General features: G+C 54.6%; 123 protein-coding genes, 2 tRNA genes and 4 rRNA genes (2 of these 129 running past the window's edge). 86 read left to right on the top strand and 43 right to left on the bottom strand.

Annotated elements, in window-relative coordinates; all coding sequences use genetic code 11:
- Positions 1 to 174: the 3' end of a tryptophan--tRNA ligase gene (trpS, locus tag V4835_RS02010; RefSeq protein ID WP_010436358.1), read on the top strand. It extends 831 nt beyond the left edge of the window; the window shows 174 of its 1005 coding nt (coding positions 832–1005); the start codon falls outside the window, past its left edge; it ends in the stop codon at positions 172 to 174.
- Positions 175 to 320: 146 nt separating this feature from the next.
- Here trpS and V4835_RS02015 read toward each other — a convergent pair whose 3' ends face one another.
- The 4 genes from V4835_RS02015 to nirB all read right to left on the bottom strand — a co-directional run bounded on the left by V4835_RS02015 (position 321) and on the right by nirB (position 5008).
- Positions 321 to 491, bottom strand: coding sequence for a YhfL family protein (locus tag V4835_RS02015; protein ID WP_008503029.1), 171 nt, complete (start codon positions 489 to 491; stop codon positions 321 to 323).
- Between the two features lie 143 nt (positions 492 to 634).
- Positions 635 to 2008: a siroheme synthase CysG gene (cysG, locus tag V4835_RS02020; RefSeq protein ID WP_063144234.1), complete on the bottom strand. Its 1374-nt coding sequence runs from the start codon at positions 2006 to 2008 to the stop codon at positions 635 to 637.
- A gap of 133 nt (positions 2009 to 2141) precedes the next feature.
- Positions 2142 to 2468 carry a nitrite reductase small subunit NirD gene (gene nirD / locus V4835_RS02025; protein WP_063144233.1) on the bottom strand — a complete coding sequence of 109 codons (327 nt, stop codon included), beginning with the start codon at positions 2466 to 2468 and terminating at the stop codon, positions 2142 to 2144.
- Positions 2465 to 5008, bottom strand: coding sequence for a nitrite reductase large subunit NirB (nirB, locus tag V4835_RS02030; protein WP_331411101.1), 2544 nt, complete (start codon positions 5006 to 5008; stop codon positions 2465 to 2467). The genes nirD and nirB overlap by 4 nt, the downstream gene beginning before the upstream one ends.
- A 239-nt stretch (positions 5009 to 5247) precedes the next feature.
- Here nirB and V4835_RS02035 point away from each other — a divergent pair, with 239 nt between their 5' ends.
- Positions 5248 to 6564, top strand: a complete 1317-nt coding sequence (locus V4835_RS02035; protein WP_331411102.1) for a cytosine deaminase — start codon at positions 5248 to 5250, stop codon at positions 6562 to 6564.
- A gap of 3 nt (positions 6565 to 6567) precedes the next feature.
- Here the strand turns inward: V4835_RS02035 and tsgA are convergent, their stop codons facing one another.
- Positions 6568 to 7752: an MFS transporter TsgA gene (gene tsgA, locus V4835_RS02040; RefSeq protein ID WP_331411103.1), complete on the bottom strand. Its 1185-nt coding sequence runs from the start codon at positions 7750 to 7752 to the stop codon at positions 6568 to 6570.
- A 278-nt stretch (positions 7753 to 8030) separates the two neighbouring features.
- On the opposite strand from tsgA, the gene ppiA reads away from it, so the two are divergent.
- The 4 genes from ppiA (at position 8031) to argD (ending at position 11195) form a co-directional block, all read left to right on the top strand.
- Positions 8031 to 8603 (top strand): peptidylprolyl isomerase A, encoded by a 573-nt coding sequence (ppiA, locus tag V4835_RS02045; RefSeq protein ID WP_023309471.1) that lies wholly within the window; start codon positions 8031 to 8033, stop codon positions 8601 to 8603.
- 106 nt (positions 8604 to 8709) lie between these two features.
- Complete coding sequence (locus tag V4835_RS02050) at positions 8710 to 9294, top strand: putative adenosine monophosphate-protein transferase Fic (RefSeq protein WP_063144230.1); 585 nt, start codon at positions 8710 to 8712, stop codon at positions 9292 to 9294.
- Positions 9295 to 9324: 30 nt separating this feature from the next.
- Entirely contained in the window at positions 9325 to 9888 is a 564-nt protein-coding gene (gene pabA / locus V4835_RS02055; protein ID WP_331411104.1) for an aminodeoxychorismate synthase component 2, read from the top strand.
- A gap of 86 nt (positions 9889 to 9974) precedes the next feature.
- A complete protein-coding gene (gene argD / locus V4835_RS02060; RefSeq protein WP_187360836.1) occupies positions 9975 to 11195 on the top strand; it encodes a bifunctional acetylornithine/succinyldiaminopimelate transaminase in 1221 nt (406 codons plus the stop codon).
- Here the strand turns inward: argD and V4835_RS02065 are convergent.
- Positions 11192 to 13279 (bottom strand): YccS/YhfK family putative transporter, encoded by a 2088-nt coding sequence (locus tag V4835_RS02065; protein WP_331414067.1) that lies wholly within the window; start codon positions 13277 to 13279, stop codon positions 11192 to 11194. The genes argD and V4835_RS02065 overlap by 4 nt on opposite strands.
- Before the next feature lie 57 nt (positions 13280 to 13336).
- Positions 13337 to 13969: a cAMP-activated global transcriptional regulator CRP gene (gene crp, locus V4835_RS02070; protein WP_000242758.1), complete on the bottom strand. Its 633-nt coding sequence runs from the start codon at positions 13967 to 13969 to the stop codon at positions 13337 to 13339.
- Between the two features lie 311 nt (positions 13970 to 14280).
- On the opposite strand from crp, the gene V4835_RS02075 reads away from it, so the two are divergent.
- Positions 14281 to 14685 carry an OsmC family protein gene (locus tag V4835_RS02075; protein WP_008503018.1) on the top strand — a complete coding sequence of 135 codons (405 nt, stop codon included), beginning with the start codon at positions 14281 to 14283 and terminating at the stop codon, positions 14683 to 14685.
- 86 nt (positions 14686 to 14771) lie between these two features.
- On the opposite strand, the gene V4835_RS02080 is transcribed toward V4835_RS02075, so the two are convergent.
- The 3 genes from V4835_RS02080 to V4835_RS02090 are packed head-to-tail and all read right to left on the bottom strand — an operon-like array spanning position 14772 to position 16909.
- On the bottom strand, positions 14772 to 15641 hold the full coding sequence (locus tag V4835_RS02080) for a phosphoribulokinase (protein WP_023309465.1): 870 nt from the start codon (positions 15639 to 15641) through the stop codon (positions 14772 to 14774).
- Between the two features lie 30 nt (positions 15642 to 15671).
- Positions 15672 to 15890 (bottom strand): YheU family protein, encoded by a 219-nt coding sequence (locus V4835_RS02085; RefSeq protein ID WP_063144226.1) that lies wholly within the window; start codon positions 15888 to 15890, stop codon positions 15672 to 15674.
- Positions 15887 to 16909: a hydrolase gene (locus V4835_RS02090; protein WP_063144225.1), complete on the bottom strand. Its 1023-nt coding sequence runs from the start codon at positions 16907 to 16909 to the stop codon at positions 15887 to 15889. The genes V4835_RS02085 and V4835_RS02090 overlap by 4 nt, the downstream gene beginning before the upstream one ends.
- Before the next feature lie 228 nt (positions 16910 to 17137).
- Between V4835_RS02090 and mdcA the strand changes: the two genes are divergently transcribed.
- The 8 genes from mdcA to mdcH all read left to right on the top strand — a co-directional run bounded on the left by mdcA (position 17138) and on the right by mdcH (position 24188).
- A complete protein-coding gene (mdcA, locus tag V4835_RS02095) occupies positions 17138 to 18793 on the top strand; it encodes a malonate decarboxylase subunit alpha (RefSeq protein ID WP_032648362.1) in 1656 nt (551 codons plus the stop codon).
- Positions 18793 to 19650 (top strand): triphosphoribosyl-dephospho-CoA synthase, encoded by an 858-nt coding sequence (locus V4835_RS02100; protein ID WP_331411105.1) that lies wholly within the window; start codon positions 18793 to 18795, stop codon positions 19648 to 19650. Before mdcA ends, V4835_RS02100 begins: the two co-directional genes overlap by 1 nt.
- Positions 19651 to 19659: 9 nt before the next feature.
- Positions 19660 to 19959 (top strand): malonate decarboxylase acyl carrier protein, encoded by a 300-nt coding sequence (gene mdcC, locus V4835_RS02105; protein ID WP_014885504.1) that lies wholly within the window; start codon positions 19660 to 19662, stop codon positions 19957 to 19959.
- On the top strand, positions 19952 to 20785 hold the full coding sequence (locus V4835_RS02110; RefSeq protein ID WP_063144223.1) for a biotin-independent malonate decarboxylase subunit beta: 834 nt from the start codon (positions 19952 to 19954) through the stop codon (positions 20783 to 20785). The genes mdcC and V4835_RS02110 overlap by 8 nt, the downstream gene beginning before the upstream one ends.
- Positions 20785 to 21585, top strand: a complete 801-nt coding sequence (gene mdcE, locus V4835_RS02115; protein ID WP_063144298.1) for a biotin-independent malonate decarboxylase subunit gamma — start codon at positions 20785 to 20787, stop codon at positions 21583 to 21585. Before V4835_RS02110 ends, mdcE begins: the two co-directional genes overlap by 1 nt.
- A 127-nt stretch (positions 21586 to 21712) precedes the next feature.
- Complete coding sequence (locus V4835_RS02120; RefSeq protein ID WP_006177842.1) at positions 21713 to 22672, top strand: AEC family transporter; 960 nt, start codon at positions 21713 to 21715, stop codon at positions 22670 to 22672.
- A gap of 2 nt (positions 22673 to 22674) precedes the next feature.
- A complete protein-coding gene (locus V4835_RS02125; protein WP_331411106.1) occupies positions 22675 to 23292 on the top strand; it encodes a malonate decarboxylase holo-ACP synthase in 618 nt (205 codons plus the stop codon).
- Complete coding sequence (gene mdcH / locus V4835_RS02130; protein ID WP_331411107.1) at positions 23292 to 24188, top strand: malonate decarboxylase subunit epsilon; 897 nt, start codon at positions 23292 to 23294, stop codon at positions 24186 to 24188. The genes V4835_RS02125 and mdcH overlap by 1 nt, the downstream gene beginning before the upstream one ends.
- Positions 24189 to 24251: 63 nt before the next feature.
- Here mdcH and V4835_RS02135 read toward each other — a convergent pair whose 3' ends face one another.
- Together V4835_RS02135 and V4835_RS02140 are read right to left on the bottom strand one after the other, a co-directional pair.
- Positions 24252 to 25184: a LysR substrate-binding domain-containing protein gene (locus V4835_RS02135; protein WP_063144219.1), complete on the bottom strand. Its 933-nt coding sequence runs from the start codon at positions 25182 to 25184 to the stop codon at positions 24252 to 24254.
- A gap of 15 nt (positions 25185 to 25199) precedes the next feature.
- Entirely contained in the window at positions 25200 to 27104 is a 1905-nt protein-coding gene (locus tag V4835_RS02140) for an ABC transporter ATP-binding protein (RefSeq protein ID WP_063144218.1), read from the bottom strand.
- Positions 27105 to 27242: 138 nt separating this feature from the next.
- On the opposite strand from V4835_RS02140, the gene kefG reads away from it, so the two are divergent.
- The 4 genes from kefG (at position 27243) to slyD (ending at position 30498) form a co-directional block, all read left to right on the top strand.
- Entirely contained in the window at positions 27243 to 27794 is a 552-nt protein-coding gene (gene kefG, locus V4835_RS02145) for a glutathione-regulated potassium-efflux system ancillary protein KefG (protein ID WP_014885493.1), read from the top strand.
- A complete protein-coding gene (kefB, locus tag V4835_RS02150) occupies positions 27794 to 29599 on the top strand; it encodes a glutathione-regulated potassium-efflux system protein KefB (protein ID WP_063144217.1) in 1806 nt (601 codons plus the stop codon). The genes kefG and kefB overlap by 1 nt, the downstream gene beginning before the upstream one ends.
- Before the next feature lie 13 nt (positions 29600 to 29612).
- Positions 29613 to 29813 (top strand): YheV family putative zinc ribbon protein, encoded by a 201-nt coding sequence (locus V4835_RS02155; protein WP_033146793.1) that lies wholly within the window; start codon positions 29613 to 29615, stop codon positions 29811 to 29813.
- Positions 29814 to 29907: 94 nt separating this feature from the next.
- Positions 29908 to 30498 carry a peptidylprolyl isomerase gene (gene slyD / locus V4835_RS02160; protein ID WP_014885491.1) on the top strand — a complete coding sequence of 197 codons (591 nt, stop codon included), beginning with the start codon at positions 29908 to 29910 and terminating at the stop codon, positions 30496 to 30498.
- 197 nt (positions 30499 to 30695) lie between these two features.
- Here the strand turns inward: slyD and V4835_RS02165 are convergent, their stop codons facing one another.
- Positions 30696 to 30914, bottom strand: a complete 219-nt coding sequence (locus V4835_RS02165; protein ID WP_331414069.1) for a protein SlyX — start codon at positions 30912 to 30914, stop codon at positions 30696 to 30698.
- A 238-nt stretch (positions 30915 to 31152) separates the two neighbouring features.
- Here V4835_RS02165 and fkpA point away from each other — a divergent pair, with 238 nt between their 5' ends.
- From fkpA to bfr, 11 genes are all read left to right on the top strand, one after another.
- Positions 31153 to 31971 carry an FKBP-type peptidyl-prolyl cis-trans isomerase gene (gene fkpA, locus V4835_RS02170; RefSeq protein WP_023309460.1) on the top strand — a complete coding sequence of 273 codons (819 nt, stop codon included), beginning with the start codon at positions 31153 to 31155 and terminating at the stop codon, positions 31969 to 31971.
- Between the two features lie 166 nt (positions 31972 to 32137).
- The gene (locus tag V4835_RS02175; RefSeq protein ID WP_023333674.1) at positions 32138 to 32860 is read left to right on the top strand and encodes a helix-turn-helix transcriptional regulator; all 723 of its coding nucleotides are present in this window, start codon (positions 32138 to 32140) and stop codon (positions 32858 to 32860) included.
- On the top strand, positions 32860 to 33246 hold the full coding sequence (gene tusD, locus V4835_RS02180) for a sulfurtransferase complex subunit TusD (RefSeq protein ID WP_033146792.1): 387 nt from the start codon (positions 32860 to 32862) through the stop codon (positions 33244 to 33246). Before V4835_RS02175 ends, tusD begins: the two co-directional genes overlap by 1 nt.
- Positions 33246 to 33605 (top strand): sulfurtransferase complex subunit TusC, encoded by a 360-nt coding sequence (tusC, locus tag V4835_RS02185; protein ID WP_331411108.1) that lies wholly within the window; start codon positions 33246 to 33248, stop codon positions 33603 to 33605. The genes tusD and tusC overlap by 1 nt, the downstream gene beginning before the upstream one ends.
- Positions 33606 to 33612: 7 nt before the next feature.
- Positions 33613 to 33900 carry a sulfurtransferase complex subunit TusB gene (tusB, locus tag V4835_RS02190; RefSeq protein ID WP_331411109.1) on the top strand — a complete coding sequence of 96 codons (288 nt, stop codon included), beginning with the start codon at positions 33613 to 33615 and terminating at the stop codon, positions 33898 to 33900.
- Positions 33901 to 34024: 124 nt separating this feature from the next.
- Complete coding sequence (gene rpsL / locus V4835_RS02195) at positions 34025 to 34399, top strand: 30S ribosomal protein S12 (RefSeq protein ID WP_000246815.1); 375 nt, start codon at positions 34025 to 34027, stop codon at positions 34397 to 34399.
- A gap of 96 nt (positions 34400 to 34495) precedes the next feature.
- Entirely contained in the window at positions 34496 to 34966 is a 471-nt protein-coding gene (gene rpsG, locus V4835_RS02200) for a 30S ribosomal protein S7 (RefSeq protein ID WP_004106370.1), read from the top strand.
- Between the two features lie 96 nt (positions 34967 to 35062).
- A complete protein-coding gene (gene fusA, locus V4835_RS02205) occupies positions 35063 to 37177 on the top strand; it encodes an elongation factor G (RefSeq protein WP_063144212.1) in 2115 nt (704 codons plus the stop codon).
- 69 nt (positions 37178 to 37246) lie between these two features.
- Positions 37247 to 38431 (top strand): elongation factor Tu, encoded by a 1185-nt coding sequence (gene tuf, locus V4835_RS02210; RefSeq protein WP_014068448.1) that lies wholly within the window; start codon positions 37247 to 37249, stop codon positions 38429 to 38431.
- 179 nt (positions 38432 to 38610) lie between these two features.
- Positions 38611 to 38805 carry a bacterioferritin-associated ferredoxin gene (gene bfd / locus V4835_RS02215; protein ID WP_008503493.1) on the top strand — a complete coding sequence of 65 codons (195 nt, stop codon included), beginning with the start codon at positions 38611 to 38613 and terminating at the stop codon, positions 38803 to 38805.
- A 72-nt stretch (positions 38806 to 38877) separates the two neighbouring features.
- Positions 38878 to 39354 (top strand): bacterioferritin, encoded by a 477-nt coding sequence (bfr, locus tag V4835_RS02220; protein ID WP_008503492.1) that lies wholly within the window; start codon positions 38878 to 38880, stop codon positions 39352 to 39354.
- Here bfr and V4835_RS02225 read toward each other — a convergent pair.
- The gene (locus V4835_RS02225) at positions 39338 to 39811 is read right to left on the bottom strand and encodes a prepilin peptidase (RefSeq protein ID WP_331411110.1); all 474 of its coding nucleotides are present in this window, start codon (positions 39809 to 39811) and stop codon (positions 39338 to 39340) included. The two genes, bfr and V4835_RS02225, sit on opposite strands and share 17 nt — an antisense overlap.
- A 380-nt stretch (positions 39812 to 40191) precedes the next feature.
- On the opposite strand from V4835_RS02225, the gene rpsJ reads away from it, so the two are divergent.
- From rpsJ to V4835_RS02380, 31 genes are all read left to right on the top strand, one after another.
- Positions 40192 to 40503: a 30S ribosomal protein S10 gene (rpsJ, locus tag V4835_RS02230; protein ID WP_001181005.1), complete on the top strand. Its 312-nt coding sequence runs from the start codon at positions 40192 to 40194 to the stop codon at positions 40501 to 40503.
- Between the two features lie 32 nt (positions 40504 to 40535).
- Positions 40536 to 41165 carry a 50S ribosomal protein L3 gene (gene rplC / locus V4835_RS02235; protein ID WP_006178923.1) on the top strand — a complete coding sequence of 210 codons (630 nt, stop codon included), beginning with the start codon at positions 40536 to 40538 and terminating at the stop codon, positions 41163 to 41165.
- Between the two features lie 10 nt (positions 41166 to 41175).
- Positions 41176 to 41781 carry a 50S ribosomal protein L4 gene (gene rplD, locus V4835_RS02240; RefSeq protein ID WP_000424395.1) on the top strand — a complete coding sequence of 202 codons (606 nt, stop codon included), beginning with the start codon at positions 41176 to 41178 and terminating at the stop codon, positions 41779 to 41781.
- Positions 41778 to 42080, top strand: a complete 303-nt coding sequence (gene rplW / locus V4835_RS02245; protein ID WP_000617546.1) for a 50S ribosomal protein L23 — start codon at positions 41778 to 41780, stop codon at positions 42078 to 42080. Before rplD ends, rplW begins: the two co-directional genes overlap by 4 nt.
- Positions 42081 to 42097: 17 nt before the next feature.
- Positions 42098 to 42919, top strand: a complete 822-nt coding sequence (gene rplB, locus V4835_RS02250; protein WP_000301859.1) for a 50S ribosomal protein L2 — start codon at positions 42098 to 42100, stop codon at positions 42917 to 42919.
- A 16-nt stretch (positions 42920 to 42935) separates the two neighbouring features.
- The gene (gene rpsS / locus V4835_RS02255; protein ID WP_001138117.1) at positions 42936 to 43214 is read left to right on the top strand and encodes a 30S ribosomal protein S19; all 279 of its coding nucleotides are present in this window, start codon (positions 42936 to 42938) and stop codon (positions 43212 to 43214) included.
- Positions 43215 to 43228: 14 nt separating this feature from the next.
- Complete coding sequence (gene rplV / locus V4835_RS02260; RefSeq protein WP_002919773.1) at positions 43229 to 43561, top strand: 50S ribosomal protein L22; 333 nt, start codon at positions 43229 to 43231, stop codon at positions 43559 to 43561.
- A 17-nt stretch (positions 43562 to 43578) separates the two neighbouring features.
- Positions 43579 to 44280 carry a 30S ribosomal protein S3 gene (gene rpsC / locus V4835_RS02265; RefSeq protein WP_000529945.1) on the top strand — a complete coding sequence of 234 codons (702 nt, stop codon included), beginning with the start codon at positions 43579 to 43581 and terminating at the stop codon, positions 44278 to 44280.
- A gap of 12 nt (positions 44281 to 44292) precedes the next feature.
- Positions 44293 to 44703 (top strand): 50S ribosomal protein L16, encoded by a 411-nt coding sequence (gene rplP, locus V4835_RS02270; protein ID WP_002919759.1) that lies wholly within the window; start codon positions 44293 to 44295, stop codon positions 44701 to 44703.
- Complete coding sequence (rpmC, locus tag V4835_RS02275; protein WP_003863282.1) at positions 44703 to 44894, top strand: 50S ribosomal protein L29; 192 nt, start codon at positions 44703 to 44705, stop codon at positions 44892 to 44894. Before rplP ends, rpmC begins: the two co-directional genes overlap by 1 nt.
- Positions 44894 to 45148, top strand: coding sequence for a 30S ribosomal protein S17 (gene rpsQ / locus V4835_RS02280; RefSeq protein ID WP_008503489.1), 255 nt, complete (start codon positions 44894 to 44896; stop codon positions 45146 to 45148). Before rpmC ends, rpsQ begins: the two co-directional genes overlap by 1 nt.
- Before the next feature lie 166 nt (positions 45149 to 45314).
- Positions 45315 to 45686, top strand: a complete 372-nt coding sequence (gene rplN, locus V4835_RS02285; RefSeq protein WP_002919748.1) for a 50S ribosomal protein L14 — start codon at positions 45315 to 45317, stop codon at positions 45684 to 45686.
- 10 nt (positions 45687 to 45696) lie between these two features.
- Positions 45697 to 46011, top strand: coding sequence for a 50S ribosomal protein L24 (gene rplX, locus V4835_RS02290; protein ID WP_003863287.1), 315 nt, complete (start codon positions 45697 to 45699; stop codon positions 46009 to 46011).
- Positions 46012 to 46025: 14 nt separating this feature from the next.
- Positions 46026 to 46565 carry a 50S ribosomal protein L5 gene (gene rplE / locus V4835_RS02295; protein WP_001096206.1) on the top strand — a complete coding sequence of 180 codons (540 nt, stop codon included), beginning with the start codon at positions 46026 to 46028 and terminating at the stop codon, positions 46563 to 46565.
- 14 nt (positions 46566 to 46579) lie between these two features.
- Positions 46580 to 46885 carry a 30S ribosomal protein S14 gene (gene rpsN, locus V4835_RS02300; protein WP_003863291.1) on the top strand — a complete coding sequence of 102 codons (306 nt, stop codon included), beginning with the start codon at positions 46580 to 46582 and terminating at the stop codon, positions 46883 to 46885.
- Positions 46886 to 46915: 30 nt separating this feature from the next.
- Positions 46916 to 47308 (top strand): 30S ribosomal protein S8, encoded by a 393-nt coding sequence (gene rpsH / locus V4835_RS02305; protein WP_006178918.1) that lies wholly within the window; start codon positions 46916 to 46918, stop codon positions 47306 to 47308.
- A 12-nt stretch (positions 47309 to 47320) separates the two neighbouring features.
- On the top strand, positions 47321 to 47854 hold the full coding sequence (gene rplF, locus V4835_RS02310) for a 50S ribosomal protein L6 (protein WP_003863296.1): 534 nt from the start codon (positions 47321 to 47323) through the stop codon (positions 47852 to 47854).
- A 9-nt stretch (positions 47855 to 47863) separates the two neighbouring features.
- Positions 47864 to 48217 (top strand): 50S ribosomal protein L18, encoded by a 354-nt coding sequence (gene rplR, locus V4835_RS02315; protein WP_003863297.1) that lies wholly within the window; start codon positions 47864 to 47866, stop codon positions 48215 to 48217.
- Positions 48218 to 48231: 14 nt separating this feature from the next.
- Positions 48232 to 48732: a 30S ribosomal protein S5 gene (rpsE, locus tag V4835_RS02320; protein WP_003863299.1), complete on the top strand. Its 501-nt coding sequence runs from the start codon at positions 48232 to 48234 to the stop codon at positions 48730 to 48732.
- Positions 48733 to 48738: 6 nt separating this feature from the next.
- Positions 48739 to 48918, top strand: coding sequence for a 50S ribosomal protein L30 (gene rpmD, locus V4835_RS02325; protein ID WP_003863301.1), 180 nt, complete (start codon positions 48739 to 48741; stop codon positions 48916 to 48918).
- A 3-nt stretch (positions 48919 to 48921) separates the two neighbouring features.
- On the top strand, positions 48922 to 49356 hold the full coding sequence (gene rplO / locus V4835_RS02330) for a 50S ribosomal protein L15 (protein WP_003863304.1): 435 nt from the start codon (positions 48922 to 48924) through the stop codon (positions 49354 to 49356).
- A gap of 7 nt (positions 49357 to 49363) precedes the next feature.
- The gene (secY, locus tag V4835_RS02335; protein WP_003863305.1) at positions 49364 to 50695 is read left to right on the top strand and encodes a preprotein translocase subunit SecY; all 1332 of its coding nucleotides are present in this window, start codon (positions 49364 to 49366) and stop codon (positions 50693 to 50695) included.
- 31 nt (positions 50696 to 50726) lie between these two features.
- The gene (gene rpmJ / locus V4835_RS02340) at positions 50727 to 50843 is read left to right on the top strand and encodes a 50S ribosomal protein L36 (RefSeq protein ID WP_000868187.1); all 117 of its coding nucleotides are present in this window, start codon (positions 50727 to 50729) and stop codon (positions 50841 to 50843) included.
- A gap of 146 nt (positions 50844 to 50989) precedes the next feature.
- Entirely contained in the window at positions 50990 to 51346 is a 357-nt protein-coding gene (gene rpsM / locus V4835_RS02345; RefSeq protein ID WP_003863308.1) for a 30S ribosomal protein S13, read from the top strand.
- A gap of 16 nt (positions 51347 to 51362) precedes the next feature.
- Positions 51363 to 51752 carry a 30S ribosomal protein S11 gene (gene rpsK, locus V4835_RS02350; protein ID WP_003863312.1) on the top strand — a complete coding sequence of 130 codons (390 nt, stop codon included), beginning with the start codon at positions 51363 to 51365 and terminating at the stop codon, positions 51750 to 51752.
- A 33-nt stretch (positions 51753 to 51785) separates the two neighbouring features.
- Positions 51786 to 52406, top strand: coding sequence for a 30S ribosomal protein S4 (rpsD, locus tag V4835_RS02355; protein WP_004868345.1), 621 nt, complete (start codon positions 51786 to 51788; stop codon positions 52404 to 52406).
- A gap of 25 nt (positions 52407 to 52431) precedes the next feature.
- Positions 52432 to 53421, top strand: a complete 990-nt coding sequence (locus tag V4835_RS02360; protein ID WP_002919219.1) for a DNA-directed RNA polymerase subunit alpha — start codon at positions 52432 to 52434, stop codon at positions 53419 to 53421.
- 40 nt (positions 53422 to 53461) lie between these two features.
- Complete coding sequence (rplQ, locus tag V4835_RS02365; protein WP_001216368.1) at positions 53462 to 53845, top strand: 50S ribosomal protein L17; 384 nt, start codon at positions 53462 to 53464, stop codon at positions 53843 to 53845.
- Between the two features lie 107 nt (positions 53846 to 53952).
- Positions 53953 to 54321 carry a DUF1992 domain-containing protein gene (locus V4835_RS02370; protein WP_331411111.1) on the top strand — a complete coding sequence of 123 codons (369 nt, stop codon included), beginning with the start codon at positions 53953 to 53955 and terminating at the stop codon, positions 54319 to 54321.
- A 2-nt stretch (positions 54322 to 54323) separates the two neighbouring features.
- A complete protein-coding gene (zntR, locus tag V4835_RS02375) occupies positions 54324 to 54749 on the top strand; it encodes a Zn(2+)-responsive transcriptional regulator (protein WP_331411112.1) in 426 nt (141 codons plus the stop codon).
- 57 nt (positions 54750 to 54806) lie between these two features.
- Positions 54807 to 55022 (top strand): alternative ribosome-rescue factor A, encoded by a 216-nt coding sequence (locus tag V4835_RS02380; protein ID WP_063145680.1) that lies wholly within the window; start codon positions 54807 to 54809, stop codon positions 55020 to 55022.
- Here V4835_RS02380 and mscL read toward each other — a convergent pair whose 3' ends face one another.
- From mscL to def, 5 genes are all read right to left on the bottom strand, one after another.
- A complete protein-coding gene (gene mscL, locus V4835_RS02385) occupies positions 55023 to 55433 on the bottom strand; it encodes a large-conductance mechanosensitive channel protein MscL (RefSeq protein WP_023309449.1) in 411 nt (136 codons plus the stop codon).
- Between the two features lie 154 nt (positions 55434 to 55587).
- Positions 55588 to 56964, bottom strand: coding sequence for a Trk system potassium transporter TrkA (gene trkA, locus V4835_RS02390; RefSeq protein ID WP_008503482.1), 1377 nt, complete (start codon positions 56962 to 56964; stop codon positions 55588 to 55590).
- A 22-nt stretch (positions 56965 to 56986) separates the two neighbouring features.
- Positions 56987 to 58273: a 16S rRNA (cytosine(967)-C(5))-methyltransferase RsmB gene (gene rsmB / locus V4835_RS02395; protein ID WP_331411113.1), complete on the bottom strand. Its 1287-nt coding sequence runs from the start codon at positions 58271 to 58273 to the stop codon at positions 56987 to 56989.
- Positions 58274 to 58325: 52 nt separating this feature from the next.
- Positions 58326 to 59273, bottom strand: coding sequence for a methionyl-tRNA formyltransferase (gene fmt / locus V4835_RS02400; RefSeq protein WP_331411114.1), 948 nt, complete (start codon positions 59271 to 59273; stop codon positions 58326 to 58328).
- Positions 59274 to 59298: 25 nt separating this feature from the next.
- Entirely contained in the window at positions 59299 to 59808 is a 510-nt protein-coding gene (gene def / locus V4835_RS02405) for a peptide deformylase (RefSeq protein ID WP_331411115.1), read from the bottom strand.
- Between the two features lie 127 nt (positions 59809 to 59935).
- On the opposite strand from def, the gene dprA reads away from it, so the two are divergent.
- From dprA to V4835_RS02435, 6 genes are read left to right on the top strand one after another with little or no spacing between them, the layout of a single operon-like run.
- Positions 59936 to 61060: a DNA-protecting protein DprA gene (gene dprA, locus V4835_RS02410; RefSeq protein WP_331411116.1), complete on the top strand. Its 1125-nt coding sequence runs from the start codon at positions 59936 to 59938 to the stop codon at positions 61058 to 61060.
- On the top strand, positions 61032 to 61505 hold the full coding sequence (gene smg / locus V4835_RS02415) for a DUF494 family protein Smg (protein WP_008503477.1): 474 nt from the start codon (positions 61032 to 61034) through the stop codon (positions 61503 to 61505). The genes dprA and smg overlap by 29 nt, the downstream gene beginning before the upstream one ends.
- A 26-nt stretch (positions 61506 to 61531) precedes the next feature.
- Positions 61532 to 62086, top strand: a complete 555-nt coding sequence (locus V4835_RS02420) for a DNA topoisomerase family protein (protein WP_331411117.1) — start codon at positions 61532 to 61534, stop codon at positions 62084 to 62086.
- Positions 62079 to 62651 carry an L-threonylcarbamoyladenylate synthase type 1 TsaC gene (gene tsaC, locus V4835_RS02425; protein ID WP_023309444.1) on the top strand — a complete coding sequence of 191 codons (573 nt, stop codon included), beginning with the start codon at positions 62079 to 62081 and terminating at the stop codon, positions 62649 to 62651. The genes V4835_RS02420 and tsaC overlap by 8 nt, the downstream gene beginning before the upstream one ends.
- Before the next feature lie 4 nt (positions 62652 to 62655).
- Complete coding sequence (aroE, locus tag V4835_RS02430; RefSeq protein WP_331411118.1) at positions 62656 to 63474, top strand: shikimate dehydrogenase; 819 nt, start codon at positions 62656 to 62658, stop codon at positions 63472 to 63474.
- Positions 63471 to 63719 carry a DUF1488 domain-containing protein gene (locus V4835_RS02435; RefSeq protein WP_331411119.1) on the top strand — a complete coding sequence of 83 codons (249 nt, stop codon included), beginning with the start codon at positions 63471 to 63473 and terminating at the stop codon, positions 63717 to 63719. Before aroE ends, V4835_RS02435 begins: the two co-directional genes overlap by 4 nt.
- Here the strand turns inward: V4835_RS02435 and V4835_RS02440 are convergent.
- Positions 63695 to 64249, bottom strand: a complete 555-nt coding sequence (locus V4835_RS02440; protein ID WP_331411120.1) for a gamma carbonic anhydrase family protein — start codon at positions 64247 to 64249, stop codon at positions 63695 to 63697. The two genes, V4835_RS02435 and V4835_RS02440, sit on opposite strands and share 25 nt — an antisense overlap.
- A gap of 472 nt (positions 64250 to 64721) precedes the next feature.
- On the opposite strand from V4835_RS02440, the gene V4835_RS02445 reads away from it, so the two are divergent.
- The 6 genes from V4835_RS02445 (at position 64722) to rrf (V4835_RS02470) (ending at position 69959) form a co-directional block, all read left to right on the top strand.
- Positions 64722 to 66261, top strand: a 16S ribosomal RNA gene (locus V4835_RS02445).
- A gap of 85 nt (positions 66262 to 66346) precedes the next feature.
- A tRNA-Glu gene (locus V4835_RS02450) sits at positions 66347 to 66422 on the top strand.
- A 192-nt stretch (positions 66423 to 66614) separates the two neighbouring features.
- Positions 66615 to 69521, top strand: a 23S ribosomal RNA gene (locus V4835_RS02455).
- Positions 69522 to 69594: 73 nt separating this feature from the next.
- A 5S ribosomal RNA gene (rrf, locus tag V4835_RS02460) occupies positions 69595 to 69710 on the top strand.
- A gap of 14 nt (positions 69711 to 69724) precedes the next feature.
- Positions 69725 to 69800, top strand: a tRNA-Thr gene (locus tag V4835_RS02465).
- Between the two features lie 43 nt (positions 69801 to 69843).
- Positions 69844 to 69959, top strand: a 5S ribosomal RNA gene (rrf, locus tag V4835_RS02470).
- The 16S, 23S and 5S rRNA genes sit together here with 2 tRNA genes alongside, the layout of an rRNA operon.
- Before the next feature lie 106 nt (positions 69960 to 70065).
- Here rrf (V4835_RS02470) and V4835_RS02475 read toward each other — a convergent pair.
- The 7 genes from V4835_RS02475 to V4835_RS02505 all read right to left on the bottom strand — a co-directional run bounded on the left by V4835_RS02475 (position 70066) and on the right by V4835_RS02505 (position 79482).
- Complete coding sequence (locus tag V4835_RS02475; RefSeq protein WP_014171880.1) at positions 70066 to 70824, bottom strand: amino acid ABC transporter ATP-binding protein; 759 nt, start codon at positions 70822 to 70824, stop codon at positions 70066 to 70068.
- Between the two features lie 7 nt (positions 70825 to 70831).
- Positions 70832 to 71935, bottom strand: a complete 1104-nt coding sequence (locus V4835_RS02480) for an amino acid ABC transporter permease (RefSeq protein WP_331411121.1) — start codon at positions 71933 to 71935, stop codon at positions 70832 to 70834.
- A 9-nt stretch (positions 71936 to 71944) separates the two neighbouring features.
- Complete coding sequence (locus tag V4835_RS02485; protein ID WP_331411122.1) at positions 71945 to 73126, bottom strand: amino acid ABC transporter permease; 1182 nt, start codon at positions 73124 to 73126, stop codon at positions 71945 to 71947.
- Between the two features lie 67 nt (positions 73127 to 73193).
- Entirely contained in the window at positions 73194 to 74219 is a 1026-nt protein-coding gene (locus tag V4835_RS02490) for an amino acid ABC transporter substrate-binding protein (protein WP_023333654.1), read from the bottom strand.
- 473 nt (positions 74220 to 74692) lie between these two features.
- Positions 74693 to 74914, bottom strand: a complete 222-nt coding sequence (locus V4835_RS02495; protein WP_063143613.1) for a lipoprotein — start codon at positions 74912 to 74914, stop codon at positions 74693 to 74695.
- A gap of 303 nt (positions 74915 to 75217) precedes the next feature.
- Positions 75218 to 78331 (bottom strand): efflux RND transporter permease subunit, encoded by a 3114-nt coding sequence (locus tag V4835_RS02500; RefSeq protein WP_331411123.1) that lies wholly within the window; start codon positions 78329 to 78331, stop codon positions 75218 to 75220.
- An 11-nt stretch (positions 78332 to 78342) separates the two neighbouring features.
- A complete protein-coding gene (locus V4835_RS02505) occupies positions 78343 to 79482 on the bottom strand; it encodes an efflux RND transporter periplasmic adaptor subunit (protein ID WP_331411124.1) in 1140 nt (379 codons plus the stop codon).
- A 388-nt stretch (positions 79483 to 79870) separates the two neighbouring features.
- On the opposite strand from V4835_RS02505, the gene envR reads away from it, so the two are divergent.
- Entirely contained in the window at positions 79871 to 80590 is a 720-nt protein-coding gene (gene envR, locus V4835_RS02510) for an acrEF/envCD operon transcriptional regulator (protein WP_331411125.1), read from the top strand.
- On the opposite strand, the gene V4835_RS02515 is transcribed toward envR, so the two are convergent.
- The 14 genes from V4835_RS02515 to acuI form a co-directional block, all read right to left on the bottom strand.
- The gene (locus V4835_RS02515; RefSeq protein WP_063143611.1) at positions 80506 to 82587 is read right to left on the bottom strand and encodes a putative bifunctional diguanylate cyclase/phosphodiesterase; all 2082 of its coding nucleotides are present in this window, start codon (positions 82585 to 82587) and stop codon (positions 80506 to 80508) included. The two genes, envR and V4835_RS02515, sit on opposite strands and share 85 nt — an antisense overlap.
- Before the next feature lie 137 nt (positions 82588 to 82724).
- On the bottom strand, positions 82725 to 82889 hold the full coding sequence (locus V4835_RS02520; RefSeq protein WP_008502862.1) for a DUF2556 family protein: 165 nt from the start codon (positions 82887 to 82889) through the stop codon (positions 82725 to 82727).
- Between the two features lie 177 nt (positions 82890 to 83066).
- Complete coding sequence (gene fis / locus V4835_RS02525; RefSeq protein WP_000462905.1) at positions 83067 to 83363, bottom strand: DNA-binding transcriptional regulator Fis; 297 nt, start codon at positions 83361 to 83363, stop codon at positions 83067 to 83069.
- A 23-nt stretch (positions 83364 to 83386) separates the two neighbouring features.
- Positions 83387 to 84352, bottom strand: coding sequence for a tRNA dihydrouridine synthase DusB (dusB, locus tag V4835_RS02530; protein WP_023309409.1), 966 nt, complete (start codon positions 84350 to 84352; stop codon positions 83387 to 83389).
- 330 nt (positions 84353 to 84682) lie between these two features.
- Positions 84683 to 85423, bottom strand: coding sequence for a carbonic anhydrase (locus V4835_RS02535; RefSeq protein ID WP_331411126.1), 741 nt, complete (start codon positions 85421 to 85423; stop codon positions 84683 to 84685).
- A 128-nt stretch (positions 85424 to 85551) separates the two neighbouring features.
- Positions 85552 to 86433 carry a 50S ribosomal protein L11 methyltransferase gene (gene prmA, locus V4835_RS02540; RefSeq protein ID WP_331411127.1) on the bottom strand — a complete coding sequence of 294 codons (882 nt, stop codon included), beginning with the start codon at positions 86431 to 86433 and terminating at the stop codon, positions 85552 to 85554.
- 11 nt (positions 86434 to 86444) lie between these two features.
- Positions 86445 to 87896: a sodium/pantothenate symporter gene (panF, locus tag V4835_RS02545; RefSeq protein WP_032650448.1), complete on the bottom strand. Its 1452-nt coding sequence runs from the start codon at positions 87894 to 87896 to the stop codon at positions 86445 to 86447.
- Positions 87886 to 88128 carry a YhdT family protein gene (locus V4835_RS02550; RefSeq protein ID WP_063143609.1) on the bottom strand — a complete coding sequence of 81 codons (243 nt, stop codon included), beginning with the start codon at positions 88126 to 88128 and terminating at the stop codon, positions 87886 to 87888. The genes panF and V4835_RS02550 overlap by 11 nt, the downstream gene beginning before the upstream one ends.
- Before the next feature lie 108 nt (positions 88129 to 88236).
- Positions 88237 to 89586, bottom strand: a complete 1350-nt coding sequence (accC, locus tag V4835_RS02555; RefSeq protein ID WP_010436177.1) for an acetyl-CoA carboxylase biotin carboxylase subunit — start codon at positions 89584 to 89586, stop codon at positions 88237 to 88239.
- 10 nt (positions 89587 to 89596) lie between these two features.
- Positions 89597 to 90058: an acetyl-CoA carboxylase biotin carboxyl carrier protein gene (gene accB, locus V4835_RS02560; RefSeq protein WP_010436174.1), complete on the bottom strand. Its 462-nt coding sequence runs from the start codon at positions 90056 to 90058 to the stop codon at positions 89597 to 89599.
- Positions 90059 to 90079: 21 nt separating this feature from the next.
- Positions 90080 to 90532, bottom strand: a complete 453-nt coding sequence (gene aroQ / locus V4835_RS02565; RefSeq protein ID WP_063143608.1) for a type II 3-dehydroquinate dehydratase — start codon at positions 90530 to 90532, stop codon at positions 90080 to 90082.
- Positions 90533 to 90766: 234 nt separating this feature from the next.
- On the bottom strand, positions 90767 to 91366 hold the full coding sequence (msrQ, locus tag V4835_RS02570; protein WP_213328838.1) for a protein-methionine-sulfoxide reductase heme-binding subunit MsrQ: 600 nt from the start codon (positions 91364 to 91366) through the stop codon (positions 90767 to 90769).
- Complete coding sequence (msrP, locus tag V4835_RS02575) at positions 91367 to 92368, bottom strand: protein-methionine-sulfoxide reductase catalytic subunit MsrP (protein WP_063143606.1); 1002 nt, start codon at positions 92366 to 92368, stop codon at positions 91367 to 91369. It abuts the gene before it with no gap.
- A 77-nt stretch (positions 92369 to 92445) separates the two neighbouring features.
- Positions 92446 to 93420: an acrylyl-CoA reductase (NADPH) gene (acuI, locus tag V4835_RS02580; protein WP_063143605.1), complete on the bottom strand. Its 975-nt coding sequence runs from the start codon at positions 93418 to 93420 to the stop codon at positions 92446 to 92448.
- Between the two features lie 182 nt (positions 93421 to 93602).
- On the opposite strand from acuI, the gene csrD reads away from it, so the two are divergent.
- From csrD to tldD, 8 genes are all read left to right on the top strand, one after another.
- A complete protein-coding gene (gene csrD, locus V4835_RS02585; RefSeq protein WP_331411128.1) occupies positions 93603 to 95543 on the top strand; it encodes an RNase E specificity factor CsrD in 1941 nt (646 codons plus the stop codon).
- A 281-nt stretch (positions 95544 to 95824) separates the two neighbouring features.
- Entirely contained in the window at positions 95825 to 96868 is a 1044-nt protein-coding gene (gene mreB, locus V4835_RS02590) for a rod shape-determining protein MreB (protein WP_000913396.1), read from the top strand.
- 62 nt (positions 96869 to 96930) lie between these two features.
- Positions 96931 to 97947: a rod shape-determining protein MreC gene (gene mreC / locus V4835_RS02595; protein ID WP_023309400.1), complete on the top strand. Its 1017-nt coding sequence runs from the start codon at positions 96931 to 96933 to the stop codon at positions 97945 to 97947.
- The gene (gene mreD / locus V4835_RS02600; RefSeq protein ID WP_023309399.1) at positions 97947 to 98435 is read left to right on the top strand and encodes a rod shape-determining protein MreD; all 489 of its coding nucleotides are present in this window, start codon (positions 97947 to 97949) and stop codon (positions 98433 to 98435) included. The genes mreC and mreD overlap by 1 nt, the downstream gene beginning before the upstream one ends.
- A gap of 9 nt (positions 98436 to 98444) precedes the next feature.
- Positions 98445 to 99038 carry a Maf family protein gene (locus tag V4835_RS02605; RefSeq protein ID WP_331411129.1) on the top strand — a complete coding sequence of 198 codons (594 nt, stop codon included), beginning with the start codon at positions 98445 to 98447 and terminating at the stop codon, positions 99036 to 99038.
- On the top strand, positions 99028 to 100497 hold the full coding sequence (rng, locus tag V4835_RS02610; RefSeq protein ID WP_331411130.1) for a ribonuclease G: 1470 nt from the start codon (positions 99028 to 99030) through the stop codon (positions 100495 to 100497). The genes V4835_RS02605 and rng overlap by 11 nt, the downstream gene beginning before the upstream one ends.
- Before the next feature lie 42 nt (positions 100498 to 100539).
- Positions 100540 to 104343, top strand: coding sequence for an AsmA2 domain-containing protein YhdP (gene yhdP, locus V4835_RS02615; RefSeq protein WP_331411131.1), 3804 nt, complete (start codon positions 100540 to 100542; stop codon positions 104341 to 104343).
- 84 nt (positions 104344 to 104427) lie between these two features.
- Positions 104428 to 105873: a metalloprotease TldD gene (gene tldD, locus V4835_RS02620; protein ID WP_196367259.1), complete on the top strand. Its 1446-nt coding sequence runs from the start codon at positions 104428 to 104430 to the stop codon at positions 105871 to 105873.
- A gap of 47 nt (positions 105874 to 105920) precedes the next feature.
- On the opposite strand, the gene V4835_RS02625 is transcribed toward tldD, so the two are convergent.
- Entirely contained in the window at positions 105921 to 106535 is a 615-nt protein-coding gene (locus tag V4835_RS02625; RefSeq protein WP_063143600.1) for a YagU family protein, read from the bottom strand.
- Positions 106536 to 106754: 219 nt separating this feature from the next.
- The gene (aaeR, locus tag V4835_RS02630) at positions 106755 to 107681 is read right to left on the bottom strand and encodes an HTH-type transcriptional activator AaeR (protein WP_063143599.1); all 927 of its coding nucleotides are present in this window, start codon (positions 107679 to 107681) and stop codon (positions 106755 to 106757) included.
- Between the two features lie 179 nt (positions 107682 to 107860).
- Here aaeR and aaeX point away from each other — a divergent pair, with 179 nt between their 5' ends.
- The 4 genes from aaeX to V4835_RS02650 all read left to right on the top strand — a co-directional run.
- Positions 107861 to 108064, top strand: coding sequence for a p-hydroxybenzoic acid efflux pump operon protein AaeX (aaeX, locus tag V4835_RS02635; protein ID WP_003860416.1), 204 nt, complete (start codon positions 107861 to 107863; stop codon positions 108062 to 108064).
- Between the two features lie 7 nt (positions 108065 to 108071).
- Positions 108072 to 109004 carry a p-hydroxybenzoic acid efflux pump subunit AaeA gene (gene aaeA, locus V4835_RS02640; protein WP_063143621.1) on the top strand — a complete coding sequence of 311 codons (933 nt, stop codon included), beginning with the start codon at positions 108072 to 108074 and terminating at the stop codon, positions 109002 to 109004.
- Positions 109005 to 109009: 5 nt separating this feature from the next.
- On the top strand, positions 109010 to 110977 hold the full coding sequence (gene aaeB / locus V4835_RS02645; RefSeq protein WP_331411132.1) for a p-hydroxybenzoic acid efflux pump subunit AaeB: 1968 nt from the start codon (positions 109010 to 109012) through the stop codon (positions 110975 to 110977).
- 90 nt (positions 110978 to 111067) lie between these two features.
- Positions 111068 to 111434, top strand: partial view of an NAD-dependent succinate-semialdehyde dehydrogenase gene (locus V4835_RS02650; protein WP_331411133.1) — the 5' end (the start) only. It continues 1088 nt past the right edge of the window; 367 of the gene's 1455 nt are visible here — the first part of the coding sequence; it begins with the start codon at positions 111068 to 111070; its stop codon lies off the right edge, out of view.

A 111434-nucleotide genomic window follows, 5' to 3' on the forward strand; every position in this document is an offset into this window, starting at 1 on the left:
GCAGATGCCGTTTCCGGGATGCTGACCGAGCTGCAGGAGCGCTATAACCGCTACCGTAACGACGAAGCTTTCCTGCAGAAGGTGATGAAAGACGGCGCAGAAAAAGCTAGCGCGCGCGCGTCCGAAACCCTGAAAGCGGTGTACGAAGCGATCGGGTTTGTTGCGAAGCCGTAAGTCTGCTTTGCCGGGTGGCGCTGACGCTTACCCGGCCTACGGGATCGTGTAGGTCGGGTAAGGCGAAGCCGCCACCCGACTAAAAACCACACTCTCCAAAACTAAAAAACCGGGAAAGCCCCGGTTTTTTTACGCCTGAAAATCGCTTACTGCTGCGCCGCCGGGCCGCAACCGCCGATGATCTTCGAAATGGAGATCGCCGGGTGCAGCAGGTAATCATAGCTGCAGTTATTTTTAGTGTTCTGTACGTGACCGGTGCAGGCGGTCAGAGTCGATAACAGGCCAACCAGAACGGCGGCTTTTGCCAGTTTGAACATACGCATTCCTTGTCTTAAAAACGAAAATTGGATGTAACTCAAGGGAATAAAGGGAAAAGTTCCACTTCGGGGCGGTATGTTATCGACAGCGGTAAGAGGGGAGTAGTCCGCTTAAGGACTACTCCGGAAAGGAAGAATATGCGTTAGTGATTCGAGAACCAGTTCAGCTTGTCGCGCAGTTCAACCACACGACCCACCACAATCAGCGCCGGGCTTTCAACCTGCTGCGCCAGCTCGCCGAGCTGCGTCAGCACGCCATTCACCACGCGCTGCTTGATGGACGTACCGTTTTCCACCAGCGCGACCGGCATATCTGCCTTCATGCCGTGCTCCAGTAGCTTCGCCTGAATCGTCGCGGCCTGGTTCAGCCCCATGTAGAACACCAGCGTCTGCTTTTCGGCGGCCAGGTTATGCCAGTCCAGCTCGCTGCCGGTTTTCAGGTGGCCCGTCACCAGCCGCACGCTCTGGGCGAAGTCGCGGTGGGTCAGCGGAATGCCCGAGTAAGCGGAACACCCGGATGCCGCCGTAATGCCCGGCACGACAGAGAACGGAATGCCCGCCTCACACAGAGTTTCCAGCTCCTCGCCGCCGCGCCCAAAGATAAAGGGATCGCCGCCCTTAAGGCGCACCACGCGCTTACCTTTCTGCGCCTCGCGCAGCAGGATCTGGTTAATCTCCTCCTGCGGCACGCAGTGGTAACCCGCCCGTTTTCCAACGAATACGCGGTCGGCGTCGCGACGCACCAGGTTCATGATGTCATCGGAGACCAGGCGATCGTAAACCACGATATCGGCCTGCTGGATCTGCTGCAGTCCTTTCAGCGTCAATAATCCTGCATCTCCCGGCCCGGCCCCGACCAGCACCACTTCGCCGCGATGGTCCAGCGGCTCGCTCAGGAGCCGTTCGGTCGTCTCTTCAACGGCTTTGGTGTCCTGATTCGCCAGCGACTGCGCCAGCCTGTCGTTCACAAAGAATTTTTCCCAGAAGCGACGGCGCTCGCCCACGGTCGCGAAGGTTTGCTTCACGCGGGTGCGGAGCTGCCCGGCGTAATGGGCAATCTGACCAAGATGCTGGGGCAGCACGGCCTCCAGTTTTTCCCGCAGCAGGCGGGCGAGAACCGGCGAGCGTCCGCCGGACGACACCGCAATCATCAGCGGCGAGCGGTCGATAATCGACGGCATGATAAAGCTGGCCTCTTTTGGCGCATCCACCACGTTGCAGAAAATTCGGCGCGCTTCGCAGGCGTCGCTGACGCGCTGGTTCACTTCATCGTCATCCGTTGCGGCAATGGTCAGCCAGCAGGTATCCAGCAGGGAAACATTAAACTCCCCCTGTTCCAGCGTGAGCATCCCTTCCTGGGCCCAGACCTCAAACTGTGGGGCAAAGGCGAGGGCGTTGACGGTCAGTCGTGCGCCAGCTTCTAACAGCAGGCGCGCTTTGCGTTCAGCCACGTCGCCGCCGCCCACGAGCAGGCAGTCGCGGTTGCGTAATTGACAAAAAATCGGCAGGTGATCCACGACGTTACCTCGCAGCATTCATGGAGGGGGTAAGAATTGACGTCAGGATAACAGCAGGAATCGTACAGAACATACGGTTTTTCCTGCCGTTACCCCTAAGAGGTCATAGCCTTTTCTGGTGAAAAGGCGGGGATTAGCCTTTCAGCTGTACCATGCCGTCCTTCACGCGGGCATCGTAGTGCTTCACGGAGATATTTTCATCTTCCATACAGCGCCCGTCAGTTAAGCGGAAACGCTGCTTTTTCAGCGGGCTGGCAACCCACAGTTCACCCTGATGCTCGGCAATCAGTCCACGAGAGAGCACGCTGGCCTCGAAGAACGGGTCGATATTGCTGATGGCAAAAACCTGCTCATCGTGGCGAGGGCGGAAAATCGCAACCTGCTCGTTGCCCAGCAGCGCGCACACGCCGGTGGCGGGGATAATGTCGTTAATATTGCAGATGCTTACCCACTGGCTCATGCGTTTTCCTCCACCAGCGTCACTGGGATGCGTTCATACGGCGTTGCCGGGCGATGCTGTTCACGCTCCGGCACAACCTGTACGTTCGGGTCGCGCTGGGTGCTGTTGATAAAGTGTTTGAAGCGCGTCTGCGCCGCAGGCGTGTTCACGGTTTCAGTCCACTCGCAGATCACCGCCTCGCGCAGGCGGGCCATCTCGGCTTCCAGATGTTCGTTCAGGCCCAGCTTGTCGTCGATGATGACCGATTTCAGGTAGTCGATGCCGCCTTCCAGGTTATCGAGCCAGGAAGCGGTACGGGTCAGCTTATCGGCGGTACGGATGTAGAACATCATGAAGCGGTCGAGATACTGAATCAGCGTATCGCGATCGAGATCCGCGGCCAGCAGGTCCGCATGGCGCGGTTTCATCCCGCCGTTGCCGCAGACGTACAGGTTCCAGCCTTTCTCGGTGGCGATGATACCCACGTCTTTACCCTGCGCTTCCGCACATTCGCGGGTACAGCCGGAGACGCCAAACTTCATTTTGTGCGGGGTGCGGATGCCTTTGTAGCGGTTTTCCAGCTCCACGCCGAAGCCCACGCTATCGCCGACGCCGTAGCGGCACCAGGTGCTGCCCACGCAGGTTTTTGCCATGCGCAGTGCTTTGGCATACGCGTGGCCGGTTTCGAAGCCGGCTTCAATCAGCTGACGCCAGATTTCCGGCAGATCGTCTTTCTGCGCGCCAAACAGGCCGATACGCTGGGAGCCGGTGATTTTGGTGTAGAGATTAAATTCACGGGCAATACGGCCCACGGCCACCAGCCCTTCCGGCGTGATTTCGCCACCGGCGGAACGTGGGATGACGGAGTAGGTGCCGTCTTTCTGGATGTTCGCCAGGAAGTTGTCGTTGGTGTCCTGCAGCGGCGTATGCTCGGGCTTGAGCACGTACTCGTTCCAGCAGGAGGCCAGCAGGGAGCCGACGGTCGGTTTACACACTTCGCAGCCGTAGCCCTGGCCGTGCTTCGCCAGCAGTTCGTCGAAGGACTTAATGCCCTCCACGCGGATCAGGTGGTACAGCTCCTGGCGAGAATACGCGAAGTGCTCGCACAGGTTGTTGTTCACTTCTATGCCCTGTTTCGCCAGCTCGGCGTTCAGCACCTGAGTGACCAGCGGAATACAGCCGCCGCAGCCGGTACCGGCTTTGGTTTCCGCTTTCAGGGCCGCCACGGTGTGGCAGCCTTTGTTGATGGCGGAGATCAGCATGCCTTTAGTGACGTCGAAGCAGGAGCATATCTGCGCGCTGTCCGGCAGTTTATCCACGCCGATAGACGGCTTGCCGCTTGACGCGTGCGCCGGGAGGATCAGCGCGTCCGGGTTTTCCGGCAGTTCGATGGCGTTCAGCACCAGCTGGAGCAGGTTGCCAAAGTCGCTGGTGTCGCCCACCAGCACCGCGCCGAGCAGGGTTTTATTGTCCTGGCTGACGATGAGGCGTTTGTAGACTTCTTTGCTTTCGTCGAGATAGACATAGCTGCGGGAATTCGGGGTGCGGCCATGCGCATCGCCAATACCGCCTACGTCCACGCCCAGCAGCTTCAGCTTGGCGCTCATGTCTGCACCGGTAAACGCATTTTCGCTGCCGAGGATATGGTCCACCGCGACCTGCGCCATTTTGTAGCCCGGCGCCACCAGGCCGTATACGCGGTTGTTCCAGCTAGCGCATTCGCCGATGGCGTAGATATCCGGATCGGAGGTCTGGCAGGTGTCGTTGATCATGATCCCGCCGCGCTGCGCCACGGCCAGCCCGCACTGGGTCGCCAGCTTGTCGCGCGGACGAATACCGGTGGAGAAGACGATGAAGTCCACTTCCAGCTCGCTGCCGTCGGCAAAGCGCATGGTTTTGCGTGCTTCAGTCCCTTCCTGAACGATCTCTTTGGTGTTCTTGCTGGTGTGAACCTTCACGCCCATGCTTTCGATTTTACGGCGCAGCTGGTCACCGCCCATGTGGTCCAACTGCTCGGCCATCAGCATCGGGGCAAATTCGATGACGTGGGTTTCAACGCCGAGGTTTTTCAGCGCGCCAGCCGCTTCCAGGCCCAGCAGACCGCCGCCGACAACCGCGCCGCGTCTGCTTCGGCGCGCGCAGGATTCGATAGCGTTGAGATCTTCAATGGTACGGTAGACGAAGCAATCCTGAGTTTCTGAGCCTTTGATCGGCGGGATCCACGGATAGGAGCCTGTCGCCATAATCAGCTTGTCGTAAAAAACCGTACGCCCGGCGCTGGAGTGAATCACTTTTTCCTGACGGTTGATGGTGATAGCGCGTTCGCCCACCAGCACTTTTACGCCATGCTTCTCGTAGAAACCTTCACGCACCAGAGAGAGCTCTTCGGCGGTATGATGGGAGAAGTAGGAAGACAGGTGCACGCGGTCGTACGCCTTGCGGGGTTCTTCACAGAACACGGTAATATCGAACTGCTCAGCATCGGCCTTATCGAGAAGATCCTCAATAAAGCGGTGGCCGACCATGCCGTTACCGATGATAGCGAGTCTGACTTTGCTCATTATTGCCTCGATTTCTTTTCTATTATTGCCTACCTTAACGATTCAGCAGGGGCGCTTATTGATGCAAATCAAATACGTCTTCGCCTACTCCTTAGGTGGTATGCGACTGATTTGTCAGGATTTTTATAAGTGGCGGAAATCGCAGGCTTTTCGTGCTCGTTGAATTTGTGTACAAATCAGGGACGGTTTTGCCAAAATTGATACGCCTGAATATCAGCGGCGTTTTTTAGGGGAAGGGTATGTCTACAACACCGTTATGGCTTGTTCAGAATGTTCGTTTACCGGGTCGGGAAGGGCTGTGGCAACTCGCCATTGAGAACGGGCGATTTGGTGACATCACCCCGATGGACGACACCCACGCCGAAAGTTATGAAGTATTGAACGCGCGCGGCGGGCTTGCTTTCCCGCCGTTCATTGAGCCGCATATCCATCTTGATACGACCCAGACGGCGGGTGAGCCGAACTGGAACCAGTCCGGCACGCTGTTCGAAGGCATTGAGCGCTGGGCGGAGCGCAAGGCGTTGCTCAGCCATGAGGATGTGAAAGCGCGCGCCTGGAAAACGCTGAAGTGGCAAATTGCCAACGGCATCCAGTTTGTCCGTACCCATGTAGATGTTTCCGACCCGACGCTGACCACCCTTAAGGCGATGCTGGAGGTGAAGCAGGAGGTTGCCCCGTGGGTGACGCTGCAAATCGTCGCGTTCCCGCAGGAAGGTATTCTCTCTTACCCGAACGGCGCGGCGCTGCTGGAAGAGGCGTTAAAGCTGGGGGCCGACGTGGTGGGGGCGATCCCACACTTCGAGTTCACCCGCGAGTATGGCGTGCAGTCGCTGCATATCGCGTTTGAACTGGCGAAGAAGTATGACCGTCCGCTGGATATCCACTGCGATGAAATCGACGACGAGCAGTCGCGCTTTGTGGAGACGGTCGCGACGCTGGCGTATGAAGCAGGTATCGGCCCGCGCGTGACGGCCAGCCACACCACCGCCATGCACTCCTACAACGGCGCTTACACCTCGCGGCTCTTCCGTCTGCTGAAAATGTCGGGGATTAACTTCGTCGCTAACCCGCTGGTCAATATCCACCTGCAGGGGCGCTTTGATGACTATCCGAAGCGCCGCGGCATCACCCGGGTGAAAGAGCTCCAGGAAGCGGGCATTAACGTCTGCTTCGGTCATGACGACGTCTTCGACCCGTGGTATCCGCTGGGCACCGGCAACATGCTGCAGGTGCTGCATATGGGGCTGCACGTCTGCCAGATGATGGGCTATCCGCAAATCGACAGCGGCCTGAATCTCATCACCCATAACAGCGCCCGGACCTTCGGCCTGAGCGATTACGGTATTGCCACGGGAAACCCGGCGAACCTGATTATTCTGCCTGCGGAGAGCGGGTTTGAAGCCGTGCGCTGCCAGGTGCCGGTGCGCTGGTCGATTCGTCAGGGACGGGTGATCGCTACGACGCAGCTGGCGCAGACGTGGATCCAGACGGATGTCGGGGGAGAAGAGGTAAGCTTTGCCAGAAACAGCCCCTCTGCCGAGCGCAAAGGGGCGTAGGAGTTAGTGAGACGCCGCTGCCGCGTTGTGCTGGCGGTGGCGGGTCACGAAGCCCAGGATGAAGCACATGATGAACACCACGGCATACAGACCGTTAGCGGTGTGCAGCGCCGCCAGCGGGCCGCTGTGGGCCACGATCGGGCCAGTGACCACGAAGGTCAGCATGGTGCCGATGGTGCCGCAGGTCAGAACGAAGTTAACCAGCTTCGGCGAGGCCACTTTGGTCTGCAGGGAGCCCAGGGTGATGATCGAGGTATAAATGGCGCTGGAGAAGAAGCCCAGGGTCAGAATGAACCACGGCATATGCTCCGGTGAACCGTTGATGAACAGGTACATCAGCACGGTCGCCATACCCGCCAGCACGGTCAGAATGCGCTGCAGGTCGAAGAAGCGCAGGATGAAGCTAAACGCCCACATGCCGAACATGTAAGACATCCAGAAATCGCTCACCAGTTGACCCGCATCGTTCAGGCTCATGCCCAGACCTTTGGCGTATTCCGGGACCCAGGAGATAAAGCCCAGCTGGCCCAGGATGTAGCACAGGGCGGCAACGGAGAGGAACAGCACGCCGATGCCCCACTTTTCTTTCGCAACGGGCTCTGCGGTAGCTTGCGCTTTCTTGCCCAGCACCGGGAATTCACAGCCGAAGGTCAGAATGAAAATCGCCACGTACACCAGACCAATGCAGGCATAGACCCAGTACCACTCGATGCTGCGCGCCAGCAGAACGGCCGCGACCATCGGGAAAATCATTCCGGCCATGCTGAAGAAGGAGTCGGTAAACAGCAGGCGCGCGCCGCGCTGGCGGCCTTCATACATATGGGTAATCAGGAACGTACCGATCGACATGGTGATCCCGCTGACCAGACCGAGCACGAACATGGCGGCTGAGAACAGCGCGATGCTGTGGCTCAGCATCAGGCCCGCCACGGCGGCGACCATCAGCACAAAGCCAAAGCGCAGCTGGGTCTTCAGCGGAACGATTTCCATCAGCCAGGCATTCAGGAAGATAGAGATCAGGATCCCTGCGTTGAGGAAGGTGAAGGTATTACTCATGCTGGAAACGGGCAACTGGAAGTAGTCTGCGATATTCCCCATCACCATCCCGGTGACGATCACCAACGCGCCGGTCAGAGCGTAGGAGAAGAAGCTGATCCATGTGAGCTTGATGCGATTGCTGTTAGTCATGTCTGGCCTGTTCAGAAAAAGAAAAGCGCCCATGGGGCGCTGATAGCGGGCAGATTTTAGACATTAAAGTGATCTATTCATATCTTTTAAGAGAAATTAGAACTTCATTGCATGTTTTTGTGTGATCGCGATCACACAAAAAGGCGCGAAAGCCAACCGTTTGCGCGGTTACAACTGTTTCAATTTCGTAAAATTAGGTAAAAGGCTGGTCTCCGTTCATACTGCTCTTTAGAATCAAGCTATTCGCTTTTTATACTGCGCTTTGTTAAGGAATTCTCATGCTCAAATCAACACTGGCGGCTGTCGCAGCTGTGTTTGCTCTTTCTGCCGTTTCCCCTGCTGCGCTGGCAGCCAAAGGGGACCCTCACGTTCTGCTGACCACCTCCGCCGGGAACATTGAGCTGGAACTGAATAGCCAGAAAGCTCCGGTTTCTGTGAAAAACTTCCTCGACTACGTGAACAGTGGGTTCTATAACAACACCACCTTCCACCGCGTGATCCCAGGCTTTATGGTGCAGGGCGGCGGCTTCAACGAGCAGATGCAGCAGAAACAGCCTAACCCGCCAATCAAAAACGAAGCGGACAACGGCCTGCTGAACAAGCGCGGCACCATCTCCATGGCGCGTACCGCGGACAAAGACAGCGCCACCAGCCAGTTCTTCCTGAACGTGGCGGATAACGCCTTCCTCGACCACGGCCAGCGCGACTTTGGCTATGCGGTCTTCGGTAAAATCGTGAAGGGGATGGACGTGGCCGACAAGATTTCTCAGGTGCCTACTCACGACGTCGGTCCGTATCAGAATGTGCCGTCAAAACCGGTGGTTATCCTCTCCGCGAAAGTTCTGCCGTAATTCTTCTGAACGCGGGCTTCTCCTGCCCGCGTTATGTAACCCTCCCTGCGAAAGCGCGTTTTGCTGCTTATACTTGTGGCAAACGGACTATTCAGGGAGGCGTTAAGTGAAAAAACTCACCGACAAGCAAAAATCCCGTCTCTGGGAGCAGCAGCGTAACGTCAATTTACAGGCCAGTTGTCTCCTTGAAAAAGGTAATGGTCCCTCCGAACCCCATATTGAGACGCTGGAGCTTGGGCCTTCCGCGCCCGGGTTGCCCCATCTGTGCCTTATTCATCGTCATTTGTACCGCAGCGAGATGAAGCGGGCAGGCGAGCTCCGTACCGACGATATTTTTAAAGGGGATATTCCCTTCTGCCATTTTGAGTACATCGAGAAGATGGGCAACGAGCTGATGGCGGCGCTGGAAGGCGAAAAGTATCTTGTGGGTCTTGAGAAAGCGGCGTTTGTTGACCGGGTTAGCCACTATTACTGCGAAATCAACATGCTGCATCCCTTCATGCGTGGCAACGGTATTGCCCAGCGCGTTTTCTTTGAGCAGCTGGCGCTCCACGCGGGCTACGCGCTGGACTGGCGCGATATCGATCCCGAGCAGTGGGTGGCGGCTAATCGAAGTGGCGCAACGGGGGATTTAACCGCGTTAAACGCTATCTTTGCCAAAGTAGTGAGCGAAGCGCGGGAATCTGAGTAGAATAGGGCGGCATTTTTTTCGGGAGCCGCCATGATTCTGCTGATTGATAACTACGATTCCTTCACCTGGAACCTTTACCAGTATTTTTGTGAACTGGGTGCAGAGGTAGTTGTCCGCCGCAACGACGAGATCGATCTCGCCGATATTGAGACGCTGGCTCCGCAGAAAATCGTGATTTCTCCGGGGCCGTGTACGCCGTCGGAGTCGGGTATTTCTCTGGAGGTTATCCAGCACTATGCCGGCACGCTGCCGATCCTGGGCGTGTGCCTGGGTCATCAGGCCATTGCCCAGGCGTTTGGTGCCACCATTGTCCGCGCCGCGAAAGTGATGCACGGGAAAACCTCTCCCGTCACCCACACCGGCACCGGGGTATTTACGGGGCTTAATAACCCGTTAACCGTGACGCGCTACCATTCGCTGGTGATTGACCCGCCGACGCTGCCCGCCTGCTTTGAGGTGACCGCCTGGAGCGATACCCAGGAAATCATGGGGATTCGCCACCGCGAATGGGACCTCGAAGGCGTGCAGTTCCACCCGGAAAGCATCCTCAGCGAGCAGGGGCACGCGCTGCTGGCAAATTTCCTCAATCGCTGAATATCTGTTGCCTTGCTGTGATTTTTTATGCATATTTTGTGATTATATTTTCACAATCACTGTGACATAAAATGGATGGTCATGACATGGCAACTGAACAACCAGCAATTACCCGCGCGACATTTGATGAAGTGATCCTGCCGATTTATGCACCGGCTGAGTTTATCCCGGTGAAGGGAAAGGGCAGCCGCGTCTGGGATCAGCAGGGTAAAGAGTATGTGGATTTCGCGGGCGGTATTGCGGTCACGGCGCTGGGTCATTGCCATCCCGCGCTGGTGGAGGCGCTGAAAACCCAGGGCGAAACCCTGTGGCACACCAGCAACGTGTTCACCAACGAACCGGCGCTGCGCCTGGGGCGTAAGATCATTGATGCCACCTTCGCCGAGCGCGTGCTGTTTATGAACTCCGGCACCGAAGCCAACGAAACCGCTTTTAAGCTGGCGCGCTACTACGCGACAACGCGCCACAGCCCGTACAAAACCAAAATCATCGCCTTCCACAATGCTTTCCACGGCCGCTCCTTCTTCACCGTCTCCGTTGGCGGCCAGCCGAAGTATTCCGACGGGTTTGGCCCGAAACCGGCCGACATCGTCCACGTGCCGTTTAACGATCTGCACGCCGTGAAAGCGGTAATGGACGACCACACCTGCGCGGTGGTTGTCGAGCCGATCCAGGGTGAAGGCGGCGTGACGGCGGCAACCCCGGAATTCCTGAAAGGGCTGCGCGCGCTGTGCGACGAGCATCAGGCGCTGCTGGTCTTTGATGAAGTGCAGTGCGGGATGGGGCGTACCGGCGATCTGTTCGCGTATATGCACTACGGCGTGACGCCGGATATTCTGACCAGCGCTAAAGCGCTCGGCGGTGGTTTCCCGGTGAGTGCGGTACTGACGACGCAGGAGATCGCCTCCGCGTTCCACGTCGGCTCTCACGGCTCTACCTACGGCGGTAACCCGCTGGCGAGCGCCGTGGCGGGCGCCGCATTCGACATTATCAACACGCCGGAGGTGTTGAACGCCGTGAGCGCGAAGCGCGAGCTGTTCGTAAAACACCTGCAAAAGATTGATGAGCAGTACGACGTGTTCAGCGAGATCCGCGGGATGGGGCTGCTGATTGGTGCCGAGCTGAAGCCGCAGTACAAAGGCCGCGCGCGCGACTTCCTGCACGCCGCCGCGCACGAAGGGGTGATGGTGCTGAACGCGGGGCCGGACGTGATGCGCTTTGCGCCGTCGCTGGTGGTGGAAGATAAAGACATCGAAGACGGGTTAACCCGCTTTGCCGCGGCGGTCGCGAAGATCGTAAAAGGTTAATACGCCGTCCGCTTCAACCTGCGCGTTAACCAAATCCCGTGATGCGGACGCTGACGCCATGCCACCGACGAAATGGTGTGCATGGTGTTCAGATGTCCCAGAACGCGCTGCAAATGCTGCTCCAGCGTGCTCATTGGCCCGTGGGTCAACGTCTCCGGCGCTTCCAGAATGTTCGAATCTCCCGACTCACCCGGCGAGTCATACTCCAGACGCTGCTGACACCTCTGCAACGCAATTTCACACGACTGCAAATAGCGCTGCGCCAGATCCGGCGTCAGCATCGTGTGCTCGCGGGCCAGCGTTGTCATGGCGTTAATGTGCTCGACGATAAACTGGCTGTGCGTCACCCAGAGCTTCATATCTGCCAGATAGTGCGAGTTAAAGCCCGGCTCCTGCATCGCCTGGTTGAGTGAGTTAAACAGGGCGTTGTGCGCCTGGTTGACCTTCATCCGCTGATAGGCCAGCGGGGAGGGCTGCGGGTCGTCGCTCAGGATCAGGCGAATGGCCTGCTGGTCGGCTTCCAGCGCGTCGTGGGCGTTCTGGCGCAGCAGTCCGCTTTGCCACTGCGGCCACAGCCAGACCATGCCGCCAAAGGCAATCAGGCAGCCGATCAGGGTATCAATCAGCCTGGCGACAATAAACTGTTCGCCATTGAGCGTAAGCAGCTGCAGGGTATATACCGCCGTCACCGTAAAGCCCACCATCGCCCAGCCGTAGTTCTTGCGGATAATCAGGTAGCTCACCAGCGTAACCGCCAGCATGCCTGCCAGGGTATAGCCTTCCGGCACGTGGAAGTGCAGCGTCACGCCCGCAATGATCAGCCCGGCCATCGTTCCGCCAGCCCGATGCAGAATACGCACCCGCGTCGCGCCGTAGCCGTTCTGGGTGACAAACAGCACGGTCATTAAGATCCAGTAGGGTTTCGGCAGGTGTAGCGCCATGCCCATCAGGCTGGCGGTACTGAGCATCACGCTAATCCTTGCGGCGTTGCGCAGGGCGGACGATTTAAGAGAAAGATAGCTTTTGAGGGCGGGCAGTAGCGGAAGCCGTTTCTGCTTATCCGCCATCAGGTCGCGGGGATAAAGCGGGCGCTGGGTGCGCAACACGCGGGCGATGCGGCTGAAGTGCCAGGCGGCAAACTGGCCGACGGGGTTATCCGGATGCTGACGGGCGATTTTCTCCAGCGCGCCCAGCTGCTTATCCATGTTAAAGCGCGTCGGGTAGCGGTGATAGAGAATATCATCGGCCAGCACGCGCAGGCGTGCGGAGACGGTCTGCGCGTTCCAGCGGATCACCGCTTCGGCGTGGCTGCGCTCGACCAGCTTTTGCACCTCCTGCGGGTGGTGCAGGCTAACGGAGATATGCTCCTGCAGATCCAGCCCGACCTGGAAGGTGCGCAGCAGCCGTTTGTACTCGTGGTTCTTATTGGCGGCGAGCATATGCAGCTGCTGATAGCACTGGCTTATCAGATCCACCACCTTCTGCTGGCGCGTCAGCAGCGGCGGTAAGGATTTTTCCGGATCGGTATGCTGGGTGAGCAGGGTGTATTTGGCTTCGCAGTAATCCGCAAGCTGCACATAGAGCAGGCTCAGGGATTCACGCAGCGGCTGTTCGCGCCACAGCCAGAACCAAAACCAGTTAAACAGCCCGTACCATAATGTCCCCAGGGCGTAGATCAGCAGCGGCTCCCACACCGGCATATTCCCGGCGAGGCTCAGCGTGAAAATGGCCGCAATCAGCGAAGCGGGAAGCAGGCGGGCGTGCAGCGAACTGATTTCCGCCGTGACGCCGAGGGTCATCGCCAGCACGGTCAGGATCAGCGGCAGCGGGATATCACGAGCCAGTAACAGCTGTACGGTGAGGCTACAGCCCGCAAACAGGCAGCCGCCGATAATCAGGCGTTTGAAAAAGCGCTTATGCGGCGTGTCCAGACCGGCAATGTTGCAGCAGGCGGGCACGAGGGAAAACAGCAGGCCTTGCTGGAGATGTCCGAGGAGCAGACCTATGGCCACAGGAAGACACAACACCAGCGTTTGTCGCAGTGCGTAGTTAACTTCCGGGTGATAGATCAGCCTGCGCCACATGGGGAATAGAGACAAAAACGGCGTGACACCTTGCGATGGCACGCCGTTTAAGCGGAATTAACGCGTTCCGTAGACCACGATGGTTTTACCGTGGGCGGAGATCAGGTTTTGATCTTCCAGCATTTTCAGGATACGGCCCACTGTTTCACGGGAGCAACCGACGATCTGACCAATTTCCTGACGGGTAATTTTAATTTGCATGCCGTCCGGGTGGGTCATGGCGTCTGGCTGTTTCGCCAGGTTCAACAGGGTTTGTGCGATACGACCGGTAACGTCCAGGAAGGCGAGGTTACCCACTTTCTCTGACGTGACCTGCAGACGGCGCGCCATCTGGGAAGAAAGACGCATCAGGATGTCAGGGTTAACCTGAATCAGCTGACGGAACTTCTTGTAAGAAATTTCAGCCACTTCACATGCTGTCTTTGCACGAACCCAGGCGCTACGTTCCTGGCCCTCTTCAAACAGGCCCAGTTCACCGATGAAATCGCCCTGGTTCAGATAAGAAAGGATCATCTCTTTCCCTTCTTCATCTTTGATCAGCACTGCCACCGAGCCTTTAACGATGTAATACAACGTTTCCGCTTTTTCACCCTGGTGAATCAGCGTGCTCTTTGATGGGTACTTATGAATGTGGCAATGAGACAAGAACCATTCGAGAGTCGGGTCTGTTTGCGGTTTGCCAAGCACCATGCGCTGTTATCCTCTGTTATAAGCTGTCACCAGAGTCATCAGATGCATCCGGACTCTGGGGTTGCAATCGAATTCTTACCCATACCCTGGGAAGTCGGCTACCGTAACGTTTCGCAGCCAGTAAAGTTTGATGTCCTCTGCATACATGTGTAACGTCAATGTATTACTGTAGCATCCAGAGTGTTTTAGCATAGCTTTCGCCGCGTGTCTCCTGGTGTCTCGCTTCAGCATGATGCAGGTCGCCTTCCATTGCGAGAAATGTAACGCACGCGTAATCTGTCACCAAAAATGCAACGTTGGAGTTTAAGAATATGCAAGCGCGCGTGAAATGGGTTGAAGGTTTAACGTTCCTGGGCGAGTCCGCGTCAGGACACCAGATTTTGATGGATGGTAACTCCGGCGATAAAGCGCCAAGCCCAATGGAAATGGTGCTGATGGCGGCAGGTGGATGCAGCGCAATTGACGTGGTGTCGATTCTGCAAAAAGGTCGCCATGACGTGACGGATTGTGAGGTTAAACTCACGTCAGAACGTCGCGAAGAGGCGCCACGCCTGTTCACCCATATTAACCTGCACTTTGTGGTCACCGGTAAAGAGCTGAAAGACGCGGCGGTCTCGCGTGCGGTGGACCTGTCTGCGGAGAAGTACTGCTCTGTGGCGTTAATGCTGGAGAAAGCGGTAAAAATCACGCATTCGTATGAAGTGATCGAGGCCTAATCTTTTGGCGGGTGGCGCTTCGCTGACCCGCCCTACAAAAGCACGACCGTAGGCCCGGTAAGCGCAGCGCCACCGGGCAAAACAACTCACGCTATCTGCTTCCCTTCCATCAGTCGCTCCACCAGCGGCGTCATGATGAGCTCCATCGCCAGCCCCATTTTTCCGCCCGGCACCACCAATGTATTCATGTGCGAAATAAACGAGCCCTGCAGCATCGCCAGCAGCCAGGGGTAATCAATGCCTTCGAGATTGCGGAAGTGGATCACCACAAAGCTCTCATCCAGCGACGGGATACTTTTGGCGGCAAACGGGTTGGAGGTGTCCACCGTCGGCACGCGCTGGAAGTTGATATGGGTGCGGGAGAACTGCGGCGTCAGGAAGTTAATGTAATCCTCCATGGAGCGGACCACTGAGTCCATCACCGCTTCGCGAGAATGGCCGCGCTCGCTCATGTCACGCGTCAGCTTCTGGATCCACTCCAGGTTAACGATAGGGACCACGCCGACCAGCAGATCCACGTGGCGCGCCACGTCGTGTTGAGGCGTGACCACGCCGCCGTGCAGTCCTTCGTAAAACAGGACGTCGGTAGGTTCCGGCAGCGGTTGCCACGGGGTAAAGGTTCCCGGCACCTGATTCCAGGGAACGGCTTCATCATAGGTATGCAGATACTTGCGGGACTGCCCTTTGCCGCTCTTACCGTACTCTATAAAGGTTTGTTCCAGCAGGCCGAAGTCATTGGCTTCCGGGCCGAAGTAACTGATGTGTTTACCCGAATCGCGCGCCTTACGGATGGCCATGTCCATCTCCGGGCGCGTGTAGCGGTGAAAGCTATCGCCTTCGACCTCCGCCGCACGGAGATTCAGCTGGGCGAAAATCTTGCGAAATGCGAGGCTGGTGGTGGTGGTTCCCGCACCACTCGACCCCGTAACGGCAATAACCGGATGTCTGGCAGACATAGCAACTCCCTGACTGAAAAGGGTGGAAGATCAGCCGTGAAACGCGTTGCGGGGCATGATATTGACCGTCTCATGCAGTTCTGACCACACCAGCAGCACGTCGCCGCTTTTCAGCTGGCGCTTTACATCGTTGACCTTTTGCTCAAGCGAGCGTTCCTGTTCACCATAATCGGTGCCTTCGCGTAATACAAAGCTTTCAATCAGATTATCGAGCGTTTCGGGAGCCAGATCCTGCCAGGGAATAATCATTTTGCATCGTCCAGATAAGGGGTTAGCCAGTCAGGGATTCGCGTCTCAAGCCACATTTTCGGGCGGCGCAGCGTGCCGCCGATAAACCCGACGTGGCCGCCATGTTCGGTCAGCTGATAGTGAACGTTGTCGGGCAGGAATTCCTGAGCGGGGATCGAGTGATGATCCATAAACGGGTCATCTTTGGCATGAATAATCAGCGTCGGCTGCGTGATCTTGCTGAGCAGCGGCATGGCGCTGCACTGACGATAATAGTCAATCGCATCGGCGAAGCCGTGGATTTTCGCGGTGATCAGGTCGTCGAACTCGCGAATACGGCGCACCTTTTTCAGCTGGCGCAGGCTTACCGGCAGGGTATCCGGGTAGGCCTTCAGCTTACGCGCCGCGTTGGCCTTCAGCAGGTTGAGCAGGTAACGCTGATAGACGCGGGAAAAGCCTTTATCCATGTGGTAGCTGCACTGCTCCAGCATAAACGGTGCGGAGACAATGACGGCGGCATCCAGCGGTACGCTTTCGCCCTCTTTGGCCAGCAGACAGGCCAGCATATTTCCGCCCAGCGAGTAGCCCACCGCGGCGGTTGGCACGGTGCCAAAGTTGTCCCGCAGCCAGTGTAAAAACCACGTTCCGTCTTCGGTTTCACCCGAGTGATAAATGCGTTTCTGACGATTCGGTTCGCCGCTGCAGCCGCGAAAATGCATCACCACGCCGAGCCATCCGCGCGCTTTTGCCGCCTCAATTAATCCATGCGCATACGGGCTGTGCAGGCTGCCTTCCAGACCGTGAAAGACCACCAGACGCGGCTTATGGCGTGCCTGTTCCGGCGCTTCGCTCCAGGCGAGATCCAGAAAATCACCGTCTGGCAGGTCAAGTCGTTGCCAGTGCGGGGTGAACTGAACCTTGCGGCGGATCAGTCGCGGCAGCATGGTCTGCAGGTGGGGGTTAGCCACGCCGCGCATGGGCACGAACTCAGTGCTGTCTTCGGCCGCAATGTCGAAGTCTGATGGAATGATTTGGGTCATAAGGGCGATGCTGATTCTTGTCAGAAATTAACGGTACTTTCCGAATTGTACCCCGTTTAGCCTGGTTTTCCGAAACATGAACTGATCCCGATCACAAATCTTTACCTTGATTATTACTCTCAGGCTAATGATTCCGCTCTACGCTTAATTGATGCCTTTCTCACCAGAGCGCACACTTTACTCAACGTTAAGCAAATCAAAATGATTAGCTGAATCAGGAGGTTAATAATGTTATCTGGGCAAACACCCACCCGGCAATGGAACACGCGACGCAGCGAAAAAGCGCGTCGTCTGGCCTCCGTACCGGTGCAGGGCAAGGTACTGCCAACCGGCGATCTTGTCGCCATGCTGGAAAAATTAATCGCGCCTGGCGACAAGGTCGTTCTGGAAGGTAACAACCAGAAGCAGGCGGATTTCCTTTCCCGCTCGCTCGCCGAAGTGAACCCGCAAATTGTCCACGACCTGCATATGATCATGCCGAGCGTCGGCCGCAGCGAGCATCTGGACATCTTCGAGAAAGGCATCGCCCGCAAGCTGGACTTCTCCTTCTCCGGGACGCAAAGCCTGCGTATTTCGCAGCTGCTGGAAGACGGTCAGCTCGAAATCGGTGCGATTCACACCTACATCGAACTTTACTCACGCCTCTACGTCGACCTTTCGCCCAACGTAGCGCTGATTGCCGGTTTTAAAGCCGACCGCAAAGGCAACCTCTACACCGGGGCGAGCACCGAAGATACCCCGGCGCTGGTGGAAGCCGCCGCGTTCCACGACGGCATCGTCATCGCGCAGGTGAACGAGCTGGTGGACGACGAGTGCGAGCTGCCGCGCGTGGATATTCCGGGCTCCTGGATCGACTACGTGGTCGTTGCGGACAAGCCCTTCTTTATCGAACCGCTGTTCACCCGCGACCCGCGCCTGATCAAGCAGGAACATATCCTGATGGCGATGATGGCCATCAAAGGCATCTACGCAGAGCACCAGGTGCAGTCCCTGAACCACGGTATCGGCTTTAACACCGCGGCGATTGAGCTGCTGCTGCCTACCTACGGCGAACAGCTCGGCCTGAAGGGCAAAATCTGTAAACACTGGACGCTGAACCCGCATCCGACGCTGATCCCCGCCATCGAAAGCGGCTGGGTGGAAAGCGTGCACTGCTTCGGCGGCGAGCTGGGGATGGAAGAGTACATCCGCGCCCGTCCGGACGTGTTCTTTACCGGTGCCGACGGCTCCATGCGTTCCAACCGCGCCTTCTGCCAGCTGGCCGGTCAGTACGCGGTGGATATGTTCATCGGCTCTACGCTGCAGGTTGACGGTTACGCCAACTCCTCAACGGTGACGCGCGGTCGTCTTTCCGGCTTCGGCGGTGCGCCAAACATGGGCCATGACCCGCACGGTCGTCGTCACGCTACCCCGGCCTGGCTGAACATGATCACCGAGCCTGACCCGATGCAGCGCGGTAAAAAACTCGTCGTGCAGATGGTCGAAACCTTCCAGGCGGGCGTGAAGCCAACCTTCGTGGAAAAACTCGATGCCGTTGACGTGGCGAAAGCCTCCGGCATGCCGCTGGCACCGGTGATGATTTACGGCGATGACGTGACGCACGTGCTGACGGAAGAGGGGATTGCTTACCTCTACCGGGCGAAAGATCTGGAAGAGCGTCGGGCCATGGTTGCCGCCGTCGCGGGGATCACCGATATCGGCCTGGGCGTTGACGCCAAACGCGTGGCGGAACTGCGCCAGAGCGGCAAGGTTGTATACCCGGAAGATATGGGGATCCGCCGCACCGACGCCACCCGCTCTCTGCTGGCTGCGGGCAGCGTGTCTGACCTCGTGGAGTGGTCCGGCGGTCTGTATAACCCACCTGCGAAATTCCGGAGCTGGTAATGAAACTTCTGCCCCAGATTCAGGTTGAAGGCGGTGCCGAATGGCTGGCGCGAACCGCCACGCAGTGTCTGATTGACGAAGCACGTTTAAGCCCGAAACCCGGTCTGGTGGACAGTCGGGGGAACGGTGCGCACCACGATTTATCCCTTGCGCTGATGGAGCGCTCCGCGCGCAGCCTGACCCCCACGTTTCAGGCGCTGGCGCAGCAAAGCTGGCTGCGTCCGGCAGATATTGCGCTTCGGCAAACCGTTGGCCGTCTTGGCCGCGTAGGCGAGCAGCAGATGATGGCGGCCACCGACGGGGTGAATACCCATCGTGGCGCGATCTGGGCGCTGGGATTGCTGGTGAGCGCGGTGGCGATGCTGGGCGGGGATGCAACTGCGCAGGTCGTTGCGAATACCGCCGCTCAGCTGGCGAAACTCCCGGACGATGCGGCACCGAAGGTGTTCAGCAAAGGCCTGCGCGCCACGCACCGCTACCGCGTGCCGGGCGCGCGCGAAGAGGCGCAGCAGGCGTTCCCGCACGTTATGCAGCGCGCATTGCCGCAGCTTCGCCTCAGCCGTCTGAACGGCAGCAGTGAGGCGCAGGCCAGGCTCGACGCGCTGATGGCCATCATGACGTCGCTCACCGATACCTGCGTGCTGTCGCGCGCCGGAATGGAGGGGCTGGACGCCATGCAGCACGGTGCCCGTGCGGTACTGAATGCGGGAGGCTGTGCAACGGCTGCGGGCCAGCAGGCGCTGGCGAACCTGGACCGTCAAATGCTGGCGCTTAACGCGTCACCGGGCGGTGCCGCCGACCTGCTTGCCGCCACGCTGTTTCTTGACCGCGTCGAATCGCCTTATTCAAAGCATTAAGAGGAAGTTATGGAAAAAATCACATTGACCGTGCCAGCCAGCCGCGCGTTAAGCGGCAGGGCGCTGGCGGGCGTCGTCGGCTCCGGGGATATGGAGGTGCTCTTCACCGCCGAACCGGGCCAGACGCTAACCATTGATATCACCACCTCAGTCGACAACAGCCGTGGCCGCTGGGAGGCGCTGTTCAACCGCCTGCAAACGGTCAGCAGCCTGCCGGCAGGAAAACTGACCATTCATGATTTCGGCGCGACGCCGGGCGTGGCCCGCATTCGTATCGAACAGGTTTTTGAGGGGGTGAGCCATGCGTGATGACAGCAGCTTTATCGAACTAAAAGCGCGCCAGCGCGCGCAGGCTCTGCTCGACGAGGGCAGCTACCGCGAACTGCTGGATCCGTTTGAAGGCATTATCTCTCCGTGGCTTGGGCCACAGGGCATTGTCCCGCAGGCCGATGACGGCATGGTGGTGGCGAAAGGCACCATCAACGGTCAGCCTGCGGTCGTGGTCGCGATTGAAGGCGCGTTCCAGGGCGGCAGCATGGGTGAAGTGTCCGGCGCAAAAATGGCGGCAGCGCTGGAGCTGGCGGCGGAAGATAACCGCAACGGCATTCCGACTCAGGCGGTGCTGTGCCTCGAAACCGGTGGCGTGCGTCTGCAGGAGGCTAACCTCGGCCTGGCGGCGATTGCCGATATCCACGCGGCGATTGTAGACCTGCGTCGCTACACGCCCGTCATCGGGATTGTGGCCGGGACCGTGGGCTGCTTCGGCGGGATGTCCATTGCGGCAGCGCTGTGCAGCTACCTGATTGTGACCCGCGAAGCGCGTCTCGGCCTCAACGGCCCGCAGGTTATCGAGCAGGAAGCGGGTATTGAAGAGTACGACTCCCGCGACCGTCCGTTTATCTGGAGCATGACCGGCGGCGAAGTGCGCTATCAAAGCGGGCTGGTGGACGCGCTGGTGGGCGACGGCGTAAACGCGGTGAAGGCGGCGATGAACGACGCGATTGCCAAAGGCGTACCGGCGAAACACCGCACCGATAACTACGATGATTACCTGAACCGTCTGACCCATTTCGACACCCGCAAGCAGGCCGATGCCGAACAGATTAACGCGCTTTTTGCCCGGGAGGTGAAATGATGAGTAATTCAAAAAGCCGTGGCGAACTCTGGCTGGAAACCCTCGCCCCGAACGCCAAACGTATCGAAGGGCTGTGCCCGTCCGTGCAGGCGGCAGACGGCGAGCTGAACGGCGAAGCGGTGCGTTTTGTTGCCGTAGTGCCGGATGCCAACAACCACTTCCCGCGCGCGGCGCAGGGTGAAGTCGGCCTGCTGGAAGGCTGGACGCTGGCGAAGGTGGTCAGCGAAACCGTCGCGGCGGATGCCGATAAAGCCGTGAAGCGCCCGATTGTGGCGGTGATCGACGTTCCGAGCCAGGCCTATGGCCGTCGCGAGGAGGCGTTTGGTATTCACCAGGCGCTGGCGGGCGCAGCTGCCGCATATGCTAACGCGCGTCTGGCCGGTCACCCGGTGATTGGGCTTATCGTCGGCAAGGCGATGTCCGGCGCGTTCCTGGCGCACGGCTACCAGGCCAACCGTCTGATCGCCTTTAACGACAAAGGCGTGCTGATCCACGCGATGGGTAAAGAGTCCGCCGCGCGCATCACGCTGCGTACCGTCGAAGCGCTGGAAAAGCTGGCGGCGACCATTCCGCCAATGGCTTACGACATCAGCAACTACGCCACGCTGGGGCTGCTCTCCAGCCTGCTGGACATCAGCAATCCGGATGCTCCGTCCGATAACGATCTGGCTCAGGTGAAAACCACGCTGCAACAGGCCATCAGCGATGCTCGTCAGGACGCGACGCTTAAAAACCGTCTGGGTGCTGACAACCGCCGCAGCTCGTCGCTCGTACGCGAACGTATGCGAGCCAGCTGGTAAGTAAAAAAAGACCTGCCAGAGATGCAAACCCCCGCGAGCGCGTCCGCTGCGCCCGCGTGGGAGCCTGCATCCTGAAAAATAATAAACATCGCACCAGTGCTAAAACTTTTTTTACTACAGGTGATTTATGACTTACGTAATTGTTCATGCTCTTGCACCGATTTTCGTCATCATGCTGCTGGGATTCTGGGCCGGTAAGGCAAAGATGGTCGATAACAAAAATGTTTCCCTGCTCAATATCTTCGTGATGGATTTTGCACTGCCTGCCGCGCTGTTTAGCGCCACCGTGCAAACGCCGTGGACCGGCATCGTGGCGCAGTCGCCGCTGATTCTGGTGCTGACGCTGGCGATGTGGATCACCTATGCGGCCATCTACTTCCTCGCGACTAAAGTCTTTAAGAAATCCCCGCAGGATGCGGCCGTGCTGACCCTGACGGTAGCTTTACCGAACTACGCGGCGCTGGGCCTGCCGATTCTGGGCAGCGTGCTGGGTGAAAGTTCTTCCACGTCGCTGTCCGTTGCGGTTTCTATCGCCTGCGGTTCGGTGCTGATGACCCCGTTCTGCCTGCTGATCCTGGAGCGTGAGAAAGCGCGCGCCGAGGGGAATAACTCGGGCTCAACGCTCTCCATGCTGCCGGTGCTGATGTGGCGCTCCATTAAGAAACCGATCGTGATGGGCCCGCTGCTGGGGGTGATTCTCTCCGCCATCGGGATCAAAATGCCGGAACTGGTGCTTGCCGCGATTAAACCGCTGGGGCTGTCCGCCACCGCTGCGGCACTGTTCCTGACCGGGGTGATCCTCTCTGCCCGCAAGCTGCAGATCAACACCATGGTTATCACCTCAACTATCGCCAAGCTGCTGATTCAGCCAGCCATTGCCTGGGGTATTGTGCTGATCTTCGGTCTGCATGGCTCCGTGGCGATTACCGCTATCCTGATGATTGCGCTTTCTGCGGGCTTCTTCGGCGTGGTATTCGGTAACCGCTTTGGCGTGCAGTCGCCGGATGCTGAAGCCGTGCTGCTGTTAAGCTCCGTACTGTGTATCCTGTCGCTGCCGCTGTTTATCTCGCTGACTTCAGGAATGTAATCATGACCCCAACATTACGCCCGCACGACCTCATCTGGCTTACCGCGCGCGACGCGCTGGAAGGCATCACCGAATCCTGGGTGGAGGCGGCCTGGCATACCGGCCTGCCGGTGGTGGTGCGGCGTGATGTTGATAGTGAAGGCCGCATTCCCGTTGGCGTGCGCGGATTGCGCCGCGACCAGCGGGCGGCCGGATGGGTGAAGCCGGAAAACGTGCTGCGTGTGGTGTCGCCGGAAGACCTGTGCGCCACCGCCGATCTGCTGCGCTCGCCGTTTGTGACACAGCCACCGGTTCAGGTGGCGCTGCAGCTTGCGCAGCAGGCGTGGCCGTGGACGTGGGGCATAACCGGCAGCACCGGCTATGCGCTGGCGACCGGGATTCCGGTGATACACGCCGACAGCGATCTTGACCTGCTGATCCGCGCCCCTGAGCCAATTCCCCCTGACGCTTTTACCGCATGGCAGTCGCAGCTGAGCCGCGCGCTGTGCCGGGCGGATACGCAGGTCGATACGCCCGAAGGGGGCTTTGCGCTGGCGGAGTGGTTACGCGACGGAAAAACGCTGCTGAAAACCCGCCGCGGACCGCGCCTGGTGGCGGATCCGTGGCGCAGGGAGGAGTGATGAAAATACTGTTTACCTTTCCGGGACAGGGCACGCAGCATGAAGGCATGCTGCAAAATTTGCCGGGAACGACGCTGGCACAGGCACGCGAGGTGCTGGGCAGCGAAGTTGATACGCTGGATAGTGCAGCCTCACTCGCTCACACCCGTGCGGTTCAGCTGTGTCTGCTGATTTCAGGCGTGGCCTGGGGGCGCAAGCTGGAACGTCGCGGCGTGTCGCCGGATATCGTCAGCGGGCTGTCCATCGGCGCTTATCCGGCGGCGGTTATCGCGGGCGCGCTGGACTTTTCGGACGCGCTGAGGCTGGTGGCGCTGCGCGGTGACATGATGGAGCAGGCGTACCCGCACGGCTACGGCCTGACGGCAATCATGGGCTTAACCCTGCCGCAGGTGGAAACGCTGATTGAAGGCACCGGAACCTATATTGCCAACCTGAACGCTGAAACGCAGATCGTGATTGCCGGAAGCGATGACGGGATGGCGCAGGTGGCGGCACGCGCGCTGGCAAAAGGGGCGAGCAAGGCCAAACGGCTGGCGGTAAGCGTGCCGTCCCACTGTGAACTGCTGGCGGAGCCGGCACAAAAGCTGGCGGCGGCGTTTGAGTCCGTCACGCTGGCTCGTCCACGCTGCGCATACCTGAGCGGCAGCACCGGACGCGTGCTCTGGCAGCCGGAAAAAATCGCTGACGATCTGGCGATGAATATGGCGCGAACCGTGCGCTGGCAGGAGGCGGTGATTTCCGCTAACGAACGCGAAGCCCGACTGGCGATTGAAATGCCGCCCGGCGGCGTACTGACCTGCCTGACTCGACAGGCTGCGTGGGAAGGAGAGACCCTTTCGCTGGAGCGCAGCGGGGTGGACGTGGCGGTGCACCTGGCGAAGCGGCTTCGTGCGTGAGTTTTTTTGCCCGGTGGCGGCTGCGCCTTACCGGGCCTACGGGTTCGGTTGTTTTGTTTTGTATCACACACTTTCCTGCAAACTGCGCGCATACATCCGCCCCTCGGCGGCTAATGCCCGCAGGCTCGGGTCCTGCTCGCGGTTACGGGCAAAGACAATCGCGATCAGTTGCTGCATCTGGTAAGGCTCCGCCAGCTTCAACAGCTGCACGGAATTCTCGTAGACCTTCTTCATCCTGCCCGGCATCAGCGTAAAGCCTACGCCCGCCTGCACCAGGCTCAGCATTGAGAAAATGTCATTTACGCGGGTCACAATCTCCGGTTCGAATCCGGCGATATGGAACGCTTCCTGAAACCCGGCGTAGGTAGCGAATCCTTCTGCCAGAGCGACAAACTTCTGATCTTTGTAATCACGCAGATCCGCAGGCCCGCTAGTGTTCAGCGTGGCGGAGGCGGGTGCGGCGAGGAAAATGTCGTCGTGGAAGAGGGGCAGCACTTCGAGGCTGTTACGGTCGATATCGCTTTCTGAGATGGAGATAAGAATCGCGTCCAGCGAACCTTCGTCCAGCATGTGGAGCAGGGTTTCGTTAGAGCCCATCGTCAGATCCATCTCCAGATCCGGACGGCGCAGCTTCATGCCCATAATCAGGCGCGGCACGGTTTCCAGCGTCAGGGAGTAGAGCGTGCCCACGCGCAGCCGCCCCTGGCCGATCCCGGCGACTTTGCGGGACTCTTCCAGCCCGCGCTCCATCACCTGCATCACTTCCTGGCAATACTCCAGCAGCGTCCAGGCGGAAGGCAGGGCAATCAGGTTGCGGCCCTTATGGGTAAAGAGCGGGCAGCGCACGTTCTCTTCCAGCGTGTGGAGCGCGCGGTGCACGCTGACGCCGCTCAGGCCCAGAGTTTCGGCGGTACGCGCGATATTCCCTTTCTCCATAAACGTCATGAAGATGCTGAGCTTGCGGAACGTAATCTCGCTCGTGATATCGAAACTCATAACCCTCCCGGCGTGTTATTCAGCCTGCAGCATCGCTTCCAGCTGTTCCTGCGCGTCCAGCCACGCCATTTCGCACTCTTCGAGGCTGGATTTGGTCTTCGCCTGCGTTTGCAGGCAGTCCGTCAGCTCAGCCTTGCGGCTCTGGTCATACAGACCGCTGTCGCCGAGCTTCTCTTCAACGATAGCCAGCGTGGCGTTGAGTTTTTCCATCTCTTTTTCGAGACGGGCAATCTCTTTACGCAGCGGCTGCGTCTGGGTGCGAAGCTCTGCTTCACGACGCTTCTGGTCTTTACGCGCCTGCGCGCTGTTGGCGTTGTCTTTTGCTGACTCTTCCGGCTGGTTTTCCTGCTTCTGCACGTCCGTCAGCCACTGCTGGTAGTCTTCCAGATCGCCGTCGAACGGTTCGACTTTGCCGCCGTGCACTAAATAGAGATCGTCCGTGGTGGAGCGGATCAGGTGACGGTCGTGCGAGACCACTACCAGCGCGCCTTCGAACTCAATCAGCGCTTCGGTTAGCGCCTGGCGCATGTCGAGATCCAGGTGGTTGGTCGGTTCATCGAGCAGCAGCAGGTTCGGACGCTGCCAGACGATCAGCGCCAGCACCAGACGGGCCTTTTCGCCGCCGGAGAAACGCTCGGTGTTTTCAGTCACCTTATCGCCCTGGAAGCCGAAGCCGCCGAGATAGTCGCGCAGCTTCTGCTCCATCTCCTGCGGCGCCAGACGCGCGAGGTGCTGAATCGGCGATTCATCCGCGCGTAAAAATTCCAGCTGATGCTGGGCGAAGTAGCCCAGCTTGATGCCCTTCGCCAGGCCGATTTCACCGCTGACCGGGTTAAGCTCGCCCGCCAGCAGTTTGATCAGCGTCGATTTACCTGCGCCGTTACGCCCCAGCAGGCCAATGCGCGAACCCGGCACCAGGTTGAGCTTGATGGAGTCGAGAATAATGCGGTCGGCATAGCCCGCGCTGACCTTCTCCATCTTCAGCAGCGGGTTCGGCAGACTTTCCGGCTCGCGGAAGCTGAAGTGGAACGGGTTATCCACGTGCGCCGGGGCAATCATCTCCATGCGTTCCAGCATCTTGATGCGGCTCTGGGCCTGCTTCGCTTTTGACGCTTTAGCCTTAAAGCGATCCACGAAGCTCTGCAGGTGCGCCACGCGCTGCTGCTGGCTTTCGTACATGGACTGCTGCTGGGCAAGGCGCGTCGCGCGCTGGCGCTCGAAGGAGCTGTAGTTGCCGGTGTACTCGAACATCGTTTGCTGTTCGATATGAATGATTTTATCCACTACCGGGTCGAGGAAGTCGCGGTCGTGGGAGATCAGAATCAGAGTGCCCTGATAGCTCTTGAGCCACTTCTCCAGCCAAATAACCGCATCGAGATCGAGGTGGTTGGTCGGTTCATCGAGCAGCAGCAGGTCAGAGCGGCAGATCAGCGCCTGCGCCAGGTTGAGACGCATACGCCAGCCGCCGGAGAAGTCGCTGACCGGGCGTTCCAGCTGTTCATTGCTGAAGCCCAGGCCGTGCAGCAGGCTGGAGGCGCGGGAGCGAATGGTCCATGCGTCGATAGCGTCAAGCTTGCCGTGAACGGTGGCGATGGCGTGACCGTCGTTGCGCTCGTTCGCGGCGTTGAGTTCCGCCTCGAGCTTACGGTATTCACGATCGCCGTCGATAACATAGTCGAGTGCCGGTTCGCTCAGCGCCGGCGTCTCCTGGTTTACCCAGGCGAGCTGCCAGTTCCCCGGGAAGGTGAAGTTACCGCCATCCGCGCTAATCTCGTTTTTCAGCAGCGCCAGCAGGGTGGATTTACCGCAGCCGTTTTTGCCGACCAGGCCCACTTTTTGGCCTGGGTTGATGGTAGCAGTGGCGTTATCCAGCAGGACGCGCACGCCGCGACGAATTTGTAACGAGGAGAAAACAATCATAGAAGCGCCGTATGTTCCGACTATGTTAATTTGTCATTATGATAATGTAAGGTGTGCGCCATTTTCCGCGCCGGGCCGCCATGGTAGCCCAAAACAACGACGATACACAAAAACAGAAACAAGACCGGGAGGGGAATGATGTCTCAGACAGCAAAAGTGCTGCTGCTGTATGCCCATCCGGAATCTCAGGACTCGGTGGCAAACCGGGTGCTGCTTAAGCCGGCCACACAGCTCAGCAACGTGACGGTGCACGATCTCTACGCGCACTATCCTGATTTCTTTATTGATATCCCTTACGAGCAGGAGCTGCTGCGTCAGCATGACGTGATTGTGTTCCAGCATCCGCTTTATACCTATAGCTGTCCGGCGCTGCTCAAAGAGTGGCTGGACCGCGTGCTGAGCCGGGGCTTCTCCAGCGGGGTGGGGGGCAACCAGCTGGCGGGAAAGTACTGGCGTAGTGTGATTACGACCGGTGAACCCGAAAGCGCTTACCGTCACGACGGGCTGAACCGTTATCCGATGAGCGACATCCTGCGGCCTTTCGAGCTGACGGCAGCGATGTGCCGTATGCACTGGATGAGCCCGATTATTGTCTACTGGGCGCGGCGACAGGATCCGAAAGAGCTGGCAAGCCACGCCAGAGCCTACGGTGAATGGCTGGCGTCACCGATTCCGGCAGGAGGTCGTTAATGGAAGGATCGAATTTACTCCTCGCCGGGGTGCTGTTTTTATTTGCGGCCGTCGTTGCGGTGCCGCTTGCTGCACGTATTGGTATCGGTGCGGTGCTGGGGTATCTGCTGGCGGGGATCGCGATTGGTCCCTGGGGACTGGGATTCATCAGCGATGTAGATGAGATTCTCCATTTCTCCGAGCTGGGCGTGGTGTTCCTGATGTTCATCATCGGCCTGGAGCTGAATCCGTCGAAACTGTGGCAACTCCGACGCTCTATCTTTGGCGTGGGCGCCGCGCAGGTGTTGTTCAGCGCCGCGATCCTGGGCGGCCTGCTAATGCTGACCCACTTTTCATGGCAGGCGGCGGTGATTGGCGGGATAGGCCTTGCGATGTCGTCGACGGCGATGGCGCTGCAGCTGATGCGCGACAAAGGGATGAACCGTAACGAAGCCGGTCAGCTGGGCTTTTCGGTGCTGCTGTTCCAGGATTTGGCGGTGATCCCGGCGCTGGCGCTGGTACCGCTGCTGGCGGGGTCCGGGGACGATCACTTCGACTGGGCTAAAATCGCCATGAAGGTGCTGGCCTTCGCGGGCATGCTGATTGGCGGTCGTTTCCTGTTACGTCCCGTGTTCCGCTTTATTGCCGCGTCGGGCGTTCGCGAGGTGTTTACCGCCGCGACGCTGCTGCTGGTGCTGGGATCGGCGTTATTTATGGACGCGCTGGGGCTGTCGATGGCGCTCGGGACCTTTATCGCCGGGGTGCTGCTGGCGGAGAGCGAGTACCGTCACGAGCTGGAAATTGCCATCGATCCTTTCAAAGGGCTGCTGTTAGGTCTGTTCTTTATCTCGGTGGGGATGGCGCTCAACCTTGGCGTGCTCTATACCCATCTGCTGTGGGTGATAGTGAGCGTCGCCATCCTGGTGGCGGTGAAGATGCTGGTACTGTACGTCATGTCACGCATCTACGGCTTGCGCAGTTCGGAACGCATGCAGTTTGCCAGCGTGTTAAGCCAGGGGGGCGAGTTCGCGTTTGTGCTGTTCTCGACCGCCTCCTCCCAGAAGCTGTTTAAAGACGATCAGATGGCGCTTTTGCTGGTGACGGTCACGCTGTCTATGATGACCACGCCGCTGCTGATGAAGCTGGTGGATAAACTGCTGTCGCGCCGCCTGAATCCAACTGACGACGAAGACGAAGCGCCGTGGGTGGAAGACGACAAGCCGCAGGTGATTGTGGTGGGCTTTGGCCGCTTCGGACAGGTTATCGGGCGTTTGCTGATGGCGAACAAAATGCGCATTACGGTACTGGAGCGCGATATCAGCGCGGTCAACCTGATGCGCAAATATGGCTATAAGGTTTACTACGGCGACGCGACCCAGCTCGAGCTGCTGCGCTCGGCGGGGGCCGAAGCGGCAGAGTCCATTGTGATTACCTGTAACGATCCGGAAGACACGATGAAGCTGGTGGAGCTGTGCCAGCAGCATTTCCCGCATCTGCATATTCTGGCGCGCGCGCGGGGACGTGTTGAAGCTCACGAATTGTTGCAGGCGGGTGTGAAACACTTCTCCCGTGAGACGTTCTCCAGTGCGCTGGAGCTGGGCCGTAAGGCGCTGATCTCGCTCGGCATGCATCCGCATCAGGCGCAGCGCGCCCAGATGCATTTCCGACGGCTGGATATGCAAATGTTGCGCGAGCTGATGCCGGTACATACTGATACTGAGCAGATCTCCCGCGTGCGGGAAGCGCGTCGCGAGCTGGAGGAGATCTTCCAGCGAGAGATGCAGCAGGAACGACGCCAGCTTGATGGCTGGGATGAATTTGAATAAAGGGTAACGAAAGATGGCTGTACGTAAACGCTTTATTGCGGGTGCAAAATGCCCGACCTGCCAGGCGCAAGATACCCTGGCGATGTGGCGGGAAAATAATGTTGATGTTGTTGAGTGTGTTAAGTGCGGTCACCAGATGCGTGAGGCCGATAAAGAGGCCCGCGATCACGTTCGCAAAGAAGAGCAAGTTATCGGGATTTTTCATCCGGACTAGCGATATGCCCTGAGTTTTTTTAAGCTAAAGGGTACACGGGTGCAGATTTCCGCTACAATCTGCGCCAGCAATTTTCCCACGCTCAGGAGATATCATGAAAGTAGCAAAAGACCTGGTGGTCAGCCTGGCCTATCAGGTACGTACAGAAGACGGTGTGTTGGTTGATGAGTCTCCGGTGAGTGCGCCGCTTGACTACCTGCATGGTCACGGCTCCCTGATTTCTGGCCTGGAAACCGCGCTGGAAGGTCATGAAGTTGGCGACAAATTTGACGTTGCTGTGGGCGCGAACGACGCTTACGGTCAGTATGACGACAACCTGGTTCAGCGCGTTCCTAAAGACGTGTTCATGGGCGTTGACGAACTGCAGGTTGGCATGCGCTTCCTGGCTGAAACTGACCAGGGTCCGGTTCCTGTTGAAATCACCGAAGTGGAAGATGACCACGTCGTGGTTGACGGTAACCACATGCTGGCTGGCCAGAACCTGAAGTTCAACGTAGAAGTTGTTGCGATCCGTGAAGCGACCGAAGAAGAGCTGGCTCATGGCCACGTTCACGGTGCGCACGGTCACGACCATGACCACGATCACGGCCACGATGGCTGCTGCGGTGGTCACGGCCACGATCACGACCATGGTCACGACCACGGTAAAGGTGGTTGCGGTAACGGCGGCTGCGGCTGCCACTAATACCCGTCGTCTTTCAAGCCGCAGGTGCGTTGGCTGCGCTTTCAAACCCCGGTCACATAGTTATCTATGCTCCCGGGGATTTTCAAGCTTGCCGCCTTCCTGCGACTCGAAATCCATAGGGTATTTGGTATGTAGGCCCGGTAAGCTTCGCGCCACCGGGTACAAAAAAAGCGGGATAATCCCGCTTTTTTTACGCCTCAGTAATGAGGTGGTGGCGTCTCTTCTGACTGAGAGGCGATGAGCGATGACTGCGTTGCCTTCACTTTTTCAGTGAGCAGACGCAGCAGATCCCGCAGTTTTGCCATTTCGAGCTCATGTGCGGTCACGGTCTGGTTTAGCTCTTCGATGGTGATGTCCTGAAAAGCCAGGCGGCTTTCCAGCTCAGCCATTCTCGCTTCTATCGTTGTATCCTTCATCATTCACCTCGTTTGTTTCAGATTTGCCATAATGGCCCAGCGGCGGCGCAGTTTAACTGAGTTTATCTTTAAGTACAGTTCGCATCCCCTTGGCAGGAAACTTATTTAAACAAAAATAGTCTGAAAAGTGGCGAGAATTGGACGTGTCTGTCTGTAGATTTCTTCTGCAACGTTTTATAGTACGTCACTCATTTACGTTTAACGCTGGGGTGAAAGTCCCCAGGCCCTGGAGATATGGATGAAATCACTGTTTAAAGTAACGCTGCTGGCGACGACGATGGCTGTTGCGCTGAACGCGCCGCTGTCATTCGCTGCTGATACTGCTGCGAAGCCTGCTGCTACTGCAGACAGCAAAGCGGCGTTCAAAAATGACGACCAGAAATCCGCCTACGCACTGGGCGCATCTCTGGGTCGTTACATGGAAAACTCTCTGAAAGAACAAGAGAAACTGGGCATCAAACTGGATAAAGCTCAGCTGATCGCGGGCGTTCAGGACGCATTTGCAGATAAGAGCAAGCTGTCTGACCAGGAAATTGAACAGACTCTGCAGGCGTTCGAAGCGCGCGTGAAGGGTGCCGCGCAGACTAAGATGGACGCGGACGCTAAAGACAACGAAGCGAAAGGCAAAGCCTACCGCGATACCTTTGCTAAAGAGAAGGGTGTAAAAACCTCTTCTACTGGCCTGGTATACAAAGTTGAGAAAGAAGGTACCGGCGATGCGCCTAAAGACAGCGACACCGTTGTTGTGAACTACAAAGGTACGCTGATCGACGGTAAAGAGTTCGATAACTCTTACACCCGCGGTGAGCCGCTCTCTTTCCGTCTGGATGGTGTGATCCCTGGCTGGACTGAAGGCCTGAAAAACATCAAGAAAGGCGGCAAGATCAAGATGGTTATCCCACCGGATCTGGCCTACGGCAAAACCGGCGTTCCGGGTATCCCTGCTAACTCTACGCTGGTCTTTGACGTAGAACTGCTGGACATCAAACCGGCACCGAAAGCGGATGCCAAGGCAGACGCGCCGGCTGACGATAAAGCCGCTGCTGCTAAGAAGTAATGCTGAAAAAAAACCGCCGCCTTTAAGGCGGCGGTTTTTTATTGTGGGGCAGATATAATTAACACTGGAAAGCGTTAGGCACGCTGTATTAATTTAGTTGTCCGTGTAGATAATGAGCCTGCCCTGAAAACCTAACGACAGGCTCCTGAAAAGGAGTGTTTTTTTCATGTCCAGGTCGCTTTTAACCAACGAAACCAGTGAACTTGATTTGCTGGATCAACGTCCTTTCGATCAGACCGACTTCGATATTCTGAAATCCTATGAAGCGGTAGTGGACGGGTTAGCGATGCTCATTGGCTCCCACTGCGAAATCGTATTGCACTCCCTGCAAGATCTGAAGTGTTCCGCCATCCGCATTGCGAATGGTGAGCATACTGGCCGTAAAATTGGCTCGCCAATTACCGACCTTGCATTGCGTATGCTGCATGACATGACCGGCGCGGACAGCAGCGTCTCCAAATGCTATTTCACCCGCGCCAAAAGCGGCGTGCTGATGAAATCAGAAACCATCGCGATTCGAAACCGCGACCATCGTGTTATTGGGCTGCTGTGCATCAACATGAACCTTGATGTGCCATTCTCGCAAATTATGAGCACCTTTATTCCACCAGAAACGCCGGACGTTGGCTCTTCTGTTAACTTTGCCTCCTCCGTTGAAGATCTGGTGACGCAGACGCTTGAGTTTACGATTGAAGAGGTGAATGCCGATCGCAACGTCTCGAACAACGCCAAGAATCGTCAGATCGTGCTCAATCTCTATGAGAAAGGGATTTTTGATATTAAAGACGCCATCAACCAGGTGGCCGATCGTCTGAACATCTCCAAGCACACGGTCTACCTCTATATTCGCCAGTTCAAAAGCGGCGATTTCCTGGGACAAGACAAGTAATGCGTTTTGCGTTAATGGTGACAGGCCCGGCGTACGGTACTCAGCAGGCCAGCAGCGCGCTGCAGTTTGCGCATGCGCTACTGGCGGCCGGACATGAGCTGGCGAGCGTCTTCTTCTATCGGGAAGGGGTATATAACGCGAATCAGTTTACGTCACCGGCGAGCGATGAGTTCGATCTGGTGCGCGCCTGGCAGGCATTAAACGAAAAGCAGGGCGTAGAACTGCACATCTGCGTGGCGGCGGCACTGCGCCGCGGCGTGACCGATGCAACCGAAGCCGCGCGCCTTGGTTTATCGGGTTCTAACCTGCAGCCCGGTTTTTCGTTGAGTGGTCTGGGTGCATTGGCACAGGCGGCATTAACCTGCGACAGAGTGGTGCAATTCTGATGAAGCGCGTAGCATTTGTTTTTACGTCTGCGCCGCACGGCAGCACTTCTGGTCGCGAAGGGCTGGATGCGTTACTTGCGACATCAGCATTGACCGAAGATATCGGTGTCTTCTTTTTGGGGGACGGCGTATTTCAGCTTCTGGCGGGGCAACAGCCTCAGGCCATTCTGGCGCGTGATTACATCGCTACTTTTAAAGTGCTGCCGCTGTACGATATTGAAACCCTTTATGTCTGCGCCGACTCGCTGGCCGCTCGCGGTTTGGATGATAAGACGCCTTTCGTGCTGGATGCGACAGTCCTGTCTTCTGCTGCATTGCGCGAACACCTTTCCCACTACGACACTATTCTGACTTTCTGAGGCCGTCATGCTCCATACTCTGAGCCATTCACCATGGCAATGTGATACCGACGCGTTACTGAGTATGCTGCGCGAAGGTGATGACCTGCTGCTGATTCAGGATGGCGTGCTTGCCGCACTGGAAGGCAGTCGTTTCGTTGAAATTCTCACGAATGCCCCCATAACAGTCTCTGTGCTGAAAGACGATCTGGATGCGCGGGGTCTTTCTGGTCAAATTTCAGCCAAAATTGACGTGGTTGGCTATACTGATTTCGTCAATCTTACTGTGACGCACGCCAGTCAAATGAACTGGTGATCTGAGATCGCTGTATATTTCTTGACACCTTTTCGACGTAGCCCTAAAATTTCGCGTCCTCATATTGTATGAGGTCGATTTATTACGTGTTTACGAAGCAAAAGCTAAAACCAGGAGCTATTTAATGGCAACAGTTAACCAGCTGGTACGCAAACCACGCGCACGCAAAGTTGCAAAGAGCAACGTGCCTGCGCTGGAAGCCTGCCCGCAGAAACGTGGCGTATGTACTCGTGTATATACCACCACTCCTAAAAAACCAAACTCCGCACTGCGTAAAGTATGCCGTGTGCGTTTGACTAACGGTTTCGAAGTGACTTCCTACATCGGTGGTGAAGGTCACAACCTGCAGGAACACTCCGTGATCCTGATCCGTGGCGGTCGTGTTAAAGACCTTCCGGGTGTTCGTTACCACACCGTTCGTGGTGCGCTCGACTGCTCAGGTGTTAAAGACCGTAAGCAGGCTCGCTCCAAGTACGGCGTGAAGCGTCCTAAGGCTTAATGGTTCTCCGTTAAGTAAGGCCAAACTGATTTATCTTAATGTCAAACTAAACTCTTTGAGTTTTGGACAATCCTGAATTAACAACGGAGTATTCCCATGCCACGTCGTCGCGTCATTGGTCAGCGTAAAATCCTTCCAGATCCGAAATTCGGATCAGAACTGCTGGCAAAATTTGTAAATATCCTGATGGTAGATGGTAAAAAATCTACTGCAGAAGCAATCGTATACAGCGCGCTTGAGACCCTGGCTCAGCGTTCTGGTAAAAATGAACTGGAAGCTTTCGAAGTCGCTCTCGACAACGTTCGCCCAACTGTAGAAGTTAAGTCCCGCCGCGTTGGTGGTTCTACTTATCAGGTTCCAGTTGAAGTTCGTCCGGTTCGTCGTAATGCTCTGGCAATGCGTTGGATCGTTGAAGCTGCTCGTAAACGCGGTGATAAATCCATGGCTCTGCGTCTGGCGAACGAACTTTCTGATGCTGCAGACAACAAAGGTACTGCAGTTAAGAAACGTGAAGACGTTCACCGTATGGCAGAAGCCAACAAGGCGTTCGCACACTACCGTTGGTAATCCCTTCGGAGTATTAGTCACCAGGCGGGCGCTTCAGAGAAGCCGCCCGCTCTGGGTAACTTAACTGAACGCCTAAAGATATAAACGAGGAATCAAATGGCTCGTACAACACCCATCGCACGCTACCGTAACATCGGTATCAGTGCGCACATCGACGCCGGTAAAACCACTACTACCGAACGTATTCTGTTCTACACCGGTGTAAACCATAAAATCGGTGAAGTTCATGACGGCGCAGCCACCATGGACTGGATGGAACAGGAGCAGGAGCGTGGTATTACTATCACCTCCGCAGCGACTACTGCATTCTGGTCAGGTATGGCTAAGCAGTACGAACCGCATCGCGTAAACATCATCGACACCCCGGGCCACGTTGACTTCACCATCGAAGTAGAACGTTCCATGCGTGTTCTTGACGGCGCGGTAATGGTTTATTGCGCAGTTGGTGGTGTTCAGCCACAGTCTGAGACCGTATGGCGTCAGGCGAACAAATATAAAGTTCCACGCATCGCGTTCGTTAACAAAATGGACCGTATGGGTGCTAACTTCCTGAAAGTTGTTGGTCAGATCAAATCCCGTCTGGGCGCGAACCCTGTTCCGCTGCAGCTGGCAATTGGTGCTGAAGAAGGCTTCACCGGCGTTATCGACCTGGTGAAAATGAAAGCCATCAACTGGAACGATGCAGACCAGGGCGTTACCTTCGAATACGAAGATATCCCGGCTGAGATGCAGGACCTGGCTGACGAATGGCACCAGAACCTGATCGAATCCGCTGCTGAAGCTTCTGAAGAGCTGATGGAGAAATACCTGGGTGGTGAAGAACTGACTGAAGAAGAGATCAAAAAAGCTCTGCGTCAGCGCGTTCTGAACAACGAAATCATCCTGGTAACCTGTGGTTCTGCATTCAAGAACAAAGGTGTTCAGGCAATGCTGGATGCGGTAGTTGACTACCTGCCATCCCCTGTTGACGTTCCTGCGATCAACGGCATCCTGGACGACGGTAAAGATACTCCAGCTGAGCGTCACGCAAGCGACGAAGAGCCATTCTCAGCACTGGCGTTCAAAATTGCTACCGACCCATTCGTGGGTAACCTGACCTTCTTCCGCGTTTACTCTGGTGTGGTTAACTCCGGTGACACCATCCTGAACTCCGTGAAAACGGCGCGTGAACGTTTTGGCCGTATCGTACAGATGCACGCTAACAAACGTGAAGAGATCAAAGAAGTTCGTGCGGGCGACATCGCTGCAGCTATCGGTCTGAAAGACGTGACCACTGGTGACACCCTGTGTGACCCAGATCACCCGATCATTCTGGAGCGTATGGAATTCCCTGAGCCGGTAATCTCCATCGCAGTTGAACCAAAAACCAAAGCTGACCAGGAAAAAATGGGTCTGGCTCTGGGCCGTCTGGCGAAAGAAGACCCATCATTCCGCGTATGGACTGATGAAGAATCTAACCAGACCATCATCGCTGGTATGGGTGAACTGCACCTGGACATCATCGTTGACCGTATGAAGCGTGAATTCAACGTTGAAGCGAACGTGGGTAAACCTCAGGTTGCTTACCGCGAAGCGATTCGCGCGAAAGTTACCGATGTTGAAGGTAAACACGCTAAGCAGTCTGGTGGTCGCGGTCAGTACGGTCACGTTGTGATCGACATGTACCCACTGGAGCCGGGCTCTAACCCGAAAGGTTACGAGTTCATCAACGACATCAAAGGTGGTGTAATTCCTGGCGAATACATCCCAGCCGTTGATAAAGGCATCCAGGAACAGCTGAAAGCGGGCCCTCTGGCTGGCTATCCGGTTGTTGACATGGGTGTTCGTCTGCACTTCGGTTCTTACCACGACGTTGACTCCTCTGAACTGGCGTTTAAACTGGCTGCGTCTATTGCCTTTAAAGAAGGCTTTAAGAAAGCAAAACCAGTTCTGCTTGAGCCGATCATGAAGGTTGAAGTAGAAACTCCTGAAGAGAACACCGGTGACGTTATCGGTGACTTGAGCCGTCGTCGCGGTATGCTGCGTGGTCAGGAATCCGAAGTAACTGGCGTTAAGATCCACGCTGAAGTTCCGCTGTCTGAAATGTTCGGATATGCAACTCAGCTGCGTTCTCTGACCAAAGGTCGTGCATCATACACCATGGAATTCCTGAAGTATGATGATGCGCCTAACAACGTTGCTCAGGCCGTTATTGAAGCCCGTGGTAAGTAATCCACAGGATTAAAACCTAAGTCCCGTGCTCTCTCCACAGGGGAGAGCACTATAGTAAGGAATATAGCCGTGTCTAAAGAAAAATTTGAACGTACAAAACCGCACGTCAACGTTGGTACTATCGGCCACGTTGACCATGGTAAAACTACCCTGACTGCTGCAATCACTACCGTTCTGGCTAAAACCTACGGTGGTTCTGCTCGTGCATTCGACCAGATCGATAACGCCCCAGAAGAAAAAGCTCGTGGTATCACCATCAACACTTCCCACGTTGAATATGACACCCCGACTCGCCACTACGCACACGTAGACTGCCCAGGCCACGCCGACTATGTTAAAAACATGATCACCGGTGCTGCGCAGATGGACGGCGCGATCCTGGTTGTTGCTGCGACTGACGGCCCAATGCCTCAGACTCGTGAGCACATCCTGCTGGGTCGTCAGGTAGGCGTTCCTTTCATCATCGTGTTCCTGAACAAATGCGACATGGTTGATGACGAAGAGCTGCTGGAACTGGTAGAGATGGAGGTTCGTGAACTGCTGTCTCAGTACGATTTCCCAGGCGATGATACTCCAATCGTTCGTGGTTCTGCTCTGAAAGCGCTGGAAGGCGAAGCTGAGTGGGAAGCGAAAATCATCGAACTGGCTGGCTTCCTGGATTCTTACATCCCAGAACCAGAGCGTGCGATTGACAAGCCATTCCTGCTGCCAATCGAAGACGTATTCTCCATCTCCGGTCGTGGTACCGTTGTTACCGGTCGTGTAGAGCGCGGTATCATCAAAGTTGGCGAAGAAGTTGAAATCGTTGGTATCAAAGAGACTGCGAAGTCTACCTGTACTGGCGTTGAAATGTTCCGCAAACTGCTGGACGAAGGCCGTGCTGGTGAGAACGTTGGTGTTCTGCTGCGTGGTATCAAACGTGAAGAAATCGAACGTGGTCAGGTACTGGCGAAGCCAGGCTCAATCAAGCCACACACCAAGTTCGAATCTGAAGTGTACATTCTGTCCAAAGACGAAGGCGGCCGTCATACTCCGTTCTTCAAAGGCTACCGTCCACAGTTCTACTTCCGTACAACTGACGTGACCGGTACCATCGAACTGCCAGAAGGCGTAGAGATGGTAATGCCAGGCGACAACATCAAGATGGTTGTGACTCTGATCCACCCAATCGCGATGGACGACGGTCTGCGTTTCGCAATCCGTGAAGGCGGCCGTACCGTTGGCGCGGGCGTTGTTGCTAAAGTTCTGGGCTAATTAATTATCCCTGAATAAAAAAAGGACGCTTCGGCGTCCTTTTTTGTTTTCTGCCGTTTAGGCACTGTCACAAAATTTCGCATTTTTTGCCTGCTCCCGCCCCGTATTGTGGCGCTTGTGCTATTGTAATCATAACCATTCTCACTTACACTTTGCGCATAATTTGAACGGGAGTCTCTATGTACGTTTGTTTATGTAATGGTGTAAGCGACAAGAAAATACGTCAGGCCGTTCGCCAGTTTCAGCCTCAGTCATTTCAGCAGCTACGCAAATTTGTTCCGGTGGGAAATCAATGCGGTAAATGCGTACGTGCTGCGCGAGAAATCATGCAGGACGAATTGATGCAGATCCCGGAATACAAAGAGATCGCGTAAGCGCCCATCTTTTTTTTGACATCCCTGTAGCCCGATCTACGCTTCAATGAGTGGAAGCGGAGGGACTATATAATGAAAGGTGATGTTAAAATCATAAGTTATCTCAATAAATTATTGGGAAATGAGCTTGTCGCAATTAACCAGTACTTTCTTCACGCGAGAATGTTCAAAAACTGGGGGCTTAAACGTCTGAACGACGTTGAGTACCATGAATCGATCGATGAAATGAAGCACGCCGATAAATATATCGAGCGTATTTTATTCCTTGAAGGCATTCCAAACCTGCAGGATCTCGGAAAGCTGGGCATCGGAGAAGATGTCGAAGAGATGCTGCGTTCCGACCTCAGGCTGGAGCTTGAAGGCGCCAAAGATCTCCGTGAAGCCATTGCCTACGCAGACAGCGTACACGACTACGTCAGTCGCGATATGATGATCCAGATCCTGGCCGATGAAGAAGGCCACATTGACTGGCTGGAAACGGAGCTGGATCTGATTGCTAAAATCGGCCTGCAGAACTATCTTCAGTCGCAGATTAAAGTGGAAGAGTAACAACCGTCTTCCAACCTACGCATAAACCCGCTGCTGCCAGAAATGGCCCAAAAGGCAGTGGGTTTTTTAATGCCCTTTTTTCAGGGGTGAGTAACGAAAACACAAGAATGCTAAGTAGCGCCATAAGCGCAGCGAGTAACGCCAGCGCAGGCAGCATGCACCAGCCATGCCACGCGCCAAGCGCCGCCAGGTATTTTACATCGCCATATCCCATCCCTTCACGCCGGCAGATAAACCGATATCCCCAGTAAATAACGGCAAAGCCGATATATCCAGCCATCGCACCCACCACCGCACTCGGCAGAAAATCAGGATGGATACAGAGCTGAAAGAGCAGGCCCGTCCAGAGTAGCGGGCAGAGAAATTTATCGGGAAGCAGTCCGTAGCGAATATCTGCACGGACAAGAAAGGCCGTCAGCGAAAAATAGACCAGCAAAAAGGGGAGGGTGGTTAACATGGAAATGGCCTCAAAAGGGTTTGAGCGCATACTCGTTATAATCGGCCTGGCCGGCAATCGACAAAAACGACAATTGCGTAGGGGCTCGAGACAAAGCATTGAGAAGGGATACATTGCGTGAAAAGTTGCGTGGCCGTACGCATACTGCGCCTCAGGCGCTTAATTTCTAAACGGCACTTGCGTCTTGCCCAGATTTACGTATAATGCGCGGGCTTGTCGTAATTGACGGCGGGTTCAATCTGAACCAGAGTAGCTCATTTTGTTACTCAACAATGCTCCCAATTGGGGAGCTACGTAAGAACGGTTACACTCTCCCATCAATCGTAATGGGTTTGAGGAGTAATCATTTTCGTTTATAAAATAATTGGAGCTCTGGTCTCATGCAGAACCAAAGAATCCGTATCCGCCTTAAAGCGTTTGATCATCGTCTGATCGATCAATCAACCGCGGAAATCGTCGAGACTGCTAAGCGCACTGGTGCGCAAGTCCGTGGTCCGATCCCGCTGCCGACCCGCAAAGAGCGCTTCACCGTTCTGATCTCTCCGCACGTCAACAAAGACGCGCGCGATCAGTACGAAATCCGCACTCACAAGCGTCTGGTTGACATCGTTGAGCCAACTGAGAAAACCGTTGATGCTCTGATGCGTCTGGATCTGGCTGCCGGTGTAGACGTGCAGATCAGCCTGGGTTAATCAGGTCATCGAGCGATTGAGAGGTTGATACAATGATTGGTTTAGTCGGTAAAAAAGTGGGCATGACCCGCATCTTCACTGAAGATGGCGTTTCAATCCCAGTAACCGTAATCGAAGTTGAAGCAAACCGCGTTACTCAGGTTAAAGATCTGGCTAACGATGGCTACCGCGCTGTTCAGGTGACCACTGGTGCTAAAAAAGCTAACCGTGTAACCAAACCAGAAGCGGGTCACTTCGCTAAAGCTGGCGTAGAAGCTGGCCGTGGTCTGTGGGAATTCCGTCTTGCTGAAGGCGAAGAGTTCACCGTAGGTCAGGACATTAGCGTTGAGCTGTTTGCTGACGTTAAAAAAGTTGACGTAACCGGTACCTCTAAAGGTAAAGGTTTTGCTGGTACCGTTAAGCGCTGGAACTTCCGTACCCAGGACGCTACCCACGGTAACTCCTTGTCTCACCGCGTTCCGGGTTCTATCGGTCAGAACCAGACTCCGGGCAAAGTGTTCAAAGGCAAGAAAATGGCAGGTCAGCTGGGTAACGAACGTGTAACCGTTCAGAGCCTGGACGTAGTACGTGTTGACGCTGAGCGCAACCTGCTGCTGGTTAAAGGTGCAGTTCCGGGTGCAACCGGTAGCGACCTGATCGTTAAACCAGCTGTGAAGGCGTAAGGGGATAGCAATGGAATTAGTATTGAAAGACGCGCAGAGCGCGCTGACTGTTTCCGAAACTACCTTCGGTCGTGATTTCAACGAAGCGCTGGTTCACCAGGTTGTAGTTGCTTATGCAGCTGGTGCTCGTCAGGGTACTCGTGCTCAGAAGACTCGTGCTGAAGTAACTGGTTCTGGCAAAAAGCCATGGCGCCAGAAAGGTACCGGCCGTGCGCGTTCAGGTTCTATCAAGAGCCCGATCTGGCGTTCAGGTGGCGTGACCTTCGCTGCGCGTCCACAGGACCACAGTCAAAAAGTTAACAAAAAGATGTACCGCGGCGCGCTGAAAAGCATTCTGTCCGAACTGGTACGTCAGGATCGTCTGATCGTTGTCGAGAAGTTCTCTGTTGAAGCGCCTAAAACTAAGCTGCTGGCACAGAAACTGAAAGACATGGCTCTGGAAGATGTGCTGATCATCACCGGTGAGCTGGACGAGAACCTGTTCCTGGCCGCACGTAACCTGCACAAGGTTGACGTACGCGATGCGACTGGTATCGACCCGGTTAGCCTGATCGCCTTCGACAAAGTCGTAATGACTGCTGATGCTGTTAAGCAAGTTGAGGAGATGCTGGCATGATTCGTGAAGAACGTCTGCTGAAGGTGCTTCGCGCACCGCACGTTTCTGAAAAAGCGTCTACTGCGATGGAAAAAACAAACACCATCGTTCTCAAAGTTGCTAAAGACGCGACCAAAGCAGAGATCAAAGCTGCTGTGCAGAAACTGTTTGAAGTCGAAGTCGAAGTCGTTAACACCCTGGTAGTTAAAGGGAAAGTTAAACGTCACGGACAGCGTATCGGTCGTCGTAGCGACTGGAAAAAAGCTTACGTCACCCTGAAAGAAGGCCAGAATCTGGACTTCGTTGGCGGCGCTGAGTAAGTCGGAGGAGTAATACAATGGCAGTTGTTAAATGTAAACCGACATCTCCGGGTCGTCGCCACGTAGTTAAAGTGGTTAACCCTGAGCTGCACAAGGGCAAACCTTTTGCTCCGTTGCTGGAAAAAAACAGCAAATCCGGTGGTCGTAACAACAATGGCCGTATCACCACTCGTCACATCGGTGGTGGCCACAAGCAGGCTTATCGTATTGTTGACTTCAAACGCAACAAAGACGGTATCCCAGCAGTTGTTGAACGTCTTGAGTACGATCCGAACCGTTCCGCGAACATCGCGCTGGTTCTGTACAAAGACGGCGAACGCCGTTACATCCTGGCCCCTAAAGGCCTGAAAGCTGGCGACCAGATTCAGTCTGGCGTTGATGCTGCAATCAAAGCAGGCAACACCCTGCCGATGCGCAATATCCCGGTTGGTTCTACCGTTCATAACGTAGAAATGAAACCAGGTAAAGGCGGTCAGCTGGCACGTTCCGCTGGTACTTACGTTCAGATCGTTGCTCGTGATGGTGCTTATGTCACCCTGCGTCTGCGTTCTGGTGAAATGCGTAAAGTCGAAGCAGACTGCCGCGCTACTCTGGGCGAAGTTGGCAATGCTGAGCATATGCTGCGCGTTCTGGGTAAAGCAGGTGCTGCACGCTGGCGTGGTGTTCGTCCTACCGTTCGCGGTACTGCGATGAACCCAGTCGACCACCCACATGGTGGTGGTGAAGGTCGTAACTTTGGTAAGCACCCGGTAACTCCGTGGGGCGTTCAGACCAAAGGTAAGAAGACCCGCAGCAACAAGCGTACTGATAAATTTATCGTACGTCGCCGTAGCAAATAATTTTAGAGGATAAGCCATGCCACGTTCTCTCAAGAAAGGTCCTTTTATTGACCTGCACTTGCTGAAGAAGGTAGAGAAAGCGGTGGAAAGCGGAGACAAGAAGCCCCTGCGCACTTGGTCCCGTCGTTCAACGATCTTTCCTAACATGATCGGTTTGACCATCGCTGTCCATAATGGTCGTCAGCACGTTCCAGTCTTTGTTACCGACGAAATGGTTGGTCACAAACTGGGTGAATTCGCACCGACTCGTACTTATCGCGGCCACGCTGCTGATAAAAAAGCGAAGAAGAAATAAGGTAGGAGGAAGAGATGGAAACTTTAGCTCAACATCGCCATGCTCGTTCTTCTGCTCAGAAGGTTCGCCTTGTTGCTGACCTGATTCGCGGTAAGAAAGTGTCGCAGGCCCTGGACATCCTGACCTATACCAACAAGAAAGCTGCGGTATTGGTCAAGAAAGTACTGGAATCTGCCATTGCTAACGCTGAACACAACGATGGCGCTGACATCGACGATCTGAAAGTCGCGAAAATTTTCGTAGATGAAGGCCCAAGCATGAAGCGCATTATGCCGCGTGCGAAAGGTCGTGCAGATCGCATCCTGAAGCGCACCAGCCACATTACTGTGGTTGTGTCCGATCGCTGAGACTCTGGAGACTAGCAATGGGTCAGAAAGTACATCCTAATGGTATTCGCCTGGGTATTGTAAAACCATGGAACTCTACCTGGTTTGCGAACACCAAAGAATTCGCTGACAACCTGGACAGCGATTTTAAAGTACGTCAGTACCTGACTAAGGAACTGGCTAAAGCGTCTGTATCTCGTATCGTTATCGAGCGTCCAGCTAAGAGCATCCGTGTGACTATTCACACTGCTCGCCCTGGCATCGTTATCGGTAAGAAAGGCGAAGACGTAGAAAAACTGCGCAAGGTCGTAGCGGATATCGCTGGCGTTCCTGCACAGATCAATATCGCTGAAGTTCGTAAGCCTGAACTGGACGCTAAATTGGTTGCTGACAGCATCACTTCACAGCTGGAACGTCGTGTTATGTTCCGTCGTGCTATGAAGCGTGCTGTACAGAACGCAATGCGTCTGGGCGCTAAAGGTATTAAAGTTGAAGTTAGCGGCCGTCTGGGCGGCGCGGAAATCGCACGTACCGAATGGTACCGTGAAGGTCGCGTACCGCTGCACACTCTGCGTGCTGACATCGACTACAACACCTCTGAAGCGCACACCACTTACGGTGTAATCGGCGTTAAGGTATGGATCTTCAAAGGTGAGATCCTGGGTGGTATGGCTGCTGTTGAACAACCGGAAAAACCGGCTGCTCAACCTAAAAAGCAGCAGCGTAAAGGCCGTAAATAAGGAGCGTCGCTGATGTTACAACCAAAGCGTACAAAATTCCGTAAAGTGCACAAAGGCCGCAACCGTGGTCTGGCGCAGGGTACGGATGTTAGCTTCGGCACTTTCGGTCTGAAAGCTGTTGGCCGTGGTCGTCTGACTGCACGTCAGATCGAAGCAGCACGTCGTGCAATGACCCGTGCAGTTAAGCGTCAAGGTAAGATCTGGATCCGTGTATTCCCGGACAAACCGATCACCGAGAAGCCGCTGGAAGTTCGTATGGGTAAAGGTAAAGGTAACGTGGAGTACTGGGTTGCCTTGATCCAACCGGGCAAAGTCCTTTATGAAATGGACGGTGTTCCGGAAGAGCTGGCCCGTGAAGCCTTCGGCCTGGCAGCAGCGAAACTGCCTATCAAAACCACCTTTGTAACTAAGACGGTGATGTAATGAAAGCAAAAGAGCTGCGTGAAAAAAGCGTTGAAGAGCTGAACGCTGAGCTGCTGAACCTGCTGCGTGAGCAGTTCAACCTGCGTATGCAGGCTGCAAGTGGCCAGCTGCAACAGACTCACCTGCTGAAGCAAGTGCGTCGCAATGTTGCACGCGTTAAGACTTTACTGACTCAGAAGGCGGGTGCGTAATGACCGATAAAATCCGTACTCTGCAAGGTCGTGTTGTTAGCGACAAAATGGAGAAATCCATTGTTGTAGCTATCGAACGTATTGTGAAACACCCGATCTACGGTAAATTCATCAAGCGTACGACCAAACTGCACGTACATGACGAGAACAACGAATGTGGTATCGGCGACAAGGTTGAAATCCGTGAATGCCGTCCACTGTCCAAGACTAAGTCCTGGACGCTGGTTCGCGTTGTAGAGAAAGCGGTTCTGTAATACAGTACGCCTTCTCAATACGAATAAACGGCTCAGCGATGAGCCGTTTATTTTTTCTACCCATATTGCAGAAGCGGTGTTATAATGCCGCGCCCTCGATATGGGGCTTTTTAACGGCTCTGATTTTAGAGTCTCAGGTAGTAGTTGACATTAGCGGAGCACTAAAATGATCCAAGAACAGACTATGCTGAACGTCGCCGACAACTCCGGTGCACGTCGCGTAATGTGTATCAAGGTTCTGGGTGGCTCGCACCGTCGCTACGCAGGCGTAGGCGACATCATCAAGATCACCATCAAGGAAGCAATTCCACGTGGTAAGGTCAAAAAAGGTGATGTGCTGAAGGCGGTAGTGGTGCGCACCAAGAAGGGTGTTCGTCGCCCTGACGGTTCTGTCATTCGCTTCGATGGTAATGCATGCGTTATTTTAAACAATAACAGCGAGCAGCCTATCGGCACGCGTATCTTTGGGCCGGTAACTCGTGAACTTCGTACTGAGAAGTTCATGAAAATTATCTCTCTGGCACCAGAAGTACTCTAAGGAGCGAATCATGGCAGCGAAAATCCGTCGTGATGACGAAGTTATCGTGTTAACCGGTAAAGATAAAGGTAAACGCGGTAAAGTAAAAAATGTTCTGTCTTCCGGCAAACTTGTCGTTGAAGGTATCAACCTGGTTAAGAAACATCAGAAGCCGGTTCCGGCCCTGAACCAACCAGGTGGCATCGTTGAAAAAGAAGCTGCTATTCAGGTTTCTAACGTTGCAATCTTCAATGCGGCTACCGGCAAGGCTGACCGTGTAGGCTTTAGATTCGAAGACGGCAAAAAAGTCCGTTTCTTCAAGTCTAACAGCGAAACTATCAAGTAATTTGGAGTAGTACGATGGCGAAACTGCATGATTACTACAAAGACGAAGTAGTTAACAAACTCATGACTGAGTTTAACTACAATTCTGTCATGCAAGTCCCTCGGGTCGAGAAGATCACCCTGAACATGGGTGTTGGTGAAGCGATCGCTGACAAGAAACTGCTGGATAACGCAGCAGCTGACCTGACAGCAATCTCCGGTCAAAAACCGCTGATCACCAAAGCACGCAAATCTGTTGCAGGCTTCAAAATCCGTCAGGGCTATCCGATCGGCTGTAAAGTAACTCTGCGTGGCGAACGCATGTGGGAGTTCTTTGAGCGCCTGATCACTATTGCTGTTCCACGTATCCGTGACTTCCGTGGCTTGTCCGCTAAGTCTTTCGACGGTCGTGGTAACTACAGCATGGGTGTCCGTGAGCAGATCATCTTCCCAGAAATCGACTACGATAAAGTCGACCGCGTGCGTGGTTTGGATATTACCATTACCACTACTGCGAAATCTGACGAAGAAGGCCGTGCTCTGCTGGCTGCCTTTGACTTCCCGTTCCGCAAGTAAGGTAGGGTTACTGAATGGCTAAGCAATCAATGAAAGCACGCGAAGTAAAGCGCGTAGCTTTAGCTGATAAATTCTTCGCTAAACGCGCTGAACTGAAAGCGATCATTTCTGATGTGAACGCTTCCGACGAAGATCGTTGGAATGCGGTTCTCAAGCTGCAGTCTCTGCCGCGTGATTCCAGCCCGTCTCGTCAGCGTAACCGCTGTCGTCAAACAGGTCGTCCACATGGTTATGTGGGCAAGTTTGGGTTGAGCCGTATCAAACTGCGTGAAGCCGCTATGCGCGGTGAAGTGCCAGGCTTGAAAAAGGCTAGCTGGTAATTACCAATTGAATCACGGGAGTAAAGACAGATGAGCATGCAAGATCCGATCGCGGATATGCTGACCCGTATCCGTAACGGTCAGGCCGCGAACAAAGTTGCGGTCACCATGCCTTCCGCCAAGCTGAAAGTGGCAATTGCCAACGTGCTGAAGGAAGAAGGTTTTATCGAAGATTTTAAAGTTGAAGGCGACACCAAGCCGGAACTGGAACTTACTCTCAAGTATTTCCAGGGTAAAGCTGTTGTAGAAAGCATTCAGCGTGTCAGCCGCCCAGGCCTGCGCATCTATAAGAAAAAAGATGAGCTGCCAAAAGTTATGGCTGGTCTTGGTATCGCAGTTGTTTCTACCTCTAAAGGTGTTATGACTGATCGTGCAGCGCGCCAAGCTGGTCTTGGTGGCGAAATTATCTGCTACGTAGCCTAATCGGAGGAAAGAATGTCTCGTGTTGCTAAAGCACCGGTCGTTATTCCTGCCGGCGTTGATGTAAAAATCGACGGTCAGGTTATTACGATCAAAGGTAAAAACGGCGAGCTGACTCGTACCCTCAACAAAGCTGTTGAAGTTAAACATGCAGATAATGCTCTGACCTTCGGTCCACGTGATGGTTTCGTGGATGGATGGGCTCAGGCTGGTACCGCGCGTGCCCTGCTGAACTCAATGGTTGTTGGTGTTACCGAAGGCTTCACTAAAAAGCTTCAGCTGGTTGGTGTAGGTTATCGTGCAGCTATCAAAGGGAATGCAGTAGGCCTGTCTCTGGGCTTCTCACACCCTGTTGAGCATCCGCTGCCGGCCGGTATCACTGCAGAATGTCCGACTCAAACTGAAATCGTGCTGAAAGGCGCTGATAAACAGCTGATCGGTCAGGTTGCAGCAGATCTGCGCGCCTACCGTCGTCCTGAGCCTTATAAAGGCAAGGGTGTTCGTTACGCCGACGAAGTCGTGCGTACCAAAGAGGCTAAGAAGAAGTAAGGTAACACTATGGATAAGAAATCTGCTCGTATCCGTCGTGCGACCCGCGCACGCCGCAAGCTCAAAGAGCTGGGTGCAACTCGCCTGGTGGTACATCGTACCCCGCGTCATATTTACGCACAGGTAATTGCACCGAACGGTTCTGAAGTTCTGGTAGCTGCTTCTACTGTAGAAAAAGCTATCTCAGAACAATTGAAGTACACCGGTAACAAAGACGCCGCTGCAGCTGTAGGTAAAGCTGTTGCAGAACGCGCTCTGGAAAAAGGCATCAGCAATGTTTCCTTTGACCGTTCCGGGTTCCAATATCATGGTCGTGTCCAGGCACTGGCAGATGCTGCCCGTGAAGCTGGCCTTCAGTTCTAAGGTAGAGGTGTAAGATGGCTCACATCGAAAAACAGGCTGGCGAACTGCAGGAAAAGCTGATCGCGGTTAACCGCGTATCTAAAACCGTTAAAGGTGGTCGTATTTTCTCCTTCACAGCTCTGACTGTAGTAGGCGATGGTAACGGTCGCGTTGGTTTTGGTTACGGTAAAGCGCGTGAAGTTCCAGCAGCGATCCAGAAAGCGATGGAAAAAGCCCGTCGCAATATGATTAACGTCGCGCTGAACAACGGCACCCTGCAGCACCCAGTTAAAGGTGTTCACACGGGTTCTCGTGTATTCATGCAGCCAGCTTCAGAAGGTACCGGTATCATCGCCGGTGGTGCAATGCGCGCCGTTCTGGAAGTTGCTGGGGTTCATAACGTTCTGGCCAAAGCATATGGTTCCACCAACCCGATCAACGTGGTTCGTGCAACTATTGATGGCCTGGAAAATATGAATTCTCCAGAAATGGTCGCTGCCAAGCGTGGTAAATCCGTTGAAGAAATTCTGGGGTAATTGACCATGGCAAAGACTATTAAAATCACTCAAACCCGCAGTGCAATCGGTCGTCTGCCGAAACACAAGGCAACGCTGCTTGGCCTGGGTCTGCGTCGTATTGGTCATACCGTTGAGCGCGAGGATACTCCTGCTGTTCGTGGTATGGTCAACGCGGTTTACTTCATGGTTAAAGTTGAGGAGTAAGAGATGCGTTTAAATACTCTGTCTCCGGCCGAAGGCTCTAAAAAGGCGGGTAAACGCCTGGGTCGTGGTATCGGTTCTGGCCTCGGCAAAACCGGTGGTCGTGGTCACAAAGGTCAGAACTCTCGTTCTGGCGGTGGCGTACGTCGCGGTTTCGAGGGTGGCCAGATGCCACTGTACCGTCGTCTGCCGAAGTTCGGCTTCACTTCTCGCAAAGCAGCGATTACAGCGGAAATCCGTCTGTCTGACCTGGCGAAAGTTGAAGGCGGCGTTGTAGACCTGAACACGCTGAAAGCAGCAAACATTATCGGTATCCAGATCGAGTTCGCGAAAGTGATCCTGGCTGGTGAAGTTTCTACTCCGGTAACTGTTCGTGGCCTGCGTGTTACTAAAGGTGCTCGTGCTGCTATCGAAGCTGCTGGCGGTAAAATTGAGGAATAAGTAGCAGATGGCTAAGCAACCGGGATTAGATTTTCAAAGTGCCAAAGGTGGATTTGGCGAGCTGAAACGCAGACTGCTGTTTGTTATCGGCGCGCTGATTGTGTTCCGTATTGGCTCTTTTATTCCGATCCCTGGTATCGATGCCGCTGTACTTGCCAAACTGCTTGAGCAACAGCGAGGCACCATCATTGAAATGTTCAACATGTTCTCTGGTGGTGCTCTCAGCCGTGCTTCTATCTTTGCATTGGGTATTATGCCGTACATTTCGGCATCTATTATTATCCAGCTGCTGACGGTCGTTCATCCGGCCCTGGCAGAGTTGAAGAAAGAAGGGGAGTCTGGACGTCGTAAGATTAGTCAGTACACCCGTTACGGTACTCTGGTGCTGGCAATATTCCAGTCGATCGGTATTGCTACCGGTCTGCCGAATATGCCTGGTATGCAGGGCCTGGTGTTAAACCCGGGCTTTGCATTCTACTTCACCGCTGTTGTAAGTCTGGTCACAGGGACTATGTTCCTGATGTGGCTCGGCGAACAGATTACTGAGCGTGGTATCGGTAACGGTATCTCAATCATTATCTTCGCCGGTATTGTTGCGGGCCTCCCGCCAGCCATCGCCCACACTATCGAGCAAGCGCGTCAAGGCGACCTGCACTTCCTCCTGTTGCTGTTGGTTGCAGTATTAGTATTTGCAGTGACGTTCTTTGTTGTCTTCGTTGAACGTGGTCAACGCCGCATTGTGGTGAACTACGCTAAACGTCAGCAAGGTCGTCGTGTCTATGCTGCACAGAGCACACATTTACCGCTGAAAGTGAACATGGCGGGGGTTATCCCGGCTATCTTCGCTTCCAGTATTATTCTGTTCCCGGCAACCATCGCGTCATGGTTCGGGGGCGGTACTGGTTGGAACTGGCTGACAACAATTTCGCTGTATTTGCAGCCTGGGCAACCACTTTATGTGTTACTCTATGCGTCTGCGATCATCTTCTTCTGTTTCTTCTACACGGCGTTGGTCTTCAACCCGCGTGAAACAGCAGATAACCTGAAGAAGTCCGGTGCATTTGTACCAGGAATTCGTCCGGGAGAGCAAACGGCGAAGTATATCGATAAAGTAATGACTCGCCTGACTTTGGTTGGTGCGCTTTATATTACTTTTATCTGCCTGATCCCGGAGTTCATGCGTGATGCAATGAAAGTACCGTTCTACTTCGGTGGGACCTCACTGCTTATCGTTGTTGTCGTGATTATGGACTTTATGGCTCAAGTGCAAACTCTGATGATGTCGAGTCAGTACGAGTCTGCATTGAAGAAGGCGAACCTGAAAGGCTACGGCCGCTAAATGGTCGTCTGAGAAGTTACGGAGAGTAAAAATGAAAGTTCGTGCTTCCGTCAAGAAATTATGCCGTAACTGCAAAATCGTTAAGCGTGATGGTGTCATCCGTGTGATTTGCAGTGCCGAGCCGAAGCATAAACAGCGCCAAGGCTGATTATTTCGCATATTTTTCTTGCAAAGTTGGGTTGAGCTGGCTAGATTAGCCAGCCAATCTTTTGTATGTCTGTACGTTTCCATTTGAGTATCCTGAAAACGGGCTTTTCAGCATGGTGCGTACATATTAAATAGTAGGAGTGCATAGTGGCCCGTATAGCAGGCATTAACATTCCTGATCAGAAACATGCTGTGATCGCATTAACTTCGATCTACGGCGTCGGCAAGACCCGTTCTAAAGCCATTCTGGCTGCAGCGGGTATCGCTGAAGATGTTAAGATCAGTGAGCTGTCTGAAGAACAAATCGACACGCTGCGTGACGAAGTTGCCAAATTTGTCGTTGAAGGTGATCTGCGCCGTGAAATCAGCATGAGCATCAAGCGCCTGATGGATCTTGGTTGCTATCGCGGTTTGCGTCATCGTCGTGGTCTGCCAGTGCGCGGTCAGCGTACTAAGACCAACGCACGTACCCGTAAGGGTCCGCGCAAACCGATCAAGAAATAATCGGGGTGATTGAATAATGGCAAAGGCACCAGTTCGTGCACGTAAACGTGTAAGAAAACAAGTCTCTGACGGCGTGGCTCATATCCATGCTTCTTTCAACAACACCATCGTTACTATTACTGATCGTCAGGGTAACGCATTGGGTTGGGCAACAGCCGGTGGTTCCGGTTTCCGTGGTTCTCGCAAATCCACTCCGTTCGCAGCTCAGGTTGCAGCAGAGCGTTGCGCAGAAGCCGTAAAAGAATACGGCATCAAGAATCTGGAAGTTATGGTTAAAGGTCCGGGTCCGGGTCGTGAATCTACTGTTCGCGCTCTGAACGCCGCTGGTTTCCGCATCACGAATATTACTGATGTGACTCCGATCCCTCATAACGGTTGTCGTCCGCCGAAAAAACGTCGCGTATAACGCTCCGTTTTTTAGGTTAGTTGGAGATAGAAAATGGCAAGATATTTGGGTCCTAAGCTCAAGCTGAGCCGTCGTGAGGGCACCGACTTATTCCTTAAGTCTGGCGTTCGCGCGATCGATACCAAGTGTAAAATTGAACAAGCTCCTGGCCAGCACGGTGCGCGTAAACCGCGTCTGTCTGACTATGGTGTGCAGTTGCGTGAAAAGCAAAAAGTTCGCCGTATGTACGGTGTGCTGGAGCGTCAGTTCCGTAACTACTATAAAGAAGCAGCACGTCTGAAAGGCAACACAGGTGAAAACCTGCTGGCTCTGCTGGAAGGTCGTCTGGACAACGTTGTATACCGTATGGGCTTCGGCGCTACTCGTGCTGAATCACGTCAGCTGGTTAGCCACAAAGCAATCATGGTAAACGGTCGTGTTGTTAACATCGCTTCTTATCAGGTTAAAGCGAATGACGTTGTTAGCATTCGTGAGAAAGCGAAAAAGCAATCTCGCGTGAAGGCCGCTCTGGAGCTGGCTGAGCAGCGTGAAAAGCCAACCTGGCTGGAAGTTGATGCTGGCAAGATGGAAGGTACGTTCAAGCGTCAGCCAGAACGTTCTGATCTGTCTGCGGACATTAACGAACACCTGATCGTCGAGCTTTACTCCAAGTAAAGCTTAGTACCAAAGAGAGGACACAATGCAGGGTTCTGTGACAGAGTTTCTAAAACCGCGCCTGGTAGATATCGAGCAAGTGAGTTCGACGCACGCCAAGGTGACCCTTGAGCCTTTAGAGCGTGGCTTTGGCCATACTCTGGGTAACGCACTGCGCCGTATTCTGCTCTCATCGATGCCGGGTTGCGCGGTGACCGAGGTTGAGATTGATGGTGTACTTCATGAGTACAGCACCAAAGAAGGCGTTCAGGAAGATATCCTTGAAATCCTGCTCAACCTGAAAGGGCTGGCGGTGAGAGTTCAGGGTAAAGATGAAGTTATTCTTACTCTGAATAAATCTGGCATTGGCCCTGTGACTGCAGCCGACATCACCCACGACGGTGATGTTGAAATCGTCAAGCCGCAGCACGTGATCTGCCACCTGACCGATGAGAACGCAGCTATTAGCATGCGTATCAAAGTTCAGCGCGGTCGTGGTTATGTGCCGGCTTCTGCCCGAATTCATTCGGAAGAAGATGAGCGCCCAATCGGCCGTCTGCTGGTCGACGCATGCTATAGCCCTGTAGAGCGTATTGCCTACAATGTTGAAGCAGCGCGTGTAGAACAGCGTACCGACCTGGACAAGCTGGTCATCGAAATGGAAACCAACGGCACAATCGATCCTGAAGAGGCGATTCGTCGTGCGGCAACCATCCTGGCAGAACAACTGGAAGCTTTCGTTGACTTACGTGATGTACGTCAGCCGGAAGTGAAAGAAGAGAAACCAGAATTCGATCCGATCCTGCTGCGCCCTGTTGACGATCTCGAATTGACTGTCCGCTCTGCTAACTGCCTCAAGGCAGAAGCTATCCACTATATCGGTGATCTGGTACAGCGTACCGAGGTTGAGTTGCTGAAAACGCCGAACCTGGGTAAAAAATCTCTTACTGAGATTAAAGACGTGCTGGCTTCACGTGGTCTGTCTCTGGGCATGCGCCTGGAAAACTGGCCACCGGCAAGCATTGCTGACGAGTAACCGGATCACAGGTTAAGGTTTTACTGAGAAGGATAAGGTCATGCGCCATCGTAAGAGTGGTCGTCAACTGAACCGCAACAGCAGCCATCGCCAGGCTATGTTCCGCAACATGGCAGGTTCACTGGTTCGTCATGAGATCATCAAGACGACCCTGCCTAAAGCGAAAGAGCTGCGTCGCGTAGTTGAGCCGCTGATTACTCTTGCCAAGACTGACAGCGTTGCTAATCGTCGTCTGGCATTCGCCCGTACTCGTGATAACGAGATCGTGGCAAAACTGTTTAACGAACTGGGCCCGCGTTTCGCGAGCCGTGCCGGTGGTTACACTCGCATTCTGAAGTGTGGTTTCCGTGCAGGCGACAACGCGCCGATGGCTTACATCGAGCTGGTTGATCGTTCAGAGAAAGCAGAAGCTGCTGCAGAGTAATCTGTAGTAACGTAAAAAAACCCGCTCCGGCGGGTTTTTTTATATCCGCGATATCCCCACTTCTCTACAATGTCTGTATCAATTCTGTTCATCCCCTGGAGCTGGTAATGTGGTTGCTTGACCAGTGGGCAGAACGCCATATTCGCGATGCCCAAAGTAAAGGTGAATTCGACGATCTCCCGGGGAGCGGCGAACCCCTTGTGCTTGATGATGATTCGTACATTGCGCCTGAACTACGGGCTGGATACCGTTTACTTAAAAATGCAGGATGTCTCCCTCCGGAGCTCGAACAGCGCAGAGAGGCTGTAGAACTGGCCGATCTTCTCAAAGGGATCCGCCATGACGATCCGCGATACTCTGAACTTAGCCGCCGCCTCGCCCTACTTGAACTCAAGCTGCGTCAGGCTGGGATGAACACTGATTTTCTGCGCGGAGAATACGGCGAAAGAGTGATGCAGAAAATAAAAGAGGAGTAGCTATGTACCGCATCGGTGAACTTGCTAAGCTTGCGAACGTCACGCCGGATACCATCCGATATTACGAAAAGCAGCAGATGATCGATCATGAAGTTCGTACTGAAGGGGGCTTTCGCCTTTATACCGATAACGATCTGCAGCGCCTGCGGTTTATTCGTTACGCGCGTCAGCTCGGCTTCACGCTGGATTCGATCCGCGAGTTATTATCGATCCGCATCGATCCGGAACATCACACCTGCCAGGAATCTAAGAGCATTGTGCAGGCCCGGCTGGATGAAGTTGAAGCGCGCATTCAGGAGTTGCAAACCATGCAGCGCTCTCTGCAAAGGCTGAATGATGCCTGCTGCGGGACGGCCCACAGCAGTATTTACTGTTCAATTCTCGAAGCCCTTGAACAGGGAGCGAGTGGAGAAAAACTGGGCTGTTGATTTTTAGTTCATCCGGGTCTAGACTCCCGTCGTCATAAACCCTGCTCTGGAGACATTATGAGCCGCTATCAGCACACGAAAGGACAAATTAAGGACAATGCCATTGAGGCGTTACTTCACGACCCGTTATTCAGGCAGCGCGTTGAGAAGAATAAAAAAGGGAAAGGAAGTTATCTGCGTAAAAACAAACATGAAAAACGGGGTAACTGGGAGGCCAGTGGCAAGCAAGCGAATCGCTTATTTACCACTGGCCTTCCTGCTTTTATCTGTTGATTATACGCGGTTATTCTGCTCTTTTAGCAGATCGCGGATCTCACTCAGCAGCACTTCTTCTTTGGTTGGTGCAGGTGCTGCAGCCGGCTCTTCTTTTTTACGGTTGAGCCTGTTGATCAGCTTGATAGCCATAAAAATGGCAAACGCGACAATCACAAAATCAAATACGTTCTGAATAAATACGCCGTAGTGCATAACTACTGCCGGAACATCACCTTGCGCTTCACGCAGTGTGAAAGCGAATTGTTTGAAATCAATGCCCCCGATTAACAGCCCTAAAGGTGGCATGATAATGTCGGCCACTAATGATGAAACAATCTTGCCGAATGCTGCACCAATAATGACACCCACTGCCAAATCCACCACGTTCCCGCGCATCGCAAATTCGCGAAATTCTTTAATAAAACTCATTGTTCTCTCCTTGTGCCAGCTGACGAGTATAAGTTTAACAAATGATTAGCCAATTGCCATTCGGGATAATTAAACGTTATGAAAAATAAAAGGCACAGAAATGAAAAGGATAAAGTGTGGGTGCTCTTTCTCGAGCACCCAATTCTTTAAAGGTTTAAAGGAAGAATGGACTTGGCTGGAATAAACGTTCGACGTCGGTAATAAACTTTTTATCGGTAAGGAACATAATTACGTGATCGCCTTGCTCAATACGTAAATTGTCATTGGCAATCATGACGTCATTCCCGCGCACAACGGCGCCGATAATCGTGCCTGGTGGCAGCTTAATTTCGTCAATCGACCGGCCCACGACGCGTGACGTAGTTTCATCTCCGTGAGCAACGGCTTCTATGGCTTCCGCTACGCCACGGCGGAGCGATGATACACCGACAATATCCGCTTTACGAACATGGCTCAGGAGTGCGGAAATTGTCGCCTGCTGCGGCGAAATGGCAATATCAATTACGCTGCCCTGGACCAGATCGACATACGCCTTGCGCTGAATAAGCACCATGACCTTCTTTGCTCCCATACGCTTGGCGAGCATGGCGGACATTATATTCGCCTCGTCGTCGTTGGTGACGGCAATAAAGAGATCAACTTGATCAATATGCTCTTCAGCCAGCAACTCCTGATCCGACGCATCGCCATAAAATACGATCGTATTTTGCAGTTTTTCCGCCAGTTCAGCAGCACGCTGTTGATCGCGCTCGATCAATTTTACGCTGTAATCTTTCTCTAACCGATGTGCCAGACCTGCACCTATATTGCCGCCGCCGACCAGCATAATGCGTTTATAGGGTTTTTCGAGACGCTGAAGTTCACTCATCACCGCACGAATATGCTGTGAGGCCGCAATAAAGAAGACTTCATCACCTGCTTCGACAATCGTGGAACCTTGCGGGCGGATTGGCCTGTCGTGACGGAAAATGGCTGCGACGCGCGTATCGATATGCGGCATGTGCTCGCGCATGGTGGAAAGCGCATTGCCGATCAATGGTCCACCGTAATAGGCTTTAACCACTGCCAGGCTCACTTTTCCTTCGGCAAAGTTCACCACCTGCAGGGCGCCCGGATATTCGATCAGACGATAGATATTGTCGATAACCAACTGTTCTGGCGCGATGAGATGGTCAATCGGGACCGCTTCGGAATTAAACAGTTTTTCAGCATCGCGAACATAGTCCGGAGAGCGAATACGCGCGATTCGGTTTGGCGTGTTGAAAAGCGAGTAGGCCACCTGACAGGCCACCATGTTGGTTTCGTCAGAACTGGTTACCGCAACCAGCATGTCGGCATCGTCGGCACCCGCCTCACGAAGAACGCGTGGGTGTGAACCATGACCCTGCACCACGCGCAGGTCAAACTTGTCCTGTAAAACACGCAGACGATCGCCGTTGGTATCAACAATTGTGATGTCGTTATTTTCGCCAACCAGGTTTTCCGCCAGCGTCCCGCCCACCTGTCCTGCACCCAGAATGATAATCTTCATATCTCGTGACCTGTTCTCAACATCACTCTTTGATTAGCTTAGCGTAAAAGAAGCCATCACCCTCTTCAGCACCCGGCAGGTTCTGCAGACCCGGGGATTCAGGCGTTCCCGTATCGCGCAGCGCGGCACCCGGGGTACGTTTAATGAAGGCCGCGATTTGCTGGCTGTTTTCTTCCGGCAGTACAGAGCAGGTTGCATAGACCAGCGTTCCGCCAGGTTTAAGATGTGGCCAAATAGCGTCGAGAATGTCGGATTGCAGTTGGGCAAGTTCCTCAATATCACGATCGCGGCGTAGCCACTTGATGTCCGGATGACGACGAATAACGCCGGTTGCAGAGCAGGGGGCGTCCAGCAAAATGCGATCGAATTGTGTTTCACCACACCATTCTGCGGGTTTGCGTCCATCGCCTTGCTTAACCTGAGCCTTCATGCCCAGACGCTTGAGGTTGTCGTAGACGCGTGAAAGACGCTGTTCATCGACGTCCACTGCCATCACGCTGGCCTGCGGAGCCACTTCAAGAATATGCGTCGTTTTCCCCCCTGGCGCGGCGCACAGATCGAGGATCTGCTCACCATTTTGGGGTTCAAGCCAGGTCATGCAACCCTGAGCCGAGGCATCCTGTACGGTTACCCAGCCTTCATCAAAACCGGGTAATGCATGCACCGGTGCCGGTGAGGCCAGGCGTACAGCATCCGGATAGGCTTCATGCGGGAATCCACTCATTCCGGCTTCTTTAAGTAATGCCAGCCATGCGTCACGGGTGTGGTGATTACGATTCACGCGTAACCACATTGGTGGACGCTGGTTGTTGGCATCGGCAATTTCCTGCCACTGCTGTGGATAGGCTTTTTTCAGGCGCTTCAACAGCCAGTCCGGATGCAGAAAACGTGCTTCGCTTTGGGTAAATTCAGCCAGAAGCTCTTCCTGCTGTCTCTGGAACTGACGCAGTACGCCGTTGATCAGCCCTTTCAGCTGAGGGCGTTTAATCGCAACGGCACCTTCCACCGTCTCAGCCAGCGCGGCATGAGGTGGGATGCGGGTATGAAGAAGCTGATAAAAACCCACCATAATCAAATAGTGGACGGTGCGCTGCTTGCCTGTCATTGGGCGTGACATCAGCTTGTTAATCAACCACTCAAGCTGAGAAAGCGTGCGCAGAACGCCAAAGCAGAGCTCCTGAAGCAGAGCTTTGTCTTTATCAGAGACTTTTTGTTGCAGAGGAGGCAGGACGTTACTTAATGACTGACCCTGCTCGATAACCTGCTCGACGGCCTGAGCCGCCATACTGCGTAGATTTTGTTTTTTCATAACCGTAAAAATAAAAATGCCCGGAAACACCGGGCCTTAAGGATAAATTTGCTCAGGCAAGACGATTGCCCGGAATAAACCATTCGCGGCGGGAATTTAACAGATCCTGAGCGCTCATGGCCTTCTTACCGGCCGGTTGTAGCGATTCAAGATTCAGGATCCCTTGCGCAGTCGCCACCTGGATCCCGTTCTTGTTGGCGTCAACAATCGTACCGGGTTCCGCCATGGTATTACCGCTAATGACGGAGGCTTTCCAGACTTTCACCGGCTGCTCATCAATCTCCATCCAGCTCATTGGCCACGGATTAAAAGCACGAATGCAGCGTTCAAGTTGAGCGGCTGAAAGGGACCAGTCGATCCGCGCTTCTTCCTTGCTCAGTTTTTCGGCATACGTCACCAGCGCGTCATCCTGAACTTCCGGTTTCGCCGTATTATCAGCCAGCTGCTGGAGCGTCTCGATAAGCCCTTGTGGACCGAGGTCTGCCAGTTTGTCATACAGCGTGGCGCTGGTATCGTCTGGCGTAATGGGGCAGGCCAGTTTATACAGCATATCGCCGGTGTCTAAACCTACGTCCATCTTCATGATGGTAACGCCCGTTTCGGCATCACCTGCCCACAGCGAGCGCTGGATAGGTGCAGCACCACGCCAGCGCGGGAGCAGAGACCCATGCACGTTGATGCACCCCAGGCGAGGCATATCGAGCACAGCTTTCGGCAAAATTAAACCGTAAGCCACCACCACCATTACGTCGGCATTCAGGTCAGCAACCAGCTGCTGATTTTCCTGTGGGCGTAACGATGCGGGCTGGAAAACGGGTAGCCCATGCTCTTCTGCCAGCACCTTTACGGGGCTCGGCATCAGTTTTTTACCGCGACCTGCCGGACGGTCCGGTTGGGTAAAGACGCCAACAACCTGGTGACCAGAAGATAACAGCGCGTCAAGATGACGCGCTGCAAAATCAGGGGTTCCCGCGAAGATAATTCGTAGTGTTTTAGACACGATGATCCTTGTATCCGGGGGGACGTTATGCGCGAGAACGCAAACGATCCAGTTTTTCTACTTTCTGACGAATACGCTGCTGTTTCAGCGGCGAGAGATAATCGATAAACAGTTTACCGACCAGGTGATCCATCTCATGCTGAATACAAATCGCCAGCAGGTCGTCTGCTTCCAGTTCGAACGGATTACCGTCGCGATCCTGGGCGCGAATTTTCACTTTTTCGGCACGCGGCACTAACGCACGCTGTTCAGGAATGGACAGACAGCCTTCCTCGATACCGGTTTCGCCACTCTTTTCGAGCAACTCAGGGTTGATCAGCACCAGGCGGCCATCGCGATTTTCAGAAACATCAATCACGATAATACGCTTGTGAATGTCCACCTGCGTCGCCGCCAGGCCAATGCCCTCTTCGGCGTACATGGTATCGAACATATCATCAACGATACGCTGGATTTCTGCATTCACTTCTTTGACCGGTTCAGCGACGATGCGAAGGCGCTCGTCCGGAATATGTAACACTTGCAAAACTGCCATAAATTTCCAGAGTCGTGTTCAGGAGTTGATAAGAATACTCTCTCTATTCTAGACAAATCCCCCATCGATTGACAGCATCAGTGACCAATCGCAATGATTGCGGAAGCCGCTTATGGCAGGGGAAAGGATGACGTCTATCGAGATATGGCTACGGCTAATACACACAGGGTCTCTGTGTGGTGATGTAATGCTGGAAGCGGCTGCGCGACTGCAGAAGCAGGAGAATATTGATGCGCTCGTCGCCAGGAACGCCGGACTGACGGCAAAGCAGGCTGAACGGTTCTTTGCGCCAGACGAGAGCGAGCTGGAACGTAGCCTGATGTGGCTTGAGCAGCCGGGAAATCACTTATTGACGGCCAACCATCCGCTTTATCCCCCTTTGCTCCGAACGATTCCTGATTATCCCGGGGCATTATTCGTAAAAGGTAACCCTGAGGCGCTTAATGCGGTTCAACTGGCGGTGGTCGGCAGTCGTGCGCCGTCATGGTACGGCGAGCGATGGGGGAAAATCCTGTGCGAACAACTGTCACAAAGCGGTTTTACGATCACCAGTGGGCTGGCCTGCGGTATTGACGGCGTTGCCCACAGCGCGGCGCTGTCAGTGAAAGGACGAAGTGTAGCGGTGCTGGGGAACGGTCTTTTTAGCATTTATCCGCGCCGACATCAGGTATTGGCGATGCGGCTTATTGAATCTGACGGCGCGATAGTGTCTGAGTTTCCGCTTTCCGCGCAGCCCAGGCCGGCAAACTTTCCGCGTCGTAATCGCATTATCAGCGGGCTTAGCAAAGGTGTGCTGGTCGTTGAAGCGGCGCGGAGAAGCGGTTCGCTGGTCACGGCGCGATGCGCGCTCGACCAGGGGCGAGAAGTCTTCGCCTTGCCTGGTCCGATAGGCAACCCCGGATGCGAGGGTCCCCACTGGCTGATTAAGCAAGGGGCAACACCGGTAACGGAAGTAGGGGATATTCTTGAAAATTTGCAATATGGGTTGCAATGGCTGCAGGAAGATCCCGAAAAGCGACAATATTCATCAGATCAGGGAAAGGTGGCATTGCCATTTCCCAAGCTCCTGGCTAACGTAGGAGATGAGGTAACACCTGTTGACGTTGTCGCTGAACGTGCCGGCCAACCTGTGCCAGTAACGGTAGCACAGCTACTCGAACTGGAGTTAGCAGGGTGGATCGCAGCTGTACCCGGCGGCTATGTCCGATTAAGGAGGGCATGCCATGTTCGACGTACTGATGTATTTGTTTGAGACTTACATCCATAACGAAGCAGAAATGCGAGTGGATCAGGACAAATTGACACAGGATCTTACCGATGCGGGGTTTGAGCGGGAAGATATCTATAATGCGTTGATGTGGCTGGAAAAACTGGCTGATTATCAGGAAGGCCTCGCCGAACCGATGCAGCTTGCTTCTGACCCATTGTCAGTACGCATTTATACCGCAGAAGAGTGTGAAAGGCTGGACGCCAGCTGCCGGGGGTTCATCTTATTCCTTGAGCAGATTCAGGTGCTGAACCTCGAAACGAGAGAAATGGTGATAGAGCGCGTCATGGCGCTGGATACAGCAGAATTTGAACTGGAAGATCTCAAGTGGGTGATCCTGATGGTTCTGTTTAATATCCCGGGCTGTGAAAATGCCTATCAGCAAATGGAAGAATTACTCTTTGAAGTGAATGAAGGTATGCTGCACTAATTCAATGTGCAGCACCAAGAGTTGTTATGGCCAAATCAGCACTATTCACGGTGCATAAAAACGAGCCCTGCCCGCAGTGCGGGGCTGAACTTGTTATTCGGTCCGGGAAACACGGCCCGTTTCTCGGTTGTTCACAGTATCCGGAATGTGAGTATGTCCGTCCCCTGAAAAGCCAGGCGGATGGACATATCGTTAAAATTCTGGAGGGGCAGTTTTGTCCAGTCTGCGGTGGTGAATTAGCCCTGCGTCAGGGGCGTTTCGGCATGTTTATTGGATGTAGCCGCTACCCGGAATGCGAACATACGGAACAAATTGATAAGCCTGATGAAACGGCAATTGCGTGCCCTCAGTGTCAGCGCGGTCAATTGGTACAGCGCCGCTCCCGTTATGGTAAGACCTTCCATTCGTGCGATCGCTATCCTGAATGCCAGTTCGTTATCAATTTTAAACCGGTAGCGGGAACCTGCCCTCATTGCAATTATCCGCTACTCATAGAGAAGAAAACCGCGCAAGGCATGAAACGCTTCTGCGCCAGTAAACAATGTGGAAAGCCGGTTACGGCGGATCAAAATAGTGAATAATAACCTGCCATCAGGCTCCATTGCGCATGCAGTGGACGTACTGAAAAATGAAGAAGTCATCGCCTATCCAACTGAAGCTGTTTTTGGGGTCGGTTGCGATCCTGACAGCGAGACGGCTGTGAGCCGTCTGCTTGCCTTAAAACAAAGACCCGTCGAGAAAGGGCTGATTTTGATCGCTGCGAATTACGAGCAGCTTAAACCCTATATCGATGACTCCATGCTGACGCCAGCGCAGCGCGAGACTATCTTCTCCGCGTGGCCTGGACCGGTGACCTTCGTCTTCCCGGCGCAGCCGACAACGCCGCGCTGGTTAACCGGACGCTTTGATTCCCTCGCCGTTCGCGTAACTGACCATCCGCTGGTGGTTGAGCTGTGTCTGGCGTTTGGTAAACCGCTGGTCTCAACCAGCGCCAACCTGACCGGATTGCCGCCTTGTCGGACAACCGAAGAAGTACTGGCGCAGTTCGGGAATGACTTCCCTGTTGCTGTCGGTGAAACGGGAGGGCGCCTGAATCCGTCTGAAATTCGCGACGCTTTGACCGGCGAACGTTTTCGCCAGGGGTAATCTCATGGAAACCTATGCTGTTTTTGGTAATCCGATTGCACACAGCAAGTCACCGTTGATCCATCAGCAATTTGCGAAGCAGCTGCAGATAAATCATCCCTATGGTTGCGTACTGGCACCGGTGGATGCATTTATTCCAACGCTGGAGGCTTTTTTCGCCGCGGGCGGTAAAGGCGCGAATGTGACGGTCCCTTTTAAAGAGGAAGCCTTCGAACGTGCGGATGAGCTGACCGAGCGTGCTTCATTGGCTGGTGCAGTCAATACCCTAAAACGGCTTGAGGATGGACGCCTTTTGGGTGACAACACCGACGGAATTGGTTTACTTAGCGACCTGGAACGACTGTCATTTATTAAGCCTGGGTTCCGGGTCCTGCTGATTGGTGCGGGTGGCGCATCGCGGGGAGTACTGTTGCCTCTGCTTTCACTGGACTGCGCGGTGACCATTACCAACAGAACCTTTTCCCGCGCAGAAGCGCTGGCGGCGTTGTTTGCGCATACCGGCAGCGTAAGCGCGGTAGCGCTTGACGATCTTGACGATCGTGAGTTCGATCTTGTCATCAATGCCACGTCCAGCGGCATTAATGGCGAGATCCCGGCAATTCCCGCTTCTCTGGTCAACGCGCATATGTACTTCTATGACATGTTTTATCAGAAAGGGAAAACGCCTTTCCTTAACTGGTGCGAACAACACGGCGCGAAACAGTTAGCCGATGGGTTGGGAATGCTGGTGGGTCAGGCCGCGCATGCGGTGCTGCTCTGGCATGGCGTGTTGCCTGCGGTCGAACCTGTCATTGAAAAGTTAAAGCAGGAGCTGTCGGCGTGAACCAGGCTATTCATTTCCCGGACAGAGAGAACTGGGATGAGACTAAACAAGCGGTCTGTTTTCCGGTGCTGGTGCAGGGGATGCAACTTACCTGTGCCATTCATGGGGAAACCCTGCTGCGTCGTTTTGGCGGTGCAGACCCGATAGCGGTATTCTGCGAAAATCGCTGGGATCTGGAAGAGGAAGCCAGCGATTTAATCCGCGAACAGCAGGAAGACGATCAGGGCTGGGTTTGGTTGTCCTGATCCAAATAGTCATTCTTCCAGTTAACGTAGTTGTTCGCCGAGTATTTTAAACCTTCGAGTTCTGCCTCCTTCAGGGGGCGGATCTGTTTTACCGGGCTTCCCAGATAGAGATAGCCGCTCTCGAGCCGTTTGTTCTGCGGGACCAGGCTTCCGGCACCAATCATTACGTCATCTTCTACGATGACGCCATCCAGCAAAATCGACCCCATGCCAACAAGTACCCGGTTTCCGATAGTACAGCCGTGAAGCATCACTTTATGGCCGACGGTAACCTCTTCTCCAATGATGAGGGGATTGCCCTCCGGGTTATAGGAGGATTTGTGTGTGACATGCAGAACGCTACCGTCCTGAATATTGGTGCGTGCACCAATCGACACATAGTTAACATCTCCCCTGATGGCGACGAGCGGCCAGATGCTGACGTCATCGGCCATTCGGACATCACCGATCACCACGCTGCTGGCATCGATCATCACGCGATCGCCTTTTTGGGGGAAGAGATCTTTATAAGGACGTAATACTGCGGGCATATCTACCTCTAACAATGAGCGCTATACAGAAGACTTTGATCATAGTAATGGATCGAGGTAAGGCAAAATACGTCAATATTTAAGCAAATCGGGCGGGATTTCAGCGAAAAGCGCGGAAAATCAGCAGTCGGAAAAAAAGATCTAAAAAATACTTGTGCTAAAAAATGGGATCCCTATAATGCGCCTCCATCGACACGGCGGATGTGAATCACTTCACACAACAAGCGGTTCGGTTGAAGAGAAAAAATCCTGAAATAACGGGTTGACTCTGAAAGAGGAAAGCGTAATATACGCCACCTCGCAACGGTGAGCGAAAGCCGCGTTGCACTGCTCTTTAACAATTTATCAGACAATCTGTGTGGGCACTCAAAGTGACATGGATTCTTAATGTCTTCGGACAATAAATGAATACCAAGTCTCTGAGTGAACATACGTAATTCATTACGAAGTTTAATTCACGAGCATCAAACTTAAATTGAAGAGTTTGATCATGGCTCAGATTGAACGCTGGCGGCAGGCCTAACACATGCAAGTCGAGCGGTAACACAGGGAGCTTGCTCCTGGGTGACGAGCGGCGGACGGGTGAGTAATGTCTGGGAAACTGCCTGATGGAGGGGGATAACTACTGGAAACGGTAGCTAATACCGCATAACGTCGCAAGACCAAAGAGGGGGACCTTCGGGCCTCTTGCCATCAGATGTGCCCAGATGGGATTAGCTAGTAGGTGGGGTAACGGCTCACCTAGGCGACGATCCCTAGCTGGTCTGAGAGGATGACCAGCCACACTGGAACTGAGACACGGTCCAGACTCCTACGGGAGGCAGCAGTGGGGAATATTGCACAATGGGCGCAAGCCTGATGCAGCCATGCCGCGTGTATGAAGAAGGCCTTCGGGTTGTAAAGTACTTTCAGCGGGGAGGAAGGTGTTGAGGTTAATAACCTCAGCAATTGACGTTACCCGCAGAAGAAGCACCGGCTAACTCCGTGCCAGCAGCCGCGGTAATACGGAGGGTGCAAGCGTTAATCGGAATTACTGGGCGTAAAGCGCACGCAGGCGGTCTGTCAAGTCGGATGTGAAATCCCCGGGCTCAACCTGGGAACTGCATTCGAAACTGGCAGGCTAGAGTCTTGTAGAGGGGGGTAGAATTCCAGGTGTAGCGGTGAAATGCGTAGAGATCTGGAGGAATACCGGTGGCGAAGGCGGCCCCCTGGACAAAGACTGACGCTCAGGTGCGAAAGCGTGGGGAGCAAACAGGATTAGATACCCTGGTAGTCCACGCCGTAAACGATGTCGACTTGGAGGTTGTGCCCTTGAGGCGTGGCTTCCGGAGCTAACGCGTTAAGTCGACCGCCTGGGGAGTACGGCCGCAAGGTTAAAACTCAAATGAATTGACGGGGGCCCGCACAAGCGGTGGAGCATGTGGTTTAATTCGATGCAACGCGAAGAACCTTACCTACTCTTGACATCCAGAGAACTTTCCAGAGATGGATTGGTGCCTTCGGGAACTCTGAGACAGGTGCTGCATGGCTGTCGTCAGCTCGTGTTGTGAAATGTTGGGTTAAGTCCCGCAACGAGCGCAACCCTTATCCTTTGTTGCCAGCGGTCCGGCCGGGAACTCAAAGGAGACTGCCAGTGATAAACTGGAGGAAGGTGGGGATGACGTCAAGTCATCATGGCCCTTACGAGTAGGGCTACACACGTGCTACAATGGCGCATACAAAGAGAAGCGACCTCGCGAGAGCAAGCGGACCTCATAAAGTGCGTCGTAGTCCGGATTGGAGTCTGCAACTCGACTCCATGAAGTCGGAATCGCTAGTAATCGTAGATCAGAATGCTACGGTGAATACGTTCCCGGGCCTTGTACACACCGCCCGTCACACCATGGGAGTGGGTTGCAAAAGAAGTAGGTAGCTTAACCTTCGGGAGGGCGCTTACCACTTTGTGATTCATGACTGGGGTGAAGTCGTAACAAGGTAACCGTAGGGGAACCTGCGGTTGGATCACCTCCTTACCTTAAAGAACCTGCCTTTGTAGTGCTCACACAGATTGTCTGATGAAAAGTAAATAGCAAGGCGTCTTGCGATTGAGACTTCAGTGTCCCCTTCGTCTAGAGGCCCAGGACACCGCCCTTTCACGGCGGTAACAGGGGTTCGAATCCCCTAGGGGACGCCACTTGCTGGTTCGTGAGTGAAAGTCACCTGCCTTAATATCTCAAAACTCATCTTCGGGTGACGTTTGAGATATTTGCTCTTTAAAAATCTGGATCAAGCTGAAAATTGAAACGACACACATGTTATGTGTGTTCGAGTCTCTCAAATTTTCGCAATTTGATGATGAATCGAAAGAAACATCTTCGGGTTGTGAGGTTAAGCGACTAAGCGTACACGGTGGATGCCCTGGCAGTCAGAGGCGATGAAGGACGTGCTAATCTGCGAAAAGCGCCGGCGAGGTGATATGAACCTTTGACCCGGCGATGTCCGAATGGGGAAACCCAGTGTGATTCGTTGCACTATCGTTAACTGAATACATAGGTTAACGAGGCGAACCGGGGGAACTGAAACATCTAAGTACCCCGAGGAAAAGAAATCAACCGAGATTCCCCCAGTAGCGGCGAGCGAACGGGGAGCAGCCCAGAGTCTGAATCAGCTTGTGTGTTAGTGGAAGCGTCTGGAAAGTCGCACGGTACAGGGTGACAGTCCCGTACACGAAAGCACACAGGCTGTGAACTCGAAGAGTAGGGCGGGACACGTGGTATCCTGTCTGAATATGGGGGGACCATCCTCCAAGGCTAAATACTCCTGACTGACCGATAGTGAACCAGTACCGTGAGGGAAAGGCGAAAAGAACCCCGGCGAGGGGAGTGAAAAAGAACCTGAAACCGTGTACGTACAAGCAGTGGGAGCACCTTCGTGGTGTGACTGCGTACCTTTTGTATAATGGGTCAGCGACTTATATTCTGTAGCAAGGTTAACCGTATAGGGGAGCCGAAGGGAAACCGAGTCTTAACTGGGCGTTAAGTTGCAGGGTATAGACCCGAAACCCGGTGATCTAGCCATGGGCAGGTTGAAGGTTGGGTAACACTAACTGGAGGACCGAACCGACTAATGTTGAAAAATTAGCGGATGACTTGTGGCTGGGGGTGAAAGGCCAATCAAACCGGGAGATAGCTGGTTCTCCCCGAAAGCTATTTAGGTAGCGCCTCGTGAACTCATCTTCGGGGGTAGAGCACTGTTTCGGCTAGGGGGCCATCCCGGCTTACCAACCCGATGCAAACTACGAATACCGAAGAATGTTATCACGGGAGACACACGGCGGGTGCTAACGTCCGTCGTGAAGAGGGAAACAACCCAGACCGCCAGCTAAGGTCCCAAAGTCATGGTTAAGTGGGAAACGATGTGGGAAGGCACAGACAGCCAGGATGTTGGCTTAGAAGCAGCCATCATTTAAAGAAAGCGTAATAGCTCACTGGTCGAGTCGGCCTGCGCGGAAGATGTAACGGGGCTAAACCATGCACCGAAGCTGCGGCAGCGACGCTTATGCGTTGTTGGGTAGGGGAGCGTTCTGTAAGCCGTTGAAGGTGTCCTGTGAGGGGTGCTGGAGGTATCAGAAGTGCGAATGCTGACATAAGTAACGATAATGCGGGTGAAAAGCCCGCACGCCGGAAGACCAAGGGTTCCTGTCCAACGTTAATCGGGGCAGGGTGAGTCGACCCCTAAGGCGAGGCCGAAAGGCGTAGTCGATGGGAAACAGGTTAATATTCCTGTACTTGGTGTTACTGCGAAGGGGGGACGGAGAAGGCTATGTTAGCCGGGCGACGGTTGTCCCGGTTTAAGCATGTAGGCGGGAGTTTTAGGTAAATCCGGAACTCTTTTAACGCTGAGGTGTGATGACGAGGCACTACGGTGCTGAAGTAACAAATGCCCTGCTTCCAGGAAAAGCCTCTAAGCATCAGGTAACACGAAATCGTACCCCAAACCGACACAGGTGGTCAGGTAGAGAATACCAAGGCGCTTGAGAGAACTCGGGTGAAGGAACTAGGCAAAATGGTGCCGTAACTTCGGGAGAAGGCACGCTGATATGTAGGTGAAGCCCCTGCGGGTGGAGCTGAAATCAGTCGAAGATACCAGCTGGCTGCAACTGTTTATTAAAAACACAGCACTGTGCAAACACGAAAGTGGACGTATACGGTGTGACGCCTGCCCGGTGCCGGAAGGTTAATTGATGGGGTTAGCGGCAACGCGAAGCTCTTGATCGAAGCCCCGGTAAACGGCGGCCGTAACTATAACGGTCCTAAGGTAGCGAAATTCCTTGTCGGGTAAGTTCCGACCTGCACGAATGGCGTAATGATGGCCAGGCTGTCTCCACCCGAGACTCAGTGAAATTGAACTCGCTGTGAAGATGCAGTGTACCCGCGGCAAGACGGAAAGACCCCGTGAACCTTTACTATAGCTTGACACTGAACACTGGTCCTTGATGTGTAGGATAGGTGGGAGGCTTTGAAGCGTGGACGCCAGTCTGCGTGGAGCCGACCTTGAAATACCACCCTTTAATGGCTGGTGTTCTAACGTAGACCCGTAATCCGGGTTGCGGACAGTGTCTGGTGGGTAGTTTGACTGGGGCGGTCTCCTCCCAAAGAGTAACGGAGGAGCACGAAGGTTAGCTAATCCTGGTCGGACATCAGGAGGTTAGTGCAATGGCATAAGCTAGCTTGACTGCGAGAGTGACGGCTCGAGCAGGTGCGAAAGCAGGTCATAGTGATCCGGTGGTTCTGAATGGAAGGGCCATCGCTCAACGGATAAAAGGTACTCCGGGGATAACAGGCTGATACCGCCCAAGAGTTCATATCGACGGCGGTGTTTGGCACCTCGATGTCGGCTCATCACATCCTGGGGCTGAAGTAGGTCCCAAGGGTATGGCTGTTCGCCATTTAAAGTGGTACGCGAGCTGGGTTTAGAACGTCGTGAGACAGTTCGGTCCCTATCTGCCGTGGGCGCTGGAGAATTGAGGGGGGGCTGCTCCTAGTACGAGAGGACCGGAGTGGACGCATCACTGGTGTTCGGGTTGTCATGCCAATGGCATTGCCCGGTAGCTAAATGCGGAAAAGATAAGTGCTGAAAGCATCTAAGCACGAAACTTGCCCCGAGATGAGTTCTCCCTGACTCCTTGAGAGTCCTGAAGGAACGTTGAAGACTACGACGTTGATAGGCCGGGTGTGTAAGCGCAGCGATGCGTTGAGCTAACCGATACTAATGAACCGTGAGGCTTAACCTTACAACGCCGAAGCTGTTTCGGCGACGAGAGACAGACAATCAATTTCAGCCTGATACAGATTTAACAGAATTTGCCTGGCGGCTTTAGCGCGGTGGTCCCACCTGACCCCATGCCGAACTCAGAAGTGAAACGCCGTAGCGCCGATGGTAGTGTGGGGTCTCCCCATGTGAGAGTAGGGAACTGCCAGGCATCAAATTTAGCGTGCTGATATGGCTCAGTTGGTAGAGCGCACCCTTGGTAAGGGTGAGGTCCCCAGTTCGACTCTGGGTATCAGCACCACTTTATACTTAGGTTAAAGTTCGGCAAGAAGTAAAAGAATTTGTCTGGCGGCTTTAGCGCGGTGGTCCCACCTGACCCCATGCCGAACTCAGAAGTGAAACGCCGTAGCGCCGATGGTAGTGTGGGGTCTCCCCATGTGAGAGTAGGGAACTGCCAGACATCAAATAAGTGAAAAGGCCATCCGAAAGGATGGCCTTTTTGCGTTTATGCGCAGAAAAAACGGTAGGCCGGGTAAGGCGAAGCCGCCACCCGGCAGAGCAAACGACTAATGAATCACCTGCGACAGGAATGCTCGCGTGCGTTCTGACTTCGGATGCGCAAAGAACTCATCCGGCGGTGCCTGCTCAACAATCTCCCCGCGATCCATAAAGATCACCCGGTCGGCCACGGTTCGCGCAAACCCCATCTCATGCGTCACACACAGCATGGTCATACCGGATTGCGCCAGCCCAATCATGGTGTCCAGAACCTCTTTCACCATTTCCGGATCCAGGGCAGATGTTGGTTCATCAAACAGCATAATTTTCGGTTTCATGCACAGCGAACGGGCGATAGCCACACGCTGCTGTTGGCCACCCGATATCTGGCCAGGAAACTTATTGGCATGCTCTGCGATACGTACGCGCTCCAGGTAGTGCATGGCTAATGCCTCCGCTTCCTTTTTCGGCATCTTTCGTACCCAAATTGGCGCAAGCGTACAGTTCTGCAGAACGGTCAGGTGCGGAAACAGATTAAAGTGCTGAAATACCATTCCCACTTCCTGACGTACGCGTTCGATATTGCGGATATCTTCATTCAGCTCGATGCCATCAACCACAATGCGTCCTTGCTGATGTTCTTCAAGATGATTAATACAGCGAATGGTTGTGGATTTCCCGGAGCCAGAAGGGCCGCAAAGGACAATGCGCTCCCCCTGCTTTACCTTAAGATTAATGTCCTTCAGGACATGAAATTGTCCGTACCATTTATTCACATTTTCCAGCGTAATCATCGCGTCGGCGGGTGTCATAGTTATTTGGCTCATAATTTCCTCAGTGCGGTGTACGCCCGGTGTTAAAGCGCTTTTCCAGATGCTGGCTGTAGCGCGACATGCTAAAACAAAAGATCCAGTAGATCAGAGCTGCAAAGACATATCCTTCGGTGGACATACCCAGCCAGACAGGGTCAACGGTTGCCTGTTGCACGCTGCTAAAGAGATCGAACAATCCAATAATGATCACCAGGCTGGTATCCTTGAAGAGGGCAATGATCGTGTTGACCAGACCCGGGATGACCAGCTTGAGTGCTTGTGGAAGAATGACCAGCCCCTGCGTTTTCCAGTAACCGAGAGCCAGTGATTCCGCCGCTTCGTACTGGCCTTTAGGTAACGCCTGCAAACCACCTCGCACAACTTCAGCGACATAGGCGGACTGGAAGAGAATCACCCCCACCAGGGCACGGATCAGCTTGTCGATGGTGGTACCTTCTGCCATAAACAGCGGCAGCATGACCGACGACATAAACAGAACGGTAATAAGCGGTACGCCGCGCCAGAACTCAATGAAGATAACGGAGAGCACGCGGACGATCGGCATTTTTGAACGCCGTCCCAGGGCCAGTAAAATCCCCCACGGTAGCGCACCGGCTATCCCCACTGAAGCGATAATCAGCGTCAGCGTCAGCCCGCCCCACTGGCGTGTTTCAACGCGTTCTAGCCCAAGGAAACCGCCGTACAACAGCGCCCAGACGATAATCGGATAAACCACTGCCCAGGCGGCAATATAGCGTCCACGATGAGGCAGCTTTTTCCAGAACATGGCTGCAATAGAAACCAGGCCGATAACCAGCGCCAGATTAATCCGCCAGCGCTGTTCATGGGGATACAATCCATACATGAACTGGCCGAAGCGCTCATGAATAAACACCCAGCAGGCGCCGGCTTTTGTGCAGTCTGATCGGGTTGAACCGACCCAGTTTGCCTGTAAAAACGCCCAGTTCAGCAGGGGAGGAATCAATTCCCACATGAGCCACAGGCAGACAATCGTCAGCAGGCTGTTACTCCAGCTGGAGAAAAGATTCTTACGCGCCCAGAGAACGAAACGTCCACCTGTCGACTTGGCAGGGCGCGAGGAGTGCGACAGTATCGCTTTTGTCATCATAGATCCTTAGCGCTCGACCAGTGCTATACGACGGTTATAAAGGTTCATCAGCAGTGAAATCACCAGGCTGATGATCAGGTAGACAGACATCGTGATGGCGATGGTTTCAATCGCTTGTCCGGTCTGGTTAAGCACGGTTCCGGCGAAGAGTGACACCATATCCGGGTAACCAATGGCAGCGGCCAGCGACGAGTTTTTGACAATATTGAGATACTGGCTGGTCAGGGGCGGAATGATGACCCGCAAAGCCTGGGGAATGATGACCTGGCGAAGCGTCACGGTATGGGGTAATCCCAGTGAGCGTGCCGCCTCGTGCTGTCCATAAGGTACGGCCTGTATCCCTGCACGGATAATCTCTGCGATAAACGCGGACGTATAAATCGACAGCGCCAGCGTCAGGGCTGCCAGCTCGGGAATTAATACCATCCCGCCCTGAAAGTTAAAGCCACGCAGATGTGGAATGTCCCAGTGCAGCGCGGCCCCAAACAGCCAGTGCGCGATTAGCGGCAGGCTAACGATCAGAACGACTGCCGTTGGCCAGGTTCTACGAAGCTGACCGGTTTTGATCTGATGCTTGCGGTTAAAACGGAATACACCAGCAGAGAGAGCAAGCGCTATCACAATCGCGCCAATGAAAGCGTACAGTCCTTCAGCTGTCTGAGGAGAAGGAATGGACAACCCACGGTTACTCAGGAAAAACAGCTCAAACGCGTCGACGGCCTGGCGGGGACCGGGAAGGTTACGCAGTACGGCGAAATACCAGAAGAAGATCTGCAGCAGCGGGGGGATATTGCGGAACGTCTCAATATAAACAGTCGACAGTTTCCGCAGGAGCCAGTTTTCAGAAAGACGCGCCAGGCCAATAAAGAAGCCCAGTATCGACGCGAAGACGATACAAAGCGCCGATACCAACAGCGTATTCAGTAAACCGACTACGAACACGCGTCCGTAGGTGTCACCTTCCTGGTAATCAATAAGGTGCTGAACAATACCAAACCCCGCGCTGCGATCTAAAAACGCGAAACCGGAAGTAATGCCGCGATTATTCAGGTTGGTGATGGTGTTATGGATGAGATACACGGCGATGAGAACAACCGCAACAATAGCAATAATCTGGAATAGCCAGGCGCGGACCGCGGGATGAGAAAAGGATAGCGATCCTTTTACGGCTGAGCGGCGATGGGACATAAAGAAACCTCAGTAACCATGACTCTGGAGTGGGCACTGCCTGAGCAGTGCCCGTTACAGCTATGACTTAACGTACTGGTGGCGCGTACTGAATACCGCCGTTGTTCCAGAGATTGTTCTGGCCGCGTTTGATCTTCAGCGGGCTTTCCGATCCCACGTTGCGCTCAAAGATCTCAGAGTAGTTGCCCACCTGTTTGATGATGTTGTAAGCCCACTTGTTATCCAGCTTCAGATCCTTGCCGAAATCACCTTCTTTACCGAGCAGGTGTGCCATATCCGGGTTGGATGGCTTAGCGGCTTTCTCATCAACGTTTTTAGAGTTGATGCCCATCTCTTCTGCGTTCAGCATGGCAAACAGCGTCCAGCGAACAATGGAGAACCAGTCTTCATCGCCGCGACGAACGACGGGGCCGAGAGGTTCTTTTGAGATCACTTCAGGCAGGACAATCCACTCTGCCGGGTTGCTCAGCTTAATACGTAAGGCATACAGCTGTGACTGGTCAGAGGCCAGCGTGTCACAACGGCCGGATTCCAGCGCTTTAGCGGATTCATCCGAGCGGTCGAAGGTCACCGGGGTGTATTTCATGTTGTTTGCTTTGAAATAATCCGCGACGTTCAGCTCGGTATCGGTGCCCGCCTGGATACAAACGGTGGCACCATCCAGTTCCTTAGCGCTTTTCAGGCCTGCTTTATTGTGGGTCAGGAAGCCGATGCCGTCATAATAGGTCACGCCCGTAAATGACATCCCCATGCCTGCATCACGGGAGGAAGTCCAGGTGGTATTACGGGAGAGCATGTCGACCTCGCCGGACTGAAGCGCCGTAAAGCGTTCTTTCGCCGTCAGCGGGGTGTATTTTACTTTGCTGTCATCGCCAAAAACGGCGGCTGCAACGCCACGGCAGACATCTACATCAATACCGGTAAATTTGCCGTTCGCATCGGCATAAGAGAAGCCAGGCAAACCGTCACTGATACCACATTGAACAAAACCTTTCTTTTTAACGGCATCCAGTGTCGTTCCCGCATGGGCTTGACCGGCTACGGCAAACAACATGCCTGCAGCGGCCAGGCTGGCTATCATCGTCTTTTTCATAATGCATCCTGTGTGGCGAAATTTATCGTTATAGAGGCGTTTTTAAACGCTTAACCTGTCTGTGGCTTTGGCCAACGTTTATAAAGCAAACGTAATGCCAGTTTTGCGTTCGACAAAATAAGAGACGAGTGAACGCTTAATGCTGAGTGTAGACAGGCTTAAATAAAACGAGCGCCCCGAAACGGTGCGAAATTACAACCTGTGCCACAAATCGGAGCAAAAGTTTTGAGTCGGGTCAGGAAAAAGAAGAGATAGTTTCCAGGGTGAATATTGGCAGGGTATTCAATAATATTAATGTGTGAAAATCATCACGATAGAATAAGTAATTTGAATGAGTATGCGAAAAAGTTGTGACTGACTTCAGGCTTGAATTAATTACTTGAATAAATACGGGGCTATTTTTTTACTTATTTGAAAATACTGCACTCATTAAAAGCAAAAGCGCGGCTATAGCCGCGCTTTCTCAACGGATGTTACTTCGTCAGGGCAACAATACCCAGCGTCAAACCTGCTACTGCGGCAGCACCGCCGGCGATAGCACCCGCAGTCTCCCAGTTATCCTGGGTGGTGCCTTTCACACATGTATTGGTATGAACCAGTCGGCCCTGATCGTCGTAAACCGGTACACATGGAGAGTCGTGCGCGCAACCAGCAAGCAGCGCAGCGAGAAGTGCAACGGAAATGAATCTTTTCATGATGTTACCTCAGTATTATTTCTCATCCGCCATAAAGCCAGGAGGGCTATTAACGAACTGGAGGTTATTTTACCACCGGGGTAAGTCCTCGTTACACGAGGAATAATCTCAAATTATGTAGTTTGTAAAAATCGTGGAGAAAAGTCGGTTTAAGGAGGAATTAATGGAGACATTATGAAGATGTAAGGGGCTGTTTTTACTTAATGCAAATCATCATGTTTTAACACTGCCTTTATGTAAAGCCTAATTTATTGTTTATGTTAAAAATAAAAAAGGCACCGTAGGTGCCTTTTCAGGGAAACATTACTCTTTATGGTGAGTAAACCGTCGCCGAACAACCACAAAGAAGACGGGCACGAAGAAAATCGCCAAAAGCGTTGCGGAAAGCATTCCCCCCATAACGCCCGTACCGACGGCGTTTTGCGCGCCGCTCCCGGCCCCGGTGCTGATCACCAGCGGCATGACGCCAAGGATAAAGGCCAGAGACGTCATCAGGATTGGTCGAAGTCGCATCCTGGAAGCTTCCAGCGTGGCTTCAATAATGCCTTTGCCTTCTTTATCCATCAGGTCTTTAGCAAATTCGACGATCAGGATGGCGTTTTTCGCCGATAAACCAATCGTCGTCAGCAGTCCGACCTGGAAATAGACGTCATTATTTAGCCCGCGCAGCGACGCTGCGAGAAGAGCCCCAATGACCCCCAGCGGTACAACCAGCATAACGGAGAACGGAATGGACCAGCTTTCATATAGCGCTGCCAGACACAGGAACACCACGATCAGCGAAATGGCGTACAGTGCAGGCGCCTGGTTACCCGAGAGCCGCTCCTGATAAGACATTCCCGTCCAGTCATAGCCGATGCCGGAAGGCAGTTTTGCCGCGAGACTTTCCATCATAACCATGGCCTCACCGGTACTTTTACCCGGGGCTGATTCACCCAGGATCTCCATAGAGGGCATCCCGTTATAGCGCTCCAGGCGAGGTGAACCATAGACCCAGTGAGCGTTGCTAAACGCTGAGAACGGGACCATTTCCCCATTCGCGCTGCGCACGTAAAGGTTGTTAATATCTCCTGGCAACATACGGAATTTTGCGTCGGCCTGTACGTAGACCTTTTTCACTCGTCCATGATCGATAAAGTCGTTCACATAGGTGCCACCTAAGGCCGTCGAAATCGTCTGGTTGACGTCAGAAAGACTGACGCCCAGCGCCTGCGCTTTCTCCTGATCGACATCCAGCTTGAACTGAGGCGTATCTTCAAGACCGTTAGGGCGCACGCGAACCAGCAGGTCAGGGTGCTCTTTCACCATGCTGAGCAGTTGGTTACGCGCCTGCGTCAGCTGGGTATGCCCCAGGTTGGCCTGATCGATCAATTCAAAGTCGAAGCCCGTGGCGGTACCCAGCTCAATAATTGCAGGCAGGTTAAACGGGAACACAAGGCCATCTTTAATCTGACTGAAGGCTTTCGTCGCGCGACCCACAATGGCTTCGACGCCATTTTCCGCCCCCGGGCGCTCCTCCCAGGGCTTCAGGCTGACGAATGCCATACCGGAGTTCTGACCCTGGCCGCTAAAGCTAAAGCCGTTAACGGTAAAGACGGATTCAACGTTCGCCTTCTCTTTGTTCAGATAGTAGTCCTGAACCTGGTCGAGGACCTGCTGAGTTCGCGTCTGGGTTGCACCCGCCGGGAGTTGAACCATCGTCATAAACACCCCCTGATCCTCTTCGGGCAGGAAGGAGGTGGGCAAGCGCAGGAAGAGCACCGCCATCCCACCGACAATAATGACGTACACCACCAGGTAGCGTCCTGTCTTACGCAAAATACCGCTCACGCTGTTGCTGTAATGCTCCACGCTCTTATCAAAAAGCGCATTAAACCAACCAAAGAGGCCACCTTTCTTCTCATGGTGGTCGCCGGATACGGGCTTAAGCAACGTTGCACAGAGGGCGGGCGTCAGGATGAGCGCCACCAGTACGGACAACGCCATAGCGGAAACGATAGTCAGCGAGAACTGGCGATAGATCGCCCCCGTCGAGCCGCCAAAAAAGGCCATCGGAATAAAGACCGCCGAGAGCACCATGGCGATCCCCACCAGTGCGCCCTGGATCTGCTCCATCGACTTCTGCGTGGCCTCTTTCGGCGGCAGCTTGTCCTCGACCATGACACGTTCAACGTTCTCAACGACCACGATAGCGTCATCGACCAGCAGACCTATCGCCAGCACCATGCCGAACATCGTCAGGGTATTGATGGAGAAACCAAACGCCGCCAGAACCGCAAAGGTACCCAGCAGAACGACCGGCACCGCGATAGTCGGGATGAGCGTCGCACGCAGGTTTTGCAGGAACAGGTACATGACCAGGAAGACGAGAACGATCGCTTCAAACAGGGTCTTCACCACTTCGTGGATGGAGATTTTTACAAAAGGCGTGGTGTCATAGGGATAAACAACCTTCAGCCCCTGTGGAAAGAACTGCTGCAGTTGCGCCAGCTTGCTCTTTATGGCTGCTGCGGTGTCCAGCGCATTTGCCCCGGTTGCCAGCTTAATCCCCAGACCGGTTGCCGCCTGCCCGTTGATTTTAGTGACCATGTTGTAGTTTTCGCCACCCAGCTCAATGCGGGCCACGTCCTTCAGATGAACCATCGAGCCGTCCTGGTTCACCTTGAGCGTCACGCGGCCAAACTCCTCCGGTGATTTCAGGCGGGTTTGCGCAATGATCGAGGCATTCAGCTGCTGCCCTGGAATGGACGGCGTTCCGCCCAGCTGGCCTGCCGCTATCTGATCGTTCTGCGTTTTCAACTGGTTGATAATATCCAGCGGCGTCAGCTGGTATTTGTTCATCGCGTTGCTGTCGAGCCAGATGCGCATCGCGTACTGAGCGCCAAACAGCTGAACGTCACCGACGCCAGACGTTCGGCTGATGGCATCTTTGACGTTTGAGGCGACATAGTCAGAGATGTCGTTCTGCGTGAGGCTTTTGTTGTCTGAAACAAAACCGGCGACCAGCAGGAAGCTGCTGCTGGATTTCTCCACGCCAATCCCTTGCTGCTGAACCTCTTGCGGCAGCAGCGGCATGGCGAGCTGCAGCTTGTTCTGCACCTGCACCTGAGCGATGTCCGGGTCGGTTCCTGACTCGAAGGTCAGGGTGATGGTGACGTTACCCGCTGAATCGCTGGTGGAGGACATATACATCAGGTTATCGATACCGTTCATATTCTGTTCGATAACCTGGGTCACGGTATCCTGCACCGTTTGAGCGTCCGCTCCCGGGTAGGTCGCGGAAATCGCCACGGCGGGAGGAGCAATGGTTGGATACTGTGCGACGGGGAGTTTGATAATGGCCAGCCCGCCTGCAATCATCAAAATGATGGCAAGTACCCAGGCGAAAACCGGTCTCTGAATAAAGAAATTAGCCATGTCGTCGTCCCTTAACCGGTAGGAGTCGTTGTGGTATCCGGCGTGGCGACGACGGTTACCCCTGGTCTGACTTTCTGTAGCCCGCTGACAATCACGCGGTCACCATTTTTCAGCCCTTCCGTCACCAGCCAGCGATCGCCAATTGCCTGAGGGGCCACGACGGTTCGCGGCTCAACCTGGTTTTTATCGTTCACCACCAGCACGGTTGCATCGCCTCGCGGCGTACGGGTCACGCCTTGTTGTGGAACCAGAATTGCGTCCGGCTGGGTGCCTTCATCAATGCGGGCGCGAACAAACATGCCGGGTAACAGCAGATGCTGAGGGTTCGGGAAAATGGCGCGCAGGGTAATCGAGCCGGTACTTTCATCGACCGTGACGTCAGAGAACTGCAATGTGCCTTTCAGCGGATAGGGCTGACCGTTTTCCATCAGCAGTTCGACGCTGCTGGCGGTATCGCCTTTTTGCAGACTCGTCTGTTTCAGGCGCATAAAATCATTACTGGACTGTGTGACATCGACATAAATCGGATCGAGCTGCTGGACCGTTGCCAGTGCTGCAGCTTGTCCGTTCGTCACCAGCGCCCCTTCTGTCACGCTGGATTTCCCGATACGGCCATCAACAGGAGAGGTCACTTTGGTGTAGGCAAGGTTGATACGTGCGCTTTCAACGCCGGCTTTTGCAGCAACAACGCTGGCATCTGCCTGCTGAGCCGTCGCCACGGCCTGGTCATACTCCTGCTTACTGACATACTGGGTGCCTACCAGCGGGAGATAACGTTTTACCGTCAGGTGTGCAATATTGGCCGCCGCCTGAGCCTTCGCCAGTTCGCCTTTCGCGCTGTCATAGGCTGCCTGATAGGTCGCAGGATCAATCTGGTAAAGTGAATCACCCGCTTTTACATCGCTACCTTCCGCGAAGTTGCGGCGAAGGATTATGCCGCTAACCTGAGGACGAACCTCCGCAACGCGAAATGCATCTGTTCTGCCCGGGAGTTCAGTGGTGACAGCCAGAGGCGCGCTTTTCACAATATGCACGCTGACCTGAGGCGCCTGCAGGTGTTGTTGTTGATTTTCCTGACCATCGCATCCAGTGAGCAGTACCGCGCAGACAATGAAACCGGATAAGGGCAAGCGTCTGAAATGATTCGTCATTACTGTTCCTTTAAATACCCATTAACCGATATATGCCGCGAATCGGTATCTGGGGCAGAGGGATAAAAAATAAAATGTAGCTGCGTATAATAATGAGGGTATTTAATGTTTTTTAATTTATAAGTGCGAATGACCATGCTTGTAGAAAAAAATCAGAATCAGACCTGAACCATTCGGGGATATACTTCAGGCATGTTAATCAGGTAAATGCGTTTAATGTTGTCTAATTATTCATTTCGTGAATTTAATTGATTTGATGTATTTGCCTTAATTATAAATTAAGCGGATTGACTTTTTTTGTGCAAAATTAAAACGGATTTTAGTGAATACTTACATTTGCATGAATGCACTATTACCTTTCAACCTTGCGAGTAACGAGTGGTTGCCTATGGCGCGTAAAAAGAAAGAAGAGGCTCAACAAACCCGGCAGCAGCTGATTGAGGCGGCTATCGCACAGTTTGCGACGCGTGGCGTAGCCAGCACGACGCTGACGGATATCGCTGATGCTGCAAAGGTGACGCGCGGCGCGATCTACTGGCACTTCACCAGTAAATCAGAAATATTTAATGCCATCTGGGAGCAGCAATTACCGCTTCGTGACATTATTCGCGACAGGCTTTCCCTTTCCGATAGTGACGATCCATTGTTAAAACTTCGTGAGCAATTTATTACCGCGCTGCAGTATATTGCCCATGAACCCCGGCAATGTGCGCTTTTACAAATTCTCTATCATAAGTGTGAATTTAGCAGTGATATGATTTCAGAGCGTGAAATCAGAAAGCGTATTGGATTCAATGATGACACGCTACGCGCCACGCTGGAGACCTGTATTTCGCGCAATATCATTTCGCCAAAGGTGAATGTTGATCTCACCTTGATCGTATTCCACGGTTTTTTTAGCGGAATAATTAAAAACTGGTTAATGAATAACGACAGTTTTAATCTTTATCAGCAGGCACCTGCTCTGGTCGATAGCATACTGGCGACACTTCCTGTCATTCGCGTGTCGCCTGATGAGGGGGCTTACAGCTCAGCGCCAGGTAACATTTCCCCTCGGGCACAAAGTGCTTCGATGGTCTGCGCGCTGGCGGGTTTACCTAACAGATAACCCTGAAGGGTGTTACAGCCCAGCTCGGTTAAAAAGGCCTGCTGTGCTTCGGTTTCCACACCTTCAGCGACGACCTTCAGGTTAAGGGTTTTAGCGAGGGCCACAATCGCTGAGACAATAGTGGCATCCTCGCTTTCGCCGCTGAGCTCTTTCACAAACGCCCTGTCGATTTTCAATTCACAGGCCGGTAAGCGTTTGAGGTACAGCAGGCTCGAATATCCGGTGCCAAAATCATCAATGGAGGCCTTCACGCCCGCATCCGTCAGCTCTGTCAGCACTCGTACGCTCTCATCCGGATTGCTCATCGCCGTGGTTTCCGTCACTTCGAGGATCAACATTTCCGGTGGCACACGGTGAAGAGCCAGGCAGTCGAGAACCGTTTTAACCAGCGAGGGTTGTTCAAACTGCAGTGTCGACAGGTTTACCGCCATTGACCAGCTTTGATGCCCCTGAAGATGCCATTCCCGCAGCTGGCGACAGGCTTCATTAATCACCCAGTTGCCAATGGGGATGATCAGCCCCGTTTTTTCCGCTAGCGGCAGAAAAAGGTCCGGCGTCAGTAACCCCTGTTTAGGATGCTGCCAGCGCAATAACGCCTCGAATCCGAGGACAGGACCCGCGGGGGCGTGAAATTTTGGCTGATACAGCAGGCGCAGTTCATTGCGATCGAGCGCCATCCACAGATCGTTCATTAACTGGAGATGGGTCTGCGCCAGGGTGTTCATGGAGGGCTGGAAAAAGTGGTAACCGTTACGACCCATATGCTTCGTGTGATACATCGCCGCGTCGGCGTTAAACATCAGCTCACGCTCGGTTTTACCGTCGTGAGGATACAGCGCGATACCAATGCTGAGGGTCACCACCAGTTCATAAGGGCCGAGATTGAACGGGCTATCGATCGCGCGGACCAGCGAATTCGCCAGCGATGCCGCGTCGTCCGGACCTTCTCCCTCGGCCAGCAGAACAAACTCATCACCGCCGATACGTGCAAGGGTGAACTGGCCTTTCAGGAGAAGCAGCAGACGCTGCGTTACGGCGACCAGCAGCTTGTCACCGACATCATGGCCATAGGCGTCATTGATAGCTTTAAAGCCGTCGAGATCCATGAACATCAGGGCAAAGTGGTTCCCTTCACGATCGGCTTTGCTGATGGCCTGATCGAGTCTGTCTTCCAGCAGGATACGGTTGGGCAGGCGCGTCAGGGTATCGTGCAGCGCCAGTTGAGCAAGTTCCCGGTTAGCTTCTGCCAGCGATGAAGCCAGAAGGGCGGTACGTGCCTGAAGGCGGGCATCCAGCATCGACACCAGCAGGGTGATCCCCAGAATAGAGAGCGCGACGACGCTAACCAGCACCGCCAGCCAGCTCCCGTTAATCCCCTCATGATGAACCATTGTGGACATTGGAAACTGCGCCGCTTTCATCCCGGCATAGTGCATTCCGGCAATGGCAATCCCCATCGTGATGGCGGCCCCCATGCGCATCAACACGACCTGTGCGGCTTCTCGCCGCAGGCGGAAGGTCAGCCATAATGCCGCGAGCGAAGCGGCAAGCGCAATCGCGATCGAAATGGCCACCCAGACCTTGTCCCAGATAATCCCGGGCATCACTTCCAGCGCCGCCATGCCGGTGTAATGCATAGCAACAATACCGCTGCCCATCACCAGCGCGCCGGGCAGCAGTCGGCGTAAACGTAATTGCTCGCAGCTCACGAGCCATAGCGCAAACAGCGACGAACCCACGGCGATGACCATGGATAACACCGTCAGGGTGGCGTTGTAGCTCATGCTCATGGAGAGGTCCATCGCCAGCATGCCGATAAAATGCATGGCCCACACGCCAATGCCCATTGCAATACCGCCGCCAGCCAGCCAGACGCGGGCAGCGACGCCCTCACTCCCGGCGACGCGTGCAGCCATGTTCAGCGCGGTATACGCCGCAAGGATGGCAACAACAAAGGAGAGGACGACAAGGATATGGTTGTATTGGCTGACCAGCATGAACGGTTCTACTCGAGTGTGGGGTTACGCTAGAGCGGTTAAGAAGGGCGAGACATTATCACCGTCAGGTAATGGCTCAAAGGGATTTAAATCCCCGTTTTTAGTGGGTAATAACGGGGGCTGGCGTAATCGTGCGGTTAGTCGAGTTCGGAGCAGTTCACGAGTTTCAGCGGATTGACGGAGTTCATATTGCGACACTTATCGGTTTCGGTGCTCATCAGTTCAATCCACTGCATCAGGAGTGCATCGAAAATGAGAACGGAGATTGCAAAGACAACCAGCCACCAGTATTTACGAATCATTGTGTCATTCCGCGAGAAGAACGCCAGTAAGGTGGGGGAAATATACACGAAAAACCGTGGTTGAAAAGCGGGATAAGCGAAGGTTTACAATGCGTTGACGGAGAGGCGCAGGTAATAAAAAAGGCGCTTCCCCATGCCGAAGAGCGCCTTTTTAAACAAGCATTTAACTGATTAGTATCAGTTCATGCCGTATTTTTTCAGTTTCTTACGCAGAGTACCACGGTTGATACCCATCATCAGCGCAGCGCGGGTTTGGTTACCGCGGGTGTATTGCATCACCATGTCCAACAGTGGCTGTTCAACTTCAGCCAGTACCAGCTCATACAGGTCATTAACATCCTGACCGTTCAGTTGAGCAAAATAGTTCTTCAGTGCCTGTTTAACCGAGTCACGCAGGGGCTTTTGAGTTACCTGGTCCTGAGAGTTAACGGTAGAAACGGTCAGTACGTCAGAATTTACGCGTTGTTCGAACATAGTTCTGTCAGCTCTTTATTTCATTACGCAAGATTTTCGAAGTATGCCTCCAACGCCTCCAGCTGTACGCTGGCATCCTCTATGGCGTTGAATGTGCGCCGAAACTGGTCATCTGGAGCGTGCTCCTGGAGATACCAGGAGACGTGTTTACGCGCAATTCGGTACCCTTTTGCCTGGCCGTAGTGGTCATGCAGTTCCCGAACATGCGAACAAAGCAAGCGCTTAACCTCTGCCAGAGGCAGCGGGGCAAGCAGCTCCCCAGTGTCCAGATAATGCTGGATTTCCCGGAAGATCCAGGGTCTTCCCTGAGCTGCACGTCCTATCATCAGAGCATCAGCTCCCGTATAGTCGAGTACAGCTCTGGCTTTAAGCGGGTCAGTTATGTCGCCATTCGCGATAATCGGAATGGAAACTTTCTGCTTAACTGCCCGAATGCTGTCGTATTCAGCTTCACCGTTGAACAAACAGGCGCGAGTGCGTCCATGAATGGTCAGGGCCTGAATGCCACAGTCTTCGGCCAGTTGGGCAATCTCTACACAGTTACGGTGTTCCGGCGACCAACCCGTGCGAATCTTCAACGTAACAGGAACGTCCACTGCGCTGACAACCGCCGTCAGGATAGCTTTCACCTGGTCGGGGTATTGCAGAAGGGCTGAACCTGCAAGCTTGCGATTCACCTTTTTGGCCGGGCACCCCATATTGATATCAATAATCTGGGCACCACTTTCCACGTTAATCCGCGCGGCATCTGCCATCTCTTCAGGCACGCTTCCGGCAATTTGCACGGTGCGAATACCTGGTTCATCAACGTGCACCATCCGAAGGCGGGATTTATCGCTTTCCCAAACCTGCGGGTTAGACGACATCATCTCGGATACGGTTAAACCGGCTCCCATCTCATAGCACAGCGTCCTGAACGGCCGGTCTGTAATACCTGCCATAGGGGCTGCGATCAGGCGATTTCTAAGCTGGTGGTGTCCGATGCGCATGAGTTAAGAAATGACCATACTGTGACTGCAAGGCGGCGTATATTACGCATTTTTTGCACGAGATGAAAGGCCAAACTTTGAACAATCCACTGTTGTAGATCAAGGAATCGCCGCTCAATCTTCCTGTTCAAAATTATTCATTATTTAAATCATTATGTTATACGATAATGGTTATTTTATAGGCGCTTACAATTTCCCGTAACTTCTCATCATTTCTGAATAAATGCTTCGCTGAAGCGGGATAATCTGCTGTTTTTAGCAGCAGATTTCCCCACTTCTTTGCGATCTGCGTCGCATTTTAGAACATGATCGTCATGCGAAAAATGCGTCTTATTCGACCACTACGCGCCCATGCAGCGACTGTACCGGCCGGTTATTATCGTGATGCATTGTATGGGTGAATTTATCAAGCTGTTCTGCAGAAACCGTCAGGGGCTGCTTTAGCACAATCCAGGTGACGCCTTCTGAACACGGAGGGGTGGTCAATGAACCGCTAAAGCGCCAGTACGTTTTATTTTTTGGCAGCAGTTTATTCAGGTTAAGATCCTGTTTGATGGAGACGTTCTGCTCGGCCTGCTGAGGCATAACGCGCCACAGTTTTTCAAGCTCCGGGTTTGCGGCCCCTTTATCAAACATGACCGCCACCACCGTCAGTTCTCCACCGGCATTTTTATGAACCAGATGCATTTCCATCGCATATTTTTTGCCATGAACGGTGTTTTCGCTCGGCGCGTGGAAATGGAACTGCTGTAACGTCCAGGTTTGCTTATCAAGAGTAAGGGTATCGCGGGTGTCAGCCTGTTCACTTGCCTGAATGGTATGGCCGTTGTTTGTCAGCGTAACAGGGCCATCAATGTAGTGGGTTTGTAGCGGGGAGAGGTGGGCGTTAGCGGTCGAATCAATATTAATGGGAGACTGGTTCATTCCGCTTTGACAGGTCTTGTATGCCTCGTCCAGCTCGCCCCAGTGTTCCGGCGAACCTTCTCCTTCGTAGCTCCAGTGTGATGCAAATGCTGAAGCCGAGATCATGCTCAGCGCCAGCAGCGCTGCCTTGCCAGTAATGTGTTTCATCATATTCTTCCGGTGAATTTTTATAATACAAATCAACGTGATTTGTAGGGTTATTTTACCGAAGAATGACCGGGGGAGAGAGGATTATCAAAGGGGGAGAGGCGTGGTCAGATGACCACGCCAAATGCTTATTTTTTACGGCCGGTGATGCGGCACCACTCTTCTTTCTCCACCACAGGGTCGAGGGCAAAGAGATCCGCGTAGGCTTCACACACGCTGTCGGCCTGGCTCGCCAGGATACCGGAAAGCCCCAGCAGACCGCCCTCAACGGGCAGCACGCTGATTAACGGGGCCAGCTCGCGCAGTGGGCCCGCCAGAATGTTTGCGACCACCACATCGGCTTTCATGGCGTCTGGCTGAGCATCCGGCAGATACAGCTCCAGACGATCGGAGACGCCGTTACGCTCGGCATTATCGCGGCTGGCCTGAATTGCCTGCGGATCGATATCGATCCCGATGGCTTTTGCCGCGCCCAGTTTCAGGGCTGCAATCGCGAGGATCCCGGATCCACAGCCGAAGTCGATCACTGTCTTACCGTCCAGATCCAGACCATCCAGCCACTGCAGGCACAGGGACGTGGTTGGGTGAGTGCCGGTACCAAACGCCAGACCCGGGTCGAGCATCACGTTGACCGCATTCTCGTCCGGGACGTCGCGCCAGCTTGGGCAGATCCACAGACGTTTGCCGAACTGCATCGGGTGGAAGTTATCCATCCACTCGCGTTCCCAGTCTTTGTCTTCCAGCTGTTCGATTTTGTGCACAAAGCCCGCGCCCAGCAGAGGATGATTCTCCAGAGTCGCGACAACCTCTTTCATATCGGTTTCGGCATCAAACAGGCCAATAACGTCGGTATCACCCCACAGGCGGGTTTCGCCCGGCAGCGGCTCAAAGACCGGCGTGTCATGCGTGTCCTGGAAGGTGATGGAGACCGAACCGGCCTCCATCAGCGCATCGCTCAGTTCCTCGGCGTTAGCGCCGGTTGTGTTCAGTTTTAGTTGGATCCACGGCATGGCAAAACTCTTTATTTATCAGTAGAAATCATAGCGGGCTGTGGGACGGGCTGACCGAAACGGTTCCCCACCACAAACGCCAGTAAACTTAGCAGTAACGAAGGCACAATTGGATGGAAGCCCAGGTACTGAATCTTAAACGTTGCGAGGACGGCATACAGCACACCGCCGACGATCATGCCGCTCAGCGCGCCCGCCGCGTTTGCGCGTTCCCAGTAAAGCCCTAACACCAGCGGCCACAGGAATACCGCCTCAAGCCCACCAAATGCCAGCAGGTTCAGCCAGATGATCATCTCCGGCGGACGCCAGGCGGCGAGCATCATCAGAATGCCGAGCACCAGCGTGGTCCAGGTTGAGATGCGTTTCAGCTTCTGCTCATTATGCATTTTAGCCGGACGCGCGCTAAGCCACAGATCTTTGATGATGGTGGCGGAAGCCTGAAGCAGGTGCGCGTTAACGTTGGACATGATTGCCGCCATCGGTGCAGCAAGGAACAGCCCGGCGGCCCACGGCGGCAGAACCTGCACCATCAGCGTAGGGATCACCTGATCCGGCACGGTCAGGTGAGGTAATACGGCCCGTCCCAGCGCGCCCGCCAGATGCATGCCCAGCATAAGAAGGGCGACAACGACGGTACCAATCACAATCCCGCGGTGAACGGCTTTGCTGTCTTTATAGGAGATACAGCGCACGGCGGTGTGCGGCAGACCGATAACCCCAAAGCAAACCAGCACCCAGAAGGAGGTCATAAACGCGGGCGTCAGGATATCGTCAGCACCATGAGGGCTGACCAGCTTAGGATCAATCTGTTCCAGCGTTTGCACCGCATTGTGTAACCCGCCGGCCGCATAGATGACGCCAACCAGCAGCACAAGGGTGCCTATCAGCATCACCATGCCCTGCATGGTGTCGTTCAGCACGCTGGCGCGGAAACCGCCAAACGCGGTGTACAGCGCAATCGTGATCCCGAAGATGAGCAACCCGGTCTCGTACTTGATACCCGCAGCCGTTTCCAGCAGGCGTGCGCCGCCAATAAACTGAACGGCAATGGCGCCAACGAAGGCGACAATCAGGCTGATACTGGCAATCCAGACCACCGCACGGCTCTGATAGCGTGCCTGCAGCATGTCGTTCAGCGTAATGGCGTTATAGCGACGGGCGAGAATGGCAAATTTTTTGCCCAGAATGCCCAGCGACAGCCAGATTGTGGGCACCTGAATCATGGCCAGCAATACCCAGCCCAGGCCGTATTTATATGCGGCTCCCGGCCCGCCGATGAACGAACTGGCGCTCACGTAGGTGGCGGTCAGCGTCATCGCCAGCACAAACCCGCCCATCGAACGGCTGCCGAGGAAATATTCGCTCAGAAACGATCCGGTGCTGCGTTTGCGCATGGCATAGAAAGAGAGACCAAATACCACGATCAAATAGACAACCAGCACGGTGATGATTTCAGTTTGCATCACTGTCCTCCAGCGGGAAATCCCGGAAGATAAAGCGCACCATCAGCCAGCTGAGCAGAATGAAAATCAGCGGTACTAACAGACATGCCATTTCAAACCAGTGCGGCAGGCCGGTTATGCCTGTGGTTGAGTCTGGTAAGTAAGCAGTCACTAACCATGCGGCGAGATAGAGAAGGGTCAGCCACAGCGCCCAGCGCGCTTCTTTATGGGCCTGAACAAAACGTTTGTCCATTTTTTGTCCCTTGTGGATGAAGAAAGCGGGGATTGTACATGATGAGGCTTTCCAGGCCCCAGAAATAAAAAAGGCCGGATAATCCGGCCTTTTCGCAAAGATGCTGTATTACTTCTCGTGCAGACCGAGTTTTTTCTCCAGATAGTGGATGTTGGTTCCACCATTCTGGAAGTGCTCGTCGCTCATAATGCGCATCTGCAGATCAACGTTGGTTTTAATACCGTCGATGATCAGCTCCTGCAGGGCGTTCTTCATGCGGGCAATCGCCACGTCACGGTTTTCGCCGTAGCAGATAAGCTTGCCGATCATTGAGTCATAGTACGGCGGTACGGTGTAACCGGCGTAGATATGAGATTCCCAACGCACGCCAAAGCCACCCGGCGCGTGGAAACGCGTGATTTTACCCGGGCTTGGCAGGAAGGTGTTCGGGTCTTCGGCGTTAATACGGCATTCTACCGCATGGCCTTTCACCACAACTTCTTCCTGCTTGATGGACAGCGGCTGGCCTGCAGCGATACGCAGCTGTTCTTTGATCAGGTCAACGCCGGTGATCATTTCGGTAACCGGGTGTTCAACCTGAATACGGGTGTTCATCTCAATGAAGTAGAACTCGCCGTTTTCGAACAGGAACTCGAAGGTACCTGCACCGCGATAGCCGATATCGACACACGCTTTGGAGCAACGCTCGCCGATGTAGCGACGCAGCTCTGGGGTAATGCCCGGTGCTGGCGCTTCTTCGACCACTTTCTGGTGACGACGCTGCATGGAGCAGTCACGTTCTGCCAGATAGATCGCGTTACCCTGACCGTCAGCCAGCACCTGAATTTCGATGTGGCGTGGGTTTTCCAGGTATTTTTCCATGTACACCATGTCATTGCTGAAAGCGGCTTTCGCTTCTGCTTTGGTCATGGAGATGGACTGCGCCAGTTCAGCATCGCTACGCACAACGCGCATACCGCGACCGCCGCCGCCGCCGGACGCCTTGATGATAACCGGGTAGCCAATGCGTTTAGCATGAGCACGGTTAGCATCCATGTCGTCGGTCAGAGGGCCGTCAGAGCCTGGTACGGTTGGAACACCGGCTTTTTTCATCGCGGTGATTGCAGACACTTTGTCGCCCATCAGGCGGATGGTGTCGGCTTTCGGGCCGATGAAGATGAAGCCAGAGCGTTCAACCTGCTCAGCAAAGTTGGCGTTCTCAGAGAGGAAGCCGTAACCCGGATGAATTGCCACCGCGCCGGTGATTTCAGCGGCGCTGATGATAGCCGGGATGTTCAGATAGCTTTTTACGGACGGAGCCGGGCCAATACAGACCGTCTCATCCGCCAGCAATACGTGTTTTAAATCGCGATCCGCGCTTGAGTGCACAGCAACGGTCTTGATGCCCAGCTCTTTACAGGCACGAAGAATACGCAGTGCGATCTCGCCGCGGTTGGCGATAACAATTTTATCCAGCATGTACGCCTCGTTACTCGATGACGACCAGCGGCTCGTCAAATTCAACCGGCTGACCACTTTCGACCAGAATCGCTTTCACAGTACCTGATTTGTCTGCTTCGATCTGGTTCATCATTTTCATCGCTTCAACGATGCACAGGGTATCGCCTACGTTGACTTTCTGACCCACTTCGATGAACGCCTTCGCGTCCGGGCTCGGGGTGCGGTAGAAAGTACCAACCATTGGGGAACGTACGATGTGACCACTGATTTCTGCTGCAGCGGCAGGTGCGGCTTCAGCTGCTGGCGCAACGGCTGCGGAGAGCGCAGGCTGCTGCACTGGCGCAGCATAAGCTTGCTGCATTACCGGGAAGCTAGCGGCTGGGGCTGCACGGCTGATGCGTACAGACTCTTCGCCTTCAGAAATTTCCAGTTCGGAGATGCCTGATTCTTCAACCAGCTCGATCAGTTTTTTAATCTTACGAATATCCATGAGTGGGTTCCGTACTCTTGTTTAGTGTGATTGTGACAAGCGTTTTACCGCTGTCTGTAAAGCGTATGAATAGCCGTCGGCGCCCAGTCCACAAATAACGCCAGCAGCGATATCTGACAGATATGAGTGGTGGCGGAACGGCTCTCGGGCGTGCACATTACTCAGGTGGATCTCGATAAACGGGATACTCACCGCGAGCAGTGCGTCGCGGATAGCAACACTGGTGTGCGTAAACGCGGCCGGATTGATCAGGATATAGTCCACAGTGTCTTTAGCCTGATGAATACGGTCGATGAGTGCGTACTCCGCATTCGACTGAAAATGATCCAAATCCACATTCAGTGACGCTGCTTCCGTTCCCAGACGGTTAACAATTTCACCCAATGTTAGCGTGCCGTACTTCTCTGGCTCACGGGTGCCGAGCATGTTCAGGTTCGGTCCGTTCAAAACTAAGATATGGAACTTATCAGTCATTATGCCGCTATCTCCTGCGATTTTCGGGTAAAAAACAAAATATACCTTCGAAGCGCAAATGTCACCTTTTCAGAGGCTTAAAACCGCTGTCAGGCGAACCAAGGTCGCACATTATAACGATTTCGTAGCATTTAGCAGCTAAATACTGGTCTTATCAGGGAAGATTATCAACCGCTATCCGAAAAAGATTTGCGGTTGACGGGGAATCTGCGGGAAAACGCACAGTTTCGCGAACTATCGCCACCACTGGCGGAACTTCTTGTAACGCCATGCTAAAAGCGCCACGGCCGCCAGCGCATAAAGGACCGGCTGCGGGGAGAGGATCTTCACCGACCACAGGTAATGAATGGGGGCGAGGATCGCGACAAGATAGACGAAGTTGTGCAGCAGCTGCCAGCGCCTGCCCAGTTTTCGCTGCGCATATTGCGTGGATGTCAGCGCTAACGCCAGTAAAACCACCCAGCTCACGATACCCAGCGTCAGATAAGGACGCGTCACCAGTTCGCGGCCAAGCAGCGCCAGATTGTTAATTCCCAGCTCCAGCAGGGCATAGCTGGTGAGATGCAGCGTCGCCCAGGCAAAACACCATAGCCCTAACAGCCGACGGGTACGTATCAATAATGGCTGTTTAGCGTAGCGCGCCAGCGGCGAGACGAGCAAGGTGGCCAGCAAAAATTTCAGAGCCATCCGACCGGTAAAATGCTGGATATCCTTCGCCGGGTCTGCGCTAAAGAGCCCCTGGCTGGCGGCCCAGAACAGCCATATAAAAGGAAGCAGCCCGGCCAGATGCAGCAGCACTTTCAGCCAGGTAATCTGTTTTGCCGTTAAACGCACTCAGAAGTTCTCCCGTAAATTGAGACCACGGTAAAGCGAGGCCACTTCATCCGCATAGCCGTTAAACAGCAGCGTCGGCTGGCGCTTCACGTCCAGCGCACCGCCGGAACCAATAAACCGCTCGGTTGCCTGCGACCAGCGCGGATGATCCACGTGCGGGTTCACGTTGGCGAAGAAGCCGTATTCGTCCGGGGCCGCCAGATTCCAGGTGGTTGGCGGACGCTCGCGGGTAAGCTTAATGCTGACGATAGATTTAATCCCTTTGAAACCATATTTCCACGGTACGGTTAAACGGATGGGGGCACCGTTCTGCGGCGGAAGCGCTTTGCCATAAACGCCGACGGTCAGCAGGGTAAGGGGGTGCATCGCTTCATCGAGGCGTAGCCCTTCCACATACGGATACTCAAGCCCGCCGCCGATAAACCGATCTTTCTGCCCGGGCATCTCGTCCGGCGCATAGCGCGTCTGGAAAGCGACATATTTTGCGTTGCTGGTGGGCTCAACCATCGCCAGCAGTTTATGCAGCGGGAAGCCGATCCACGGCACCACCATCGACCACGCTTCCACGCAGCGCATGCGATAGATACGTTCTTCGAGCGGGAAACGGGTGGTGAGATCGTGGTGGTCCAGCGTCAGGGGTTTCGCCACTTCGCCATCAATCTTCAGCGTCCACGGATCGGTTTTGAGGCTTCCCGCGTTCGCGGCAGGATCGGCCTTATCGAGACCAAATTCGTAGAAGTTGTTGTAGCCGGTGACTTTATCTTCCGGCGTGAGCGTCAGTTTGTTTTGCCATTGGGCGGGTTTCGTAAAGGTGAGCGGGGCACCGGAAGGGGCCTTCGGCCGATCGTTGCCTTTAAACCAGTCGAGCAGGTCGGCGTGTGCCGCCGGAGAGAGCGTCAGGGCAGTGGCGCTGATGCCAAGCATTTTTAGGATCTGGCGGCGCTGTAGCATAAAGACAGACTCGGACGTTACGTCGGCTTCCGTCAGTTTTCGGTTTTTCATGGCATCCTCCGTCATGCGTTTTTCTAAGCATGACGGAGGAGAGGGATTCGCGCGAATATGTCACGAAAATTTGAAGATTAGGCGATTTTTACCAGCGCACGACCGTGGAACTGGTTGTCCATGATCTTACTGGCGTATTCCGGCGCCTGGCTGAGGGTTATCTCCGTTGCGCTCTGGGTATAGAAAGATTCAGGCAGATCGCGTACCAGCCGTTCCCAGGCTTCATGGCGACGGGAAGGCGGGGTCATCACAGAATCCACACCCTGCAGGCGTACGTTACGCAGAATAAATGGCATCACGGTGGTTGGCAGGGCAAATCCGCCCGCCAGACCGCAGGCTGCCACGCAGCCGCCGTAGTTCATCTGCGCCAGGACTTTTGCCAGCACTTTGTCTCCGACGGTATCCACCGCCCCTGCCCAAACCTGTTTTTCCAGCGGACGGGTTTCGGCAAATTCGTCGCGGCTGAGAATGCGGCTGGCGCCGAGCTGGCGCAGATAGTCATGGGTACTTTCACGGCCGGAAACCGCAGCGACCTGATAGCCCAGCTTGTGCAGCAGCGCGACTGCCGTGCTGCCCACGCCGCCGCTGGCGCCGGTGACGACAATTTCACCCGACTCAGGGCGAATACCCGCATCTTCCAGCGCCATCACGCACAGCATGGCGGTAAAGCCTGCCGTGCCGACGATCATCGCCTTGCGGCCATCCATACCTTTCGGCATTGGCACCAGCCACTCGCCCTTCACGCGCGCCTGCGTTGCCAGCCCGCCCCAGTGATTTTCACCTACGCCCCAGCCGGTAAGCAGCACCTGCTGGCCCGCGTGGAAACGCGGATCTTCGCTGGTATGAACCCGGCCAGCGAAATCAATACCTGGCACCATAGGGAAATTTCGGATGATTTTACCCTTACCGGTAATCGCCAGCGCATCTTTATAATTTAAACTGGACCAGTCGATGTCGACGGTTACTTCGCCTTCCGGCAGGCGACTCTCTTCTACCGCCTGCACTGAGGCAAGCGTTTTGCCATCCTGCTGTTCTAAGATCAAAGCCTGCATACGGGGTCCTCTCGACTCAGATGATTGGAAAATAATTTCTGAAGACTATACTCGCTCAGGGAAACGCAGTGCCGATTTAACGCAATAAATTGCCAGATACGCCCGATTTGGTAGTATGCCGCATTTGAAATGCAAGTTAGCGCTTACTCGCTACCCCATCAACCCACGGAGTAATCTCAAGGATGCGATTAACGACGAAGTTCTCGGCTTTTATCACCTTGCTGACGGGGCTTACCATTTTTGTCACCCTTCTGGGCTGCTCCCTGAGCTTTTACAACGCCATTCAGGACAAGCTGGTCAACCGGGTACAGTCTGTTGCCTCGGTGATTGATACGCGTCTGCTGACGACGCCGCTGCCGGCGCTGTCCCGCGAGCTCGATGAGTTGATGGTACCTGTTGATATTGTTCAGATCGACATTCAGCAGGGAAAGCATCGTGTTTTAAGCCACGAACGGTCGGGAAGTTATTTGCCCGCGGGCGTGGTGAGCCAGTATCGGGAAGTGACGGTACACTCCCTTAAAAATCCGGGGATGACCATACGCATGGTCTACCTCGATCCGATGGCGAGCTATTTCCGTTCCATGATGACCACCGCGCCGCTCACCGTCGCCGTTGCGTTTATCGTCCTGCTGATCATTCTCGCGGTCCGCTGGCTGCGCCGCCAGCTCTCCGGTCAGGAGCTGCTGGAGATGCGCTCTGTACGGATCCTTAACGGTGAACGTGGCCCGCAGGTGCGTGGCTCCGTCCACGAGTGGCCGTCGCGCGCCAGCAGCGCGCTGGATACCCTGCTCTCCGAAATCCAGTTTGCCAGCGACCAGCGCAGCCGTATGGATACGCTGATCCGCTCTTATGCGGCGCAGGATAATAAAACCGGCCTTAACAACCGTCTTTTCTTTGATAATCAGCTCGCCACGCTGCTCGACGATTCAGAAAAAGTGGGGACACACGGGGTAGTGATGATGATTCGCCTGCCCGATTTCGATCTCCTGCGCGACACCTGGGGACAGCGGGTCGCGGAAGAAAACCTCTTTACGCTGATCAACCTGCTCTCCACCTTTATTATGCGCTACCCGGGCGCGCTGCTGGCCCGCTATCACCGCAGTGACTTTGCCGTGTTGTTGCCTCACCGTACGCTGAAGGAATCGGAAAGCATCGCCAGCCAGCTGCTGAAGGCGGTGGATGCGCTGCCGCAGAGCAAAATGCTCGACAGGGACGATATGGTCCACATGGGGATCTGCGCCTGGCGCGGCGGACAATCCACAGAACAGGTGATGGAACATGCGGAAGCCGCTACCCGCAACGCCGTGTTGCAGGGGGCGAACGGGTGGGCGGTTTATGATGACTCGCTGCCGGAAAAAGGGCGCGGCAACGTGCGCTGGCGAACGCTGATTGAGCAAATGCTCAGCCGCGGCGGGCCGCGTATTTATCAAAAACCCGCGGTCATGAAAAACGGCAACGTTCATCACCGTGAACTGATGTGTCGTATTTTTGACGGCGCGGAAGAGGTTATTTCTGCGGAATATCTGCCGATGGTGCTGCAATTTGGCCTGTCCGAAGAGTATGACCGCCAGCAAATTACCCGGCTGATTCCGTTTTTATCCTTCTGGCCTGAAGAAAACCTGGCGTTACAGGTCACCGTGGAGTCGTTAATACGCCCACGTTTTCAGCGCTGGCTACGTGATACATTAATGCAATGCGAAAAATCGCAACGCAAACACATTATTTTTGAACTTGCTGAGGCCGACGTAGGTCAACACATCAGCCGGTTACGTCCGGTGGTACGTTTGATCAATGCGCTTGGTGCGCGTGTAGCGGTGACGCAGGCAGGTTTAACGCTGGTCAGTACCAACTGGATCAAGGAGCTGGATGTGGAGTTATTAAAGCTACATCCGGGGCTGGTAAGGAATATTGAGAAGCGTACGGAAAACCAGCTGCTGGTACAGAGTCTGGTTGAAGCATGCAAGGGAACGCGAACACAAGTATTTGCTGCGGGCGTGCGCTCCAGAAGCGAATGGCAGATGTTAACAGAGCGCGGTGTGATGGGTGGTCAGGGGGATTTTTTTGCTGCCTCTCAACCGCTTGACACCAACGTGAAAAAATATTTGCAAAGATACTCGGTTTGACCTGCCGTTTACGCTGTTTTCACGTAGAATATCGCGCCTGTAGCTTTGAGTATGTCGAGCAAAAAGCCAGTGAACGACCTGTAACGGGTTACAAACGTCAGTGGGGAACGCTACTGTTTACTCAGCCCTGAGGGAGTCAGGGGATAGTTTGTAACATCAGGAAACGTACTGCACAAATTTTCACCGTTGCAGATGATTTTTGCGCCTTGTCGCTGCTGCGTGTGGTTGGTAAAGTAAGCGGATTTTGTTTTCCGCCCCAGCTTTCAGGATTATCCCTTAGTATGTTGAAAAAATTTCGTGGCATGTTTTCCAATGACCTGTCCATTGACCTGGGTACCGCGAATACCCTTATTTATGTAAAAGGACAAGGCATCGTATTGAATGAGCCTTCCGTTGTGGCCATTCGTCAGGATCGTGCGGGCTCGCCGAAAAGCGTGGCCGCTGTGGGTCATGACGCGAAGCAGATGCTGGGTCGTACCCCTGGCAACATCGCCGCCATTCGCCCAATGAAAGACGGCGTTATCGCCGACTTCTTCGTGACTGAAAAAATGCTTCAGCACTTCATCAAGCAGGTTCACAGCAACAGCTTCATGCGTCCAAGCCCGCGTGTTCTGGTGTGTGTGCCGGTTGGCGCAACCCAGGTAGAACGTCGCGCAATCCGTGAATCTGCCCAGGGTGCAGGCGCACGTGAAGTGTTCCTGATTGAAGAGCCAATGGCTGCGGCCATCGGTGCTGGCCTGCCTGTTTCCGAAGCTACCGGTTCTATGGTGGTGGATATCGGTGGTGGTACCACTGAAGTGGCCGTTATCTCTCTGAACGGCGTGGTGTACTCCTCTTCCGTACGTATCGGTGGTGACCGCTTCGATGAAGCCATCATTAATTATGTGCGCCGTAACTACGGCTCTCTGATCGGTGAAGCCACCGCAGAGCGTATCAAACACGAAATCGGCTCTGCGTATCCGGGCGATGAAGTGCGCGAGATCGAAGTGCGTGGCCGTAACCTGGCGGAAGGCGTTCCACGCGGTTTTACCCTGAACTCCAACGAAATTCTGGAAGCACTGCAGGAACCACTCACGGGCATCGTGAGCGCGGTAATGGTTGCGCTGGAACAGTGTCCACCTGAGCTGGCGTCCGATATCTCCGAGCGCGGTATGGTTCTGACCGGTGGTGGTGCGCTGCTGCGTAACCTCGACCGCCTGTTAATGGAAGAGACAGGTATTCCTGTCGTAGTTGCAGAAGATCCACTGACTTGCGTCGCCCGTGGTGGTGGCAAGGCGCTGGAAATGATCGACATGCACGGCGGCGATTTGTTCAGCGAAGAGTAGTCGAGTTTGAGAGGGTAGCAATTTGCTACCCTTTCTCTCTGACGCGAGAATACGCATAGCCTATGAAGCCAATTTTTAGCCGTGGCCCATCGCTACAGTTTCGCCTCATCCTGGCGGTTCTGGTTGCGCTTGGGGTCATTATTGCCGATAGCCGCCTCGGTACGTTCAGCCAGATCAGAACGTACATGGATACAGCCGTCAGTCCTTTCTACTTTGTTTCAAATGGTCCCCGTGAACTGCTCGACTCCGTTTCTCAAACGCTGTCTTCGCGCGACCAACTCGAACTCGAAAACCGGGCATTACGTCAGGAACTGCTGCTGAAAAACAGCGAACTGCTGATGCTGGGGCAATACAAGCAGGAAAACGCGCGTCTGCGTGAACTGCTCGGCTCGCCGCTGCGTCAGGATGAGCAGAAAATGGTCACGCAGGTAATCTCCACCGTGAACGACCCCTACAGCGATCAGGTTGTGATCGACAAAGGGAGCGTGAACGGGGTGTATGAAGGTCAGCCTGTTATCAGTGATAAAGGCGTCGTGGGCCAGGTTGTTGCCGTGGCCAAACTGACCAGCCGCGTGCTGCTGATTTGCGATGCCACGCATGCGCTGCCGATTCAGGTTCTGCGCAACGACATCCGCGTGATTGCGGCCGGTAACGGCTGTACGGACGACCTGCAGCTGGAACACCTGCCGGCTAACACGGATATCCGCGTGGGCGACGTTCTGGTGACGTCCGGTCTGGGTGGACGCTTCCCTGAAGGCTATCCGGTTGCGGTGGTCTCTTCGGTGAAGCTGGATACTCAGCGTGCCTATACCGTGATTCAGGCGCGTCCAACCGCCGGTTTGCAGCGTCTGCGCTATCTGCTGCTGCTGTGGGGCGCCGATCGTAACGGTGCTAATCCGATGACGCCTGAAGAGGTGCATCGCGTAGCAAATGAGCGCCTGATGCAGATGATGCCGCAGGTTCTCCCGCCTGCGGATTCCATGGGGCCGCCTGCGCCAGTACCGGCGCCGGCAACCGGGTTAACGCAGCCGCTGCCGGATGCGCCGCCACCGCCTAAACTCTCTTCGGGAGGGCAGTAGTGGCAAGCTATCGTAGCCAGGGACGCTGGGTCATCTGGCTCTCGTTTCTCATTGCACTGTTACTGCAAGTGATGCCCTGGCCGGATGACATTCTCGTTTTCCGGCCAAACTGGGTATTGCTCATTTTACTCTACTGGATCCTTGCCCTGCCGCATCGCGTAAATGTCGGCACAGGTTTCGTGATGGGTGCCATACTGGATCTCATTAGCGGCTCTACGCTTGGCGTGCGCGCCTTGTCCATGAGCATTATTGCGTACCTCGTCGCACTTAAATTCCAGCTCTTTCGTAACCTTGCGCTCTGGCAACAGGCCCTGGTGGTGATGCTATTGTCGCTCGCTGCGGATATCGTTGTTTTCTGGGCAGAGTTTTTAGTGATCAACGTCTCTTTCCGACCGGAAGTGTTCTGGAGTAGTGTAGTAAACGGTGTGCTCTGGCCATGGTTATTCCTGCTGATGCGTAAGGTTCGCCAGCAGTTTGCTGTGCAATAAAAGGTTTCTATGACGTCTTTGTATCTCGCTTCCGGCTCCCCGCGCCGTCAGGAACTCCTGACGCAGCTAGGGGTCTCTTTTGAACGCATCGTGACCGGCATTGAAGAAAAACGTGCTGAGGGCGAAAGCGCTCAACAGTACGTGTCTCGCCTGGCGCGCGAGAAAGCGCAGGCGGGCGTGGCGCGTGTGCCACGCGATCTTCCCGTGCTGGGAGCAGATACCATCGTTATTCTGAACGGTGAAGTACTTGAGAAACCGCGCGACGCCGATCATGCGGCGCGCATGCTGCGCAAAATGTCCGGACATACGCATCAGGTGATGACGGCCGTCGCGCTGGCTGACAGCCAGCACGTGCTGGATTGCCTGGTGGTGACGGATGTGACGTTCAGAGTACTTACCGACGACGAGATTGCCGCTTATATTGCCAGCGGTGAACCAATGGATAAAGCAGGTGCATACGGTATTCAGGGGCTGGGTGGCTGTTTTGTCAGGAAGATTAATGGCAGCTATCACGCCGTAGTCGGCTTACCGCTGGTGGAAACGTATGAGTTGCTGAGCAATTTTAACTCACTGCGTGAGGGAAGGGATAATTATGACGGCTGAATTGTTGGTAAACGTAACGCCATCGGAAACCCGTGTGGCCTATATTGATGGTGGCATTCTTCAGGAAATTCATATTGAGCGTGAAGCGCGGCGCGGAATAGTAGGCAATATCTACAAAGGTCGTGTCAGTCGTGTACTACCGGGTATGCAGGCGGCTTTTGTAGATATTGGACTGGATAAGGCGGCGTTTTTACATGCCTCCGATATCATGCCGCACACCGAGTGCGTCGCGGGCGAAGAGCAAAAGCAGTTTGCCGTGCGCGATATTTCTGAGCTGGTACGTCAGGGACAGGATCTGATGGTGCAGGTGGTGAAAGATCCCCTCGGCACCAAAGGCGCCCGTTTGACCACCGACATCACCTTACCTTCCCGCTATCTGGTCTTTATGCCAGGCGCGTCGCACGTGGGCGTTTCGCAGCGTATTGAGAGCGAAACCGAGCGCGAGCGTCTGAAGAAAGTGGTCAGCGCCTACTGCGATGAGCAGGGTGGCTTTATCATCCGTACCGCTGCGGAAGGGATCAGCGAAGAAGATCTGGCGTCGGATGCGGCTTACCTGAAGCGCGTCTGGACCAAAGTGATGGAGCGTAAAAAACGCAACCAGACCCGCTACCAGCTCTACGGTGAGCTGGCGCTTGCTCAGCGCGTACTGCGTGACTTTGCTGATGCGCAGCTCGACCGCATTCGCGTGGACTCACGCCTGACCTATGAAGCACTGCTGGAATTTACCGCCGAGTACATCCCGGAGATGCCTAGCCTGCTGGAGCATTATTCAGGACGTCAGCCAATCTTCGATCTCTATGATGTCGAAAACGAGATCCAGCGTGCGCTGGAGCGTAAGGTCGAGCTGAAGTCGGGCGGGTATCTGATCATCGATCAGACCGAAGCGATGACCACCGTCGATATTAACACCGGCGCGTTTGTCGGCCATCGCAACCTGGATGACACCATCTTCAACACCAACATCGAAGCCACGCAGGCGATTGCGCGCCAGCTTCGTCTGCGCAATCTGGGCGGCATTATCATCATCGACTTCATCGATATGAGTAATGAAGACCATCGTCGCCGCGTGCTGCACTCGCTTGAGCAGGCGCTGAGTAAAGATCGCGTGAAAACCAGCATCAACGGCTTCTCACAGCTGGGGCTGGTGGAAATGACGCGTAAGCGCACCCGTGAAAGCGTTGAGCATGTGCTGTGTAATGAATGCCCAACCTGCCATGGACGCGGAACGGTAAAGACGGTTGAGACCGTCTGCTACGAAATTATGCGTGAAATCGTCCGTGTTCATCATGCCTACGACTCCGATCGTTTTCTGGTCTATGCTTCCCCTGCGGTGGCTGAAGCGCTGAAAGGCGAAGAGTCGCACGCGCTGGCGGAAGTGGAAATCTTTGTCGGCAAACAGGTAAAAGTACAAATTGAACCGCTCTATAACCAGGAGCAGTTTGACGTCGTGATGATGTAAGACGCAGTACGCTGCGTGACGAAAGCTGACAAGGAGAGATGCGTGAGGCGATTGCCGGGGATTTTATTGCTTACAGGGGCAACGCTGGTCGTGATTGTCGCGTTGCTCGTGAGCGGGCTACGCCTCGTATTACCGCATCTGGACAGCTGGCGTCCGCAGCTGCTGGCTAAAATCGAATCCACCACCGGCGTGCCGGTGAACGTAAGCCAGATTAGCGCTAACTGGCAGAATTTTGGCCCGACGCTCGATGTCCGGGATATCAACGCCAGCCTGAAAGATGGCGGCCACCTCAAAATCAAACGCGTGACCCTGGCGCTGGACGTCTGGCAAAGCCTGCTGCATCTGCGCTGGCAGTTTCGCGATCTCACCTTTTATCAACTCCAGTTCCTGACCAATACGCCGCTGTCCGGCGGCGATAGCGGTCAGGGTCTTGAAGCCAACCGCTTCAGCGATCTTTTCCTCCGCCAGTTCGATCATTTCGATCTACGCGACAGCGAAGTGAGCTTTATTACCCTTTCCGGCCAGCGCGCCGAACTAGCGATCCCTCAGCTGACCTGGCTCAACGGTAAAGAACGTCACCGCGCCGAGGGGCAGGTCAATCTCTCAAGCCTGAACGGCCAGCACGGCGTGATGCAGGTGCGTATGGATCTGCGGGACGACGACGGCCTGTTAAACAACGGCAAAGTCTGGCTGCAGGCCGACGATGTGGACGTGAAGCCGTGGCTGGGCGACTGGATCCAGCAAAATATGCAGCTGGAAACTGCCCGTTTCAGCCTTGAAGGCTGGCTGACCCTGACCAAAGGCGAATTTGCCAGCGGCGATATCTGGCTCAAGCAGGGGGGCGCAAGCTGGAAAGGCGAAAAACAGCAGCATCAGCTTTCCGTCGATAACCTCACCGCGCACGTGACGCAGGAGAAAGAGGGCTGGCAGTTTGCCATTCCCGATACCCGCATCACCATGGACGACAAGCCGTGGCCGCGCGGTGCGCTAACGCTGGCCTGGATGCCGGAGCAGGACGTCGGCGGCGCGGCCAGTAAACGCAGCGACGAGCTGCGCATCCGCGCCAGCAACCTCGATTTGGCTGCCATTGAAGGCCTGCGCTCGATGGCGGCAAAGATATCTCCGGACCTGGGCGAGATCTGGCTGGCAACGCAGCCGAGCGGGAAAATAGACGCCCTGGCGCTGGATATCCCGCTTCAGGCGACTGAAAAAACCCGCTTCCAGGCAGCGTGGAAAGATCTTGCCTGGAAACAGTGGAAGCTGCTGCCGGGGGCAGAGCACTTTAGCGGCAAGCTGGAAGGCAGCGTGGAAAACGGCAGGCTGACGGTTGATATGCACGACGCCAAAATGCCTTACGAGACGGTCTTCCGCGCGCCGCTGGAAATCGAACAGGGTAGCGCGGTGCTTAACTGGCTCCGTAACGACAAGGGTTTCCAGCTTGATGGCCGCCATATTGATGTGAAAGCCAAAGCGGTTCACGCGCGCGGCGATTTCCGCTATCTGCAGCCTGAAGGTGATGAGCCGTGGCTGGGCATTCTGGCCGGGATCAGCACCGATGACGGCTCTCAGGCCTGGCGCTACTTCCCGGAAAACCTGATGGGAAAAGCCCTGGTAGACTATCTCAGCGGCGCGATTCAGGGCGGTCAGGCGGACAATGCCACGCTGGTCTACGGCGGTAATCCGCATCTTTTCCCGTACAAACATAATGAAGGCCAGTTCCAGGTGCTGGTGCCGCTGCATAACGCGACCTTCGCTTTCCAGCCCGGCTGGCCCGCGCTGAAAGACCTGGATATCGAACTCAACTTCCTCAATGACGGACTATGGATGAAGTCCGACAGCGTGGCGCTGGGCGGCGTGACGGCCAGCAACCTGACGGCCAACATCCCGGACTACTCAAAAGAGAAGCTGCTGATTGATGCCGACATCAACGGTCCCGGCAAAGCGGTGGGACCGTACTTTGAGGAGACGCCGCTGAAAGAGTCGCTGGCGGCGACGCTTCAACAGCTGCAGCTTGATGGCGATGTGAATGCTCGCTTACATCTTGATATCCCGCTGGACGGGGAGATGACCACCGCCAAAGGTGACGTCCGCCTGAAGAACAATAGCCTGTTCATCAAGCCTCTTGAGAGCACGCTGAAAAATCTCAGCGGGCAGTTCAGCTTTGAGAACGGTAACCTGAAGAGCGAGCCGCTTACGGCCAGCTGGTTTAATCAGCCCGTGAATATTGACTTCACGACCACCGAGGGTGAAAAGGCTTATCAGGTGGCCGTCAATCTGGACGGTAACTGGCAGCCATCACGTATGGACGTCCTGCCGAAGCCCATTGAGAAGTCCGTAGAGGGCTCAGTCGCCTGGCAGGGTAAAGTGGCAATCGACCTGCCTTATCACGCGGGTGCCCGGTATAAGGTCGACATCACGGGCGATTTGAAAAACCTTCACAGCCAGCTGCCTGCGCCGCTGGATAAACAGTCCGGACAGCCGCTGCCGGTAAAGCTGAACGTCGATGGCAATCTGAACAGCTTCGAGCTGACCGGCAGCGCGGGTGGGACAAACCACTTCAACAGCCGCTGGCTGCTTAACCGCAAGCTCACCCTCGACAAAGCCATCTGGACAACGGATAGCCGCTCCACGCCGCCGCTGCCGGAGCAGCCGGGCATTGAGCTGAACCTCCCGCCAATGGACGGTGCAGAGTGGCTGGCGCTGTTCCAGAAAGGGGTTGGGCAAAACGTTGATGAAACCGCCCAGTTCCCGCAGGCCATTACCGTACGTACGCCGTCGCTGATGCTGGGCGGGCAGCAGTGGAACAACCTGAGCATTGTCTCGCAGCCTGGCGCTAACGGCACGAAGGTGGAGGCCCAGGGCAGAGAGATCAACGGCACGCTGACCATGCGCAATCACGCGCCGTGGCAGGCGGCGATCCGCTACCTCTACTACAACCCGGCAAGCGCCGCGAGCGGGAAAGACAAACCGGCAGAGACGTCGCCGCTGAGCCATACCTCCCGCGTCGATTTTAGCGGCTGGCCCGATCTCCAGCTGCGCTGTGCGGAGTGCTGGCTGTGGGGGCAGAAATATGGCCGTATCGACGGTGATTTCACCATCCAGGCAAATACGCTTACGCTCTCCGGCGGCCTGGTTGATACCGGCTTTGGCCGCATGACGGCCGCGGGGGAATGGGTGAATAAGCCGGGCGAGCAGCGAACGTCCCTGAAGGGCGACATTAAAGGCAACAAGCTGGACGCGGCAGCCAATTTCTTTGGTATCAGCACGCCGCTGCGCGGCTCGTCATTTGACATCGATTACGATCTTCACTGGCGTGACGCCCCGTGGAAGCCGGATGAGGCCTCGCTGAACGGCATTCTGAAAACCCACTTTGGCAAAGGTGAAATTGCCGACGTGAGCACGGGGCGAGCCGGGCAGATCCTGCGCCTGCTGAGTTTTGACGCGCTGCTGCGCAAGCTGCGCTTCGATTTCAGCGATACCTTCAGCGAAGGTTTCTACTACGATTCCATCCGCAGTACGGCGTGGATCAAGGACGGCGTTCTGCACACGGACGACACGCTGGTGGATGGCCTGGAAGCGGATATCGCCATGAAAGGCTCCGTCAACCTCGTGCGTCGCGAGCTGGATATGGAAGCCGTGGTGGCACCGGAAATTTCCGCAAGCGTGGGCGTTGCGGCGGCCTTTGTGGTGAACCCGATTGTCGGTGCGGCGGTGTTTGCCGCCAGTAAAGTGCTGGGTCCACTCTGGAGCAAGGTCTCCATTCTGCGCTACCGCATTACCGGTCCGGTAGATAAACCGCAGATTAACGAGGTGCTGCGCCAGCCGCGCAAAGAAGCACAGCAATGATTTGACGTGGGCAGGTAATTGCCTCACTCTCAATAAATACGATCTTTATACCGCCACGGGCGGCAACGAACGAGTAGCAATACGATGAGTCTGAACCTGGTAAGTGAACATTTGCTCGCAGCGAACGGCCTGAGCCATCAGGACCTGTTCTCCATTCTTGGTCAACTGACCGAACGCCGTCTCGACTACGGCGACCTTTATTTCCAGTCGAGCTATCACGAATCCTGGGTTTTAGAAGACAGCATCATCAAAGATGGCTCCTACAACATCGACCAGGGCGTCGGCGTCCGTGCCGTCAGCGGCGAGAAAACCGGTTTTGCCTATGCCGATCAGATTAGCCTCACCGCACTTGAGCAGAGCGCGCAGGCCGCGCGTACCATTGTGCGTGATACCGGCGATGGTCGCGTGAAAACCCTGGGAGAAGTGCAGCACTCTGCGCTCTATACCAGCATCGATCCGCTGCAGAGCATGAGCCGTGAAGAGAAGCTGGATATCCTGCGTCGCGTGGACAAAGTCGCCCGCGCGGCGGACAAACGCGTGCAGGAAGTTTCTGCCAGCCTGAGCGGTGTGTATGAGTTGATTCTGGTTGCGGCAACGGACGGTACCCTGGCGGCAGATGTTCGCCCGCTGGTGCGTCTCTCCATCAGCGTGCAGGTCGATGACGACGGCAAACGCGAGCGCGGCTCAAGCGGCGGCGGCGGTCGTTTCGGCTATGACTGGTTCCTGGGCGACGTTGACGGTGAAGCACGCGCTGACGCGTGGGCAAAAGAAGCCGTGCGCATGGCGCTGGTGAACCTGAATGCCGTCGCGGCGCCGGCGGGCTCATTCCCGGTGGTGCTGGGCGCTGGCTGGCCGGGCGTGCTGCTGCATGAAGCGGTGGGTCACGGTCTGGAAGGCGACTTTAACCGTCGCGGGACGTCCGTGTTCAGCGGTCAGATCGGGCAACTTGTCTCTTCGGAGCTGTGCACCGTGGTGGATGACGGCACTATGCTCGATCGCCGCGGCTCGATTTCTATCGACGATGAAGGCACTCCGGGCCAGTACAACGTGCTGATCGAAAACGGCGTGCTGAAAGGCTACATGCAGGACAAACTCAACGCGCGCCTGATGGGCGTAGCGCCGACGGGCAACGGACGCCGTGAATCTTACGCGCACCTGCCGATGCCGCGCATGACCAACACTTACATGCTGCCAGGCAAATCCACGCCGCAGGAGATTATCGAATCCGTTGATTACGGTATCTTTGCGCCAAACTTTGGCGGCGGCCAGGTGGACATCACCTCCGGTAAGTTTGTTTTCTCCACGTCAGAAGCGTATCTGATCGAGAAAGGCAAAGTGACCAAAGCGGTGAAAGGCGCGACGCTGATTGGCTCCGGTATTGAAGCCATGCAGCAGATCTCCATGGTCGGCAACGATCTGAAGCTGGATAACGGAGTGGGCGTCTGCGGTAAAGAGGGCCAGAGCCTGCCGGTTGGCGTGGGCCAGCCAACGCTGAAAGTGGACAACCTGACGGTGGGCGGCACAGCCTGACCTGACCCTGCATAAAAAAATGGCGCTACTGATGTAGCGCCTTTTTTTTAACGTAAGTTACCCAGCGGTATCTCCGGATCCGGCTCGTGGGTGATGCGGTTACGCAAGTCACGACGAATGATTTCGATCGACCAGAACCAGATCAGATGGCCCACGATCTCTGAAACGTGTTCATACCACGGCAGCTCAAACAGCGGTGGCGTCAGACCCATCAGCGGGAAGGAGATCATATGCACAAAGAGCTGAGCTAACGCACCCGCCAGCAGACCCTGCCAGAGTTTAATTTTCGGGAAGACTTCAGCAACGACACAATATCCAACAGCGAAGACGATAGAGAAGATAATATGCGTCACGCCGACCCAGTTAAATATATGTCCGGCAAATGTATAAACCGCCGCGTTAGGATCGGCCACGCCCAGCCAGTCGCGTAAAAATACATAGGGAGGGTTTAAAAAATTACGTGAACAGTCAATCTGGCTTGCGGCTCTTATTAATTGCTCAGGCCCGCATGCGCCGGTGAATAAATCGGTGGGGCTGCGTGGTGGAAGCGGCACCTCTGCTCCCCATTTGACAAACGCGGAGACAATCCCTGCAATTAAACCAATGAACGCGGCGAGTCCATAGCGCCTGCGTGAAGGCGGTGTTTGTTCAAATAGATTCATTTCTTTTCCTTGTTTAATGTCATCCTGCGAAATACATTTTATTATTCAAATCAGCAACAAATTAATAACAGCCTGAAAGGCAGGCTGTTATTAAGGTAAAGGGCAGGCGGCGGCAGTGTCAATTCGCTATTCCTGATAGTGACGAAGGAATATTCCAGAATGCAGAGGGGTTTCATCCTGGAAATATTCATCGCTCATATATTTTCAGCGTTAAATTGACTATTCCTTCCTTCTTCCCCGCATCCCCTGAAACAGCTCCGCCACGTCCACAAAATACTCGGTCAGATAGTTAATACACACCTGTACCTTGAGCGGGAGTTTGTCTTTTTCGGTATACAGGGCGTAGACCGGACGCGGATCGGACTGGTAGCGCGGGAAGAGGATCTCCAGCACGCCGCTGTTGATCTCGTTGATCACCCACATTAACGGCACGTAGGCGATCCCGGCACCGGCCACCAGCCAGCGCGAAATTGTCATTGGATCGTTGGTGACAAACCGCCCTTCCGGCAGCAGTTTGGTGGAGATCCCTTCCGGGGCAATCAGCTCGAATTCATTATCGGGCCGCACGCTGTATTCCAGCCACGAGTGGTTGGTGAGATCGGCGGGCTTCTCCGGAACGCCGTACTGCGCCAGATAGCTTTTCGATGCACAGACCACCATCGGCATGCTGCCCAGCCTGCGCGAGAACAGGCTGGAATCCTGCAACGCGCCGACGCGGATCACCACGTCCAGGCCGTCGGCAATCAGGTCCGGCGCCGGGATACCCGTCACCAGATTGACGGTCAGCCCAGGGTACTCTTTCAGCATTTCCGCCGTCATGGCAGCGAGAACATTTTGTGCCATAGTTGAAGAACAACCGATGCGCAGCGTGCCGATGGGGGTGTTATTGAAGGCATAGAGCTGTTCGTGAACATCCTGCACTTCAAGCAGCATGCGGCGACAGCCCTGATAGTAAATTTTACCCGCTTCCGTCAGCCCAATGCTGCGGGTACTGCGGTTGAGCAGCTTGACCTGAAGCTCATCTTCCAGTTTGGACACCGTCTGGCTGATGGATGAGACGCTCATCTGAAGCTGGCGTGCAGCGGCGGTAAACGAGCCCAGCTCAACCACTTTGGCAAAGACCGACATGCGTTTTAAACGTTCCATTGTTCACTCTGGCTTAAAAGTGATTTAGATCACATATTATAGATAACAGCATAACAGTTACGTTAATATATTATTAATTACATAACGGCTTCGCCATTCTCGCCCGGCGTTTCTTGCTCTCCTGCGGTGGCGTGCGCTTAAAAATTCTGAAGCCTGCACTCTCTCTTATCAAGGTCAACATGAGTCTGTTTCCCGTTATCGTGGTGTTCGGTCTGTCGTTCCCACCGATATTTTTCGAGCTTCTTTTATCACTGGCGATCTTCTGGCTGGTGCGCAAGGTGCTGGTCCCTACCGGGATCTACGATTTCGTCTGGCACCCTGCATTGTTCAATACCGCGCTGTATTGCTGCCTGTTTTACCTGATATCGCGCATGTTTGTCTGAGGTTGATGTGAAAACGCTAACAAGAAAAATCTCCCGCACTGCCATCACGATGGCGCTGGTTATCCTCGCCTTCATCGCTATTTTCCGCGCCTGGGTTTATTACACCGAATCACCGTGGACGCGTGATGCACGCTTCAGCGCCGATGTGGTGGCAATAGCCCCTGACGTGGCCGGTCTTATCACGGCGGTCAACGTCCATGACAACCAGCTGGTGAAGAAAGATCAGGTCCTGTTCACCATCGACCAGCCTCGTTACCAGAAAGCGCTGGAAGAGGCGGAGGCGGACGTGGCCTATTACCAGGCGCTGGCTGCGGAGAAACGCCGCGAGGCAGGCCGCCGTAATCAGCTGGGCGTTCAGGCAATGTCCCGCGAAGAGATTGACCAGTCCAACAACGTGCTGCAAACCGTGCTGCACCAGCTGGCGAAAGCGCAAGCAACGCGCGATCTGGCGAAGCTCGATCTGGAGCGCACCGTGATCCGCGCGCCGTCCGATGGCTGGGTGACCAACCTGAACGTCTATGCCGGAGAATTCATTACCCGTGGCTCAACCGCCGTGGCGCTGGTTAAACAGAACTCCTTCTACGTGCTCGCCTATATGGAAGAGACCAAGCTGGAAGGCGTGCGTCCGGGCTTCCGGGCGGAAATTACGCCGCTGGGTAGTAACCGCGTCTTTAAAGGCACCGTCGACAGCGTTGCCGCAGGGGTGACTAACTCCAGCAGTTCTAACGATACCAAAGGGATGGCGACGGTAGATTCCAACCTGGAGTGGGTGCGTCTGGCCCAGCGCGTGCCGGTGCGCATTCACCTTGACGAACAGCAGGGAAATCTGTGGCCTGCGGGTACCACGGCGACGGTAGTGATTACCGGTGAAAAGGACCGGGATGCCAGCCAGGACTCGTTCTTCCGTAAAATTGCCCACCGCCTGCGCGAGTTTGGTTAATCGCCATGGGTATCTTTTCCATCGCCAGCCAGCACATTCGCTTCGCCGTGAAGCTGGCGTGCGCCATTGTGCTGGCGCTGTTTGTCGGCTTCCACTTCCAGCTTGAAACCCCTCGCTGGGCGGTATTAACGGCCGCCATTGTCGCGGCGGGTCCTGCCTTCGCCGCGGGCGGGGAGCCCTATTCTGGCGCGATCCGCTATCGCGGGATGCTGCGTATCATCGGGACGTTTATCGGCTGTTTCGCGGCGCTGACCATTATTATTTTGATGATCCGCACCCCGCTGCTGATGCTGATGGTCTGCTGTATCTGGGCGGGTTTCTGCACCTGGATCTCGTCTCTGGTGAAAGTGGAGAACTCCTACGCCTGGGGGCTGGCGGGCTATACCGCGCTGATTATTATCATCACCATTCAGTCTGAACCGCTGCTCGCCCCGCAGTTTGCCGTTGAGCGCTGCAGCGAGATTGTGATTGGTATTGTTAGTGCGATCGTCGCTGACCTGCTTTTCTCCCCGCGCTCCATCAAGCAGGAAGTCGACCTTGAGCTTGACGCGCTGATTGTTGCCCAGTATCAGCTGATGCAGCTCTGCATTAAGCATGGCGACAGCGAGGAGGTGGATAAAGCCTGGAGCGGCCTGGTACGTCGTACCCAGGCCCTGGAAGGGATGCGCAGCAACCTTAACATGGAGTCCTCGCGCTGGGCTCGTGCGAATCGTCGCCTGAAAGCCCTCAACACCGTCTCTCTGACGCTGATTACCCAGGCATGTGAAACCTATCTGATTCAGAACACCCGGCCGGAAGCGGTCACCGACACGTTCCGCGAACTGTTTGCCGAGCCGGTGGAAACCGTGCAGGACGTGCACAAGCAGCTTAAGCGCATGCGCCGTGTCATAGCCTGGACAGGCGAGCGCGACACGCCGGTAACGATTTACACCTGGGTCGGCGCCGCGACGCGCTACCTGTTGCTGAAGCGCGGAGTGATCGGCAACACCAAAATCAGCGCGGCGGAAGAAGAGGTGCTGCAGGGGGAAGTGGTGATCAAGGCCGAATCCGCCGAGCGCCATCACGCCATGGTCAACTTCTGGCGTACGACGCTTGCCTGCATGCTCGGCACGCTGTTCTGGCTGTGGACGGGCTGGACGTCCGGCAGCGGCGCGATGGTGATGATTGCCGTCGTGACCGCACTGGCGATGCGTCTGCCTAACCCGCGTATGGTCGCCATTGATTTCCTCTACGGCACCATTGCCGCCCTGCCGATAGGCGCGCTCTATTTCCTGGTCATCATCCCGTCGACGCAACAGAGCATGCTGCTGCTCTGTATTAGCCTGGCGGTAATGGCGTTCTTTATCGGCATTGAAGTACAAAAGCGGCGCCTGGGATCGCTGGGGGCGCTGGCGAGTACGATTAACATCATCGTGCTCGATAACCCGATGACCTTCCATTTCAGCCAGTTCCTGGACAGCGCGTTAGGTCAGCTGGTGGGCTGTTTCCTGGCCATGATGGTGATACTTCTGGTTCGGGATAACTCGCAGGCAAGAACGGGCCGCGTGCTGTTAAACCAGTTCGTGTCGGCTGCCGTGTCGTCGATGACAACCAATACCGCGCGCCGTAAAGAGAACCACCTGCCCGCGCTCTACCAGCAGCTGTTTTTACTGCTGAACAAGTTCCCGGGCGATATCGCGAAGTTCCGCCTGGCGTTAACCATGATCATCGCGCACCAGCGTCTGCGTAACGCGCCCGTGCCGATCAACGACGATCTGTCGGCCTGGCACCGCCAGCTGCGTCGTACCGCCGATCACGTGCTTTCCGCCAGCAGCGATGACAAACGGCGTCGTTACTTTACGCAACTGCTTGAAGAACTCGATATCTACCAGGAGAAGCTCAAGCACTGGGAAGCACCGCCTCAGGTGACCGAGCCGGTAGGACGGCTGGTGTTTATGCTGCATCGCTACCAGAATGCCCTCACGGATAACTGACTGAAGTAAAAAAACCGACGCCAAAAGCGTCGGTTTTTTTGTGGCTATACTTATTCCAGCACGTTCTTACATTTCAGAAAGGGAGAACACATGACGACGCAGGCGCTTCAGGACCACATCCTTTTTCAGACCGGTTATCTGGTCAACGGAATCTGGAAAACGCTGGATACAACCTTTGATGTGCTGAACCCCGCGACCGGAGAGGTCATTGCTAAAGTTGCAAAAGCGGGTAAAGCGCAAACCGAAGACGCTATCGCAGCGGCTACCCAGGCCTTCCCGGCATGGCGTGCCAAAACCGCGAAAGAACGCTCGGCCATTCTCTACCGCTGGTATGAACTGATTATTGAGAATAAAAGCTGGCTCGGGCGGTTAATGACCACCGAACAGGGCAAACCCCTGAAAGAGGCGGAGGGAGAAGTCGAGTACGCCGCCAGCTTTATCCAGTGGTTTGCCGAAG

Origin of the sequence: Enterobacter cloacae complex sp. CARB60, assembly GCF_036487345.1 — a bacterium.
GTDB lineage: Bacteria > Pseudomonadota > Gammaproteobacteria > Enterobacterales > Enterobacteriaceae > Enterobacter > Enterobacter asburiae_D.

Bases quoted from the DNA above. Each gene is read 5' to 3' on its own strand.
- kefG (WP_014885493.1), top strand. From the start codon at position 27,243: ATGTCTCAGACAGCAAAAGTGCTGCTGCTGTATGCCCATCCGGAATCT.
- rpmD (WP_003863301.1), top strand. From the start codon at position 48,739: ATGGCAAAGACTATTAAAATCACTCAAACCCGCAGTGCAATCGGTCGT.
- mdcE (WP_063144298.1), top strand. From the start codon at position 20,785: ATGAGTAATTCAAAAAGCCGTGGCGAACTCTGGCTGGAAACCCTCGCC.
- mreC (WP_023309400.1), top strand. From the start codon at position 96,931: ATGAAGCCAATTTTTAGCCGTGGCCCATCGCTACAGTTTCGCCTCATC.
- dprA (WP_331411116.1), top strand. From the start codon at position 59,936: ATGACGTCTATCGAGATATGGCTACGGCTAATACACACAGGGTCTCTG.
- V4835_RS02440 (WP_331411120.1), bottom strand. From the start codon at position 64,249: ATGCCCGCAGTATTACGTCCTTATAAAGATCTCTTCCCCCAAAAAGGC.
- trkA (WP_008503482.1), bottom strand. From the start codon at position 56,964: ATGAAGATTATCATTCTGGGTGCAGGACAGGTGGGCGGGACGCTGGCG.
- rsmB (WP_331411113.1), bottom strand. From the start codon at position 58,273: ATGAAAAAACAAAATCTACGCAGTATGGCGGCTCAGGCCGTCGAGCAG.
- V4835_RS02085 (WP_063144226.1), bottom strand. From the start codon at position 15,890: ATGATTATTCCCTGGCAGGATCTGGCTCCCGAAACGCTCGATAATCTG.
- V4835_RS02135 (WP_063144219.1), bottom strand. From the start codon at position 25,184: ATGAGTTTCGATATCACGAGCGAGATTACGTTCCGCAAGCTCAGCATC.
- rplE (WP_001096206.1), top strand. From the start codon at position 46,026: ATGGCGAAACTGCATGATTACTACAAAGACGAAGTAGTTAACAAACTC.
- rplQ (WP_001216368.1), top strand. From the start codon at position 53,462: ATGCGCCATCGTAAGAGTGGTCGTCAACTGAACCGCAACAGCAGCCAT.
- V4835_RS02420 (WP_331411117.1), top strand. From the start codon at position 61,532: ATGGCCAAATCAGCACTATTCACGGTGCATAAAAACGAGCCCTGCCCG.
- msrP (WP_063143606.1), bottom strand. From the start codon at position 92,368: ATGAAAAACCGAAAACTGACGGAAGCCGACGTAACGTCCGAGTCTGTC.
- rplV (WP_002919773.1), top strand. From the start codon at position 43,229: ATGGAAACTTTAGCTCAACATCGCCATGCTCGTTCTTCTGCTCAGAAG.
- rplC (WP_006178923.1), top strand. From the start codon at position 40,536: ATGATTGGTTTAGTCGGTAAAAAAGTGGGCATGACCCGCATCTTCACT.
- aaeX (WP_003860416.1), top strand. From the start codon at position 107,861: ATGAGTCTGTTTCCCGTTATCGTGGTGTTCGGTCTGTCGTTCCCACCG.
- V4835_RS02535 (WP_331411126.1), bottom strand. From the start codon at position 85,423: ATGAAACACATTACTGGCAAGGCAGCGCTGCTGGCGCTGAGCATGATC.
- panF (WP_032650448.1), bottom strand. From the start codon at position 87,896: ATGCAAACTGAAATCATCACCGTGCTGGTTGTCTATTTGATCGTGGTA.
- rpsQ (WP_008503489.1), top strand. From the start codon at position 44,894: ATGACCGATAAAATCCGTACTCTGCAAGGTCGTGTTGTTAGCGACAAA.
- aaeB (WP_331411132.1), top strand. From the start codon at position 109,010: ATGGGTATCTTTTCCATCGCCAGCCAGCACATTCGCTTCGCCGTGAAG.
- rplO (WP_003863304.1), top strand. From the start codon at position 48,922: ATGCGTTTAAATACTCTGTCTCCGGCCGAAGGCTCTAAAAAGGCGGGT.
- rplD (WP_000424395.1), top strand. From the start codon at position 41,176: ATGGAATTAGTATTGAAAGACGCGCAGAGCGCGCTGACTGTTTCCGAA.
- csrD (WP_331411128.1), top strand. From the start codon at position 93,603: ATGCGATTAACGACGAAGTTCTCGGCTTTTATCACCTTGCTGACGGGG.
- aaeR (WP_063143599.1), bottom strand. From the start codon at position 107,681: ATGGAACGTTTAAAACGCATGTCGGTCTTTGCCAAAGTGGTTGAGCTG.
- V4835_RS02155 (WP_033146793.1), top strand. From the start codon at position 29,613: ATGGCTGTACGTAAACGCTTTATTGCGGGTGCAAAATGCCCGACCTGC.
- pabA (WP_331411104.1), top strand. From the start codon at position 9,325: ATGATTCTGCTGATTGATAACTACGATTCCTTCACCTGGAACCTTTAC.
- argD (WP_187360836.1), top strand. From the start codon at position 9,975: ATGGCAACTGAACAACCAGCAATTACCCGCGCGACATTTGATGAAGTG.
- V4835_RS02500 (WP_331411123.1), bottom strand. From the start codon at position 78,331: ATGGCTAATTTCTTTATTCAGAGACCGGTTTTCGCCTGGGTACTTGCC.
- V4835_RS02360 (WP_002919219.1), top strand. From the start codon at position 52,432: ATGCAGGGTTCTGTGACAGAGTTTCTAAAACCGCGCCTGGTAGATATC.
- acuI (WP_063143605.1), bottom strand. From the start codon at position 93,420: ATGCAGGCTTTGATCTTAGAACAGCAGGATGGCAAAACGCTTGCCTCA.
- bfr (WP_008503492.1), top strand. From the start codon at position 38,878: ATGAAAGGTGATGTTAAAATCATAAGTTATCTCAATAAATTATTGGGA.
- V4835_RS02505 (WP_331411124.1), bottom strand. From the start codon at position 79,482: ATGACGAATCATTTCAGACGCTTGCCCTTATCCGGTTTCATTGTCTGC.
- V4835_RS02035 (WP_331411102.1), top strand. From the start codon at position 5,248: ATGTCTACAACACCGTTATGGCTTGTTCAGAATGTTCGTTTACCGGGT.
- tsgA (WP_331411103.1), bottom strand. From the start codon at position 7,752: ATGACTAACAGCAATCGCATCAAGCTCACATGGATCAGCTTCTTCTCC.
- V4835_RS02495 (WP_063143613.1), bottom strand. From the start codon at position 74,914: ATGAAAAGATTCATTTCCGTTGCACTTCTCGCTGCGCTGCTTGCTGGT.
- tusC (WP_331411108.1), top strand. From the start codon at position 33,246: ATGAAGCGCGTAGCATTTGTTTTTACGTCTGCGCCGCACGGCAGCACT.
- V4835_RS02125 (WP_331411106.1), top strand. From the start codon at position 22,675: ATGACCCCAACATTACGCCCGCACGACCTCATCTGGCTTACCGCGCGC.
- envR (WP_331411125.1), top strand. From the start codon at position 79,871: ATGGCGCGTAAAAAGAAAGAAGAGGCTCAACAAACCCGGCAGCAGCTG.
- V4835_RS02520 (WP_008502862.1), bottom strand. From the start codon at position 82,889: ATGATTCGTAAATACTGGTGGCTGGTTGTCTTTGCAATCTCCGTTCTC.
- V4835_RS02515 (WP_063143611.1), bottom strand. From the start codon at position 82,587: ATGCTGGTCAGCCAATACAACCATATCCTTGTCGTCCTCTCCTTTGTT.
- rpsJ (WP_001181005.1), top strand. From the start codon at position 40,192: ATGCAGAACCAAAGAATCCGTATCCGCCTTAAAGCGTTTGATCATCGT.
- rpsS (WP_001138117.1), top strand. From the start codon at position 42,936: ATGCCACGTTCTCTCAAGAAAGGTCCTTTTATTGACCTGCACTTGCTG.
- mscL (WP_023309449.1), bottom strand. From the start codon at position 55,433: ATGAGTTTTATTAAAGAATTTCGCGAATTTGCGATGCGCGGGAACGTG.
- crp (WP_000242758.1), bottom strand. From the start codon at position 13,969: ATGGTGCTTGGCAAACCGCAAACAGACCCGACTCTCGAATGGTTCTTG.
- tusB (WP_331411109.1), top strand. From the start codon at position 33,613: ATGCTCCATACTCTGAGCCATTCACCATGGCAATGTGATACCGACGCG.
- rpsG (WP_004106370.1), top strand. From the start codon at position 34,496: ATGCCACGTCGTCGCGTCATTGGTCAGCGTAAAATCCTTCCAGATCCG.
- mdcC (WP_014885504.1), top strand. From the start codon at position 19,660: ATGGAAAAAATCACATTGACCGTGCCAGCCAGCCGCGCGTTAAGCGGC.
- accB (WP_010436174.1), bottom strand. From the start codon at position 90,058: ATGGATATTCGTAAGATTAAAAAACTGATCGAGCTGGTTGAAGAATCA.
- dusB (WP_023309409.1), bottom strand. From the start codon at position 84,352: ATGCGCATCGGACACCACCAGCTTAGAAATCGCCTGATCGCAGCCCCT.
- ppiA (WP_023309471.1), top strand. From the start codon at position 8,031: ATGCTCAAATCAACACTGGCGGCTGTCGCAGCTGTGTTTGCTCTTTCT.
- zntR (WP_331411112.1), top strand. From the start codon at position 54,324: ATGTACCGCATCGGTGAACTTGCTAAGCTTGCGAACGTCACGCCGGAT.
- rng (WP_331411130.1), top strand. From the start codon at position 99,028: ATGACGGCTGAATTGTTGGTAAACGTAACGCCATCGGAAACCCGTGTG.
- aroE (WP_331411118.1), top strand. From the start codon at position 62,656: ATGGAAACCTATGCTGTTTTTGGTAATCCGATTGCACACAGCAAGTCA.
- rpsL (WP_000246815.1), top strand. From the start codon at position 34,025: ATGGCAACAGTTAACCAGCTGGTACGCAAACCACGCGCACGCAAAGTT.
- rplR (WP_003863297.1), top strand. From the start codon at position 47,864: ATGGATAAGAAATCTGCTCGTATCCGTCGTGCGACCCGCGCACGCCGC.
- rpsK (WP_003863312.1), top strand. From the start codon at position 51,363: ATGGCAAAGGCACCAGTTCGTGCACGTAAACGTGTAAGAAAACAAGTC.
- V4835_RS02100 (WP_331411105.1), top strand. From the start codon at position 18,793: ATGAAACTTCTGCCCCAGATTCAGGTTGAAGGCGGTGCCGAATGGCTG.
- V4835_RS02625 (WP_063143600.1), bottom strand. From the start codon at position 106,535: ATGAATCTATTTGAACAAACACCGCCTTCACGCAGGCGCTATGGACTC.
- smg (WP_008503477.1), top strand. From the start codon at position 61,032: ATGTTCGACGTACTGATGTATTTGTTTGAGACTTACATCCATAACGAA.
- rplX (WP_003863287.1), top strand. From the start codon at position 45,697: ATGGCAGCGAAAATCCGTCGTGATGACGAAGTTATCGTGTTAACCGGT.
- fkpA (WP_023309460.1), top strand. From the start codon at position 31,153: ATGAAATCACTGTTTAAAGTAACGCTGCTGGCGACGACGATGGCTGTT.
- V4835_RS02015 (WP_008503029.1), bottom strand. From the start codon at position 491: ATGTTCAAACTGGCAAAAGCCGCCGTTCTGGTTGGCCTGTTATCGACT.
- V4835_RS02080 (WP_023309465.1), bottom strand. From the start codon at position 15,641: ATGTCTGCCAGACATCCGGTTATTGCCGTTACGGGGTCGAGTGGTGCG.
- V4835_RS02090 (WP_063144225.1), bottom strand. From the start codon at position 16,909: ATGACCCAAATCATTCCATCAGACTTCGACATTGCGGCCGAAGACAGC.
- rpsC (WP_000529945.1), top strand. From the start codon at position 43,579: ATGGGTCAGAAAGTACATCCTAATGGTATTCGCCTGGGTATTGTAAAA.
- V4835_RS02175 (WP_023333674.1), top strand. From the start codon at position 32,138: ATGTCCAGGTCGCTTTTAACCAACGAAACCAGTGAACTTGATTTGCTG.
- V4835_RS02225 (WP_331411110.1), bottom strand. From the start codon at position 39,811: ATGTTAACCACCCTCCCCTTTTTGCTGGTCTATTTTTCGCTGACGGCC.
- rpsD (WP_004868345.1), top strand. From the start codon at position 51,786: ATGGCAAGATATTTGGGTCCTAAGCTCAAGCTGAGCCGTCGTGAGGGC.
- V4835_RS02370 (WP_331411111.1), top strand. From the start codon at position 53,953: ATGTGGTTGCTTGACCAGTGGGCAGAACGCCATATTCGCGATGCCCAA.
- V4835_RS02550 (WP_063143609.1), bottom strand. From the start codon at position 88,128: ATGGACAAACGTTTTGTTCAGGCCCATAAAGAAGCGCGCTGGGCGCTG.
- rplN (WP_002919748.1), top strand. From the start codon at position 45,315: ATGATCCAAGAACAGACTATGCTGAACGTCGCCGACAACTCCGGTGCA.
- rpmC (WP_003863282.1), top strand. From the start codon at position 44,703: ATGAAAGCAAAAGAGCTGCGTGAAAAAAGCGTTGAAGAGCTGAACGCT.
- rplW (WP_000617546.1), top strand. From the start codon at position 41,778: ATGATTCGTGAAGAACGTCTGCTGAAGGTGCTTCGCGCACCGCACGTT.
- prmA (WP_331411127.1), bottom strand. From the start codon at position 86,433: ATGCCGTGGATCCAACTAAAACTGAACACAACCGGCGCTAACGCCGAG.
- fusA (WP_063144212.1), top strand. From the start codon at position 35,063: ATGGCTCGTACAACACCCATCGCACGCTACCGTAACATCGGTATCAGT.
- V4835_RS02475 (WP_014171880.1), bottom strand. From the start codon at position 70,824: ATGAGCCAAATAACTATGACACCCGCCGACGCGATGATTACGCTGGAA.
- bfd (WP_008503493.1), top strand. From the start codon at position 38,611: ATGTACGTTTGTTTATGTAATGGTGTAAGCGACAAGAAAATACGTCAG.
- kefB (WP_063144217.1), top strand. From the start codon at position 27,794: ATGGAAGGATCGAATTTACTCCTCGCCGGGGTGCTGTTTTTATTTGCG.
- rplB (WP_000301859.1), top strand. From the start codon at position 42,098: ATGGCAGTTGTTAAATGTAAACCGACATCTCCGGGTCGTCGCCACGTA.
- mdcH (WP_331411107.1), top strand. From the start codon at position 23,292: ATGAAAATACTGTTTACCTTTCCGGGACAGGGCACGCAGCATGAAGGC.
- tusD (WP_033146792.1), top strand. From the start codon at position 32,860: ATGCGTTTTGCGTTAATGGTGACAGGCCCGGCGTACGGTACTCAGCAG.
- mreB (WP_000913396.1), top strand. From the start codon at position 95,825: ATGTTGAAAAAATTTCGTGGCATGTTTTCCAATGACCTGTCCATTGAC.
- V4835_RS02480 (WP_331411121.1), bottom strand. From the start codon at position 71,935: ATGACAAAAGCGATACTGTCGCACTCCTCGCGCCCTGCCAAGTCGACA.
- rplP (WP_002919759.1), top strand. From the start codon at position 44,293: ATGTTACAACCAAAGCGTACAAAATTCCGTAAAGTGCACAAAGGCCGC.
- fis (WP_000462905.1), bottom strand. From the start codon at position 83,363: ATGTTCGAACAACGCGTAAATTCTGACGTACTGACCGTTTCTACCGTT.
- V4835_RS02380 (WP_063145680.1), top strand. From the start codon at position 54,807: ATGAGCCGCTATCAGCACACGAAAGGACAAATTAAGGACAATGCCATT.
- rpmJ (WP_000868187.1), top strand. From the start codon at position 50,727: ATGAAAGTTCGTGCTTCCGTCAAGAAATTATGCCGTAACTGCAAAATC.
- nirB (WP_331411101.1), bottom strand. From the start codon at position 5,008: ATGAGCAAAGTCAGACTCGCTATCATCGGTAACGGCATGGTCGGCCAC.
- def (WP_331411115.1), bottom strand. From the start codon at position 59,808: ATGGCAGTTTTGCAAGTGTTACATATTCCGGACGAGCGCCTTCGCATC.
- nirD (WP_063144233.1), bottom strand. From the start codon at position 2,468: ATGAGCCAGTGGGTAAGCATCTGCAATATTAACGACATTATCCCCGCC.
- rplF (WP_003863296.1), top strand. From the start codon at position 47,321: ATGTCTCGTGTTGCTAAAGCACCGGTCGTTATTCCTGCCGGCGTTGAT.
- rpsN (WP_003863291.1), top strand. From the start codon at position 46,580: ATGGCTAAGCAATCAATGAAAGCACGCGAAGTAAAGCGCGTAGCTTTA.
- V4835_RS02140 (WP_063144218.1), bottom strand. From the start codon at position 27,104: ATGATTGTTTTCTCCTCGTTACAAATTCGTCGCGGCGTGCGCGTCCTG.
- rpsE (WP_003863299.1), top strand. From the start codon at position 48,232: ATGGCTCACATCGAAAAACAGGCTGGCGAACTGCAGGAAAAGCTGATC.
- rpsH (WP_006178918.1), top strand. From the start codon at position 46,916: ATGAGCATGCAAGATCCGATCGCGGATATGCTGACCCGTATCCGTAAC.
- accC (WP_010436177.1), bottom strand. From the start codon at position 89,586: ATGCTGGATAAAATTGTTATCGCCAACCGCGGCGAGATCGCACTGCGT.
- V4835_RS02485 (WP_331411122.1), bottom strand. From the start codon at position 73,126: ATGTCCCATCGCCGCTCAGCCGTAAAAGGATCGCTATCCTTTTCTCAT.
- V4835_RS02120 (WP_006177842.1), top strand. From the start codon at position 21,713: ATGACTTACGTAATTGTTCATGCTCTTGCACCGATTTTCGTCATCATG.
- V4835_RS02490 (WP_023333654.1), bottom strand. From the start codon at position 74,219: ATGAAAAAGACGATGATAGCCAGCCTGGCCGCTGCAGGCATGTTGTTT.
- secY (WP_003863305.1), top strand. From the start codon at position 49,364: ATGGCTAAGCAACCGGGATTAGATTTTCAAAGTGCCAAAGGTGGATTT.
- V4835_RS02065 (WP_331414067.1), bottom strand. From the start codon at position 13,279: ATGTGGCGCAGGCTGATCTATCACCCGGAAGTTAACTACGCACTGCGA.
- V4835_RS02165 (WP_331414069.1), bottom strand. From the start codon at position 30,914: ATGAAGGATACAACGATAGAAGCGAGAATGGCTGAGCTGGAAAGCCGC.
- tldD (WP_196367259.1), top strand. From the start codon at position 104,428: ATGAGTCTGAACCTGGTAAGTGAACATTTGCTCGCAGCGAACGGCCTG.
- V4835_RS02075 (WP_008503018.1), top strand. From the start codon at position 14,281: ATGCAAGCGCGCGTGAAATGGGTTGAAGGTTTAACGTTCCTGGGCGAG.
- slyD (WP_014885491.1), top strand. From the start codon at position 29,908: ATGAAAGTAGCAAAAGACCTGGTGGTCAGCCTGGCCTATCAGGTACGT.
- mdcA (WP_032648362.1), top strand. From the start codon at position 17,138: ATGTTATCTGGGCAAACACCCACCCGGCAATGGAACACGCGACGCAGC.
- V4835_RS02110 (WP_063144223.1), top strand. From the start codon at position 19,952: ATGCGTGATGACAGCAGCTTTATCGAACTAAAAGCGCGCCAGCGCGCG.
- aroQ (WP_063143608.1), bottom strand. From the start codon at position 90,532: ATGACTGATAAGTTCCATATCTTAGTTTTGAACGGACCGAACCTGAAC.
- V4835_RS02605 (WP_331411129.1), top strand. From the start codon at position 98,445: ATGACGTCTTTGTATCTCGCTTCCGGCTCCCCGCGCCGTCAGGAACTC.